Annotated in this window: 128 protein-coding genes, 1 other RNA gene and 1 riboswitch (2 of these 130 cut by a window edge); of the genes, 28 read left to right on the forward strand and 101 right to left on the reverse strand. The window is 45.9% G+C overall.

Annotated elements, in window-relative coordinates; all coding sequences use genetic code 11:
• The 3 genes from ptsG to QSV55_RS05625 form a co-directional block, all read left to right on the forward strand.
• Positions 1–121, forward strand: the final stretch of a protein-coding gene (gene ptsG, locus QSV55_RS05615) for a glucose-specific PTS transporter subunit IIBC (RefSeq protein ID WP_289651024.1). 1949 nt of this gene lie to the left of the window's left edge; 121 of the gene's 2070 nt are visible here — the last part of the coding sequence; the start codon falls outside the window, past its left edge; it ends in the stop codon at positions 119–121.
• Between the two features lie 116 nt (positions 122–237).
• Positions 238–1389 (forward strand): AI-2E family transporter, encoded by a 1152-nt coding sequence (locus QSV55_RS05620; protein ID WP_289651025.1) that lies wholly within the window; start codon positions 238–240, stop codon positions 1387–1389.
• A 100-nt stretch (positions 1390–1489) separates the two neighbouring features.
• Positions 1490–2428, forward strand: a complete 939-nt coding sequence (locus tag QSV55_RS05625) for an LCP family protein (protein WP_289651026.1) — start codon at positions 1490–1492, stop codon at positions 2426–2428.
• 33 nt (positions 2429–2461) lie between these two features.
• On the opposite strand, the gene QSV55_RS05630 is transcribed toward QSV55_RS05625, so the two are convergent.
• Both QSV55_RS05630 and QSV55_RS05635 read right to left on the reverse strand, forming a co-directional pair.
• Positions 2462–2647, reverse strand: a complete 186-nt coding sequence (locus QSV55_RS05630; RefSeq protein WP_289651027.1) for a 2-hydroxymuconate tautomerase — start codon at positions 2645–2647, stop codon at positions 2462–2464.
• A complete protein-coding gene (locus tag QSV55_RS05635; protein ID WP_289651028.1) occupies positions 2647–3660 on the reverse strand; it encodes a cation diffusion facilitator family transporter in 1014 nt (337 codons plus the stop codon). Before QSV55_RS05635 ends, QSV55_RS05630 begins: the two co-directional genes overlap by 1 nt.
• 96 nt (positions 3661–3756) lie before the next feature.
• Between QSV55_RS05635 and QSV55_RS05640 the strand changes: the two genes are divergently transcribed.
• The gene (locus QSV55_RS05640) at positions 3757–4131 is read left to right on the forward strand and encodes a sporulation protein (protein ID WP_289651029.1); all 375 of its coding nucleotides are present in this window, start codon (positions 3757–3759) and stop codon (positions 4129–4131) included.
• Positions 4132–4216: 85 nt separating this feature from the next.
• Positions 4217–5260, forward strand: a complete 1044-nt coding sequence (locus tag QSV55_RS05645; RefSeq protein ID WP_289651030.1) for a M42 family metallopeptidase — start codon at positions 4217–4219, stop codon at positions 5258–5260.
• A gap of 52 nt (positions 5261–5312) precedes the next feature.
• On the opposite strand, the gene QSV55_RS05650 is transcribed toward QSV55_RS05645, so the two are convergent.
• Together QSV55_RS05650 and QSV55_RS05655 are read right to left on the reverse strand one after the other, a co-directional pair.
• Positions 5313–5678: a hypothetical protein gene (locus tag QSV55_RS05650; RefSeq protein WP_133450592.1), complete on the reverse strand. Its 366-nt coding sequence runs from the start codon at positions 5676–5678 to the stop codon at positions 5313–5315.
• Positions 5675–6340, reverse strand: coding sequence for a sigma-70 RNA polymerase sigma factor region 4 domain-containing protein (locus tag QSV55_RS05655; protein WP_289649452.1), 666 nt, complete (start codon positions 6338–6340; stop codon positions 5675–5677). Before QSV55_RS05655 ends, QSV55_RS05650 begins: the two co-directional genes overlap by 4 nt.
• A gap of 106 nt (positions 6341–6446) precedes the next feature.
• Between QSV55_RS05655 and QSV55_RS05660 the strand changes: the two genes are divergently transcribed.
• Positions 6447–7670: an aminoacyltransferase gene (locus tag QSV55_RS05660; protein WP_133450594.1), complete on the forward strand. Its 1224-nt coding sequence runs from the start codon at positions 6447–6449 to the stop codon at positions 7668–7670.
• Between the two features lie 3 nt (positions 7671–7673).
• A complete protein-coding gene (locus QSV55_RS05665; RefSeq protein WP_289649453.1) occupies positions 7674–8945 on the forward strand; it encodes an aminoacyltransferase in 1272 nt (423 codons plus the stop codon).
• A gap of 352 nt (positions 8946–9297) precedes the next feature.
• On the opposite strand, the gene QSV55_RS05670 is transcribed toward QSV55_RS05665, so the two are convergent.
• The 6 genes from QSV55_RS05670 to QSV55_RS05695 all read right to left on the reverse strand — a co-directional run bounded on the left by QSV55_RS05670 (position 9298) and on the right by QSV55_RS05695 (position 14077).
• Positions 9298–9504 (reverse strand): hypothetical protein, encoded by a 207-nt coding sequence (locus QSV55_RS05670; protein ID WP_289649454.1) that lies wholly within the window; start codon positions 9502–9504, stop codon positions 9298–9300.
• Between the two features lie 67 nt (positions 9505–9571).
• On the reverse strand, positions 9572–10471 hold the full coding sequence (locus tag QSV55_RS05675; protein WP_289649455.1) for a hypothetical protein: 900 nt from the start codon (positions 10469–10471) through the stop codon (positions 9572–9574).
• Positions 10471–11031, reverse strand: a complete 561-nt coding sequence (locus QSV55_RS05680; protein WP_289649456.1) for an ABC transporter permease subunit — start codon at positions 11029–11031, stop codon at positions 10471–10473. The genes QSV55_RS05675 and QSV55_RS05680 overlap by 1 nt, the downstream gene beginning before the upstream one ends.
• Positions 11032–11423: 392 nt before the next feature.
• Positions 11424–11954, reverse strand: a complete 531-nt coding sequence (locus tag QSV55_RS05685) for a hypothetical protein (protein WP_289649457.1) — start codon at positions 11952–11954, stop codon at positions 11424–11426.
• Positions 11955–12005: 51 nt separating this feature from the next.
• Complete coding sequence (locus QSV55_RS05690; protein ID WP_289649458.1) at positions 12006–13607, reverse strand: choice-of-anchor I family protein; 1602 nt, start codon at positions 13605–13607, stop codon at positions 12006–12008.
• 104 nt (positions 13608–13711) lie between these two features.
• Positions 13712–14077, reverse strand: coding sequence for a hypothetical protein (locus QSV55_RS05695; RefSeq protein WP_289649459.1), 366 nt, complete (start codon positions 14075–14077; stop codon positions 13712–13714).
• A gap of 117 nt (positions 14078–14194) precedes the next feature.
• On the opposite strand from QSV55_RS05695, the gene pepF reads away from it, so the two are divergent.
• A complete protein-coding gene (gene pepF, locus QSV55_RS05700) occupies positions 14195–15994 on the forward strand; it encodes an oligoendopeptidase F (RefSeq protein ID WP_434784196.1) in 1800 nt (599 codons plus the stop codon).
• Between the two features lie 139 nt (positions 15995–16133).
• Here pepF and QSV55_RS05705 read toward each other — a convergent pair whose 3' ends face one another.
• Positions 16134–17003: a CvfB family protein gene (locus QSV55_RS05705; RefSeq protein WP_133450601.1), complete on the reverse strand. Its 870-nt coding sequence runs from the start codon at positions 17001–17003 to the stop codon at positions 16134–16136.
• Positions 17004–17116: 113 nt separating this feature from the next.
• On the opposite strand from QSV55_RS05705, the gene QSV55_RS05710 reads away from it, so the two are divergent.
• The gene (locus tag QSV55_RS05710; RefSeq protein WP_133450602.1) at positions 17117–18718 is read left to right on the forward strand and encodes an ABC-F family ATP-binding cassette domain-containing protein; all 1602 of its coding nucleotides are present in this window, start codon (positions 17117–17119) and stop codon (positions 18716–18718) included.
• A 715-nt stretch (positions 18719–19433) separates the two neighbouring features.
• On the opposite strand, the gene QSV55_RS05715 is transcribed toward QSV55_RS05710, so the two are convergent.
• The 5 genes from QSV55_RS05715 to QSV55_RS05735 all read right to left on the reverse strand — a co-directional run bounded on the left by QSV55_RS05715 (position 19434) and on the right by QSV55_RS05735 (position 22193).
• Positions 19434–19751 (reverse strand): DUF3969 family protein, encoded by a 318-nt coding sequence (locus tag QSV55_RS05715; protein WP_289649461.1) that lies wholly within the window; start codon positions 19749–19751, stop codon positions 19434–19436.
• 409 nt (positions 19752–20160) lie between these two features.
• The gene (locus QSV55_RS05720) at positions 20161–20880 is read right to left on the reverse strand and encodes a DUF2750 domain-containing protein (RefSeq protein WP_289649462.1); all 720 of its coding nucleotides are present in this window, start codon (positions 20878–20880) and stop codon (positions 20161–20163) included.
• A gap of 37 nt (positions 20881–20917) precedes the next feature.
• On the reverse strand, positions 20918–21364 hold the full coding sequence (locus tag QSV55_RS05725; protein ID WP_465249761.1) for a DUF7878 domain-containing protein: 447 nt from the start codon (positions 21362–21364) through the stop codon (positions 20918–20920).
• Positions 21365–21525: 161 nt separating this feature from the next.
• Entirely contained in the window at positions 21526–21726 is a 201-nt protein-coding gene (cspA, locus tag QSV55_RS05730) for a cold shock protein CspA (protein ID WP_016912585.1), read from the reverse strand.
• A 161-nt stretch (positions 21727–21887) separates the two neighbouring features.
• Positions 21888–22193: a DUF1033 family protein gene (locus QSV55_RS05735; RefSeq protein WP_133450608.1), complete on the reverse strand. Its 306-nt coding sequence runs from the start codon at positions 22191–22193 to the stop codon at positions 21888–21890.
• 167 nt (positions 22194–22360) lie between these two features.
• On the opposite strand from QSV55_RS05735, the gene QSV55_RS11395 reads away from it, so the two are divergent.
• Genes QSV55_RS11395 through QSV55_RS05745 form a run of 3 tightly spaced genes read left to right on the forward strand, consistent with a single transcriptional unit; the run spans position 22361 to position 24471 of the window.
• Positions 22361–22606 carry an acylphosphatase gene (locus QSV55_RS11395; protein WP_353507461.1) on the forward strand — a complete coding sequence of 82 codons (246 nt, stop codon included), beginning with the start codon at positions 22361–22363 and terminating at the stop codon, positions 22604–22606.
• A 25-nt stretch (positions 22607–22631) separates the two neighbouring features.
• Positions 22632–23357, forward strand: a complete 726-nt coding sequence (locus QSV55_RS05740; RefSeq protein WP_289649464.1) for a 5-bromo-4-chloroindolyl phosphate hydrolysis family protein — start codon at positions 22632–22634, stop codon at positions 23355–23357.
• Positions 23335–24471, forward strand: coding sequence for a toxic anion resistance protein (locus QSV55_RS05745; RefSeq protein WP_133450610.1), 1137 nt, complete (start codon positions 23335–23337; stop codon positions 24469–24471). The genes QSV55_RS05740 and QSV55_RS05745 overlap by 23 nt, the downstream gene beginning before the upstream one ends.
• 13 nt (positions 24472–24484) lie before the next feature.
• Here the strand turns inward: QSV55_RS05745 and brnQ are convergent, their stop codons facing one another.
• The 24 genes from brnQ to QSV55_RS11400 all read right to left on the reverse strand — a co-directional run bounded on the left by brnQ (position 24485) and on the right by QSV55_RS11400 (position 46251).
• Complete coding sequence (gene brnQ / locus QSV55_RS05750; RefSeq protein ID WP_289649465.1) at positions 24485–25822, reverse strand: branched-chain amino acid transport system II carrier protein; 1338 nt, start codon at positions 25820–25822, stop codon at positions 24485–24487.
• An 89-nt stretch (positions 25823–25911) separates the two neighbouring features.
• On the reverse strand, positions 25912–27747 hold the full coding sequence (locus QSV55_RS05755) for a nitric oxide reductase activation protein NorD (RefSeq protein ID WP_289649466.1): 1836 nt from the start codon (positions 27745–27747) through the stop codon (positions 25912–25914).
• Positions 27747–28529, reverse strand: coding sequence for an ATP-binding protein (locus tag QSV55_RS05760; RefSeq protein ID WP_424960672.1), 783 nt, complete (start codon positions 28527–28529; stop codon positions 27747–27749). The genes QSV55_RS05755 and QSV55_RS05760 overlap by 1 nt, the downstream gene beginning before the upstream one ends.
• Before the next feature lie 41 nt (positions 28530–28570).
• On the reverse strand, positions 28571–28774 hold the full coding sequence (locus QSV55_RS05765) for a DUF6501 family protein (RefSeq protein ID WP_133450614.1): 204 nt from the start codon (positions 28772–28774) through the stop codon (positions 28571–28573).
• The gene (locus QSV55_RS05770; protein WP_289649467.1) at positions 28774–29715 is read right to left on the reverse strand and encodes a VOC family protein; all 942 of its coding nucleotides are present in this window, start codon (positions 29713–29715) and stop codon (positions 28774–28776) included. The genes QSV55_RS05765 and QSV55_RS05770 overlap by 1 nt, the downstream gene beginning before the upstream one ends.
• A 44-nt stretch (positions 29716–29759) precedes the next feature.
• Entirely contained in the window at positions 29760–30989 is a 1230-nt protein-coding gene (gene odhB, locus QSV55_RS05775; protein WP_289649468.1) for a 2-oxoglutarate dehydrogenase complex dihydrolipoyllysine-residue succinyltransferase, read from the reverse strand.
• 13 nt (positions 30990–31002) lie between these two features.
• On the reverse strand, positions 31003–33756 hold the full coding sequence (locus QSV55_RS05780) for a 2-oxoglutarate dehydrogenase E1 component (protein ID WP_289649469.1): 2754 nt from the start codon (positions 33754–33756) through the stop codon (positions 31003–31005).
• A 99-nt stretch (positions 33757–33855) separates the two neighbouring features.
• Positions 33856–35223: a sensor histidine kinase gene (locus QSV55_RS05785; protein ID WP_133450618.1), complete on the reverse strand. Its 1368-nt coding sequence runs from the start codon at positions 35221–35223 to the stop codon at positions 33856–33858.
• On the reverse strand, positions 35220–35879 hold the full coding sequence (locus tag QSV55_RS05790) for a response regulator transcription factor (protein ID WP_289649470.1): 660 nt from the start codon (positions 35877–35879) through the stop codon (positions 35220–35222). Before QSV55_RS05790 ends, QSV55_RS05785 begins: the two co-directional genes overlap by 4 nt.
• A gap of 171 nt (positions 35880–36050) precedes the next feature.
• Complete coding sequence (locus QSV55_RS05795; RefSeq protein WP_289649471.1) at positions 36051–36671, reverse strand: phosphatase PAP2 family protein; 621 nt, start codon at positions 36669–36671, stop codon at positions 36051–36053.
• 12 nt (positions 36672–36683) lie between these two features.
• The gene (locus QSV55_RS05800) at positions 36684–37691 is read right to left on the reverse strand and encodes an undecaprenyldiphospho-muramoylpentapeptide beta-N-acetylglucosaminyltransferase (protein ID WP_434784215.1); all 1008 of its coding nucleotides are present in this window, start codon (positions 37689–37691) and stop codon (positions 36684–36686) included.
• Positions 37692–37753: 62 nt separating this feature from the next.
• On the reverse strand, positions 37754–39211 hold the full coding sequence (locus QSV55_RS05805; protein ID WP_289649473.1) for a S41 family peptidase: 1458 nt from the start codon (positions 39209–39211) through the stop codon (positions 37754–37756).
• Between the two features lie 98 nt (positions 39212–39309).
• Positions 39310–39531 (reverse strand): YozE family protein, encoded by a 222-nt coding sequence (locus QSV55_RS05810; RefSeq protein ID WP_133450623.1) that lies wholly within the window; start codon positions 39529–39531, stop codon positions 39310–39312.
• Entirely contained in the window at positions 39531–40028 is a 498-nt protein-coding gene (locus QSV55_RS05815; RefSeq protein WP_289649474.1) for a PTS sugar transporter subunit IIA, read from the reverse strand. The genes QSV55_RS05810 and QSV55_RS05815 overlap by 1 nt, the downstream gene beginning before the upstream one ends.
• Positions 40029–40040: 12 nt before the next feature.
• Positions 40041–40469, reverse strand: coding sequence for a peptide-methionine (R)-S-oxide reductase MsrB (gene msrB, locus QSV55_RS05820; protein WP_289649475.1), 429 nt, complete (start codon positions 40467–40469; stop codon positions 40041–40043).
• Complete coding sequence (gene msrA / locus QSV55_RS05825) at positions 40450–40989, reverse strand: peptide-methionine (S)-S-oxide reductase MsrA (RefSeq protein WP_289649476.1); 540 nt, start codon at positions 40987–40989, stop codon at positions 40450–40452. The genes msrB and msrA overlap by 20 nt, the downstream gene beginning before the upstream one ends.
• Positions 40990–40994: 5 nt before the next feature.
• Positions 40995–41525 carry a hypothetical protein gene (locus QSV55_RS05830; protein ID WP_289649477.1) on the reverse strand — a complete coding sequence of 177 codons (531 nt, stop codon included), beginning with the start codon at positions 41523–41525 and terminating at the stop codon, positions 40995–40997.
• Positions 41506–42228, reverse strand: a complete 723-nt coding sequence (locus tag QSV55_RS05835) for a lysophospholipid acyltransferase family protein (protein WP_289649478.1) — start codon at positions 42226–42228, stop codon at positions 41506–41508. The genes QSV55_RS05830 and QSV55_RS05835 overlap by 20 nt, the downstream gene beginning before the upstream one ends.
• Positions 42228–42707 carry a dihydrofolate reductase gene (locus QSV55_RS05840; protein ID WP_289649479.1) on the reverse strand — a complete coding sequence of 160 codons (480 nt, stop codon included), beginning with the start codon at positions 42705–42707 and terminating at the stop codon, positions 42228–42230. Before QSV55_RS05840 ends, QSV55_RS05835 begins: the two co-directional genes overlap by 1 nt.
• Positions 42708–42714: 7 nt before the next feature.
• A complete protein-coding gene (locus tag QSV55_RS05845) occupies positions 42715–43665 on the reverse strand; it encodes a thymidylate synthase (protein ID WP_133450630.1) in 951 nt (316 codons plus the stop codon).
• Between the two features lie 113 nt (positions 43666–43778).
• Positions 43779–44597 carry a class I SAM-dependent methyltransferase gene (locus QSV55_RS05850; protein WP_289649480.1) on the reverse strand — a complete coding sequence of 273 codons (819 nt, stop codon included), beginning with the start codon at positions 44595–44597 and terminating at the stop codon, positions 43779–43781.
• Complete coding sequence (brxA, locus tag QSV55_RS05855) at positions 44581–45018, reverse strand: bacilliredoxin BrxA (RefSeq protein ID WP_289649481.1); 438 nt, start codon at positions 45016–45018, stop codon at positions 44581–44583. Before brxA ends, QSV55_RS05850 begins: the two co-directional genes overlap by 17 nt.
• Positions 45018–46130 carry a virulence factor gene (locus tag QSV55_RS05860; protein ID WP_289649482.1) on the reverse strand — a complete coding sequence of 371 codons (1113 nt, stop codon included), beginning with the start codon at positions 46128–46130 and terminating at the stop codon, positions 45018–45020. Before QSV55_RS05860 ends, brxA begins: the two co-directional genes overlap by 1 nt.
• A gap of 10 nt (positions 46131–46140) precedes the next feature.
• The gene (locus QSV55_RS11400) at positions 46141–46251 is read right to left on the reverse strand and encodes a zinc-finger domain-containing protein (protein WP_434784216.1); all 111 of its coding nucleotides are present in this window, start codon (positions 46249–46251) and stop codon (positions 46141–46143) included.
• Here QSV55_RS11400 and QSV55_RS11405 point away from each other — a divergent pair.
• The 3 genes from QSV55_RS11405 (at position 46204) to QSV55_RS05875 (ending at position 47516) form a co-directional block, all read left to right on the forward strand.
• Positions 46204–46338, forward strand: a complete 135-nt coding sequence (locus QSV55_RS11405) for a hypothetical protein (protein WP_434784221.1) — start codon at positions 46204–46206, stop codon at positions 46336–46338. The genes QSV55_RS11400 and QSV55_RS11405 overlap by 48 nt on opposite strands.
• 109 nt (positions 46339–46447) lie before the next feature.
• Positions 46448–47128 (forward strand): queuosine precursor transporter, encoded by a 681-nt coding sequence (locus QSV55_RS05870; RefSeq protein ID WP_133450635.1) that lies wholly within the window; start codon positions 46448–46450, stop codon positions 47126–47128.
• 1 nt (position 47129) lies between these two features.
• Positions 47130–47516, forward strand: coding sequence for a ribonuclease HI family protein (locus tag QSV55_RS05875; RefSeq protein ID WP_289649483.1), 387 nt, complete (start codon positions 47130–47132; stop codon positions 47514–47516).
• Positions 47517–47563: 47 nt separating this feature from the next.
• Here the strand turns inward: QSV55_RS05875 and QSV55_RS05880 are convergent, their stop codons facing one another.
• The 3 genes from QSV55_RS05880 to QSV55_RS05890 are packed head-to-tail and all read right to left on the reverse strand — an operon-like array spanning position 47564 to position 52563.
• A complete protein-coding gene (locus QSV55_RS05880; RefSeq protein WP_289649484.1) occupies positions 47564–48436 on the reverse strand; it encodes a 5'-3' exonuclease in 873 nt (290 codons plus the stop codon).
• A 1-nt stretch (position 48437) separates the two neighbouring features.
• The gene (locus QSV55_RS05885) at positions 48438–49202 is read right to left on the reverse strand and encodes a sulfurtransferase (RefSeq protein WP_289649485.1); all 765 of its coding nucleotides are present in this window, start codon (positions 49200–49202) and stop codon (positions 48438–48440) included.
• On the reverse strand, positions 49183–52563 hold the full coding sequence (locus tag QSV55_RS05890) for a dynamin family protein (RefSeq protein WP_289649486.1): 3381 nt from the start codon (positions 52561–52563) through the stop codon (positions 49183–49185). Before QSV55_RS05890 ends, QSV55_RS05885 begins: the two co-directional genes overlap by 20 nt.
• Positions 52564–52683: 120 nt before the next feature.
• On the opposite strand from QSV55_RS05890, the gene QSV55_RS05895 reads away from it, so the two are divergent.
• The 3 genes from QSV55_RS05895 (at position 52684) to QSV55_RS05905 (ending at position 55076) form a co-directional block, all read left to right on the forward strand.
• Entirely contained in the window at positions 52684–52854 is a 171-nt protein-coding gene (locus QSV55_RS05895) for a cytochrome c oxidase subunit 2A (RefSeq protein WP_289649487.1), read from the forward strand.
• Between the two features lie 12 nt (positions 52855–52866).
• Complete coding sequence (locus tag QSV55_RS05900) at positions 52867–53346, forward strand: cupredoxin domain-containing protein (protein WP_208001489.1); 480 nt, start codon at positions 52867–52869, stop codon at positions 53344–53346.
• A 119-nt stretch (positions 53347–53465) separates the two neighbouring features.
• Positions 53466–55076, forward strand: a complete 1611-nt coding sequence (locus QSV55_RS05905; RefSeq protein WP_289651056.1) for a b(o/a)3-type cytochrome-c oxidase subunit 1 — start codon at positions 53466–53468, stop codon at positions 55074–55076.
• Positions 55077–55201: 125 nt separating this feature from the next.
• On the opposite strand, the gene QSV55_RS05910 is transcribed toward QSV55_RS05905, so the two are convergent.
• From QSV55_RS05910 to QSV55_RS05935, 6 genes are all read right to left on the reverse strand, one after another.
• Positions 55202–56179 carry an LLM class flavin-dependent oxidoreductase gene (locus QSV55_RS05910; RefSeq protein ID WP_289649488.1) on the reverse strand — a complete coding sequence of 326 codons (978 nt, stop codon included), beginning with the start codon at positions 56177–56179 and terminating at the stop codon, positions 55202–55204.
• Positions 56179–57297 carry a THUMP domain-containing class I SAM-dependent RNA methyltransferase gene (locus tag QSV55_RS05915; protein WP_289649489.1) on the reverse strand — a complete coding sequence of 373 codons (1119 nt, stop codon included), beginning with the start codon at positions 57295–57297 and terminating at the stop codon, positions 56179–56181. Before QSV55_RS05915 ends, QSV55_RS05910 begins: the two co-directional genes overlap by 1 nt.
• A gap of 131 nt (positions 57298–57428) precedes the next feature.
• An RNA gene (gene rnpB / locus QSV55_RS05920) (RNase P RNA component class B) lies at positions 57429–57798 on the reverse strand.
• A 42-nt stretch (positions 57799–57840) separates the two neighbouring features.
• Positions 57841–58146, reverse strand: a complete 306-nt coding sequence (locus QSV55_RS05925; RefSeq protein WP_289649490.1) for a DivIVA domain-containing protein — start codon at positions 58144–58146, stop codon at positions 57841–57843.
• Between the two features lie 4 nt (positions 58147–58150).
• Complete coding sequence (locus QSV55_RS05930) at positions 58151–58705, reverse strand: SLOG family protein (protein ID WP_289649491.1); 555 nt, start codon at positions 58703–58705, stop codon at positions 58151–58153.
• Positions 58702–59028, reverse strand: coding sequence for a DUF1798 family protein (locus QSV55_RS05935; protein WP_165983664.1), 327 nt, complete (start codon positions 59026–59028; stop codon positions 58702–58704). The genes QSV55_RS05930 and QSV55_RS05935 overlap by 4 nt, the downstream gene beginning before the upstream one ends.
• Before the next feature lie 76 nt (positions 59029–59104).
• Here QSV55_RS05935 and recU point away from each other — a divergent pair, with 76 nt between their 5' ends.
• Positions 59105–59716, forward strand: coding sequence for a Holliday junction resolvase RecU (gene recU, locus QSV55_RS05940; protein ID WP_289649493.1), 612 nt, complete (start codon positions 59105–59107; stop codon positions 59714–59716).
• On the forward strand, positions 59716–62064 hold the full coding sequence (locus QSV55_RS05945; RefSeq protein WP_289649494.1) for a transglycosylase domain-containing protein: 2349 nt from the start codon (positions 59716–59718) through the stop codon (positions 62062–62064). Before recU ends, QSV55_RS05945 begins: the two co-directional genes overlap by 1 nt.
• 11 nt (positions 62065–62075) lie before the next feature.
• On the opposite strand, the gene QSV55_RS05950 is transcribed toward QSV55_RS05945, so the two are convergent.
• From QSV55_RS05950 to QSV55_RS06000, 11 genes are read right to left on the reverse strand one after another with little or no spacing between them, the layout of a single operon-like run.
• Positions 62076–62417: a YpoC family protein gene (locus QSV55_RS05950; protein ID WP_289649495.1), complete on the reverse strand. Its 342-nt coding sequence runs from the start codon at positions 62415–62417 to the stop codon at positions 62076–62078.
• Positions 62410–63069, reverse strand: coding sequence for an endonuclease III (gene nth, locus QSV55_RS05955; RefSeq protein WP_289649496.1), 660 nt, complete (start codon positions 63067–63069; stop codon positions 62410–62412). Before nth ends, QSV55_RS05950 begins: the two co-directional genes overlap by 8 nt.
• Positions 63059–63712 (reverse strand): DnaD domain-containing protein, encoded by a 654-nt coding sequence (locus QSV55_RS05960; RefSeq protein ID WP_289649497.1) that lies wholly within the window; start codon positions 63710–63712, stop codon positions 63059–63061. The genes nth and QSV55_RS05960 overlap by 11 nt, the downstream gene beginning before the upstream one ends.
• A 46-nt stretch (positions 63713–63758) precedes the next feature.
• Positions 63759–65057 (reverse strand): asparagine--tRNA ligase, encoded by a 1299-nt coding sequence (asnS, locus tag QSV55_RS05965; protein WP_289649498.1) that lies wholly within the window; start codon positions 65055–65057, stop codon positions 63759–63761.
• A gap of 2 nt (positions 65058–65059) precedes the next feature.
• A complete protein-coding gene (locus tag QSV55_RS05970) occupies positions 65060–66244 on the reverse strand; it encodes a pyridoxal phosphate-dependent aminotransferase (protein WP_289649499.1) in 1185 nt (394 codons plus the stop codon).
• 59 nt (positions 66245–66303) lie between these two features.
• Entirely contained in the window at positions 66304–68892 is a 2589-nt protein-coding gene (locus tag QSV55_RS05975) for a helicase C-terminal domain-containing protein (protein ID WP_289649500.1), read from the reverse strand.
• A 10-nt stretch (positions 68893–68902) separates the two neighbouring features.
• Entirely contained in the window at positions 68903–69874 is a 972-nt protein-coding gene (locus QSV55_RS05980) for a biotin--[acetyl-CoA-carboxylase] ligase (protein WP_289649501.1), read from the reverse strand.
• Positions 69861–71006: a CCA tRNA nucleotidyltransferase gene (locus tag QSV55_RS05985; protein ID WP_289649502.1), complete on the reverse strand. Its 1146-nt coding sequence runs from the start codon at positions 71004–71006 to the stop codon at positions 69861–69863. Before QSV55_RS05985 ends, QSV55_RS05980 begins: the two co-directional genes overlap by 14 nt.
• Complete coding sequence (gene bshA / locus QSV55_RS05990) at positions 70993–72120, reverse strand: N-acetyl-alpha-D-glucosaminyl L-malate synthase BshA (RefSeq protein ID WP_289649503.1); 1128 nt, start codon at positions 72118–72120, stop codon at positions 70993–70995. The genes QSV55_RS05985 and bshA overlap by 14 nt, the downstream gene beginning before the upstream one ends.
• Positions 72117–72494 (reverse strand): methylglyoxal synthase, encoded by a 378-nt coding sequence (mgsA, locus tag QSV55_RS05995; protein WP_289649504.1) that lies wholly within the window; start codon positions 72492–72494, stop codon positions 72117–72119. The genes bshA and mgsA overlap by 4 nt, the downstream gene beginning before the upstream one ends.
• 4 nt (positions 72495–72498) lie before the next feature.
• A complete protein-coding gene (locus tag QSV55_RS06000) occupies positions 72499–72816 on the reverse strand; it encodes a nucleotide pyrophosphohydrolase (RefSeq protein ID WP_289649505.1) in 318 nt (105 codons plus the stop codon).
• A gap of 62 nt (positions 72817–72878) precedes the next feature.
• Between QSV55_RS06000 and QSV55_RS06005 the strand changes: the two genes are divergently transcribed.
• Complete coding sequence (locus tag QSV55_RS06005) at positions 72879–73757, forward strand: YitT family protein (RefSeq protein ID WP_208001491.1); 879 nt, start codon at positions 72879–72881, stop codon at positions 73755–73757.
• A 36-nt stretch (positions 73758–73793) separates the two neighbouring features.
• Here QSV55_RS06005 and QSV55_RS06010 read toward each other — a convergent pair whose 3' ends face one another.
• From QSV55_RS06010 to cmk, 22 genes are all read right to left on the reverse strand, one after another.
• Positions 73794–74489 carry a zinc metallopeptidase gene (locus QSV55_RS06010; protein ID WP_289649506.1) on the reverse strand — a complete coding sequence of 232 codons (696 nt, stop codon included), beginning with the start codon at positions 74487–74489 and terminating at the stop codon, positions 73794–73796.
• Positions 74490–74540: 51 nt separating this feature from the next.
• Positions 74541–75122, reverse strand: a complete 582-nt coding sequence (locus tag QSV55_RS06015) for a DUF1405 domain-containing protein (protein WP_208001492.1) — start codon at positions 75120–75122, stop codon at positions 74541–74543.
• 49 nt (positions 75123–75171) lie between these two features.
• A complete protein-coding gene (locus QSV55_RS06020; RefSeq protein WP_289649507.1) occupies positions 75172–75960 on the reverse strand; it encodes a menaquinol-cytochrome c reductase cytochrome b/c subunit in 789 nt (262 codons plus the stop codon).
• Between the two features lie 27 nt (positions 75961–75987).
• Entirely contained in the window at positions 75988–76662 is a 675-nt protein-coding gene (qcrB, locus tag QSV55_RS06025) for a menaquinol-cytochrome c reductase cytochrome b subunit (RefSeq protein ID WP_133429078.1), read from the reverse strand.
• Positions 76663–76674: 12 nt separating this feature from the next.
• A complete protein-coding gene (locus QSV55_RS06030; protein WP_289649508.1) occupies positions 76675–77178 on the reverse strand; it encodes a ubiquinol-cytochrome c reductase iron-sulfur subunit in 504 nt (167 codons plus the stop codon).
• Positions 77179–77294: 116 nt separating this feature from the next.
• Complete coding sequence (locus tag QSV55_RS06035) at positions 77295–77723, reverse strand: DUF2487 family protein (protein ID WP_289649509.1); 429 nt, start codon at positions 77721–77723, stop codon at positions 77295–77297.
• A 1-nt stretch (position 77724) separates the two neighbouring features.
• Complete coding sequence (locus QSV55_RS06040; protein WP_289651057.1) at positions 77725–78222, reverse strand: YpiB family protein; 498 nt, start codon at positions 78220–78222, stop codon at positions 77725–77727.
• A complete protein-coding gene (locus QSV55_RS06045; protein ID WP_289649510.1) occupies positions 78212–79423 on the reverse strand; it encodes a tetratricopeptide repeat protein in 1212 nt (403 codons plus the stop codon). Before QSV55_RS06045 ends, QSV55_RS06040 begins: the two co-directional genes overlap by 11 nt.
• Entirely contained in the window at positions 79420–80703 is a 1284-nt protein-coding gene (aroA, locus tag QSV55_RS06050) for a 3-phosphoshikimate 1-carboxyvinyltransferase (RefSeq protein WP_289649511.1), read from the reverse strand. Before aroA ends, QSV55_RS06045 begins: the two co-directional genes overlap by 4 nt.
• On the reverse strand, positions 80693–81712 hold the full coding sequence (locus QSV55_RS06055) for a 3-dehydroquinate synthase (RefSeq protein ID WP_289649512.1): 1020 nt from the start codon (positions 81710–81712) through the stop codon (positions 80693–80695). Before QSV55_RS06055 ends, aroA begins: the two co-directional genes overlap by 11 nt.
• The gene (gene aroC / locus QSV55_RS06060) at positions 81712–82875 is read right to left on the reverse strand and encodes a chorismate synthase (protein WP_289651058.1); all 1164 of its coding nucleotides are present in this window, start codon (positions 82873–82875) and stop codon (positions 81712–81714) included. The genes QSV55_RS06055 and aroC overlap by 1 nt, the downstream gene beginning before the upstream one ends.
• A gap of 73 nt (positions 82876–82948) precedes the next feature.
• Positions 82949–83395 (reverse strand): nucleoside-diphosphate kinase, encoded by a 447-nt coding sequence (ndk, locus tag QSV55_RS06065; RefSeq protein WP_133450674.1) that lies wholly within the window; start codon positions 83393–83395, stop codon positions 82949–82951.
• 72 nt (positions 83396–83467) lie between these two features.
• Complete coding sequence (gene hexs-b / locus QSV55_RS06070; protein WP_289649513.1) at positions 83468–84403, reverse strand: hexaprenyl-diphosphate synthase large subunit; 936 nt, start codon at positions 84401–84403, stop codon at positions 83468–83470.
• A gap of 12 nt (positions 84404–84415) precedes the next feature.
• Positions 84416–85126 (reverse strand): demethylmenaquinone methyltransferase, encoded by a 711-nt coding sequence (locus tag QSV55_RS06075; protein WP_289651059.1) that lies wholly within the window; start codon positions 85124–85126, stop codon positions 84416–84418.
• Positions 85127–85153: 27 nt separating this feature from the next.
• Positions 85154–85603: a hypothetical protein gene (locus QSV55_RS06080; protein ID WP_289649514.1), complete on the reverse strand. Its 450-nt coding sequence runs from the start codon at positions 85601–85603 to the stop codon at positions 85154–85156.
• Between the two features lie 108 nt (positions 85604–85711).
• The gene (locus QSV55_RS06085) at positions 85712–85984 is read right to left on the reverse strand and encodes an HU family DNA-binding protein (RefSeq protein WP_133450677.1); all 273 of its coding nucleotides are present in this window, start codon (positions 85982–85984) and stop codon (positions 85712–85714) included.
• A 104-nt stretch (positions 85985–86088) separates the two neighbouring features.
• The gene (locus tag QSV55_RS06090) at positions 86089–86811 is read right to left on the reverse strand and encodes a hypothetical protein (RefSeq protein ID WP_289649515.1); all 723 of its coding nucleotides are present in this window, start codon (positions 86809–86811) and stop codon (positions 86089–86091) included.
• On the reverse strand, positions 86804–87010 hold the full coding sequence (locus QSV55_RS06095) for a DUF2768 domain-containing protein (protein WP_133450679.1): 207 nt from the start codon (positions 87008–87010) through the stop codon (positions 86804–86806). The genes QSV55_RS06090 and QSV55_RS06095 overlap by 8 nt, the downstream gene beginning before the upstream one ends.
• A gap of 9 nt (positions 87011–87019) precedes the next feature.
• On the reverse strand, positions 87020–88018 hold the full coding sequence (locus QSV55_RS06100; protein ID WP_289649516.1) for an NAD(P)H-dependent glycerol-3-phosphate dehydrogenase: 999 nt from the start codon (positions 88016–88018) through the stop codon (positions 87020–87022).
• An 11-nt stretch (positions 88019–88029) separates the two neighbouring features.
• Positions 88030–89340, reverse strand: a complete 1311-nt coding sequence (gene der, locus QSV55_RS06105; RefSeq protein ID WP_289649517.1) for a ribosome biogenesis GTPase Der — start codon at positions 89338–89340, stop codon at positions 88030–88032.
• A gap of 103 nt (positions 89341–89443) precedes the next feature.
• The gene (gene rpsA / locus QSV55_RS06110) at positions 89444–90598 is read right to left on the reverse strand and encodes a 30S ribosomal protein S1 (RefSeq protein WP_133450682.1); all 1155 of its coding nucleotides are present in this window, start codon (positions 90596–90598) and stop codon (positions 89444–89446) included.
• Between the two features lie 77 nt (positions 90599–90675).
• Complete coding sequence (cmk, locus tag QSV55_RS06115; protein WP_133450683.1) at positions 90676–91329, reverse strand: (d)CMP kinase; 654 nt, start codon at positions 91327–91329, stop codon at positions 90676–90678.
• A 64-nt stretch (positions 91330–91393) separates the two neighbouring features.
• On the opposite strand from cmk, the gene QSV55_RS06120 reads away from it, so the two are divergent.
• Positions 91394–92359: an asparaginase gene (locus QSV55_RS06120; protein ID WP_133450684.1), complete on the forward strand. Its 966-nt coding sequence runs from the start codon at positions 91394–91396 to the stop codon at positions 92357–92359.
• An 8-nt stretch (positions 92360–92367) separates the two neighbouring features.
• Here QSV55_RS06120 and QSV55_RS06125 read toward each other — a convergent pair whose 3' ends face one another.
• The 5 genes from QSV55_RS06125 to QSV55_RS06145 form a co-directional block, all read right to left on the reverse strand.
• Positions 92368–93342: a YpdA family putative bacillithiol disulfide reductase gene (locus tag QSV55_RS06125; protein WP_289649518.1), complete on the reverse strand. Its 975-nt coding sequence runs from the start codon at positions 93340–93342 to the stop codon at positions 92368–92370.
• Between the two features lie 45 nt (positions 93343–93387).
• Positions 93388–94032, reverse strand: coding sequence for a CBS domain-containing protein (locus tag QSV55_RS06130; protein ID WP_289649519.1), 645 nt, complete (start codon positions 94030–94032; stop codon positions 93388–93390).
• A 24-nt stretch (positions 94033–94056) separates the two neighbouring features.
• Complete coding sequence (locus QSV55_RS06135) at positions 94057–94995, reverse strand: LysM peptidoglycan-binding domain-containing protein (RefSeq protein ID WP_289649520.1); 939 nt, start codon at positions 94993–94995, stop codon at positions 94057–94059.
• A 75-nt stretch (positions 94996–95070) separates the two neighbouring features.
• Entirely contained in the window at positions 95071–96420 is a 1350-nt protein-coding gene (locus QSV55_RS06140; protein ID WP_289649521.1) for a RecQ family ATP-dependent DNA helicase, read from the reverse strand.
• Positions 96417–97310 (reverse strand): helix-turn-helix domain-containing protein, encoded by an 894-nt coding sequence (locus QSV55_RS06145; protein WP_289649522.1) that lies wholly within the window; start codon positions 97308–97310, stop codon positions 96417–96419. Before QSV55_RS06145 ends, QSV55_RS06140 begins: the two co-directional genes overlap by 4 nt.
• A gap of 122 nt (positions 97311–97432) precedes the next feature.
• Here QSV55_RS06145 and QSV55_RS06150 point away from each other — a divergent pair, with 122 nt between their 5' ends.
• Positions 97433–97657, forward strand: coding sequence for a ferredoxin (locus QSV55_RS06150; protein ID WP_133451054.1), 225 nt, complete (start codon positions 97433–97435; stop codon positions 97655–97657).
• 31 nt (positions 97658–97688) lie between these two features.
• Here QSV55_RS06150 and QSV55_RS06155 read toward each other — a convergent pair whose 3' ends face one another.
• From QSV55_RS06155 to QSV55_RS06195, 9 genes are all read right to left on the reverse strand, one after another.
• Positions 97689–98234, reverse strand: a complete 546-nt coding sequence (locus QSV55_RS06155; RefSeq protein ID WP_289649523.1) for an ECF transporter S component — start codon at positions 98232–98234, stop codon at positions 97689–97691.
• A 70-nt stretch (positions 98235–98304) separates the two neighbouring features.
• A riboswitch (FMN riboswitch) is annotated at positions 98305–98424 on the reverse strand.
• 57 nt (positions 98425–98481) lie between these two features.
• Complete coding sequence (locus QSV55_RS06160; protein ID WP_289649524.1) at positions 98482–100209, reverse strand: ATP-binding protein; 1728 nt, start codon at positions 100207–100209, stop codon at positions 98482–98484.
• Positions 100209–100916, reverse strand: coding sequence for a response regulator transcription factor (locus QSV55_RS06165; RefSeq protein ID WP_133450691.1), 708 nt, complete (start codon positions 100914–100916; stop codon positions 100209–100211). Before QSV55_RS06165 ends, QSV55_RS06160 begins: the two co-directional genes overlap by 1 nt.
• 14 nt (positions 100917–100930) lie before the next feature.
• Positions 100931–102133 (reverse strand): c-type cytochrome biogenesis protein CcsB, encoded by a 1203-nt coding sequence (ccsB, locus tag QSV55_RS06170; protein WP_289649525.1) that lies wholly within the window; start codon positions 102131–102133, stop codon positions 100931–100933.
• The gene (gene resB / locus QSV55_RS06175) at positions 102130–103746 is read right to left on the reverse strand and encodes a cytochrome c biogenesis protein ResB (RefSeq protein ID WP_289649526.1); all 1617 of its coding nucleotides are present in this window, start codon (positions 103744–103746) and stop codon (positions 102130–102132) included. Before resB ends, ccsB begins: the two co-directional genes overlap by 4 nt.
• Before the next feature lie 13 nt (positions 103747–103759).
• Positions 103760–104293, reverse strand: a complete 534-nt coding sequence (gene resA / locus QSV55_RS06180) for a thiol-disulfide oxidoreductase ResA (RefSeq protein ID WP_289649527.1) — start codon at positions 104291–104293, stop codon at positions 103760–103762.
• Positions 104294–104370: 77 nt separating this feature from the next.
• Positions 104371–105105, reverse strand: a complete 735-nt coding sequence (locus tag QSV55_RS06185; protein WP_133450695.1) for a pseudouridine synthase — start codon at positions 105103–105105, stop codon at positions 104371–104373.
• Position 105106: 1 nt separating this feature from the next.
• Positions 105107–105643 (reverse strand): SMC-Scp complex subunit ScpB, encoded by a 537-nt coding sequence (gene scpB, locus QSV55_RS06190; protein ID WP_133450696.1) that lies wholly within the window; start codon positions 105641–105643, stop codon positions 105107–105109.
• Position 105644: 1 nt separating this feature from the next.
• Entirely contained in the window at positions 105645–106343 is a 699-nt protein-coding gene (locus QSV55_RS06195) for a segregation and condensation protein A (RefSeq protein WP_289649528.1), read from the reverse strand.
• 27 nt (positions 106344–106370) lie between these two features.
• Here QSV55_RS06195 and QSV55_RS06200 point away from each other — a divergent pair, with 27 nt between their 5' ends.
• Positions 106371–106874 (forward strand): DUF309 domain-containing protein, encoded by a 504-nt coding sequence (locus QSV55_RS06200; protein ID WP_289649529.1) that lies wholly within the window; start codon positions 106371–106373, stop codon positions 106872–106874.
• A 42-nt stretch (positions 106875–106916) separates the two neighbouring features.
• Here QSV55_RS06200 and xerD read toward each other — a convergent pair whose 3' ends face one another.
• From xerD to QSV55_RS06215, 3 genes are all read right to left on the reverse strand, one after another.
• Complete coding sequence (gene xerD / locus QSV55_RS06205; protein WP_289649530.1) at positions 106917–107804, reverse strand: site-specific tyrosine recombinase XerD; 888 nt, start codon at positions 107802–107804, stop codon at positions 106917–106919.
• A 68-nt stretch (positions 107805–107872) separates the two neighbouring features.
• The gene (fur, locus tag QSV55_RS06210; RefSeq protein ID WP_133450700.1) at positions 107873–108310 is read right to left on the reverse strand and encodes a ferric iron uptake transcriptional regulator; all 438 of its coding nucleotides are present in this window, start codon (positions 108308–108310) and stop codon (positions 107873–107875) included.
• A gap of 77 nt (positions 108311–108387) precedes the next feature.
• Positions 108388–108930 carry an NUDIX hydrolase gene (locus QSV55_RS06215; RefSeq protein ID WP_289649531.1) on the reverse strand — a complete coding sequence of 181 codons (543 nt, stop codon included), beginning with the start codon at positions 108928–108930 and terminating at the stop codon, positions 108388–108390.
• Positions 108931–108992: 62 nt separating this feature from the next.
• Between QSV55_RS06215 and QSV55_RS06220 the strand changes: the two genes are divergently transcribed.
• Positions 108993–109880 (forward strand): aldo/keto reductase, encoded by an 888-nt coding sequence (locus QSV55_RS06220; protein WP_243721418.1) that lies wholly within the window; start codon positions 108993–108995, stop codon positions 109878–109880.
• On the forward strand, positions 109877–110803 hold the full coding sequence (locus QSV55_RS06225) for an alpha/beta hydrolase (RefSeq protein ID WP_289649532.1): 927 nt from the start codon (positions 109877–109879) through the stop codon (positions 110801–110803). The genes QSV55_RS06220 and QSV55_RS06225 overlap by 4 nt, the downstream gene beginning before the upstream one ends.
• On the opposite strand, the gene QSV55_RS06230 is transcribed toward QSV55_RS06225, so the two are convergent.
• The gene (locus QSV55_RS06230; protein ID WP_289649533.1) at positions 110800–111561 is read right to left on the reverse strand and encodes an SDR family NAD(P)-dependent oxidoreductase; all 762 of its coding nucleotides are present in this window, start codon (positions 111559–111561) and stop codon (positions 110800–110802) included. The genes QSV55_RS06225 and QSV55_RS06230 overlap by 4 nt on opposite strands.
• Before the next feature lie 76 nt (positions 111562–111637).
• Between QSV55_RS06230 and proC the strand changes: the two genes are divergently transcribed.
• Positions 111638–112441: a pyrroline-5-carboxylate reductase gene (gene proC / locus QSV55_RS06235; protein ID WP_289649534.1), complete on the forward strand. Its 804-nt coding sequence runs from the start codon at positions 111638–111640 to the stop codon at positions 112439–112441.
• Between the two features lie 49 nt (positions 112442–112490).
• On the opposite strand, the gene rnz is transcribed toward proC, so the two are convergent.
• Positions 112491–113414: a ribonuclease Z gene (gene rnz, locus QSV55_RS06240; RefSeq protein WP_289649535.1), complete on the reverse strand. Its 924-nt coding sequence runs from the start codon at positions 113412–113414 to the stop codon at positions 112491–112493.
• A gap of 108 nt (positions 113415–113522) precedes the next feature.
• Here rnz and zwf point away from each other — a divergent pair, with 108 nt between their 5' ends.
• On the forward strand, positions 113523–113620 hold the beginning of the coding sequence (zwf, locus tag QSV55_RS06245) for a glucose-6-phosphate dehydrogenase (RefSeq protein WP_133450706.1). It continues 1381 nt past the right edge of the window; 98 of the gene's 1479 nt are visible here — the first part of the coding sequence; its start codon is at positions 113523–113525; its stop codon lies beyond the right edge, outside the window.

Below are 113620 nucleotides of genomic sequence, written 5' to 3' on the forward strand. Positions count from 1 at the left end.
CAGAGAACATGCTAAAAGCGATATCACACCGCTTGTCTTCACAAATCTCGGCAATAAGCAGATGATAGATGTTCACTACGGTCGCATTAATCATGGCGACAAATTAATGGAAATCAAGTAAAATGAAGGCTCTGGGAAACCAGGGCTTTTAATTTATCGTTTTTTAATAATATAACTTTATTATGTAAACTAATAAAATTATATTATTAGTTAATTTTATTAAGGAGAGTGATGCAAATGTTCAAAAATAATCGGTTTATTTCCTTCTTAGGTGGGACAACTCTTATTTATACGCTGATTATGGCTATTTTGATTGGTATTCTGATCTTTATTACCCGGCAGGTGTCCTTTGTTTTTACGCCTGTTATTACCATTATTAAAACTATTATCGGTCCGATTATTGTCGCTTTTATCTTTTTCTATCTGCTCAATCCGGTTGTCAATTTTCTGGAGCGCTACCGTATCAAAAGGTTGTGGGGCATTATCCTGCTTATACTGATTATTCTCGGTGTACTTGTAGGTATCGTTACTTTGCTTGTGCCTTTAATCCAGGAGCAGCTTGTTCTGTTTATTAATCATTTTCCAGCCTATGTCGACCATCTAGGGGATGTTTTTAATAAATTGACTAAGAACTCGTTTATCGAGCCTTATACGGCTGATATGCAGCACTGGCTCAATCAGCAGCTTGTTTCGCTGCAGGACAAAGCGAATGTCTATATGGATAAGCTGCCCTTTAAGGTCCGTTCTATTATCGATGCTTTGATGAGTGTCATCATCGTGATAGGGACTTTCCCATTTGTTCTTTTCTTCTTGTTGAAGGATGGCGATAAGTTCCTGAATTATGTGCTGAGACTGACGCCTCCCAAATACCGACAGGATGTCCATGATATCCTGCTTAAAATGGATCTACAGGTGGGGTCCTATATCCAGGGACAGCTCATTGTATCATTATGTATCGGTGTACTGCTTTATATCGGCTACAATATTATCGGTCTGGAATATGCGCTGGTGCTCGCTTCTATAGCTGCTGTCACAAGTGTCGTGCCGTATCTAGGTCCGACCATTGCCATCAGTCCCGCTATTGTCATCGCACTGGTTGACTCACCATTCACCTTATTAAAGCTCGCTATCGTCTGGGTCGCTGTGCAGTTCCTGGAGGGCCATTTTATTTCACCTAATATTATGGGTAAGACGATGCAGATTCATCCTCTGACCATTATCTTTGTCCTTCTCTGTGCAGGTAATTTAGCAGGTGTACTAGGCGTTATCTTAGCGATTCCGACCTACGCCATTATCCGCGTGTTGGTCTCTCATCTGTTTGAGAAGTTCAAGAAACGTTATAACCGCTATTTCTCCGAGGACTCTGGTTCATATGAAACACATCTATAAAGTTATCAGGCTTGAGATGTATCTTTTCTAAAATCCCTTGCATTTTAGATGTTTATTGGATAAGTTAATTATAGTTTCGGAAGATTGGAAGAGGGATGACATGAGTAACAAAAATGTTTACAAACGCAAGAAAAAAACCAGACTGCGCAAACTGCCGTTTATTATTCTGGCTCTTATAGCGCTAATTGCACTGCTTGGACTCTGGGTGAAATCAAGCTATAATAGCGGCATACAGTTTGCGAGAGATCACGGCAAGCAGGAGAAGAAATATGAGTTTAATGGACCTATTAATAAGGATGCCAAAGTCAACATTCTGATCCTAGGTCAGGACCGGGTTGTCGATGGTTCTGCACGTACGGACTCCATTATGGTTGCGCAATATGATTATTTAAGCAAAGAAATGAAACTGATGTCTGTGATGCGTGATATCTATGCAGAGATTCCAGGCTATCAGAACTATAAGATCAATACGGCATATACGCTCGGTGGACCTGAACTTCTGCGCCAGACGCTGAAGAAGAACCTGGATATTGACCTTGAATATTATGCGATCATTGACTTCAAAGGCTTTGAACAGATGGTGGATGAGTTGTCTCCTCAAGGAATTCCGATCAATGTCGAAAAAGATATGTCTGAAAAAATCGGCGTTTCTCTGAAAAAAGGGCAGCATAACCTGAATGGTAAAGAGCTTCTGGGTTATGCGCGTTTCAGAAATGATGAAGAATCTGACTTCGGACGTGTCAGAAGACAGCAGCAGGTCATTAAGGCACTCGAAAATGAGTTTGTCTCCCTGTCAACGTTACCTAAAGTTCCTAAGCTTGCAGGGATTGCCAGAGGATATGTCGACACCAATATGACAAACAGTGATATCTTCAAGACAGGCGCCTCTTTCGCGATCAGAGGTAATAAGGATATTCAGACGCTTGTCATTCCTGTTAAAGGCACGTTTAATTTCAAGGACGTCTACGGAGTAGGGAATGTGCTGGATATCGATAAAGAAGCGAACAAACAGGCAATCAAGCAATTTTTAGCAGAATAAAATAGACGTACTCTTCGCGAGTACGTCTATTTTTTATTCTTCTGATTTAAGTTTGCCGTTAACAGCGTAGCGATCTTTCTTCAATTCTTCTACGAATACATGGATGTTCTCTTTAGGCGCCTGAGTTGTTCTGCTGACCACTTCAGTGACCTCAGCAACCATCGCTTTGAGCTGTTCTTCCGTGCGACCTTCAATCAGTTCAATTGTGACGAATGGCATTATTTATCCTCCTTGGTATACATTCTGTATGTTGATGAACCGTGACCATCTTTCCAGTCACGTATATCATCCGCTTCCATAAACTCTAAGTTAACATCGACAACATGTGGCTGCTCCAGGAGACGCTGGGCAATCTGTTTCTTGATTTCTGACAGTTGTCTTAAATTCATATCCACGCGCGGTGTTTCGAGCAATGCTTCTAAGTGAAGGTCTTCTCCTTCTTTCAGCACTGTCAGACGTTTAATGTCCGTGATATGCTCGTTTTCGAGAATGATACGAGAAGCCTGTACTTCCATCTCCTGATCAGAGACACCGATTGCGCCTGCCGCATTCTCAAGGAATACACGTGCTACAACGAAGAACATCATCAGACCGATGATCACAGATACGATTCCTTCAATTTGACCAAAGCCAGTCAGCCGCGCAATGATGATGGCAATCAATGCTAAGATACCACCTAAAGTGGCCACTGTATCTTCCATGAATACCAGTTTAGTAGCCGGTTTAGCTTTGTTCAGATTCAGGTAGCTGGTTGTATAAGGATGAAGACCTGTTGTAGGTAAGTGGGCTTCCTCCAGTACTTCTTTACCGGCTTTTCCTAGAACAGAACCTTCAAGCACAATACCGATCAACAGGACGCCTGCATTGATCAGAAAATGATTAAAAGGCTGCGCTTCATGGGAAGGGTGCTGGATATGATGAATCCCTTCAAGAACCGTTTCATAAGCAAGAATGGCTACAATGATAACCGCGAATAAACAAACAATATTAACAAGACGGCCATATCCGAAAGGAAACTTCTCATTGGGGTCTTTTTTAGATACCGCAGAGCCGACCCAGACGAACAGCTGATTGGCTGCATCACCCAGAGAATGCATCATCTCGGCGAACATTGCTACGTTTCCTGTAATCAGGTAGGCACCGAATTTAAGTGCACCGAGAATAAAGTTAACAATGGCTGCCATCAAGGAAGATTTGCTTCCTTTTTTGAGTAATTTAAACAAACCTGTCATATTATAATCTCCTTTTTTTAATATGTTTGTTCTCTTCCCTATTATATGCGATGATAGTCCTAAATCAAAAGACAAAATTATTCTTAGGAGGGCCAGATGTTTAGAAATTTATTATCTTCTATCGGATTTGAGGATCTCACTGTTGATACCCGTATCAATCAAGCACATTATCAGCTAGGTGACACGATTGAAGGGATAGTGGAATTGAGCGGACAGGCCGCTCATATCGATTATATTGAAGTACAGCTGGTGGAACGGCAGGAGAATCCGGATGAAACCAGTGATATTCAGCACTTCGATTCCATCATCAGCCGCGTTCATCTGATCCCGCAATCTGACGAAACAATCCGCTTCCAGTTAGAGGCTTTGCACACTATTAAGTCTGTTCGTAATCAGTTCTTCATTATGACACATGTCTATATCGCTAATTCAGTCGATGCATACGACGAAGACGAGATCTTCTTCAGTTAGCGAGACCCTATGACCTCATATTGTCAACATTTCGGATATCGTATAAGATTGAATAGATGTAATATTCAAGAAAGAAGGGGACAGAATGACTTATCCAGATGTAAAAGCAACCATCAAGCAGGTCGAGACACTAGTGAATATTCCAGGTCCGTCCGGCTATGCCTACGCTGCCATCCAGTACTGCCAGGACTACCTGCAGGCACATGGTATTGACAGCACTCTTACCAATAAAGGGGGACTCAGTGTCACAGTAAAGGGGGCTGATGATACTCGTCACCGCTTCATCACAGCGCACGTCGATACGCTCGGCGCTATGGTCAAGGATATTCTGCCAAGCGGACGACTGAAGATGACGAAGATAGGGGGCTTCAGCTGGCATGCGACAGAAGGTGAATACTGTCAGATTCATAGTGCCGGTAAAGTCTTTACAGGTACTATCTGCCTTCATGAAACCAGCGTCCATGTCTACCGCGGCAATGACGACATCAAACGCGATGACGATCATATGGAGGTCCGTATCGATGAAGTCACGGCATCTGCAGAAGAAACATATGCCCTCGGAATCAACGTCGGCGATTTCATCTGCTTTGAACCCCGCTTCCAGCATACAGAGAGCGGCTTCGTGAAATCACGTCACCTTGATGATAAAGTCAGTGCCGCGATTATGCTGGAGTTACTTGTACATCTGAAGGACAATGAGATTCAGTTGCCGCATACCACCCATTTCTTCTTCTCCAACAATGAAGAGATCGGCTACGGTGGTAACTCCAATATCCCGTCAGAAGTCGTAGAATATCTTGCGGTAGATATGGGGGCACTGGGTGACGGTCAGCTGTCAGATGAATATACGGTCTCTATCTGTGCAAAAGACAGCTCAGGTCCGTATCATTATCATCTCCGCCAGCATCTCGTTGAACTGTGCCGGGAAAATGGTATAAACTATAAGATTGATATCTATCCTTACTACGGATCTGATGCCAGTGCGGCCATCTCTGCAGGTCATGATATCAAGCATGCGCTGTTCGGTGCCGGCATTGAGTCTTCCCATGCGATGGAACGTACACATGAGCGCTCCATACAGGCGACTGAATCACTTCTTCTCGCCTATGTTCAGAGTCCACTGGCATAAACAGTTCTAATACAGGATAAGTCCCGCAACTCATTCAGCGGGACTTTCTGTTTTATCTGAAGTCAATTGAAGCGAGCAGGCCGATCAAGATGCCGACTGTCATTGAAAGCATGGTACCAAGCAAGATATACTCCGACTGTTTATCAATCTTATCAGGCTGATGATCAACCGGGTCCTGCTTCACATCATTGAACCGCAGGATGGATTTACTTGCGATAACAAGACCAATTGCGGTATATTCCTTTAGTACGATAAAGATAATAATCAGAAACCTTTCCAGGTAGCCGATGACAAGCCCGACATTATCGGTCTGCGGGAGTTTAGTTGAACTCATGGACGCCAGAAATGACCGGATGAAAGGGCCGCTGAAGATATAAAGTACGATACACAGGAAGTAGAGGGTCAGATTCATCATCATCGGTAGAGGTCCTTCAGTGTCTGTCTGATATCGGCTCTCATCGCTTCATTGATACCTGAGCTGTAATGGATCAGTTCCTGCTCGATTAAGTCAAGCTGCTTACTGCGTGCTTTTTTGAGATGGGTGGAGACTGTAGAGAAGCTCTTATCCATCTCCAGTGCTAGTTCCCGCTGCACAGGTATCGAGAGGCTCATCAGCAGTATTTCCCGCTGGATATCTGTATGCTGGCGCAGGATATCTGTCATATAGTAGAAGAGCACATGATTGATCATCGATGCATTCTCTGCCGAGAGACTGAGGTCAACCTGGTCATTCGTCTTGATGCTTTCCAGCGCCTGACGTGCTTCCTTGATGATAGGGGCATTCCAGTGCTCAAAATCGGCTTCCGGCAGTTCACTTTCACCAATCGACAGCCCGAATTTAAGGGTCTGACTTTTTAATGGCCATGATAATTTGATATAATAAGCTAGCATCAGCATATCACCCGGTGAATCGCAGACAAAGAACAGTTCGTCTCCCATTCTGAAATTGACGTAGCGTCTATTCAGCGGCTGTGTCCAGCTGTTGATTGCGCCCTCCAGCTGGCGGAGTTTCTGACTGATTTCACCTGTATTCCCATGGGCTGTACTTCCTGATACGTCCATAATGAATAACCCGATCATTTTATCCCTCCGTTCGTTTATATAAACGAATTTTCAATAATTCTTTTATATAAGCGAATTATAGCATAAAATAATCACTAATCTACTGAAAAAGAAGGAGTTAACTATGAAGTTTATTACACTGACAAAAGAGCAATTCGGCACATTCTGTGATCAGACAGGCAGTCATTTCACACAGATGACAGTCAACTATGACGTCAAACAGGCAGAAGGTGCTGAAGTCCACCTGGTAGGGGTAGAGGAGAACGGAAACGTGATTGCAGCCTGTCTTCTGACGGCCATTCCCGTCATGAAAGTCTTTAAATATTTCTACACGAACCGTGGACCAGTGATGGACTATAACAACAAAGAACTGCTGCACTTCTTCTTTACAGAATTAAAGAAATATTTAAGACAGCATAAAGCGCTCTATGTACGTGTGGATCCGTATGTTGCTTATCAGAAGCGGGATCACGACGGCAACGTGCTCGAAAAATATCCGACCGCTTCAGTCATTGAAGAGATGGCAGCACTCGGTTATGTCCATCAGGGCTATACAACGGGTATGAAGACCAACTTCCAGATACGCTGGCACTCAGTTCTGGACCTTGAAGGCAAGGATGCCAAGTCCGTCTTGAAAGATATGGACAGCCTGCGTAAACGGAATATCAAGAAAGTCATCAAAAATGGTATCAAAGTCCGCTATCTGACTGAGGATGAGATGCCTATCTTCAGACAGTTCATGGCAGATACAAGCTCCAAGAAAGAGTTCCAGGACCGTGATGACAACTTCTATAAGCTGCGTCTTCGTCATTTCGGTGACAGAGCGCTCATGCCACTTGCCTATATAGACTTTACAGAATATATCCCTCAGCTAGAAGAGGAGAAGCAAGGTGTAAAACGGAGCCTGCAGACGGAGAACACTCAGAAGAACGACAAGAAAAAAGCAGATCTCGAGAAACAGCTGGCAGCGATTGAAGACCGTCTGACAGAAGCGAAAGAACTGCAGGCTGAACACGGAGATGAACTGCCTGTAGCAGCCGCGTTCTACCTGATCAATCCATATGAAGTCGTATACCTGGCAGGCGGGACAGCGAATGAGTTCAGACACTTCGCAGGTTCCTACGCTATACAGTGGAAGATGATCAACTATGCGCTTGATCATGGCATCAACCGCTATAACTTCTACGGCATCAGCGGTGACTTCAGTGAAGAGGCAGAAGATGCGGGGGTCATCAAGTTCAAGAAAGGTTTCAATGCAGACGTCATGGAATATATCGGTGACTTTGTGCTGCCGATCAATAAGCCGGTCTATCAGGCTTATCAGGCGATGAAGAAGATCAGGGGGTAAGTGATGGAGTTCACAGAACTGACTACAAAAGAATTCAAGACATTTATGGCTGAGACACCCTATATGAGCCACTATTTCCAGATGGCTGAAAATATCGCGAACAGGGAAGAAGAGAAGAGTCCGGTTGTCCTCCTCGGCGTCAAAGAGAACGGCAGAGTGATGGCGGCCAGTCTGTTCTCTAAAATACCGACATTCGGCAGCTATATGTACTATTCAAACCGCGGACCTGTACTCGATACATCAAATACAGAGCTGATTCGTTTTTACTTCCAGTCGCTGGATACATATCTGAAACAGCATCAGTGTCTGTACGTCAAGCTCGATCCGTACTGGCTATATCGCACCTATGACAAAGACGTCAATCCGAAGACAGCGGGCAACGATGAGCTGATCAAACTTCTTGAGTCATTAGGTTATACGCATGGCGGCTTCACCAGAGGATACAGTCACACACAAGTGCGCTGGATGAGTGTACTGTACCTGGAAGGGGAAACACCGGCATCCATCATGAAGCAGTTTGACAGCCAGCGTAAGCGCAATATCAAAAAGGCACAGAAATACGGTGTCAAAATCCGTCTGCTGGAAGAAAATGAGATTGATATCTTCCTGGATCTGTACAGAGAAACCGAGGAACGGACAGGCTTTATCGCCCGTGATGATGACTACTTCAAGCGATTCAAGAAACACTACGGCTCAAAGGCCATCATGCCGCTTGCATATATCGACTTAGATGAACATATAGCGGATTTAAACGCAGAACAGCTGGAACTGGAGACCAAACATGATCAGTTGCTGCTGGCAGACAACAAATCAGACAAGCTGCTGAAGAAACTGGCTGATTTAGATGACCAGCTGAAGAGACTGCAGCAGAACTTACTGGATATGAATGAACTGAAGAAAACAGATGGCCAGATCCTGAACCTGGCAGCAGGCATGTTCTTTGAGAATAATTATGAAATCAATTATTTCTCAGGAGGATCCAGCCATAAATACAGTCAGTTCATGGGCCCATATGCCATGCACTGGTATATGATCAATTATTGTTTTGAGCACCAGTTCAGCCGTTACAATTTCTACGGTGTATCCGGTGATTTCACGGAATCTGGCGAAGATTACGGTGTCTATCGATTTAAACGTGGCTTCAATGCACAGATTGAGGAACTTGTCGGAGATTTCAATAAGACAATCAACAAACCTAAAGCCATGTTACATCAGACAGTGATGAAAGCTGGCGGCGGCGCACGACGTATCAAGAATATCATTAAAAAGAACTGATAAAAACCGTCATGATGATCATGACGGTTTTTATCAAATATAAGTGGCAGTAAGACCCCTCTATTTTTTCGATATTCTAGTTTACATAATATATATTATAGGAAGTTATGTATAGAGAGAAATCGTTCAACTTACAAGCCCCTATCTGCCAAACTAATCTATTTCTCTTAGCTGATTATAATCAGCTTTCAGTCCTTTAAGTTCAGAGCATCTTCAGTCAAATCCAGCAAATCCTCAAATTCGTCAGTTTCATCAGTGGCATCGAACTCAGCATCAGCTAAAATTTCATTATAAAATGTCTTACCGTTTGCGACTATAAAACATTTTACGTACAGTTCAGCATCACTGGAATCTAAAATAATCCATCAGCATCATAGATTCTAATGTCCTGAAGCCGTTTAATTAATTCAGCCGATGTATTATGAAATCTGAAAATCTCGTCTTCTGATCGCTCTGATAGCTTGTCAGCAGCATAATCAATATCCAGTTCTTCCGGAAAACAATCGTTCATTATATCCCAGAATTGTTCCTCGTCTAAATACTCATATTTATTTAACATTGAAATCTGTTTCCTCGTATATTAGATATTCTCTCCAATTTTGCTGCATATTTGTAGAGACAGGCATCTATTTCTGTATTTTCTTCGATTTTTCTAGTACTCTGACCATCATCTGCATAAGCAGCATCATATAGATAATAGCCATTAAAGGCGCATAGAACGTCCACCATGCGATTGTTAAGTCATTAAAATGATAGCCCATCAGACTGCTGAGCTCCGGGAATACGGGCTTCTCAATAATCTCACAGGCAGGTCCATAACATACATCTGTCCCACCGAAGAAAATCTTGAAGAACGCGAGGTGTGAGATGATGATTAATGTCTGGAACAATAGACGGAGAAATGTAATAAAATACTGGGTCGTCATATTCGGCCATACATGCTTGAAGTAGATATGTGTTTTACTAGGGCTAAAGGTATAGGCACTCACAATAAACTCTTTCCCGAGGATTATTTCAGTGGATTCCTTAATCAGAACCACCGTTGTCGGTATCATCAGTAAAATAAGGATCATGATATTGACTAGTATTCTATAGTCAGCCGAGTTTTCAAATCCATTGAAGGGTTCATAGAGAACTGGTCGTAAAAAAATATAGGCTAATATCGACTGAGGAATATAGAAGAAGGGATTACTTACTGCCTGCAGGAAAGTACCGCTTCTCTTACTGAAAGCTAGATATGTACCTATTATGATCGCTAGAGTCAGTGAGACGAGCGCAATAATGATCAATATTAAAAGTGTAAGCCTGTAACCCGATAACACTTCATAAGTCATATGATTTGAACTTGAATCCACACCGAATACAGCATGCCGACTCGGAGGGAATGGCGAACTTGATATAATACTCCCCCTACTATCATATAAGAAATCTGTTCGTTTCACTTTGCCGTTGAAAATATCAAAATATATGATACCTACAATAGCTGGTAAGATGAGCAGAGTCAGATAAATATAGATCTTTTTCATCATACCATTCCCCTGCCGGTTACTTGATGTACAGCAAATTGACTCAACCTGAATAATAGCGCTATTGGAATATAAAGCAGTAAAAAGGTGATAAAAAGTATAACCGGTGAATTGTATTCAAATATAAAGACGGATACCCCCATTATATTCATCACTTTTTCCAGGAACAGCAGACTGGACAATGTAATCCAGACAATCTGTTTCATATTGATCAGGTAGCCGATCATGAGATTGCGCAAGATATGACGAGAAAATACTTCAGATTCATTCAAACCCTTTGATCTGGCTAACTCTACATAAGCACTTACTCTCTCCTCATCTAACAGCTTTTTCAGCAAGGTGATGCTGTTGACTAACGGAATAATCAATAATACCAATACCGGAAAAATAAAGGCCTTAGAACTCTGACTGGAAGCAACAGCGAATAGCAGTGTACCCGTCTGCTGATAAATAACTATCACAGCCGTGATTGAAATCGGTACATAAAAGACATCAGGTATAATACTGAGCATATGGTTCATGACAACGATCATTTTCTCGAAGTACTGATATTTATACATCAAAGAGACTAAGAAAAGCGAAAGAATAAAGGAAATGATAATAGCAGAAAACAAAATAGAAAGTGTATTCAACCATGGGCCGATAATAAACGGGAAAAGACTATGTTCAACACCAGATTTTTGATTGATGAATACAATCTGCTGAGGCCGTGACAGATTTCTTATAGTCTCCTGTATAGCAGTCAAGAAATCATTAAAATTGAAATGTTGAGAATGAAATAATGACGGAAGACATGCGACAAGAAATAGTACCAAGACATTAATCATTATTTTAATGACGTCTTTCAGACGCTCACCCTCTTCCTAAGAAACCATAATAGAACAATTACGCCTATTATACTAAATATTCAGAAAATAAGGAATAGTATTTGACCCATTTGTTATTCAGACATCTAAGTATTAATCCTTTCAAGGCTTAGCCATAATGTCGGCTTCTTCTCTTCCAGCCTGATGATGTCACTCTCGGATGGCATCACCTGATAATTCTTATGTTCTTCCAAGTCAAGGCGGGCCAGATCTTCTTTGCTCATAGACTGGACATGTCTATAAAGGTCAAATTCAAGATTATATTTATCTTCCAGCTGCTTGATATAATGCGGTTTTGTGCCGTCTGTCTTCTTGAGAAAATCAGGTATCATGAGTTCTTCTGTCACTGATAACTTGATATGACTGTTCATCAGTCTTCTCTCATCAATGATATATAATCGATGTGCGTCACTTATACTCTCCACAAGGCGGAAAGTCTCATCAAGCAGCTGATATTTGAGAGAGCCATCTAAGTGCTCGTCAGTCACAGCTGCAACCTGCGGGACATAGATATAATGTGTCCCTTCAGCTATCAGACTGAGTTGTTGGCTTATATGTCGTAAATGATGACTGATTTTCCGCTTCTTGCCCCTTATCTTCTTATGTCTCATATACATTAAAACCTCCCTGCTACTTATTGTAGCAAGGAGGCTTCTGATAAGATATGATTACTTGCCTGTAAATTCATAGACTGCGATGGTGCCGGACATCTCATGGCTTGCCAGAAGCAGTGGCTTCTTCGTCGGTGATTGTTCTTTTGGAATGAATGTCAGGCCTTCAGGTGAAATGTCCTTATTGTCCTGTGACTTGAAGTAAGTGTCAAAGACCGGTTTTGTCGGGTTATCCATGTTGTAGACCATGATGCCCCCTGTCCGTTCCAGGCCGATGAATGCATATTGATGTCTGCCGACCTTACCGACTGTCACTGACTCCGCTTCCGGTCCTTTATCATCACTCCGACTGTCGAATTCAATCTTGCCCGGTTCTTCCTGCTGGCTGTTGAACGCAGCAGGGAATGCTTTAGCGGTGATCTTCTCGAAGTCATCCCCGCTGTCATAGACCTGTTTCATCGAATCCGCTTCTACCACTGAGAATGAACGGCCGCCGAATGTCACGACTGCGTCATAAGTACCGTCTGCATTTGTGAATGGATTACTCGTCGATGTCTTCAGTCTCCCCAGTGCTTTCTTGTCCTTCAAGATGGCTGAATCGAACCCGCTGAAGTAGTCACTGGTCGTCTTATACTTATCAGCGATATCCGCGACACGTGTCTCTTCACTGAACCCTTTATAATCCTGTGTATCCCCTTCATTTGCTGTCAAGAGGTAGACATGGCCTCTGTAGTTCAGATGGCTGATACCGTCCGGCTGATACATGCCGAATAACGGATAGTTCTTCATATTGATCTTGTCGTCTTTATCGGAGACATCGATTGTGGTCTGATGATAGTCCTTGTAGCCGAGTCCTTTGACAGAGATGAACTTCTTCTTCTTGATATTGTAGGTCGCGACTGCGTTACGCTCCTGAATCGTGATGTAGGCAACGTTATTGTTGTTGTCAATCGTGATGTATTCCGGCTCAAGGTTACGGAAGCTTTCTTCTTGAGTGCGGCCTAAGTCACGGACGTCACTGCCGATCATTGAGCGGTCAAAGTAGGTGGTCGTCACATCAGACTGCTTAATGCGACCATTCGGTTTAGTACGGATAACAGAGACGGACCCTTCCGGATTGACGGTATAGTCATCATTAGGCTCCCCTTCATTGGCAACCACGAGATGTCTGCCATCAGGTGTAAAGGTCAGCATGTCTGGCAGTGCCCCTACTTCCACCTGGCCCTTGAACTGTCCGTTCATGGACAGGAAGACCACATGGCCGTTATCGGTCTTATCCGCTGCCGGAACGCTGACTGCGATGTATTTGTGCTGCGGATGAACAGCGACACTTGTGATATCCGAACCCTGAGCATTGAAGTCCTTCAGTGAGACACGTTTGATCAGTGGAAGCTTACCTTTTGTCAGCTTGGCAGCATCCAGGATATCGAGTGCGTTCAGTGCGCCGTTGATGGAGTAAGCACGCTTGTATTTCTTGTCGTAGGCAACGATCTCAGTGCCGCTTTCGCCGAATGATGTCTGAGAGTCATAACGTGCCAGCTGGTTTATTTTCAGTGTACTCTTCTCGCTGTAGCTAGACACAGAAGCGGCATCCGCATAAGGACTTAACATCAATGCTGCAAGTGTACCGGTGGAAAGAACTTTGAACAGTTTATTCATTTTTCATCCTCCAACTATATGTTTCCTCCAGTTTAGGGCAGTCATGTAAAGATTCCATGACTCATATGTAAATTCTCCATTAAAAAAAGACATGCAAGCATGTCTTAGAGGCCGTTCTCTTTCTCACGACGGTTGTATTTGTTTTCAAATTCCTCGCGTTCCTGGTCGCGCTCTCTTTTAAGCTTTCTCTGTCTGCGGCGGTCTCTGGTCAAATACCAGAAGAGCAGGCTCAGGAGAAGCGAGAGGACTGCCAGGAATGTGGCGTAGCCGAGCAGCGGCTGATACGTAATATCAAAGAAATTCGGCAGAATGAAAGCTGCGATACCGAGCAGTAAAAATGTCAGCACGGGCGCAAGAATAAAACGGTTCGTCAACAGGCCGAAGATCATGGAGAGTATCAGCATTCCGACTATTGAAATCAGAAGAAAATTCGGAATGGCTGTATAGCTGATGTCAGCAAGTGTAAGCATGTGAACACCTCCTTCTCAGGTTGATATCTATCTATACCCTTAATCCGCTGTCTAAACATTGTCGCCGAGTCGCTTGGAACGGTATAATGGGAATCAGACAGAGAGGAGATGGAAATATTGACAACATTAAGAAGTGAAGTAAATATCGAAGAAACCTGGGACCTCAGTCCCCTGTTTGAGAATGACACTGCTTTCTACAGCTATCTGAAGGAAACAGTATCAAAGGTCCACGCATTCAGCGAGCAGTACAAAGGGACTCTGAATAACTCAGAGACTGTTGAAGCGATGCTGGACGACTACGCAGCGATCACAGAGGCGATTGACCGCCTTGGGAATTACGCGAGTCTTAACTTAAGTGTCGACCAGACTGATGCAGAAGCACAGAAGCTGATCGGTCAGTTCGGCACAGCCTATGATGAGATGGCAAGTGCCCTGTCATTCATAGACTCAGAACTGCTTGCTTTAGAAGCGGATCAACTCGAGGACATCAAGAATCACTCACAGCACTACCAGCGCTATTTAGAGAAGCTTGTCAGAAGAAAGCCCCATCAGCTGCATCCGGAGGTAGAGAAAGCGCTGGCAGCCTTCTCATCAACCTTCAGTGCCCCGTACGGCCTCTATGATACGACAAAGATGCTCGACATCGATTTCGGTACATTTGAGGCACATGGCAAAGAGATTCCGATGAACTATGTGTCATTTGAAGGCGAGCTGGAGGTGGACGGTGATACAGAGATCAGACGAAATGCTTTCCGCAAGTTCTCGGATACGCTGAAAAAATATGAAAATACCACTGCCAAGACTTATAATATGACGGTCCAGCAGGAAAAAACAGAATCAAGGCTTCGCGGCTATGACTCTGTCATTGATTTCCTGCTTGAAAGACAGGAAGTTTCACGTGAACTCTACAACCGTCAGATTGATCTGATCACGACTGAGCTGGCGCCGCATATGCGCCGTTATGCCAAGCTCCTGCAGAAGACGAATCATCTGGATGACATGAAGTTCGAGGACCTGAAGATTTCACTGGATGAAACGTACGAGCCGGAAATCACTGTCGCAGAGTCACAGGACTATATTACTAAAGCCTTATCCATTATGGGTGACGACTACATGCAGCTGGTTGATGATGCCTACAGCAAGCGTTACATCGACTTTGTACAGAATAAAGGCAAATCAACTGGTGCCTTCTGCGCGAGCCCTTATTCAACGAATCCGTTCATCCTCATTTCATGGACGTCCAAGATGACAGAGGTCTTTGTTCTGGCTCATGAACTGGGACATGCAGGCCACTTCCATCTGGCGAACCACCATCAGAATATCTTTGATGCTGAAAGCTCGCTTTACTTCGTCGAGGCGCCGAGCACGATGAACGAGATGCTGATGGCGAACTACCTGCTCAAAGAATCAGATGATCCAAAATTCAGACGCTGGGTCATCGCAACGATCATCTCGCGCACGTACTACCACAACTTTGTCACTCATCTGCTGGAAGCGGCCTATCAGCGCGAGGTCTACAATCAGGTCGATGCAGGCGAACAGCTCTCCGCTCCGCTTCTTAACCGCATCAAGAAACAGGTGATTTCAGACTTCTGGGGAGATGCTGTAGAGATCACAGAAGGTGCAGAACTGACCTGGATGCGTCAGCCTCACTACTACATGGGTCTCTATCCATACACCTACTCAGCCGGGCTGACAATTGCTACTTTGATGGCTAAACGTATCAATGAAGAAGGTCAAAGTGCTGTCAATGACTGGATTGAAGTCTTGAAAGCGGGCGGTTCTAAGCCACCTGTTGAACTCGCAAAAATGGCTGGCATTGATCTGACGACTGATGCACCTTTGAAGGAGACCATCGCCTATATCGGTTCTTTAGTCGATGAACTTGAGAAGCTGACAGAAGAAATCGACGCATAATATAAAAGGCTTATCCGTTATGGGTAAGCCTTTTAGTCATCTTTTTATATAAATTTATATTATATAAGTACTTATAAAAATAGGATAATTATCAGAATGCATAAGAAATCCCTCGCTATCTGAATAGCGAGGGACTCTTTTATATTTTCTTGATTTTATCGGCTTCGATTGTAATTCTTTTCTCTTTATAAAGTTTGCCGATTGCACGTTTGAAGCTTCCTTTACTCATCTTGAAGACTTCCCGAATGGCTTCCGGATCAGATTTATCAGAGAACGGTAATTCGCCGTTATACTCCTCCAGCATCGACAGAATCATCTCACTGTCATCATCCATGCGCTCATGTGCCAGTGGCAGGAAGGAGCCGTTGAGTTCACCGTTTTCCTTGTGACCGATAATACGGACTTCTACCTTTTCTCCCAGTCTCGGCTCTGTGCGACGCTCACTTTCGTGCACAAAGATCTTATAGCCTTCTTTGGACAGCAGGAACGTACCGACCTTCAGCAGCCGGTATGGATAAGCCTCTATGGTCGTGTGCAGTAATTCTTCCTTGGCCGGTGTATAGAGAGAGGTCACTGTCGTCTCAGAAGCGAGACGTGCATAGATCTGATCATTACGGTCGACCCGCAGCGTACAGAAGAGCTCATCGCCGTTCTCCGGCCATACTTCCTTCAGCTTAGGCAGATCTTCCCACGGGATGATGATTTCACGCGGCAGGCCGATGTCGACTGTCACACCGTCTCTGTCCTTTTTGATCACTTTCACCCAGTCATACTTGTTCGTCGTGATGACCGGCATGTTCTGTGTGGCAAATAAGTCGCCTGTACGGCCGGGGTAGACGAAAAAGCTGTAATCCTCACCTATCTCAAGTTCATCGCCCTCTTCTATCTCAGAGGCATTCAGTTTTACTTCTTCATTATTCGGTCCCAGTAATCGATAGGTCGATCCTTCCAGTCCCGCTACTTTCAGAAAGTCGATACTTCCTGATAAACGCTGTTCATTGTTCTCCATAAAAACTCCTTCAGTGCTTTTTGTTTATTATAACATCCAGATAGAATAAAGTATAAGAAGCGGGTGAAAATATGTTATAATTTTGAACGGAAATAAATATGAAGGAGAATGTTATGTTACAAGTATCTAATGTCAGTCTTCGTTTCGGTGACCGTAAATTATTTGAAGACGTCAATATCAAGTTCACGCCGGGCAACTGCTACGGTCTTATCGGTGCGAATGGTGCCGGCAAATCGACTTTCCTGAAAATCTTATCAGGTGAACTCGACTCTCAGACAGGAAATGTCTCTTTAGGTAAAGATGAACGTCTCTCAGTCTTAAAGCAGGATCACTTTGCGTACGAAAACGAACGTGTACTTGACGTCGTTCTTCGCGGTAATGAGAAACTCTGGAATGTCATGACGGAGAAAAATGAAATCTACATGAAGCCTGACTTCAGTGATGAAGATGGGATGCGTGCGGCTGAACTTGAAGGTGAGTTCGGTGAGATGGGCGGCTGGACGGCTGAATCAGATGCACAGGTCCTCCTGTCAGGACTCGGCATCAAAGAAGAGTTCCATGACAAGCAGATGTCTGAACTTGAGAACAACCAGAAAATCAAGGTGCTTCTCGCACAGGCGCTTTTCGGTGAACCGGATGTTCTCTTACTCGATGAGCCGACAAACGGACTCGACATCCCTGCCATCAGCTGGTTAGAGGATTTCCTGATCAACTTTGAGAACACGGTCATTGTTGTCTCCCACGACCGTCACTTCCTGAACAACGTATGTACACATATCGCCGACCTGGACTACGGTAAGATCAAGATCTATGTCGGTAACTACGACTTCTGGTATCAGTCCAGCCAGCTTGCCCAGCAGATGCTGCAGGATTCAAACAAGAAGAAGGAAGAGAAAATCAAGGAGTTACAGGACTTCGTTGCGCGTTTCAGTGCCAATGCCTCAAAATCCAAGCAGGCCACCAGCCGTAAGAAAATGCTTGAGAAGATTGAGCTTGATGATATCCAGCCTTCTTCACGTAAATACCCGTTCGTCAACTTCAAGCCGGAACGTGAAATCGGCAACGACCTCCTCTCTGTACAAGGTCTGACTAAAACGATTGACGGTGTCAAAGTACTGGATAATGTGTCATTCACGATGAATCCGAATGATAAAGCGGTTTTAGTCGGTGATTCAGAGATTGCGAAGACTACTCTTCTGAAAATCCTTGCAGGTGAGCTGGAAGCGGATGAAGGTACATACAAATGGGGAATCACAACGACTCAGAGCTATCTGCCGAAAGACAACTCAGAGTTCTTTGAAGGAAAGAATATCGATCTTGTTGAATGGTTACGTCAGTATGCACCACCTGAAGAGCAGACAGAGACATTCCTGCGTGGTTTCCTCGGCCGTATGCTCTTCTCAGGAGAAGAAGTGCGTAAGAAAGCCACTGTCCTCTCAGGGGGCGAAAAAGTTCGCTGTATGCTCTCTAAGATGATGCTGTCATCAGCGAACGTTCTTTTACTTGATGAGCCGACTAACCACCTTGACTTGGAAAGTATCACAGCGGTCAACGATGGCTTAAAAGCCTTCAAAGGATCACTGATCTTTACTTCTTACGACTTCGAATTCATCAACACAATTGCTAACCGGGTCATCGATTTAAATGTCCCAGGCGCCCTCTCTAAAGAAATCACATATGAAGAATACTTGAAAGAACAAGGTGTTCTGAAATAACGACTGATCAACCCTGCGTTTATGCAGGGTTTTATTTTGCTTTAAATGACACTATTCAATCACCTATCCTCCTAAAGTAGGTGACAAAGCCCACTTAAAAAACCCATTTCTGTCCGACCAGAAATGGGTTTGGGTGAATCTATGCTTGAAACCTTCGTTAAAAATATTCTAACATGTAAAATCATTATTATCAACCTATGACGTATAGATGGACAAATCAAAGTAGGAGAATGATCCGCAGAACAAGCACTTGGCTTAACTTACTTAAAAAACTCTTTTCTGACTTACCAGATAAGAGGCTTGGTGTAACAATAGTTGGTGTCCTCGTTAGTGAAACTTTGAAATACTCTATATATAATTTTAAAATCAGCAAAATCCATTAGATTAATATCTATTTCCAAAAATATGGATTAAATGGCTATATCTATTTATTATGATATGATTATTATAATTTAAATAGATGGGGGACAATAATTATGAAGTATCTTATGTATGCCTTTGCAGCTGCTATTACTTGTATTATTACTGAATTTATAATTTTTCCTTTTTTCTTTGATAATTATACAAATGCCTTAACAAGAATATTAGTTAATACAATATTTGTCGTACTTGCAATTTTATTCGTCGAAACTATATATAAAAGGAGAAATTATTGATTCCGATAAAAGTTACTATGCCAACAGGTCTATTAACATAAAAACATTGAAGTCTATATTTAAAACTTAATTTCAATACCAGACATTTCAACGTCAATGTTCTCTTTAAGTATCAGGGATATTTCATCCCTTTTTTTTAGCGCTTGCTCTTCAAACTTTCCGAATAAAATAAAGGCATCAAACAACATTACATCCTCATAAAGGTCGAGAAACTCTTTTCTTATATTAAGCTTCTTGATCTCTTCAAAAATTCTTGGTTTTAACAGAAAATATTCGGCATCATCAAAAGTCATATCTCCATTTAAAATTTGACTCAAACATCCATTAATTTGTAACAACAGGAATTTCTCGTATTTGTTTATCTTTATGATACTCACTCCATTCTTAATTAACGCACCTATATTCCATTATAAACAGCTCTCTTTATCAAGCTAGGTAATCGCTTCTAACTGTAAGTTATTTACTCTTATATCATTTAATTTTATACTATTAATTGGAAATAAACACAAAATTACTTCGATAATTAAGGAGATATGATGAGAAAAGTCCGAAATAATGAAAGAAATAGAACCGGTGTTGTATTAGCTCTCATTTTTTGTTTTGTCAGTTATTTTCTTATAACAAGAACTTCACCTGGCGAAGCGGTACATTTTGAACCGAGTTGGTTGCCAGTTATCATTCCAATGGGATCTTTTATAATAGTTCTCGTGTTTGATAGAATCATTCGAGTTGATTTCTTTAGAAAATGATTTTTCCTGAAGATGTGATGGCCCCTTAAGATCCATATTAAAAGTCATTCAAAAAGTTTTCTGGACTAATATCTATTTCGTAATCCATCTTCCAATTAAATCCTATATAATCATCGTTATCTAGAAAGTCTGCAATGTGCATTTCAATAAATTCTTTTCGTTCAACATATCTTATCTCAAAACTATCCCAGTTACCTTTTCTATAATTCTTGGCTTTATCTTCAGAATCCCAGTATAAAAATGTGATCTGCGGAAAGTATTCAATTGAGTAATTCCCTGCAATATATTCAATATCTGGATTAAATAAATAGTACAATCCCTCACATTGCAATAACTTCTCAGTAAGATATGATTGCTGCTCATTACTACTGGAATAATCTGGTAGCATTTTATATACAGCAATCAGTTCACTTATATTCTCAAACATAAGTTGAGGTTCAACCTCCGGCCAGTCACACCAACAATATAATTTTCCGTCTTTTTTAAAAATACCTAGATAACTTTCTTCTTTATCATGGGCAATGATAAAGTAATCTTTATAGTCATTTCTTTTATTAATCTCTAACAAATCAAGTGCAGTCTCTTTCATAAATTCCTTGTCCTTGATAGGATAGAAACTCCATTTACCAAGTTTGGGTTTATTGCCGCCTTTATATACATCAAGAATTTGAGAAAGCTGAGGTACTTCATCCGTCATTGTCTCTATCAATTCTAGTAAAGAATGCTCCTTTAAAGGTAATGAATATCTGATCTCCATTTTGTCTGCCTCCCCTATCCTGCTAGTTTTATGTATTCTAAAATGGCACTTTATCTAAATAATCGTCAATATAGATGCCATAATGATTTTGAATATCATTATATAAATGGCTATGAACGTTCTTGAACGCCTCAATTACTTTATCTTGGGGTAACAAGTTTGCCGCCATTTCTTTTACTTCAATCACTTCAATCAAGAACTTATCTTGATACGGAATTAGTGAAAATAATGGTATATTGTCATCCATCTCTAAGGTGTAATATCTAAATGCCCGTATATTCTCTGACTCAATGTTTTTTAACCATCTATCTAATAGTATCCAAAATTCCAATAAGGCTACATCTTCCTCGAAGTATACTTTATCAACTATTTTGATAACTAAAATACCTTCAATTAAATATAAATTGGCAACATCCATTCTTTCACCGAAACTTAATCTATTAAAATTTGAAGTAAAGCGATAATTAACAGAGAAGCTATTCATATCCACTCCACTATCCCGTCTTATTTTCATAATGAGTTTTTAAATTTTATTCACTTAATTTAAGTTTACATAATATAATTATATTAATTTATAAATCTTTAAAAAATAGAGCACCCCAGATTATCCAGGGTGCTCTATTAACGTTCATCTATAATTATAAATTATAATTTTACAACGTTAGCTGCTTGTGGTCCGCGGTCGCCTTCAACGACTTCGAATTCCACTGCTTGGCCTTCTTCTAATGATTTGTAGCCTTCTTGATTGATTGCTGAGAAATGTACGAATACGTCGTTTTCTCCTTCGATCTCGATGAAGCCAAATCCTTTTTCTGCATTAAACCATTTAACTGTACCTTGTTTCATCTTGAAACCTCCAACACTGAAAATTCAATATGCATTATTTGCATATTACAAAATAAATAACGCTTACTTACTTTGTAATATGCAGATAACGCCTACTGGTTGTTATTATTATAAAATAACACAAATCGTTATGCAATACAGTTTTTTGTAAAATTTAGCGTTTACAATTTTACTTTATCGTAATAAATTTCTCCATTTTTTAATGCGATCAAACTATAGAAGATTTGGAGATCCTCTTCACAATCCTCACAGTAATGTAGTTCGCAGTTATTGTAGAATGCGTGTATATTGTACTTACCCACCACTTCATTTTTAAACTTGTCACGCATGACTTCTAGGTGCTGTTTGTAGACGTTTTCGAACATCTCTTTATTATCCATCTTCTCCTGATGAATGATATGGTCCCGCCAGTCTTCAAAGAGCCACCAGCCTTCATAATCTGCCCGCATGATGATGACTTCCCACATGTGAATCCCTTCTTTCATTAGTTCCTCACTATTATGTGAGTATTCAGCAAGTTTTTCAAGCAATTGACTTAGCAATGCGATTTATTAGGAATTTCAGCGTGAAATACATATAATTGAAATAACGAGAATGGAAGAGGTGAATCACTCTGATTACTGAACATTATAAAATTTTCGGACGTGTTCAAGGCGTTGGATTTAGAAATGCGACAGTCACCCATGCTAAAAAGTTTCCTGTCACAGGTACTGTCGCTAATGTGGAAGACTATGTAGAGATCTTCGTATCCGGTGATGAGAAGGGTGTGCATGCATTTATGGAACGTATATTAAAAGGACCCAACATGTTTGCCAAAATCTCTTCCCATACCCATGAACAAGTACCTTATCAGGATTTCAAGCAGTTCAAACAAGTTTAGCAATTTCATAAAAGGAATGAAGCATATGAAATATAATATTTCCTATTATCTAGGTGCCATTTTTGCGGTGCCTATTACTTTAATTGTCGGTTTTATCAGCACGACCTACTTTGCATTCGATCAGTGGCTGGACTGGCTGATCATGCTCGGCGGTTACATCGGGGCCTATATCCCTATCCAGCTGACGACGTCTAAGCAGTATTTGAATGAAGCGGGTCTGTCGCGTCGAGAGTTCAAATATATTCGCAAGCACCTCAATGAGGCGCGCCCTAAAATCAAGACTTTGATGTCCCAGTACACGAAAGTACGGAGTATAAAAGATCTGAAGTCTGTCAATGAAATCAACCGTATTGCTCGCATCATCTATAAGACAGTACAGAAACAGCCTAATAAGTTTTTCAAGGTCGACAGCTTCTTCTTTTCCCATCTTGATAATACAGTCAATCTGGTTGACCGTTACATGACCTTAGTGAGAATGCCGCATAAGAATCAGGAGGAAATAGCTCAACTGCAGACTGCCCACTTAACACTTGAAGAACTGAAACGCACCTTACAGGCTGATCTACGGGCGCTGAACTCTGAAGACTTCCAGGCGATGTCTGTTGAAGTCGACCTCGCTCAAATCAACCGGCCAAAGGACAATCAGGCTAGAGTGCCACAGCTAGAGAGCGAGGAACTCGTCAGAGTCCCTGTCATCAAAAAACGTCAAGAAGAAAGGATATTAGATAATGAACAACGACTTAATCAATGATTTAACAGCTAATCCATTTGCAGAGACCCTCAGTCCTCAAGCCGCTCCTCTTCAACAGGTTGATACTATTTCGCCTGAGAAACGGGAAAAAATCAATCAGATCAAACAGCAGATTAAACCGCTCGATAATGAAAACCTGCTGATGTATGGTGCAGGGGCCCAGGCCAAGCTTTCGCAGTTCTCCCAGCAGATTCTGGATGAAGTACAACGTAAAGACGTGGCACCGATCGGTGATAATTTAGATAAGTTGATGAAAAAACTGCGCGAAATCGATCCGGATGAACTGAGCCAGACAGAAAAATCGACTCTTAAGCGTCTGTTTAAGCGCGTAGGGGCGACTGTCAATGAACTGATGTCTAAATATCAGTCAGTCTCCGGCCAGATTGACCGCATCTCGGTGGAACTGAACCAGTCCAAAGATGTCCTGATGAAAGATGTGGCTCTGTTAGACCGATTATATGAGGAGAACCGGGCTTATTTCGAGGCACTTGACATGTTCATCCTGGCCGCAGAAGAAAAACGCGACGAACTGAATGCCACCCTTCCTGAGCTCCAGCAGAAGGCCAGCATCTCGAATGACCAGCTGGCCTTACAGGAGCTGAATGATATGCGCCAGTATATCAACCGTCTCGATAAACGCGTCTATGACCTCAAGCTCTCACGTCAGATCACCCTGCAGTCTGCCCCGCAGATCCGCATGATTCAGGATGTGAACTCTACACTGGCAGAAAAAATCCAGAGCTCCATCCTAACAAGCATCCCGTTATGGAAAAACCAGATGGCGATTGCCTTGTCACTGATGCATCAGCAGAAAGCATCGAAAGCGCAGCAGCAAGTCACGAATACGACGAATGAGCTGCTCTTGAAAAACTCGGAAATGCTGAAGACCAATACCATTATGACTGCTCAGGAGAACGAGCGCGGTATCGTTGAGATTGAGACACTGAAAGCCACTCAGAACAATATCGTTGAAACCATCCGTGAGACATTGAGCATCCAGGCAGAAGGTGCTTCCAAGCGTCGTGCAGCTGAGGCTGAATTAACCAAGATGGAACAGGAACTGAAAAACCAGCTGCTGCAGCTACAGCAAGAGAAAAACCAGACGAACTTCTAGTTCGTCTGGTTTTTTAGTTGTATTTGATTTTAGGCTGCTTAGCACCAAAGATGAGTCCCAGCACATAGCCTGCTAAAGCGAAGAGCAGCCATTCCATCGACTGTGCCTTTAATGGCAGATGGTCCATAACCGGCAGACTCAGCAGTCCGATGTCTTTACTGGATAACACTGATAGAATAGCGATAACAGTTACAAAGGCCATCGCAATCTGATAAGACAATCTAGGTGTCGGTATGAATCTTGAGAGAACAATGAGCAGGACAAGTGTCATACCGATCGGATAAAGAACCAGCAGAACAGGTACTGAAGTGGCAATGACCTGCTGCAGACCCTGATTCGCTAACAACAGACTGAATAACGTAAAGATCACCACGTAGACTTTATAAGAAATCTTCGGGAAGATCTCATAGAAGTATTCACTGACGGCAACAATTAAGCCGATAGATGTTGTCAGACAGGCCAGCGTTACAATAACACCAATCAACACTTTACCGAAACCACCAAAGGCGTCATTTGCCATGTGCGTCAGCAAATAGGTTCTGATGTCCAGACCGTTCTTATCAATAAACGCCAGCTGCTCTGCTGATAGCGGATAATGGTTGCCCATCCAGCCGAGCGTCAGATAGATAAAGCCGAGTGCTGCTGCCGCAATAAGAGCGGCAAGAATGGTCGGTTTCAGGATCCCTGTCTCTCTCGTAAATCCTTTATCTTTAATCGCATTCAATACGATGACCGAGAAAGCGATGGCTGCGATGGCATCCATCGTCAGATAGCCTTCTGTGAATCCAGTGAAGAAACTGCCCGCACCTGATTTAAATGTCTCAGTATCAGTCGGTGTCGTGTCGTGACCTGCGAACATAAAGATACCTCGAATAACGAGTAAGACAATTGAAACGAGCAGGACAGGTGTCAGAATAGCGCCGACCCGGTCAACCATTTTTGAAGGATTGATGGCAAGCCAGAGAGAAATGCCGAAATAAATTAAAGTAAATAAGAATAAAGACAGTTTTGAAGGTCCACCAATAAACGGCACGAGCGCCATTTCATAAGATGTAGCACCTGTACGTGGAATTGCGAATAACGGGCCGATCGTCAAATAGATGGCGATCAGGAAGATGACGCCGAAGACAGGATGGACATTGCGTAATGCCGCCTTATAACCGCCTTCGTCAAATGCACCGGCAATGATGGTGATCAGCGGTATCCCTACCCCTGTCACGATAAATCCGATGATAGCAGGCCAGAAATACGTCCCGCTGATAAAGCCTAACTTAGGTGGGAAGATCAAGTTACCTGCGCCGAAAAAGATAGCAAATAACATAAACCCGACCACAACTATTTTTTTGTTCATAAACTTCCTCCTAACAGAAATGATTAATTGAAATCATAACACTTTAAAGGAATGAAGTCTATATTTTTCTGAAAATTAAAATTATTTAATTAGTGTAAAGATTGCAGCAGCAGTTTTTTCAGCAGCGGTGAGATAATGTAGGGCAGATTTTCTACACCTTCGACAAAGACACAGTAGTCATTGTAGATGTTTTTGATGGTGTTTTCCACTGCTTCTGAGATGGGTGTCTGACTGAGGAAGACATTGATGATAAATATGCCTTCACGTCTCAGCTTCATCACCGCTTCATGCGTATCGATGATACCATTAGATTCATATTCAAATGCCGAGGGTTCACCGTCTGAGAATACGATCAGAAACTTCTGCTTCTCGCTCCGCCTCTTCAGCATCTCCCCTGCCACTCTGATGGCCAGGCCGTCACGGTTATCATCCTGTGCCGCAATGGTCTCGATGCCGGGACCGACCGTGGGACTTAAGGATTGCTGGTAGCTGATCAGATAATCAAAGATATTCAGCTGGGCATGCTGGTCAGAACTGAAGGTGTCCTCATTAAAGGCGACGACCTCGTGACGGATCAGCAGCTTCTTCAGCGTCTCATGAAAGAGGACAATTCCTTTCTTCGTCTCTTCCAGCTTATCTTCCATGCTGTACGAAGCATCGACAAGCAGCGTGAATGTCGCATCCAGTTCTTTTGACTGCTGGTCCTCCTTGTAAAATACACGCTTCTGGTCATCTATGAACCAGTTGACAAGTTTACGGTCCAGCCGTCCCATCGCCAGCTGTCTGCGTGCATGCTCATTCTGATGCGCGATCGTCTTCTGTATGATGTTCGTCAGCTTCTTCACTTCTGACATGACTGCCTGCTGGCTGAGGCTATAATCCATGCGTGCACGTTCCGTTATTTTAGGGGTCCGCCATTCGATGGACACCCTTTCATTCTCAGTGCCCAGTTCTTCAGCGATATCGACACCTTCTCCATCTTTCTGAGAGGTGCTCTGTCCTCTACCCGCTATGATCTCATCAGGTTCATCAGATGCATGCCCTTCCCGTGCATGATCACTTTCAGCACGGCTGTTCTGGCCTTCAGAGATTTCAGTCTGCATATAAGCCGACTGCGCCGATGACTGGCTGGTCTTCGCCCTGACGTCCTCTGTCTCATCGGAGCCTGACGCACTATCATGGCCGGAGAGTGCTGTTGCCTTCTCTTCCTTGAAGCGCTCGATATCTTCCAGCAGTTTGACCGGCAGATAGTAATAGTCATTCAGCATATCCTGCGTGAGGAGAGGCTCGATGAGGTACAGCAGACTGAGGGTCAGGTCGACTGTATCCGCCGTTGTCTTAAGTTCGAAGAGTGCGCTGAGACGCTGTCTGATCAGCGCATCAAATTCCTCACTGAAGTCTGTCTCAAAATCCAGTATGTTATCCGTCAGGACGGCACGCTCCAGCCTCAGAAACAGCAGGTCGGTCGGCATCTTCTTCGTCTCATAAACTTTGATCTGACTGCTGTTCTGCTGACGCTTCAGGCGCATCCGTGTCCTGAAATACTTGGCTGCTGCAGGTCTGCTGTCTAGGACAACTTTCTGCAGACGATATTCCTCAAGCAGCATGAAGAGCTGGTTACGGAACTTGGTGAACGTCAGTTCTTCCGCCAGCAGTTCATGAATAGCCTGCTGGTCCATTGCCCGGTAACCGAGGCCGTATAGCAGGCAGTCGCTTTTTAGTGCATAGAGTTCGTCCAGGTCCGAGCGGTGCTTCCATTTGAAGCTGACATTCAGGCTTTTCTCAAGCGGATCGTAATAGCCGAACTTCTGGAACTTGACCTTCACTTCGTTATCCTCCATGATGAGCTGTGCGAGGTCTGTCAGCATCATCAGCTGAGAGGCATCTATTTTCTCATCGTTGAACAGAATAAATTTATCACTCATCAGAAAGTCAGTTCCATCGCATTAATAATGGCCTGCTGTTCCCGCTCATCTTCCAGTTTATCGATAATGGCACGTTTCACTGCACGTTCAACCGGCATGATGGTTGTCAGGTCAGACAGGTCGAGCAGGGCCCGTATCGAACTCGCTTCTTCACTGATCTGCCCCTGTTCCGCCATCGTCACCAGGTCATGATTGAAGCGGACAAGCAGGTCGATCAGCGCATCATCCTGAAGCAGGGTCTGTGACTTGATGACTTCTTTCAGTGTATCACCGGAAATATAGTCCATGTCTATCACGACAAAACGGTTCTTGAGTGCTTCATTCATCGGTAAGGTGCCGACATAGCCGACATTGATGGCCGCAATCACAGCGAAGTCTTCTGCCGCGGTAATGACTTCACCTGTGAATGGATTGGTGATAGTGCGGCGGAAATCAAGCACGCCGTTTAATATCGGCAGTGTCTCCGGCTTTGCCATATTGATCTCATCGATATAGAGCAGGTGCCCTTCTTTCATCGCCTGGATGACAGGACCTTCCACGAATGTGATGACAGACTCGCCGTCCACTATTTCAATGGTCTTGAAGCCGAGCAGACTCTCAGCGTCCAGATCCACTGAACAGTTGATGCTGTGCATCGGACGGTCAAGCTCATGTCTCAGTGTTTCAGCGAGCTTTGTCTTGCCGGAGCCAGTCGGACCTTTCAGTAAGATATTCTTTCTCAGCTTCAGCATATTGAGGGCATCTGTCTTGATTGCTGTATCTTCATTCTGATATAAATTCATCGTAATCTCCTATCCACAATAAAAAAGGGCTTACGCCCTTTTTATACTTGCTCAAAATATTCTTTGTAATAGCCGCCTACTTTGCCGCTGTTATCTCTTATATGATAATACTCTTCTGTCTCGTTGACAACATCATAGACTTGGCCGACTGTCAGCATATCACTGACCTTATACTTCTTCGCATCCGTATGAATGACTTTCACTTTTGCAATCGGTGCTTGATCGTGCCATTCTTCATGTAACATTATAACGCATCCTTTCTGATAGGTTTCAGCTGGTCTGTGAGTGCCTGCCGTCTGTTTTCCAGATGGTCAGGCAGACTCAGGGACTGGCCCAGCGTATCGATCTCTTCATCGACTGTCAACCCAGGTTCATCTGTTGCTAATTCAAATAATACACCACTTAAGTCTCTGAAATAAAGTGATTTGAAATAATGACTGTCCACAATGCCTGAATGCTGTATCTCAGCTTTGTCGAGTAATTGCCGGGCCGATTCCAGGTCGCGCACTCTGAAAGCCGCGTGATGAATACCTGCCTGCACTGCCTGCTCTGTATGCTGCTGCAGCAGATGGATCTCCCCGCCATTGCCGCCTGTCGCCATTGAAAAGACCTGTACCGGTTCCTGAGAAGCGCGATGCATGTATTCACCGGTCCGTTCAAGCTGCAAGATCTGATGAAGGACAGAAGCTGTGATCAGGGAGTGCCTCACCGCTAACAGCACCGGCCCGATTCCGTAGATCTGATGGATGGACTCAACCGGGGACTCATCATCAGGCGTACCTGCCAGCACACCGGTATTGGTCTCATCCGAAATCAGATAGACAAGACGGTCATCACAGTCATAGAAAGGCAGTGCATGTCTGCCGTTCAGCTGGATGACTGCATCATGCTTGACATTGAAATCATCAAAGCGCAGTTTATACGCATAAAGGCTGCGGTCGGTCGGTACGCGGAGACAATAGGCATAGATCGCATCGTTGCCGTCATTGAACGTGCCCTCGACAAAAGACAGCACTGTACCGGGCTGCCCTGTTCTATCCCCGAAGTAGAGATGAGGGACAGCAGGGTTCTGATGGTCAACAGTCTGTTTGACCAGCCTCATCCCTAAAATATGATGATAAAAGTCATAGCACTGCTGGATATCTTTCGTAAATGCTGTGATATGATGAATCCCTAATAGTTCCATTTCTTTTCCTCCATGAGATAAAGCCGGCGATTGCCGGCTCTAGATTAGCTTTCCAGTAATAAATCTTCTGGATTTTCAATTAATTCCTTGACTGTTTTCAGGAAGCCTACCGCTTCTTTACCATCAATGATACGGTGGTCATAGCTCAGTGCGATATACATCATCGGACGATTTTCCATACGCTCCTTATCAATAGCGATCGGTCGTGTCACGATAGAATGCATGCCCAGGATAGCCGCCTGTGTACCGTTGATGATCGGTGTCGACATAAGAGAGCCGAAGACCCCGCCATTTGTGATGGTGAAAGAACCATTCATCATATCATCAAGTCCGAGCTTTTTATCACGTGCTTTCACTGCAAGGTCATAGATGCTGCCCTCAATTTCAGCAAAGTTCTTCTTGTCACAATCACGTACGACCGGTACAACCAGCCCTTCTTCCGTGGATACCGCGATACCGATATCATAGAACTGCTTCAGCACCAGGTCATCGCCATCTATTTCGGCGTTGACAGCCGGATATTTCTTCAAGGCAGCAACCACGGCTTTCGTGAAGAAGGACATGAAGCCGAGACGAGTGCCGTCATGGTCTTCCTGGAACTTGTCTTTCTTACGTTTACGGAGATCCATGACATTGGTCATATCCACTTCATTGAAGGTCGTGAGCATCGCAGTGTTCTGCGATACTTCCAGCAGTTTGTTCGCGATTGTCTTACGGCGACGTGACATTTTCTCACGAATAACCGGTTTAGCAGGATTGTCGTTTTTAGCTGCAGGTGCCGGAGCAGGTGGCGCTGCCGGAGCGGGTGTTTTTGCTGCATGGTCAACATCATGACTTCTGATTAGACCGCGCGGATCCTTCGCATTGATCTCACTTAAATCGATTCCCTGCTCACGGGCACGTTTACGAGCTGACGGCGTCGCAACAATACGTTCCGCTTTAGATGCTTCTACAGCCTCTTCAACTGTCTCCGTTGCCTGTGGCTGTTCCGTCTGCGGTTGTTCAGTCTGCGCTTCTTCAGCTTTAGGTGCAGCTGAACCGTTTGCATCGACAATCGCAATGACTGATCCTACTTCAACTGTATCGCCTTCTGCTGCCTTAAGCTCAGTGACCACACCTGCTTCTTCAGAAATGACCTCAACATTGATTTTATCGGTTTCCAGCTCAACGATGTTCTCGCCCTTTTCAACGCGGTCGCCTATTTGCTTGAACCATGTGGAAATCGTTCCTTCTGTTATTGATTCTGCTAATTCTGGTACTCTGATCTCTGCCACTCTATTTTCCCCCTTAAATTGTTAAAGCATCCTGTATGATAGCGTTCTGGACTAATTTATGCACTTCATTGTCGCCTTCTGACGTACTTGAGCGTTTCACGCGGCCATAGTATTTGATGGATCTGCCCTTTGCAAGACGTTCCAGTTCCGGATAAATGTAATGCCATGCACCCTGATTCTCCGGTTCCTCCTGCACAAATCCGATTTCAGCAGCATTCTTCAGCTCGGTGAAGATTGCCTGGAGCGCTTCCTCCGGTAACGGATAGAGCTGTTCCAGACGGACAAGCGCTATTTCCTCATTCGGATTTTTCTCCAGTTCTGTATAGAGGTCGATCGCCATCTTGCCGCTCGCAATCAGGATCTTCTTCACTTTTGTCTTCTTGTAGCCCGCTGTGATGACCGGTCTGAAATGACCTTCTGTAAATTCACTGATCGGTCGGGATACATATGGATTTCTAAGCAGGCTCTTCGGTGTCATCAGCACGAGTGGCCGCATCTGCTCTGTATTCAGATAATGCGCCTGTTTCCGAAGCAGGTGGAAATAGTTGGCGGTACTTGTCAGATTTGCCACTGTCCAGTTATTTTCAGCTGCGAGCTGCAGGTAACGTTCCAATCTTGCTGATGAATGCTCAGGTCCCTGTCCTTCATATGCATGCGGCAGAAGTAAGGTCATACCTGATGTCTCGCCCCACTTCGCATGGGCACTTGAGATAAAATTATCAAACATCATCTGTGCCATGTTAGAGAAGTCCCCGTATTGCGCCTCCCATACGGTCATCGCATTTTTGTTCTGTACATTATAACCATAGTCAAAGCCGACGACAGCCGCTTCTGATAGCGGTGAATTATGAATGTCAAATGATGCCTGTGCACCTTTAATATGTTTCAGCGGTGTATATTTCTCGCCTGTCTTCTCGTCACTAAGGACAGCATGACGCTGGGCAAAAGTGCCGCGCTCTGAGTCCTGACCGGTCAGACGCACCGGTTTACCGTCCTGAATGATCGTACCGAATGCGAGTAGCTCTGCATGACCCCAGTCGACCAGTCCGTCCTTCGTGAACGGGTCCTGACGACGCTCCAGAATCTTCGTCAACTTGCTGAAAGGCGTGAACCCTTCACGATAAGTCAGCATATCCTGATTCAGCTGTTCGAGGACAGCAATATCTACACCCGTCTCAACGTCCGGCTGCCCAGCCGCAACCGCCTCCGGCATCGCCATCTCTATGTCAGTCTCTTTTTCGTTTTTATCAATAGAATCGTGGGCCGTACGCAGCTCCTGTTCGACATTCTGGAAGATCTGGTTCATCTCATCTTCTGAAATGACCCCTTCAGCTACCAGCTTCTTGCCATATAGAATTTCGATCGACGGATGTGTTTTGATCTCCTTATACATCAACGGGTTCGTCACTGATGGCTCATCCATTTCATTATGGCCATAGCGGCGGTAACCTACCAGGTCAATCACAAAGTCGTGGTGGAACGTCTGACGGAACTTCATTGCCAGAATGATGACATCAATACATGCTTCAATATCATCTGCGTTGACATGAACAATCGGCATATCATAACCTTTTGCGATATCTGTTGCATAGTTAGTAGAACGTGAGTCCCAGCATTCAGTGGTGAAGCCGACACGGTTATTCGTGATGATATGAAGAGAACCGCCTGTTTTGTAGCCATCCAGGTTGCTCAGGTTCATGCTTTCGAAGTTGATGCCCTGACCCGGGAATGCGGCGTCACCGTGGACCAGTACAGCTAAAGATCGATTGATATCCTGCACTGGTGCATTGCCGTCAGTCGCATCCTGCACAGCGCGTGTCTTGCCGAGGACAACAGGCGCGACGATTTCGAGATGACTAGGATTTTTGGCAAGTTCAATCACCTGCTCACGACCGTAACGCGTCGTTGTCTTCGTGCCGCCGAGGTGATATTTCACATCACCCGTCCAGCCTCTTGAAATCTCCAGGCTGCCATCTTCCGGCAGAAACTTGAACGGATCGACGTGCATGAATTCAGCCAGCATCATTTCGTATGGTTTCTCAAGAATATGTGTCAGCACGTTTAAGCGGCCGCGGTGTGCCATTCCGATCTGAATGTTGCCGATGTCACTTTTACTCGCCTCAGAAAGAACTGCTTCAAGCATCGGTACCAGCGCATCTACGCCTTCAATAGAGAAACGTTTGGCGCCGACGAAGTTCTTATGGATATATTTTTCAAATCCCTCAACATGTGCCACGCTTTTAAGTAATTTGATCTTATCTTCCTTGGAGGCCGCCTGACGGCCCACCACTTCTATCTCGTTGATCAGCCAGTCCCGTTCATCTGCATTGTTGATATGAGACATCTCATAACCGATCGTCCCCATATAGACTTCACTTAAGTGGCAGATTGCCTCGTAAGCATTACTGAACTGCGCTGCAAGCTTCTCTGAGACGATTGCAGCCGGCAGTGCACTCAGATCCTCCTTCGTCAGGCCGAACTCTTCCAATGTCAGTTTCGGCAGATGCTCATATTCACGTTTATATAATGGATAAATATCGCCTTTTAAGTGGCCATACTTTCTGATATTATCAACTAATTGAATGACAGATTTCAGTTTGCCTGCATCCCCTACACTCGCATTGCCAGAAGCAAGTGCACCAAAAAGTGTCTGCAGTTCTTCTGTCACTGATGCGGGATCGTGATTATACTGATCCGCCATTTCCAGCAGATAACCTAGATTGGCACCGAAGCGGACAGGTGCTTCTTCAAGATTGCCTTTATTCATGCTGGTTCCCCCTTAATTTAAAGTAATAAAACGTTTACAACTCCTATTCTAGCACTGTGAATATTTATTTTGAAGAGCGAATAGACAAATTTTTAGAAATCAGAATGATGTCTCCGGAAACTGAATGATGACTTTCGTGTACTGTTCCCATTCACTCTCAATCTTGACCGTGCCGTTATAGCCTTCGATCATCTTCTTCGCAATCGACAGACCCAGCCCATTGCCGCCCATCTCACGCGATCTCGACTTATCCACGCGGTAGAAGCGGTCAAAAATATACGGTATGTCAGCAGGCGGTATACCGGTGCCGTGATCCACTATTTCAATCTGGACCACTTTATTCTTTTTGGTGGTCCGTATGATGATATGTTTATTCTTCTGATCATACTTGATGGCGTTATCCAGGAATATCAGCAGCAGCTGTTCGAACTGATAGCGGTTGATGTGCAGCTTGAGCCCTTTATGGGGTGAGTGATATTCAAACTGGTAATCCGGATGAAGGTTTGCCAGTGATTTCAGTCTGGCGGCGATCTCCTCGTTGATATCGACCGCTTCTGTCTCCTGCCGCAGATTGGCACCTGTCTCCTTCGTGAGCAGCAGAAGTTCTTCCACTAACGTCGTGATCCTGTTCATCTCGCTGAGTGAGATATCGAGCGACTCCTCCAGTACTTCCGGCTTATGTTTACCCCACCGCTTAATCAGATTGAGATGGCCCTGAATAATCTGCAGGGGCGTGCGCAGCTCATGAGATGCATCCTCCACAAACTGTTTCTGCTGGTTAAAGGATGTCTCAAGCTGGGTCATCATATTGTTGAAGGTCTCAATCATATCATCCGTCTCATAATACCCTTTCGGCATCACAAGCCGGTTCTGGAAACCATCCCGCTGAATCTGCAGCATCTGATCGGAGATCCGCCTGATCGGTTTCGTGATCTGATTGGAAAAGAAGTAACTGATGACGGCTGAGACAAAGAGCGCGATAATGCCGAATATCGATGCAAAAATCACGACGACCTGTATATGTCTGTGATAGCTATCCAAGGGATGAATGATCGTCACAAAACCATTGAACCGGCTGGAATTGATTTCTGTCGTATAAGTGATATAACTGTCCTCACCGACATTCACCTCGACCGGTCGATTATGAACGGGAATCAGGTCAGGCTGATAGGTAATTTCACTGTCATTGTTGAAGGCGGCAATCTTCTTGCCGTCAGGGCCATAGATCATCAGCCGCTCACCTTCTGACATGGAGTTGCCGAAATCATCGGGCTGCACATCCGTGCCGAGCTTCTTCAGAATATTAGCCGATTTGACACTGCTGTCACGTGCAATCTGGCCCTCCTGATCCTTGAAGATAAGACCGACAATAAAAATGATGATCAGACTGAAAAGCATAAAGATGACAAAAGTGACAGTCGTCGTCGTGATGATCCACTGTGTCTTGAGTGAGGTTGATTGAGTCATCGAATAACGTAGCCTACCCCTCTGACTGTCTCTATCATCGTCTGCAGCTTGAACGGCTTTAATTTATTTCTGAGATAGCGGATATAGACATCGACCACATTCGTCTCCACTTCACTGTCATACCCCCAGACATGCGTGAGGATCTGCTCCCGTGTCAGCACATGGTTCCGATTTTCGGCCAGCAGTTTCAGCAGTTCAAATTCTGTCTTGGTCAACTCCAGATTGGTTGCACCGACAAACACTTTGAAGGCATCGCCATCGATCGACAGTTCACCGATACGTAATGCGTCCGTCTCTTCACTGCGGCGCATGATGACACGGAGTCTCGCTAACAGCTCTTCTATGTCAAACGGTTTGACGATATAATCATCAGCACCGTGATCCAGACCGACCACTTTATCATGGGTGTCCCCTTTAGCCGTAATCATGATAATCGGCGTCTCCTTGACATTCCTCACTTTCCTGCAGACCTCCAGTCCGTTCATCTTAGGCAGCATCAAGTCGAGCAGAATACAGTCATAGTGGCCGGCAAGTGCGAGTTTCAGACCGTGTTCGCCGTCGTTGGCAATCTCCACTTCATATTCTGCATAAGTCAGCTCAAGCTCCAAGAAACGTGCTAAGTTCTGTTCATCTTCAATAATAAGTATTTTACGCATAACCTTCACCTCATTTATCTAATCAAATCATAGCAAAACCCCTGAAATAAAACAAAGAACCTGACAGGACTGTCAGGTTCTTTAATGGGCATAAAGGGGGTTACTGTGAAATTGATTCCGGTATAGAGGGGGAACTCTTAATTGAGAATCACTTTCAATTACTATTATAACTTATTGAGAACGATTGTCAATTAGTTTATTCAAAAAAACTCGCGCCAGTAGAATACAGATGACGCCGCCCAGCATGCCGGCGATGACATCGGTAGGATAATGGACACCCAGATAGACGCGTGAACTGGAGATCATCAGGACAGTGAAGACAGCGAGCCCTATGATGTAAGGCTTATACTGAGACTCACTGCGGCTGACCAGAAAGGCTATACTGCCAAAGAATGTGGCAGAACCCATGGCATGGCCACTCGGAAAACTGAAACCGGTTATATCGATGAGTCGCAGTAAGGTCGGACGCTCACGGTCGAAGATGTTCTTCAGAATCGGATTGAGTGCGCCAGATAGCATCATGGCAAGGGCAAAGAACAGGGCTTCTATCTTCATGCGCTTCAGCATTAAATAGCAGACGACCAGCAATGACAGAAGAATCATACTCCAGACTTCACCTATCGTCGTATAGCCCAGCATTATAGAAGTTGTAATAAAGCTTTCAGAAGAATAAATAAATTCATATACTTCGTTATCAATCCATTTGCCGAGACGTGATTCATGGAAAAAAGCAATCATGCCGAAGATAAATGAAAAGATGAGAATAAGAGAGATGCGCTGTTTCTGAGACATACGTGTACTCCTTTAACTGATATCTTGTAATATTTTGTCGAGCAGCGTTGCAGCTGTATAACTTACGCCTGCCCTGCTCATCGCCGTGATATAGTCACTCTGAGAAGCATCAAGCGCTTCAATCTTCTCAGGTAACGCTTCGATGTGACTCTCGTCAAGCACAGCAGCATAGCCTGCCTGCTGGAAGAGCTTGGCATTATCAATCTGGTCGCCACGACTCTGATCAAGTCCAAGAGGAATCAGCAGCATCGGCTTCTTCAGCGCAAGAAACTCAAAAATAGCATTGGCGCCCGCTCGTGACACAATCAGATCGGTTATCGCATAGAGGTGGGGCAGCTCTTCTTTAACAAATTCAAACTGCTGGTACCCCTCCTCATTGAGTGAAGGGTCTGTAAGACCTTTACCCGTTATGTGGATGATCTGATAGTCGCGGAGTAATCTTTTCAGATTTTTTCTGACGGCATCATTGATCAGCTTGGAACCCAGACTACCGCCCATCACAAGAATGACTTTACGCTCTCGGTTAAAGCCGGTCAGCTTATAGCCTTCCGCTTCTTCACCAGTCAACAGATCAGGTCTGATGATACTGCCGATATAGTCAGCTTTGGCAGCCGGCACATAACGAAGCGTCTCCTGAAACGTTGTATAGAGCTTCGTAGCAAATTTCAGGGCAATCTTATTGGCGAGGCCCGGTGTCACATCTGATTCATGGATGATGGTTCTGATGTTCAGGATTTTCGCCGCAATCACAACAGGTACCGAGACGAAGCCGCCTTTAGAAAAGACCACATCGGGTTTTTCACGGCGGAGAATGACCAGGGCGTCCAGCACACCCTTTTGCACCCTGATTAAATCCTTGGCATTTTCGGCAGATAAATAACGACGTAACTTGCCGCTTGATATTGCGTAATATTGCGTGTGCGGAAACTGAGAAGTCATCATCTCTCTCTCAATTCCTTGTTTTGAGCCGATATAAATGGTCTCAAAGTTTCTGGCTTCTGCTTCTGGGATGAGCGCCATGTTCACAGCAACGTGGCCGATCGTCCCCCCGCCTGTAAATGCGATTTTCACTGTCTGCACCTCTATTTCATCGTATTGACCAGGTTTTCAGCACCTTTAAGCTGTGGATCATTCTTTTCCAGTTTCAGTCGTAATAATTCAGTGAATTTTTCAGTCGTCTTGCCCTGCATCGTGCCTGTCACTTCCAGGTCATGATCGGTCTGGAAGGCCTGCATGGCAGCGGCCGTGTCATCGTCAAACTGCGTATCGACTTTACCGACATCGTATCCCAGTGCTGAAAGACCTGTCTCAAGTGACTTCACCTGGCTGTTCTTAGTGCCTGAAGCGAAGGTATCAGATGGATTCAGGACATGACTGTTGGCATAGGCAGGCAGCTCAATCTTTTTATCCGGCTGGATACCCTTCTTATGGATCCAGGTCTTGTCCGGCGTCAGCCATTTCATCTCGGTGAATTTAAGCAGTGAATCGTCCTTGAACGGGGTTGCTGTCTGGACAATCCCTTTACCGAATGACTTCGTCCCTGCTATGCGCGCCTTATCATGATCATGGAGAGCGGCCGCAAAGACCTCAGACGCACTAGCTGAACCTTCATTCAGCACAATCACCGTCGGCAGGTCACGCGTAATCGGATTTGCTGGATTGTCACTCTTATAAGGGGTCAGCTTGCCATCTTTCGGTTCCGTATAGAAGAGGACATCATCCTGCGGAATGAATTCCCCGGCCATTTTCTGCGCTTCTTCCAGATAGCCGCCTGGATTGTTTCTGAAGTCGAGAATCAGTTTCTTCATCCCTTTTTTATTCATATCAGACAGTGCCTGGTGGAACTCCCGGGCTGTGCCTTCCTGAAATTTAGAGACTGTGATGAGCGCCGTCTTGTTTTTCAGCATCTTGCTTTCGACACTTTCCAGATGGATTTTTCCACGTTTGATGGCCAGTTTGAAAGGTTCGCCGTTGCCGCGTCTAAGCGTCAGATGCACTGTCGTGCCTGACTCACCACGGATCTGCTCAATGACATCGACCGTCTTCATGCCGACAGCTGATTTGCCGTTGACCGCGATAATTTCATCGCCAGGCTTAACGCCCGCTTTATAGGCCGGTGAATCTTTCAGCGGGCTTGTGATGATGATTTTGTCGCCTTCCTCACTGACTTCTGCGCCTATTCCCTGAAAATCACCGCTCATCGTATCGGTGAATGCCTGCTGCTCTTCTTTTGTCATATATTCACTGTAGGGATCGTCAAGTCCGCTTACCATGCCTTTGATCGCACTGTCAATCAGCTTTGATTTATCCACATTTTTATAATAATGGTCGCCCAGTGTATCATAGACCTCATATAACTTCAGGAATTCCGACCGTTTAGGGGCCTCATTTTCAACGGTGGTCTGATTACCGCCGATAAGCGCAAAAGTGGTGATTGCTGCCGTCAGAATAATTGCGCCGATCACTGTCATAATATACTTGAACAGGCTGATGGTGACTTTCTTCTCCTGCTTTTCTTTTTCCTCAATTTCGTTTGTCAAGTTATTCACATCCATCTATATTTATAAGTCATTTTAACAGGTTAAAAGGTAAAATAAAAGATTTCCACATTAAAAGAGCATCTTCCGGAGGAAGATGCTTAAAAATGACGCCATTCTTCATAGGCATGAAAGAGGTCATCAAATACGGATAGATTCATAGCCATCGTACCATAGTTTTCAATATAGTCGGATAATTCGTGATAAGACTGCGCCTGTTTAGGGAACATCAGGTCAGCAAAAACAGCCTCAGCAAACAGCCCTTCCGCATCATTCGAGCCTCTAAGCGTCAGGACATACTGATAGAAGGAATGGTCTTTCATTACTGCGCAACCACTTTTGCGACCGTTGTCTCTCCTCTGACCAATGAACCTTGCGCCACAATATCAAACTGCTCGACTACATCGCCATTCGTGATGATAATCGGCGAAATCGTAGAAGACGCCTTTTCCTTGATCAGACTGATATCAAACTCAAGCAGTTCGTCTCCTGCCTGAACTTTATCGCCGACGCTGACTTTTGTGTTAAAACCTTCGCCGTTCATGGCAACGGTCTCCAGCCCGACGTGAATCAGAATTTCAACGTCGTTGGCGGCTTTGACACCGATTGCATGCTTCGTCGGGAAGACATTGATGATTTCGCCGTCTACAGGTGAGACAACAAGGCCTTCTGACGGCTCAATGCCGAAACCATCACCCATCATTTTCTGAGCAAATACCGGGTCAGGAATCGATTCAATCTGCACATATTGCCCTGAAATCGGCGCTTTGATCTCGATATCTTTAGCGGCTTTCTCTTTACCGAATAGTTTTTTGAACATTAAAACCTCTCCTTAATGTTTAAAATGATTAACCATATCCTTATACCCTAATTCCTCGAGTTTATCATACGGGATAAACTGAATGGCCGCTGAGTTGATACAGTAGCGCAGACCCCCTGTTTCTTTCGGTCCATCATTGAAGACATGGCCTAAGTGACTGTTGGCACTTTCACTGCGGACTTCTGTCCGGAGCATACCGTGAGATTTATCGACAAGTTCAATAATCTCCTCATCGTTCAGTGCTTTGGAGAAGCTTGGCCAGCCGCAGCTTGAATCAAACTTCTCCTCAGAAGTGAAAAGAGGCTTGCCACTGATTTTGTCCACATAGATCCCTTTCTCAAAATGATTCCAGTATTCATTCTGGAAAGGGGGTTCTGTGCCGTTCTGCTGCGTCACGATATATTCCATCTCATTTAAATCATCAATCTTCTTTTTCAGCATCTGAATTCCCCCAATGTTTTTCGATGAACGCTTTACGGCCGGAACGTTCCTGGAAGTTCTGATAATGTGCCGGATCTTTCAGGTAATAATCCTGGTGGTAGTCTTCTGCAGGATAGAAGTTTTTATAAGGCAGAACCGGCGTCACAATTTTACCGCTGAAGATCTGTTTGGCGTCCAGTTCAGCAATCAATGCCTCTGCCGTCTCTTTCTGTTCTTCATCATGGTAAAAGATAGCAGGTTCATAACTTTCACCGCGGTCATAGAACTGACCTTTAGCATCAGTCGGATCAAAGGTCTTGAAGAATACTTCCAGTACTTCGCGGTAGGAAATGACCGCCTCATCAAACGTAATCTGGACAGCTTCTCTGTGGCCGGTTGTATTCGAACAAACTTCCTTATAGGTAGGATTCTCAACGTGTCCACCGCTATAGCCTGAAATCACACTTTCTACACCATCATACTGATGAAAGGGTTTAACGAGGCACCAGAAACAGCCGCCTGCAAGTGTTGCTTTTGTCATGAACTTCACTCCTCTTCTATTTTAAAATGCCAGCCCGACTGATCGATGGCGGTCAGCATCAGTTTCACGCCTGACAGCTGGACCGGTTCCAGCTGATAGTAGAAACATCGATGGGTCACGTCAAGCTCGACGCCGTCCGGCAGATCTCCGAACTGTCTGACAAGATTCAGCTTCTGCTTATCAGAGAGCTTGAGACCGGCAATTTCAATCTCTTCTATATCGAGTCTGAGTCTATTATCGCCAATCGCTACAGGTGTCGTCAAAATATTTGTTTCAATATTCAGACTAAGAAAGGTGGACTGCTGGTCAATCAGCAGTTTATCGCCTTTAAGTGTCAGCTTCATGTCCTCTGTGCCTCTCTCTGCAATAGCGCCCGCCACCAGTTTCGGTGGCAGCACTACGGAGCCGGCCTCTGACGTATCCTGAACTTTGATCGCCGGCGGTTCAGCGTTAAGCACTGTCATCAGATAGAGCATGGCGCCGATCAGCAGAACAGAGACTGCAACAGCATAGCCTTTAAGAACGAAGTGCTTCATCTATTCTCGCTCTGACCAGCTGTCCTACTTCGTCCAGGGAATGGTCATTGAAAACAGTGGCAGGTACAGGATCAAGCAGCTGAACTTTGACATGACCGGGCACCATGCGTTTACTGTTATATTTCTCCATAATGGCTGCCGTCCCCGAAATAGCCACAGGTACGATATCCACACCGGCAGATTTCGCTATTTTCAGTCCGCCTGCCTTGAATTCCTGCAGACCTTGACCTTTACTGCGATGCCCTTCCGGAAAAATCAGCAGATTATGGCCTTCTTTAAGAGAAGCGACACCGTCTTTAATCATCTGCAGACTGGAACGACGATTTGAACGGTCCAGATAAATACAGTTCAGCTGCATCATCCACTCATCCAGAAACGGGATATCCTTCACTTCAATTTTAGAGACAAAGCCGAATGGTTTGTCAATCGCATGCACGAGCACGGGAATGTCAAAGTTCCCCTCATGGTTGCTGATGAAGAGTACCGGTTTATCGTCATTGACGTTATGTCCAGTGACTTCAACTGTCACATCCGCGGAATCGAGAATCCGCCCTGCCCATTTTTTGGCCATCATCGTGATATAGGTGTCCTGCGCGTGCACAGTCGGCAATCTTTCTTTCTGGTTTTTCATGTGCTGAAGCTTCGTCGTTGCCAGTGCGGCATAACCGATAATAATACCCACTGTCCGTATTAATCTGAACATTATTTTCTCCTTACTAAATACATGAATTTATGAGGGACTGTGTTTTTGTCATCCATTTTGCCCTCTACTATAGATTTCACTTCAAATTCGTCGAATGTATAGGCCGGGAAGAAGGCATCTCCCTGATGCTTCTGCTCGATGACCGTCACATACATATCATCCACACGGTCTATCATCTGTTCATAGAGATTCTGGCCGCCGAAAATAAAGACGTGACCTTCCAGAGCCTCTATCTCCTCAAGCGAATGAATGACGGTGACACCTGGCGCTTCAAAAGACTCATCCCGTGTGAGGACCACGTTGCTGCGGTTAGGCAGCGGCTTGCCCAGTGACTTGAACGTGTTCTTGCCCATCACAATCGTATTGCCTGTCGTCAGTTCCTTGACATGCTTCAGATCAGCCGGCAGATGCCAGGGCATCTGGTTATCGAGTCCGATGACTCTGTTCTGGTCATGACATACAATTATAGATAACATCATATACTCCTTAGACGGCAATCGGCGCTTTGATAGCGGGATGTGCCTGATAGTTTTTGATTTCAAGGTCTTCATAGTCGATGTCGAACAAGGATTTATCCGTATGAATCTCCAGTGTCGGCGGCTCGTATGAATCCCGCGATAGCTGTTCGGTGACTGCAGCGATATGGTTGCTGTAGATGTGCGCGTCGCCGAACGTATGGACAAATTCCCCGACTTCAAGGCCGCATTCCTTGGCAACCAGATGGGTCAGCAGACTGTAGCTGGCGATGTTGAAAGGGACACCGAGAAAAATATCTGCACTCCGCTGATACAGCTGGCAGCTGAGCTTGCCCTCATTCACATAGAACTGGAACATCGTATGACAAGGCGGCAGTGCCATCGTCTCAATCTCACCGGGATTCCACGCGGACACAATATGACGTCTTGATGACGGATTTTTCTTGATGTTGTCAACGACGTCCTTCAGCTGATCGACCACCTTGCCGCCTGACTCAAAGTGGCGCCACTGCTTGCCGTACACATTGCCGAGGTCACCGTATTTCCGCATGAAATCGTCATCGTGCAGCACCTTATCCTTGAAAACAGCCAGTTGCTCCTGATACTCTCGGTTGAACGCAGCATCCGTCAGACTGCGGTGACCAAAGTCAGTCATATCAGGGCCGTCATAATCGCTGCTCTCAATCCATTTCTTGAAGGCCCACTCGTTCCAGATATTATTGTTATACTGCAGCAGGTAGCGGATGTTCGTATCGCCCCGGATGAACCAGATGAGTTCAGTCGCAATGAGCTTAAATGACACCTTCTTTGTCGTCAGTAGCGGAAAGCCTGCTGACAGATCAAAACGCATCTGATGACCGAATTTAGATAATGTCCCAGTATTCGTCCGGTCGTCCTTAGAACGGCCGGTCTTCAGCACTTCCTCGCACAGTTCATGGTATACTTGGTCAAATGAATTCATAGACGTCACCTCTTTTAAATTTGATGGGGATGGCTTATAATAAAGTTATTATGACGTGAAACGGGGGTTCTCACATGCAAGAAATGATGATTGTTTCAGGTTTATTCCTACTTTTAGCTTATATGATCAGTATGATGATCACTGAATAAGTCGCTCCGGCGGCTTTTTTTGATGCCGAAATGACTCTTGGTGCTCTTTCTGACCTTGACGTCAAAATCAAAGCGCTCAAAAAGCGGGCTTCTGAAATGTGCCTTCAAGATGAGGCAGCGGCTGTACTTTACTAGGTAGCGGATGAAATCTTCATTGCGGCTCTCCGGCAGCACGCGGTGCAGAACTGCCATCCCTGACTGCTGGTCTATCGTCTCTTCAAACATCGGATCGGTATAGACAATATCAGCAGCTTGCAGACACTCTGCGTCAGCGGTCCCGTAATGAAAGACAATTCTTTCCTGCAGTGCGGGATGATGCTGACCGATGCCCTCCGATATGACGAAATAAATAAGCGGATGGCGTTCAAACGCATGGAAGTGACTTTGTGTCAGGACACTGGCCATCAGGACAAGGTCATTCCCCATCCCCATCGTTGAATCCACAATAGTCAGCCGGTCACTTGTCTCCACCTGCATGATGTCTATCAAGGGTGGCATCTCATGCCGTCTTTCAAATGCCTTTATTTTGAAGCGGGTTGTATTCTCATGATAAACAATTTTGGAGTCGCTGTCGAAATAAAGCTGCGGCAGCTGATGACTGATGACAATGAGAGGGGTGGCATCCACCCTGAAGAAATCCCGGATGGTCTTCTTGCAGCGCGTTACGATTTCGACTTCGACCCCTATGGCGCGCAGCTTGCCGGCAGCCTGCTCGATATGTGAAAAAATCACATCATCTGTTTTGACAGGTGATGTGATTCTGACTTTAGTTGCAGTGTTCATCAAATGCGTCTTTAAGATCCATCGCTATTTCTTCGACATGGCGGCCTTCAATATGAAGTCTCGGCATGAAATAGACGAGTTCTTTACCTTTGAAGAGCGCCATTGAAGGACTTGACGGTTCCTGTCCGATATATTCACGCATTTTTGCGGTCGCTTCACGTTCCTGTCCCGCAAAGACCGTGACTGAATGATCCGGCTTATGGTCATTCTGAGTGGCCACTGCGACTGCTGCTGGACGGGCAAGACCAGCGGCACAGCCACAGACAGAGTTGACGACTACAAAAGTCGTCGCGTCTTCCTGGACCCCGTTAAAATAATCTTCCACTGCTTCAGGTGTCTCCAGACTGACAAAGCCTTCAGTTGTCAATTGTTCGCGCATCGGTCTTGCCATCTGCTTCATGTAATCTTCGTATGCATTCATTATTTTTCCTCCTTATTGCGGTTGGCAATCTGTTTCCAGACTGAGCCTACAGCCGCTTCACCTTTTTCTATTCGTTCTTTCGCCATGCGTGCCTGCAGGCTGACTTCAAATGCCGGATCGTCCAGATGCTCAGCCAGATAAGGCAGACTTGTCTCGTCGCCTTCATCATAAATGAACATCGCTGCACGCCATCTCACTGTTGCCTTAGAGTCATTCAGTGCTTCGTGCATGACAGGCAGGCTCTCCTTGAATCCAAGATCGCTGAGTGTATCACCTGCTGTACGTCTGACAGTCAGATTCTTATCCTGCATGGCTTCATGCAGCAAGGGCAGAACCTTGTCTGTTCCAATCATGCCGAGAAACACAATACCCAGTCGTCTGAGCTGGGGTTTCTCATCCTGCATTACAGCGGTAAGCAGCGGCAGATCCTCCTCTGTCGGTTCCGGAAAATGATCGAGCAGACGGTAGCGTGTCTGCCAGTCAGCGGCCTTGTATTCATCAAGTGTAAAGCGCTGCAGTTTTTTCGGCTGCACTTTGTAATCAAGTGCCAGTCCTTCAGTCACCAGCTCCTGCAGTCTTTGCGGCGGAAACAGGGCTTCTACTTCCTCCTGCACAGAGCTGATAATGTCTTCCACCTCACCATATCTGACCCCAAACGGCAGCCATTTACGCAGGAAGACGACGTTGTCATCCTCTTTCTGTGCACTCAGCATCGCATCAATAAAGCGGACATCCAGCTGCTTCCGCTTCTCACCTGACTGACTCTTCACTTTGATCTGATAAGGAATCTGCTTGAAAGTCAGCAGCTCAACCTGGTGCTCACCCGTATCGATCTGAATGACCGGCTCAGCATTTTCCGCAGCATCAAAGACCTGATTGATCTGGTTGATGAGTGTTTCCCATTCTGCTTGCGGCGCTTTATCGACCGCAATGAAATCGATGACATGGAAAACGGATTTCACCCCTTCAATCTCCAGCAGCTCATTGATGAAGGCAGGATTCTTCCGATCTATCTGGCGGTACGTCTGACTCTTATTATCGTCCCGCTTGAAATCGAGAACAATTTTCATCGTATTCGGACTCGGTGTCGGTTCTATTTTTATGATTTTCATCGTCTTCTCCTTATTGAAGATTATTGCCCCATTGCTTGATCTGCAGACCAACTGAGCATTTGGATATACAGTAATGATGCGCCTTCGTCTTGCTTTCCTGGCGCAGCGTTTGTTTAATCAGACATTGGTGACAATAATGGTCTTCAAGCTGATTGATTTTGTGGACGGTGTCAATCATCCTCATATTCTCACCTCATTCTTATTATAGGCACAAACAACTGGACTTTCAAACAGTCCGTCTACAAATAAAAGGGTTGTCTAAAGACGCTCCATCCCCTATAATTGTAAAGTTGAAATTTAAGAGAGGAGGTACACAGATGACAAATGAAATTTGGGCGGTTGTCGCCTTTCTCGCCACCTTCATCCTGCTTGTACTCATGTACCGTCTATACGGAAAGAATGGACTCTTCGTCTGGGTCGCTATCGGCACGGTCATCGCCAATATACAGGTGACAAAAACCGTTGAAATCTTCGGCATCACTGCAACCCTCGGCAATGTCTTATTCGCATCGATTTATCTGGCCACTGACCTGCTGAATGATATATACGGCCGTGCGACTGCCAAGAAAGCAGTATGGCTCGGTTTTGCATCTGTCATCGTCATGGTCGTCCTGATGTCTATCTCACTGGCCTTCACGCCGGCTGAGTCAGATATCGCCCAGGACAGCATGCAGACGCTCTTCGGCCTGGTGCCGAGAATTGCCATCGGTTCTATCATCGCCTATATTATCGGTCAGTATATCGATGTCTATATCTTCAACTGGATCAAGAAGCGCTTTTCAAGCGATCGGACATTCTACATCAGAGCTTACGGCAGCACCACCATCAGTTCCCTCATCGATACTGCATTATTCTCGATCATCGCATTCTACGGCGTTATGCCGGGTGCAGTAGTATTTGAGATCTTTGTGACGACCTACTTATTCAAGCTGATGACTACACTCCTGAACGTTCCGTTCGGCTATATCGCGAAATCCTTCGCCAAGGACGTCGACTGATATGGCGCAGATCTTCATCGATGCGGCGACCAGACAGAATCCTTTTGAATCAAGTATCGGTTACGTCATTAAGACAGATGACTCAGTACTTGAATTCGGACAGTATTTAGGTGAGATGGAGAACCACGAAGCGGAATGGAACAGTCTGATTGAAGCGTTGAAGCAGGCACTGGCACTGAATATCACATCCGTCATCCTGAAATCAGATTCCAGGATTGTCGTTGATTCCATCAATAAGAACTTCGTCAAGAACCCTAAGTTCAAGCCCTACCTTAAAGCCTATCAGCAATTAGAAAAGAAATTTGATTTACTCATCATCGACTGGATACCCCGTGATCAGAACAAACATGCAGATCACGTGGCCAGATATTATCTTAAACAGCAATAGGACGCCGAGGCGTCCTATTTTTATTTATTAGCATTTGGCTGCGCTATCTACAGTTTCATCAAATAGTTCCTCGCGACTTTCAGCTCATGCTGATCACATACTTCACACATTTTTACTGTATCAGTCACGTATGGCATGCTGTTTTTGATCTCCTCATAATTCAGCGGCACTTCTGTATGGATGGCTGCGAGCTTTAGGCTCATCATCAAGTCATCGTGATACGTCTCAATTTTAGTCTGCTGTCCTTTTGGCAGTTCATGTGTATGGTCTACTGCATTAGCGACTGTGCCGTACTGCTGGATGAGCTTGATGGCTGTCTTCTCACCGATGCCTTTGACACCCGGATAGCCGTCTGCCGTGTCACCCATAAAGGCTTTGACATCGACCAGCTGCCCGGGTTCCAGGCCGTATTCTTCCCTGAACCGGGCTTTAGTATAGACATTATATTCTGTGAAGCCTTTCTTGATGAGCCAGACTTCGATGCGGTCGTCTAAGAGCTGCAGCAGGTCTTTATCACCGCTGACGATTTTAATGTGATAGTCACCTTCCAGCTGCTTGGCGATCGTACCGATGACGTCATCCGCTTCATAGTTGCGGACACCGATATTATGAAACCCGAGCTCCTGAGACACTTGCTGCACATGAGCGAACTGCGGGCTCATCTCATCTGGCGGTGCAACGCGATGTGCTTTATAGGTCTCTGATATGTCGTTACGGAAAGTGGTGGCACCCATATCCCAGGCGATGATAACGTGATGTGCCTTCGTGTCTCGTACTGCTGTGGCCACATGCCTGATGAAGCCCTGCACGCCGTTTGTCGGAATGCCCTTACTGTTACGCATGAACTGCTGGTGCATTGCTGTCGCATAGTAATGACGGAATAAGAGTGCCATCCCGTCGACTATTAGTAAATTCTCCATATTAACCTCTCTCTATGTCCTCTGGATGATGGAAGATCCACTCCGAATAACTGCCGGGGTATAACTTCACTTTTTGATCTGCTGCTCTCAGTGCTGCATAGACGGGTGTCGCTGACAGTCCCGAGCCGCAGTAGACGATGGCATTGTCAGTAGCCGGCAGCTGGTCATCAAACACTTTCTCATAAGGGAAATTGACGGCGCCCGGAATTCTGCCCGGCTGCACATCAATCGGCTCCTCCTCTCCCAGGAAGCGCTTGTTCGCACGTGCATCCAGGAGAGTGGCAGTGGTATGCCTCACTTCATCACGGCTGGCAATCAAGTCCTGATTGATGCGGGGCTGTTCACTATTTCTTAGTGCTTCCAGCTGCCGGATATCTTCCATTCGCAGATCGCCTGACGTCTTCGCAATGGTCGATTCATCGTATGACTGCTTCAATACCAGACAGTTGATATCCAGTAGGTCACACAGGAAAAAGAAACGCGTCGCCATAAAGCCTTTTGCCACGTCATAGGCGACAGGTATCCGGCCGGCGCTGTACTGGTCGATGAACGACTTGACGAGTGCCATATCAGGCAGCGGGTGTCGTCCTTCCTCCGGCTTATTCTTGTCATAGAGCACCGGATAGCTCGGCACAAAGATGGCATGTTCAATATGCTGTTCATTATAGGCTGCCAGACTCTTCTCCAGATCATCCATCACATTCCGGCAGTCAAACAACTGATGCTTGCTGTAATCCAGTTCCTCTTCATCTATCCATACTTGCATATGATCCCTCCATCACCTGTCTGATTTCATTGACGACTGTCTCGTCTATAATATGCTGTTCCCGCTCTGCAATATCTGTCATCAGCTCCTCGTTATACGTGTCCCATTCTGCGGCCACTTCAGGTTCACGCTCACTAAGTGCGGTCTTGATAATCTGACTGAAGTGCTGCAGTTTTTCCTCCAGTCGCGTCATCGACTCAGCATGAATGGCCTCATACAAAGCTTCAAGAGATTCTTTTCTGCTCAGATTTCTGTTCGTCACCTTGATCTTAAGAGGCTCAAGTCTTGCGTCCATATATTGCTGGCCGACCGGCAGGAGCCTGATATCATCCAGGGCGACTATCAGCTGCTGCTCAGCCAGTGTCTGTCTGATGACTGCTGTCTGGTTGATGAGTGACTGATTGAAGATATAGTTCAGCCGCGGCACAATCATGGAGCCCTCATCTTCAAGCTTATTGGCCAGTTCACCGATGTAGCCGGATTCGTCCACCTGACGCTTATTGAAATAAATCTTAATGAGGTCATACAGCTGGATGCGGAAGCGGTCCTTCATAAAGGTCAGCTGCTCGTTCAGCTCCTGCTGCACTTTATCAAGTCCCTGCTGCACATGACCAGGTATGAACGGCGGTTCTTTTTTCAGTTCTGCATAATATGTGCGACGGGCCGCTTCCTCCCGTCTCGCTTCTTCTGCGTGACTGACAATATACTGCGCCTGTGCCTCAAGCTGCTTAACGCCATTCTCAAACTGCGTCATTTTCTGCTGGCGGCTGTCCACATCCGCAAAATGCTGGATGGCAGCCACGAACTCATTGAACTGCTCATCTCTTCTGACGAGTGCCTGCTTACTTGAGACACCGAACAGCGCAGAATCTACATTCAGCTGACTGAGCTCAGAATCGAAGTAATCTCTCACCTGCTCCAGTTCCGCTTCACTGCGTGCAAGGTCAGTCGCATTGATGACGTAGAAAGTCTCACTGTCTGCACTTAAAATCTGCAGGTCCGCCAGATATTTGATGAACTGCTTGTCGTTCTCCGTGAAGACATGATTGAAATAGGAGACGTAGATCAAGAGATCACTGTCCGCGATGATCTCCGTCGTCTCATTCGTATGACGCATATTCGTTGAGCCGATGCCCGGCGAGTCGATGATCACTTTATCCTTCAGGAAGTCAATCTCATACTGCAGATACAGCCGGTCAACGAAGGCAGAATGTGAATCGACCGCCGAATACATCTCAATTTCATCATCCTGTATCTCTTTCATGCTGCCTTCCCTCAGAACGGGCAGGTAATGGGCATAGTTCGTGTTCAGTGCCTCGATGAACTTCTTGAACTGATGATCCAGCTCAGGCTGCTGTTTATTGTAGAGTCTAAGCCAGGTGTCTACATCATCTGCTTCAATACCGATTGTCCGGCCGATTTTATTCAGTTCATTGAGCAGCATCTCGACCGACTTGAACTTCACTTGATGGGTATGGCCGTAGCTGAGTTCAGTGATGGCCGCTGTCGTCGGATTCGGTGAAGAGATTAAATAGTGGTCGCCAAGGAGTGCATTGATCAGTGAACTTTTCCCCGCGCTGAAAGCACCGAAGACCACAATACGTGTCACGTCATGCTGGATGCGCGCCAATTGTTTATGCAGACGGGCAGTCATATCACTGAAATAACTGATCTGACTGAATGTCTCAAGCTGTTTGACGGCCTCTTCCAGATGACTCTCCTTCCGCTCCAACTGTCTTCTTTCCTGTTTTCTTATTTGCTGCTGATCCATCAGTTCAAGCGTCACTTTTGTCCGGTCAATCAGGCGGTCAATCGATTCATCGACATGAATATAATAGTGACGATAGTTTTCAGTCGTCAGTGAGTCAATCAGCTCATTCAGCATATCGTAACGTGCCAGCAGATCTGCCGACTCATTTGCCGCTGGATTTAATTTGGACACATTTAGATTTTTTATGAACATTTCGATATAAGGTCTGTTCTCCCGTACGACTGCCTGCTCCACATATTTCTTTAACTGGTCGGTATAATTCAGGACATAATCCTGTGTCACCATCGCCTGATTATTCATCAGTGACACCAGGTCCTCCGCCTGCAGCGCAAACGTATAATGTCTGATCTCATGCAGCCACTCTCCTGACGTATACTTCGCATGCTGGTCATAGAGTGCACGGATATGGAAATTGACCTGCTTATCTATCGAGTCATTCAAGTCGCTAAGGACAGCCGTCATCTGCTGATTCCGTATTTCCTGTCTTTTCTTGTCCTTGCCGAAGAAGCCGCCCACTTTATAGTCCGGTGAATAGACTTCCAGCAGTGTCTTGATTTCTTCGCGGATCTCAAAAGGAATGAGATAAGCGTTCTTCAGAATGCTGCGGATACTCGCAAGAAAATAGTTTTCAGTGGATTCAGCTGTCTCGAAAAGAGCCTGTTCCTCTGTCAGGGACTGCGTCTCCAGAATGGCTGCACGCTGTGATTCTATAGAGGACGCGTCCAGTTCCAGCTCGTCCAGTATGCCCTGCTGTTCAGCCTGCAGGAAAGCGAGCTGCTCAGTGGTGATATAGTGTGTGATCCGGTCAAAGAAGGTCTCATGACTCTCCGCTACGAGGTCACTACTGAACAACAAAGCTTTCAGCTCATTGACTTGATTAAGTTCATGCGGATAAATAGAGGTGAACAGCATGTTCTCCACTTCAATTCCCCAAGTGTCCAGATTCTGCCGGATGGATGCTTCAAAATCAGTGAGACTGATTTCATTCTCATCGTGCTTATCGATCTGATTGATGACGAAGATAAGCGGCATTCCCAGACTATTCAGGCGCTTCATCTCCTTAAAGTTCTTCTCCGACTCCACATGATTATATTCAACTGTATAGACGATGACATCACTCGTGAGGAGATACTTCATCGTATTCGCTTCATGGTTACTGAAAGTGGCATCAATACCGGGCGTGTCCTGCAGTGTCAGTCCAAGCGGCAGGTCTTGACTGGTTTTCCTGACTTCGACTGATTCAATCCGCTGATTCTCGGTATTGATTTTCTTGACTGCGTCATAATCAGTTACGACAGCATATTCCTGCTTCTCAAGATTGACGATGATTTCTTCCTGCTCAGCGATCGTAATCTGCGCTGAGTTACTGGTCGTCGGTACCGGAGAGCTCGGCAGAATATCTTCCCCTAACAGATGATTGATCAGAGAAGACTTGCCTGACGAGAAATGTCCGATGAAACTGATGATCCGTTTGTCCTTATAGACTTTCTTGATGACTTCATTGATCTGTCCGACAAGCAGTGTATGATCCGATTTCTCTACTTCTTTCTTTAGTTTATATAGCTGATCGATCTGGTCTTTTTTATTCATAGTAATCCCCTTTTGTGAACAATATAACAAATTTTGCGAAGTGTGATATTTATCACATTATTAATCGGCCTTCTTTATTATTATAAAGAAAGAAAAGTTAATTAGAAAGGACGGAAGGACATGGCTAAAGATAAAGATCAGATTCAAGCGGAGCAGCAGGAACTGGCACCTGAATACGATTCACACGATGATCTGGATCTGCGCGGGACAATGATCTCAGTTTTAACATTAGGTGCTATCTTTGTAGTGTTATGGTTTTCAATCTTTATTCTATTCATCGAACGTATTTAAGGAGGGGTTATTGTGCATAAGTTAGAGAAAATCTGGTTAGGGCTCGGGATGGGGTCACTTGTTTTATTCCTCGTTATTATATTAGTCCAGGCCATCCATTTAGGTCACGAGCCAGCTGCAAGTGGCGGCGAATATGTCGATCCGGAGCTTGTAGACAAACATGAAACATTCAAAAATCCAGGATTACATAAGGTGGAAGGTAAAGACTGGGATTATGAACTGGTCTTTGTCGTTTCAGCATTCAACTATAATCCGGGTAACGTAGAAATTCCTAAAGGGGCTAAAGTGAAAATCATCGCAACTTCCAAAGACGTTAACCACGGTTTTGAAATTGCACACACAAACGTGAACTTCATGGTGGTGCCCGGCCATATCAGTACATTCACAAAGACATTTGATAAAAAAGGTGAATATCTCCTTCTTTGTAATGAATATTGCGGAATGGGCCACGCTGATATGAAATCCAACATTAAGGTGGTTGATAAAAAATGAGCGAAGTAATCTATAGAAGTGATGCGAGCGAGCATCATCACTACCGCAAGCATCAGGTATTTGAGATCAATGAAAAAGAAGATAACAAACGTCTGGATCCAAAAGATGCCAAGCTGGTTATGGCGCATATGTATGTCGCTATCGTCTGCTTGATTATCGGCGGTCTTGCCGGTCTTGTTCAGACGCTTGTCCGTTCCGGTACATTGGAATTACCGGCAGGCATCGGTTACTATCAGATCCTGACCGTTCATGGTATTATCCTGGCACTTGTTCTGACCACGTTCTTCATCATGGGCTTTCAGATCTCAGCTGTCTCAAGAACAACCGGTACCTTCTCGCCTCTAGCACGCCGTTTAGGCTGGACCGGCTTCTGGGTGATGCTGATCGGAACAGCGATGGCAGCGACGATGGTCCTGCTTAACAAAGCGACTGTTCTCTATACATTCTATGCTCCGCTGCAGGCGCACGTGATCTTCTATGTCGGTATGGCACTAGTGATTGTCGGCTCCTGGATTTCGGCAGCCGGTCAGATGATGGGTTACTTCCGTTACAGAAAAGAGCATAAAGGTCAGAAAACACCTTTAATCAGTTATATGGCGACCATCAACAACGTCATGTGGATTGTCTGCTCTATCGGTGTCGCACTCACTGTTCTTCTGCAGATGATTCCTTGGTCACTCGGTCTCGTAGAACGTATCGACGTCACACTGAGCCGCACGCTCTTCTGGTATTTCGGTCACGCACTTGTCTATTTCTGGTTGTTACCTGCTTACATGTCCTGGTATGCAGTCGTGCCGAAAATTATCGGCACGAAAGCATTCTCTGATAACCTGGCTCGTTTTGCTTTCATGCTCTTCCTGTTCTTCTCGATTCCGGTCGGTATCCATCACCAGTTAGTGGAACCGGGTATCGAAGCGACATGGAAATATGTTCAAGTGGTTTTAACATTCATGGTTGTCATTCCGTCACTTATGACTGCCTTCAGTCTCTTCGCAACCTTTGAGACATACGGCCGTAGAACCGGTGCAAAAGGACTGCTCGGCTGGCTGAAAACATTACCATGGAACGATGCACGTTTCGTCCTGCCCTTCATCGGAATGGCTGCCTTTATTCCAGGCGGTGCCGGTGGTTTAGTCAACGCTTCTGCACAGATGGACCAGGTCGTTCATAATACCATCTGGATTACCGGTCACTTCCATTTAACAGTGGCGACTGCCGTCATCCTGACATTCTTCGGCACGATGTACTGGCTGATTCCGCACTGCACGGGTCGTGTCTTAACAAAACAGCTGAATAAGCTTGCATTGATTCAAGGCTATATGTGGGCACTCGGTATGTCCATCATGTCTGGTGCGATGCACTTCATCGGATTATTTGGTGCACCACGTCGCTCAACTTATTCAGAGTACGGCGGTTCAAAAGTCGCTGCTGAGTGGATTCCTTACCAGATCATTCAGGCAATCGGCGGTACCATTCTTTTCGTCTCCATTATCTTAGTCGTCATCATCTTTATCAGACTGGCATTCTTCGCGCCAAAAGGACATGAACCTTACCCTATCTCAACAGCGATGGATGAACATTTACCAACGACTAAACTGGTTGAGAACTGGAAGTTCCTGCTGGTCGTTACAATCGCATTAATCTTAATTGCATATACTATTCCAGTCAGTCAGATGTTTATTGATCCACCGCCAGGCGCTAAAGGCTTCGGTGAAGGTAAACTCTGGTAACCCAAACTCCCTGCGGGGAGTTTTTCTTTTGCCTTAAATGAAAAGTATCCATAAAATATAACTTAAAGTTTACATAACATAGTTATATTAATTAAAAAGACAAAAAAATGAGATACGGATGTATCTCACAATTCCTTGATCAGCTTATAAATTTTTTTCTTGGCCTCAAAATCATGAATATTACAGATGACCATGATTTCATCAGCTCTCGGCAATTGACGGAGTGCTCCCTTCACATCAACCGTATTGCCGATTATACAACGTCTGCGGTTCGCGTGAATAATCGCCCGCTCTTTCTCGCTGTAGATCTTCTCGGCTACTTCTGCTGAGGTCGGCACGGTGGTATCCCGTCCAAGAGTGACATTTAACAGCCAGTGGTCCAGTATTTTTGCATGCTGCTCTGCCTCTGCCCTCGTCTCACAGCAGATGATGAAAAGGCAGATAATTGCATGCGGCTTCTGCAGGACAGCTGATGGTTGAAACTCATCATAATAGGTGGTCAGGGCCTCGTCCACATGCTTCGGATTGATAAAGGCACCGAAGACAAAGCCGATACCTAATTTCGCTGCCCGCCTCGCCCCGTTCACCGTGAGTCCCAGTGTATAGACCGGTGGCTGATGACTGATCCGTGGACCGGCCTTCACACTGCGGAAACGATGGTCTTTAGGTAAGCTGTTATGCATGAAACCGATCAAATCCGTCAGCATTCTTGTATAGTCACTGTGTTTACTGTCAGCCCCATCAGTCAGGGCGAGACGCGTCAGCTCCGTGCCACCCGGCGAGTTGCCGACACCTAAGTTGACACGGCCCGGAAACATCGCCTCTATCAATTGTATTCTTTCAGCGATATTATACGGGCTATACTGCGGCAGGAGGATGCCGCCTGAACCCACTACAATTGACCCAGTGACGCTCAGAAGTCTCGTCATCATAATATCCGGGCTGTTGCTGATCAGACCTCTCGTATGGTGATGCTCCGCCACAAAGTAGCGCTTATAGCCCAGCTGCTCTGTCCATTTGACGAGCTCTATGGATTTCTCAAGTGCTTCCTCCGGACTGTCACCACGTGATAGAGGCACCTGATCCAGGACGCTGAATTCCATTATCTCTCGCCCCAGTACTGATAATACGTACACTCCAGATAGCCATTGAAAAGTTTACGTCGCTTAGTCGCTTTCTTACCGACCAGGACCTCGAATTCTTTGTAGCTGGTCATAATATAGAGCGACCATTTAGGATTCGCTTTTATCAGATCACCTAAATAGGTGTACATCGCTTCCACTTCACCGCGTTCACCGATCCGTTCACCGTAAGGCGGGTTACCGACGATAGCACCTTTCTCGGCATGCAGGGTCAGGTCATGGACATTCATCTGCTTGAACTTGATCAGCTCCCCGAAGCCGACTTCAGTCGCATTGTTCTTTGCGATCTGAATCATCTCAGGGTCGATATCGCTCGCTGTGATATCAATCTCTTTGTCGTAGAGCGCCTCGTTGTCTGCTTTGATGCGTTCTTCCTCATACATCTCTTCAGGAATGATGTCCCATTCCTCACTGGCAAACTCACGGTTGAAGCCCGGCGCAATATTCTGTGCGATCATCGCCGCTTCAATCGCTATGGTACCAGAACCGCAGAAAGGGTCAATAAAAGGCGTATCCCCTGTCCAGTTTGATAATCTGACCAGTGCTGCAGCCAGCGTCTCCTTCATCGGGGCAGCCCCTTGAGCGAGACGATATCCTCGTTTATGCAGACCCGCACCCGATGTGTCGATCGTCAGCAGGACTTCATCTTTCAGGATAGCAACCTCCACTTTATAGAGCGCCCCGCTCTCATCAATCCATCCTTTGATATCATATGCTTTCTTCAGACGTTCGACGATTGCTTTCTTGACGATGGCCTGACAGTCCGGCACACTGAACAGCTTGGATTTCAGACTTTTGCCTGACACCGGGAATGATCCCTGCGGCCCGATAATATCCTCCCATGGCAGTGCTTTCGTCTGTTCGAAGAGCTGATCGAACGTCGTTGCGTAAAATCTGCCGACCACAATCTTGACACGGTCTGCTGTTCTGAGCCAGAGGTTAGAACGTACAATTGCCCGGGCATCCCCTTCATAAAGAACACGTCCGTTTTCAGTTGTTGTTTCATAGCCAAGCTCATTGACCTCTTTCGCGACGACTGCTTCCAGCCCCATCGGTGAAGTAGCTAATAGTTGATACATAACAATCTCCTTTATTTTAAGTTTACATAATCATATTATTTTAAATTTATAAATTAAAATATCTCCATTTAATTCTACCATAAGCCATAAAAAAAGCCCTCCTTCACAGGAGGACTGCACTAGAAAGATATCTCTGTAAGCCATGTTCTGTTCCTTAGTACTGCAATCGAGTCTAGTTACTCTCGTACGCCGGTGATAATCATCTGTCTGTAGATTACTCTACCTCTTCTATACGTTCATTTCCGCTAGAAAAGTGCTCCTACCAAATTTGGATTGCTCACTCGAGGGGTTTACCGCGTTCCACCTTCTCCGTTTCCGGACAAGCTACGTCACTGTGGCACTTTCAAATTACTCGGGCCATATCCAGAGGACTTAGGCCGTTTCACTGCCGTCAAATAAATGCCCTGGCTTATTGTTTCACCAGGCACGATCACTACAGCCATCTCAGGCATGTGTGAGCATGGACTTTCCTCTATATTGCTATAGCGATTATCCGAGATATCTTTTAACTTAATGCATTATATCACAATTAGGCCGGCAAGACTACTTACCAAAGACCGCTTTTTCAAGATTTGAGATTCTTTTCAGCAGATCGTAGTTCTGGGAGCCGGAATCGCCTCTGCCTGTCGCGACCCGTATCCTTAAATCTTCTATCTCTTTTTTCAGCTTCTTATTTTCATCTGTCAGCTTCAGCAGCTGATGATTCATGTCCTCCATCTTCTGATAGTCGGATATGATATCATCCAGAAAACCGTCGACATCTTCAGGCTTGAACCCCCGCACCATCGTCCGTTCAAATTCTTTCTCGTAAATATCTTTTGCCGAGTACTTCAGCGTCATATCTTCCATCCTGTCATCCTTCCCATTTTTCGCTTTGATATTCATTGATAAAGACAGAGAGATCGTCCATAGAAATGATATCCATATTATAGTCACTCTCATTACTAAAATCAATCAGCTGCCGTTTGAAGTATTTCGGGCTGCCCTCATGCTCCTCATCATAGAAGAGCAGTGTTCCTTCAGTATTCTCCAGTATGAACTGTGTCGCTTCCCTGAACATATAGCCGCCCGCATAGGCCTGCTGATAAACAGACGTCACAAAATCGGCCTGACTGATGATCCGGTCATAGTAGAGCTGGTTCTCTTCATTCCATTTTGCTGTGTGCTCGAGAAAAGGTGTGATGACCGCCAGTTTCAGCTGATAGTTCTTCTTCAGCCTGATCGCCACTTCCCCTGCCCAGAGCTCTGTGCCGAGCATGCCGCTGATAATGACCCATTCCAGCCCCTCTTCGGCATATTGTCTGATGCGTTCCTGGAGATAGAGCTTAATAAATCTCACTTCAGGCTGATTGTTCTTGAATATCTGAAGTTCAAAAGGCTTATAGCCTGTCACATAAAGGGATTTCATAGTTTGCGCTCTAAATAGTGAAGATCATGCTGCACGGCCTTAAACTTATCCAGGAAGACTTTTTTACTTGTCTTATCAAAAAAGCAGTCAACCGACAGCTCCCTCAGATGCAGAACGAGCAGCTGCAGTTTCAGCTCATTCATTAACGGCAGCTTCAGAATAGCCTCCTTAATGTCATCAAGCTGAGCTAGATGCCGGTCCACACGCTCTGTGAACGGCTGGATATCCAGAACGAAATTATATTCCTTGCCATTTTTAGCGGCATTGAAAAATGTTTCTATCTTTACTAAATCCTCATTCAGTGGTTTAATATAATCTTGCAATTCAGGGCACGTCCCTTCAGAAATATGGTAAAATTAGCTGTAATCCCATCATACTAAAAAATCAGGAAGTTACAAAATGGTAAATTATCCGAACGGAAAAAAACATCCGTCTAAAGACTTAGTTACAACAGGACGTGAAAAGCGTAAGATAAACTATGGCAGGCGCGGCATGGTTTTCGAGGAGGCCATCGATGCCTCCAATCAATACTATCTGACTGAACATCTGGCAGTGATTCATAAGCGTCCGACGCCTGTGCAGATTGTTAAAGTGGATTATCCGAAACGTAGTAAAGCCGTGATCACTGAAGCCTACTTCAAGACACCTTCTACTACCGATTATAATGGTATCTATAAAGGAAAGTATCTGGACTTTGAAGCAAAGGAAACACAGAATAAGACCAGCTTCCCGCTCGTCAACATTCACGCCCATCAAGTCGAGCATATGCGGGCGGTAATCGAACAGGGGGGAATCTGCTTTCTGCTGATTCATTTCGCCGTCTTAAATGAAGTCTACCTGCTGCCTTTCGTCCCCTTCTATCACTACTGGCAACGGATGATAGCGGGCGGACGCAAATCAATGACATTAACAGAAATCCGAAACGATGGTATATTAGTACCAAACGGTTTCAGGCCGAGACTTGACTATCTCGCCGCTTTACCTTTATCAGATGAGAGTGAGGAAAAATAATGGCAACAACTAAATCCAAGAAACGCAACGTAAAGAAAACAATCCTTCAGATTCTCGGAGGACTTGTCATTGCTTTCGCCGCTGTAATGGTACTCGCTATCGGCCTGTTCCTTTATTACGCGTGGAAAGCACCTTCATTTAATGAGGCAAACTTACGTGATCAGTTACCCACCAAAATCTATGACAAGAACAACCAGCTCGCCACTGTGCTCTATATGGGGCAGCGCAGAGAAGAGGTTAAATTTGCCGACATACCGGACCAGATGAGAAATGCTGTCCTTGCGACAGAGGATAACCGTTTCTATGAACACGGTGCAATTGACTTCAAACGTCTGACAGGTGCCGTCCTCAAAAATATCACAGGCGGCTTCGGCTCACAGGGTGCCTCCACTTTAACCCAGCAGGTCGTGAAACGTTCATTCCTGACCGATAAGAAATCAATTGAACGGAAAGCGCAGGAAGCCTATCTGTCCTACAGATTAGAGCAGGAATACGACAAGAACCAGATCTTCGAGATGTACATGAATAAAATCTATTATTCAGACGGTATTTATGGTGTTAAAACAGCAGCCAAATATTACTTCAACAAAGACCTGAAAGACCTGACGCTTGCTGAGTCTGCTTATCTGGCAGGACTGCCGCAGATCCCTAATATGTATAATATTTACGATCACCCCGAGGCAGCTGAAAAACGGAAAGACACCGTCCTCTATCTGATGAACCGTCATAACCGCATCACACAGGAACAGATGAAAGAGGCGCAGGCACAGGATCTGCATGCCAATCTGGTTCCCCGTACCGCGGCTGAGCGTCAGAACATCGATCAGAATGATCCGGTCTACGCATCCTATGTCAACATCATCAAGCAGGAAATTAAAAGCAACAAGGAATTTAAAGGTCAATCACTCAGTGATATCCTGACCAGCGGCTTAAGCATCTACACCAATATGGATGCCAATGTCCAGAAAACCCTGCAGAACAATGTAGACAACCTGGCCGTCTACAAAAATAAAGACCAGCAGGCTGCCGCTACTATCCTGGATACCAAAACGGGTGGACTGGTTGCCATTTCTGGCGGCCGCGGCTATCAGGACGTTGTCGACCGTAACCTGGCAACTGATCCCCATGCAGTAGGTTCAATCATTAAGCCTATCCTTGATTACGGCCCAGTGATCGAAGGTCTGAAATATCCGACGAGCACTCAGATACAGGATGAAAGCGTGCTGGATATCAACGGCAGCGAATTCCGTAACTATGATACGCTCAGTCACGGTAATGTGACCATGCGTGAAGCACTGAGAAAAAGTTACAACATTCCAGCGCTGAAAATGTTCCAGACTTCGCAGTCTCAGCTCGGCTACGATGCTCCTGCCAACTTTGCAAAAAAAGTGAACTTAAACTATGACAATCCGGAGCTCGGCCCTGCTGAAGCACTCGGTGGCGGCGCTTCAGAATTCTCAACGACACAAATGGCTGCAGCCTTCTCTGCCTTCGGTAACAATGGCGTCTACAACGAGGCACATGCGATTCGCAAAGTCGTGACACAAGATGACCAGACCATCACATTCAGTCATACGACCAGAAAAGCGATGGAAGATTATACCGCTTACATGATCACCGATATCCTGAAAGATGTCTTTACAGCAGACGGTACTGCTCCTGGTATGGCCCCTGCTGGCGTCAACTTCGCCGGCAAAACAGGGACAGCGACTTACGGCGATGAAGTTTATCAGAAATATAATCTGCCGAGCTCTGCGGCAAAAGATGTCTGGATATCCGGTTATTCACCGCAGTACACGATGACCGTCTGGATGGGCTTCACTAAGATTGCACAATACGGCGAGAACTCATTCGTAGGACATGTGGAACAGGCATTACCACAATCACTCTTTAAAGCTGTAATGACAGAAGTCAGTCCGATAGATGGTCAGGACTTCCAGAAACCTGATTCAGTGACCGAAATCGGCAATGAACTTCAAGTCAACGACGGCGAAACAACTAAACAGATCACTTCTTCAGAAGTCAAAACAGAAGCTGCAGGTACCCCGGTGCCTGCAGCCTCTGTTACAGATACGCCTAATATACCGGTCACAACAGACCTGCCGGCCACTGAACGAGTAACGACAGAAGTCATGACGACTGAGAAACCGACGACCGAACAGCCGACGACTGAACCACCGACCACTGAGAAACCGGCAACTGAAAAGGTGACGACAGAAAAGGTGACAACAGAAAAAGTGACGACCGAACCACCGACGACCGCTGCACCGGCAACTCCGGTACCGACGACAGAAGCGACGCGTTCAGCAGCACCTGTCACAGAAGCACCTAAAGAGAAAGCCTCATAAAAAAGAGCCTATCATTCGATAGGCTCTTTTTTAGCTTTTCTGTTATCTCTTATCTTCTTGATGGCGGCCAGCTTCTTGATCTCGGGCCGCATCGTCTTCATCTGCTGATAACGCATAAAATGAAAACTATTCGCTGAAATAAAGTCAATCCGTTCTGCAGCATTGAGCGGTTTATAGGCCAGCTGTTCGATTTGAGTGACATCGACAGGCTGCTCATTGACCTCAAATAAATACGTGATCAGCGCCTCTTTGTACTGCTCCAGTAAGACTAACCCTCTGTCACTCTGCATCGCTTTGTCATCCGCCAGTGCGTCAAGCTGTTCTTCAAGCGACTCAAAAAATGCCTCATTCATCACCGACTATCACCTTCTTTCTTTTCTTCCCTTCACGGCAGTCACTCAGCAGCGGACATACGTTACATTTCGGATTTTTGGCGGTACAGTGATAGCGGCCAAAGAAAATAAGCTGATGATGCGTTTTTGTCCAGCGTTCCCTCGGCACTTGACGACACAGGGTCGTTTCCACTTCTGTGACATTATCCTTCCAGCGGCAGATTCCAAGCCTTTTAGAAACGCGTTCAACGTGGGTATCAACTGCCAGAGCCGGTACGCCGAATGCCACAGAGACGACGACATTCGCCGTCTTCCGGCCGACGCCTGGCAGCTTGACAAGCTGAGCATGCTCTTTTGGCACCTGCCCGTCATATTCATCCAGCAGGATGCGGCAGAGCGCCTGAATGTTCTTGGCCTTGTTGCGATAAAGACCGATCGAACGGATATCTGTCATCAGTTCTTCCAGGGGCACATTCAGATAATCCGCCGGCGTATGATATTTTTCAAAAAGTGACGCTGTTACTCTGTTGACTGTCGCATCTGTACACTGCGCTGACAGCAGGACAGCGATGGTCAAGTCGAATGGATTGCGGTAATTCAGCTCGCACTCGGCATCCGGATACATGTCAGCGATGACATCAAGAAGCTCGAGTGTCTTCTTTTTACTTAGCATATGGATTCTCTCCGTTCACCCAGTCAAACACCGGAAAGTTTTCAATCGTTTTGGTCATTTTGCGGCCGGTCTTGAAATCGTTGCTGACCGTCTTGGAATCATCAATCGTCTTGACATTCCGCTTCTGCCAGTTCAGCAGGATACGGTCGATATACTTAAAGCTGAGCTTATCATGCGATACCGCTTCATCGAGCGCAGCCTGAATGATATCCAGCGAATGATGGTCACTATCCAGCCAGTGATTGAGTGTCTGCATCTCTATAGGCGTCAGCGGCCTGCTGAACGCGACTTCAAAGCGTTCGAAGAGGGTATTGAAACTCAGCTCATGGCTGACTGTCTGCACCTGATAACGGGCTTGCAGCTGACGGTCCAGCGGTTCAAGTGAAATGATTTCACTGTACTGCTGATGGCTGTGGTCGACATGTATCGCAATCAGGTCCTTCTGGATCAGCCCTTGAATCTGCGCAGCCACCTGCTCTGTCATTAAGGACATCTCATCTGCCAGTTCCTTGAATCCAGGCATCTCCTTGCCGTCAAACTGCATCAGCTTAAGCAGCACGACCAGCTCTGTTTCATTGATATTTAAGTGCCGGTAATCCTTCAACAGAATATGCGGCACTGCTAGATGTTGATTGATAAGCATACTCTCACCTACAAGAAAACGCTAACGATTGTTAGCGTTGTGATTTTTATGGATAAAGTCTGTTCAGAAGACGTGGGAACGGACTTGTTTCTCTGACATGTTCAACACCAGATATCCAGGCTACTGTTCTTTCCAGACCGAGACCGAAACCTGAATGCGGCACACTGCCGTATTTCCGGAGATCCGTATAGTATGAATAAGCCGCCGGATCAAGATGATGTTCTTTCAGACGGGCTTCCAGAAGTTCAAGATCGTTGATACGCTCTGAACCTCCGATGATTTCACCGTAGCCTTCCGGTGCGATCAAGTCTGCACATTTCACGGTACCTTCTTCTTCCGGATTCGGTTCCATGTAGAACGGCTTGATTTGAGTCGGATAGTTGACGATAAAGACTGGCAGGTCAAAATGATTGGCGATCGCTGTCTCATGCGGCGCACCGAAATCATCGCCCCATTCAATATCATCGAAGTTCATTTCCTTAAGCATCTTGATTGCATCGGTATAAGTGATACGCGGGAACGGCGCCTTCACTTTCTCCAGCTTTTCCGTATCACGGCCGAGAAGCTTAAGATCAAGCTGACAGTTCTTCAGGACGGACTGAACGATATAGCTGACGTAGTCTTCCTGTACTTTCAGGCTGTCTTCATGCTCATAGAAGGCCATTTCCGGCTCAATCATCCAGAACTCAATTAAGTGACGGCGCGTTTTTGACTTCTCAGCACGGAACGTCGGGCCGAATGAGAAGACTTTGCCGTGTGCCATCGCTGCCGCTTCCATATACAGCTGACCACTCTGTGAGAGGAAGGCATCTTCATCGAAGTACTTCGTATGGAAGAGTTCACTTGTCCCTTCAGGCGCACTGCCTGTCAGAATAGGCGGGTCAATCTTAGTGAAGCCTTCATTGTTGAAGAACTCATAAGTCGCACGGATGATTTCATTTCTGATCTTCATGACGGCATGCTGACGTTTTGAACGCAGCCACAGGTGACGGTGGTCCATCAGGAAGTCTGTACCATGGGCTTTCGGTGTAATCGGATAATCCACTGCCTCGTGGATGATTTCAAGATCCGTCACTTCCATCTCATAGCCGAAGTCAGAGCGGTCATCTTCCTTGATGACACCTGTAATATAGAGGGAAGTCTCCTGAGTCATGCCTTTTGCCACTTTAAAGAGTTCTTCACCGATATCTTCTTTCACCACAACTGCCTGCATAAATCCTGTGCCATCGCGCAACTGCAGGAATGCAATTTTACCGCTGGAACGTTTGTTTAAAATCCAGGCACCAATCGTGACTGTCTGACCGACAAAATCGGCCGACTGATTAATAGTAATTTTATCTGCCATGTCTATTTCTCCATTCTTTCTTCTACAAATTGTTTGATACGTTTGATCGCTTCTGTCATCGACTCGAGATCGGTTGCGTATGACAGACGGATGTTATCAGGTGAACCGAAACTAGAGCCCGGAACCACCGCTACCAGTGAGGTTTCCAGCAGTTCTTCAACAAACTGGTCCGCATTGTCGAGTCCGCAGAGACGAACCGTCTCTTTGACGTTCGGATACAGATAGAATGCGCCTTTAGGCTTGATACATTCAATCCCAGGAATCTCCATCAGCTGAGGATAGATGGCGTCAAGACGTGACTTGAACGTCTTGTTCATCTCCCGCAGGAACGTCTGGTCCCCCTCGTAGGCTTCAATCGCCGCCCACTGTGAAGGCGTCGTCGGATTACTTGTTGAATGACTCGCAAGATCCGTCATCGCTTTGATCAGCTGCCCGTCGCCTGCCGCATAGCCGATCCGCCAGCCTGTCATGGAATGACTTTTCGATACACCGTTGATGATGACCGTCAGCTTCTTGATGTCCTCTCCCAGTGCGGCGATGCTGATATGTTCGCCGTCATAGACAAGCGTCTCATAGATTTCATCTGAGACGACGATGATCTGATGCTGCACTGCCCAGTCAGCGACCGCCTGCAATTCTTCCCTGGAGTAGATGGCACCTGTCGGATTGCTTGGTGTGTTCAGAATAATGGCCTTCGTCTTATCCGATAACACGCTGTCAAGCTGATCAGCTGTCACCTTGAACTCTGTCGATTCATCTGTTGTGACATAAACGGGTTCACCGCCTGCCAGTTTGACCTGTTCAGGGTAGCTGACCCAGAAAGGGATTGGAATTATCACTTCATCGCCTTCATCAAGAATCGATTGGAATAAGTTATAAAGTGCATGCTTCGCGCCTGAGGCCACCATTATTTCGTTCAGCTCATAGCGCAGACCTTCATCGCGCTCCAGTTTCTGCTGGATGGCTTCTTTCAGCTTCGGCAGTCCTCCGGCCGGCGTATATTTTGTCTTGCCCTCTTCAACAGCCTTGAATGCAGCCTGAATGATGTTTTCAGGTGTATTAAAATCGGGTTCACCTGCTGCAAGTCCGATGACCGCCTGACCCGCCGCTTTCAGTTCATTTGCCTTAGCGGTAATCGCCAGTGTAGAAGATGGCGTCAGTTTCTGTACTCGTTGAGATAATTCCATTTCAACAGCTCCTTAATGATGATACTTTCAGTTTACCAAAGAAGCACACTCAGGTTAAATCATTTCTTGTCTGCCGCTTCTTTTTTAGTCACTAAAGATAGAAAATCTGTGACATCTCCTCTAGTGACGTCGTACTTCGCCAGCACGCTATCAAAGATGTGATGATAACTGGCTTCAACGATTCGCTTATCCATACAAAGAATGATACCCCGGTCTTCCTCACGCCGAATCAGACGTCCCGCTGCCTGTCTGATCTTCGTTGCTGCATAGGGCAGCTGATAGTCATTGAAACTATCCGCAAGTTCATCTTTCATCAGTAGAATCCGTCTGTCGCTCGGATGAATGAAAGGCAGCGTGACAATCATCACACACTTAAAGGCATCGGACTGATAATCCATCCCCTCATAAAAGGCCTGAGTCCCGAGGAGGACGGCACTGTCCAGCTGATTGAACTGAAGCAGCAGTTTGTGCGCATTGGACTGCGGGGTCTGGACGAGCAGTGTGGTCTCCAGCACGTCCTTCAGATAACTCTCCACTTCGCTGATCATCTGATAATTGTTGAATAAAACAAGCATCTTTTTATGTTCTGTCGCAAAATAGGACGAAATATACAGTGACAGCTGCTCGATATAAGCCTCGTGGTCCTGATAGTGAAATTCCGGCATATCATGCGGTATAAAGAACGTCACCTTGTCCTGACGCGCGACTGGCGCAAACAATGTGATATTGTCCTGATGCATATCAAGCAGCGGATTCAGATGTCTGAGCGACTGATTTAACATCAGGGAACCTGATAACAAGGTCAGGGAATCGAAATGGCTGAACAGCTGGGTACTGAAAATATCACCGAGCTTTTTATCCTTAATGAACAAAGTGGCGGCGGTATAATTGCGGCCGGGCTGAACGAAGACGAGCTTCCCTCCTGTCAGCGCAGTCGTAATCTGCTGATAAATCTGATGGACGAAATTGACTTCTCTGTTCACCATGCGATTGAGATCCAGCTGATCCGTCATTGCTTTGAAGGCCATTATCTTATGCAGCAGCTGCGGCAGCACTGCTGACGTCCTGAGTCTGACGAACGGGCTGCTGGAGTCAAGCGCAATCTCCTGAAAGAACTGGTCGTTCAGCTGCTCGACTTCCTGGATGACCGCCTTCAGCTCAAAATGCGAGACGGCCAGCTCATCCAGACTTCTTTTCGACTGGTTCAGCTGCTGATAGGCGCTGAAGACAAGACCCTCTTCTTTAGCCAGCTGAGACAGGTGGTATTTCACGGCCTGGTAGCTCCAGGACACATACGTATGTTCCAGCGCGACTTCCTGCAGCTGATGGCCTTCATCGATAATCAGATGACTGAACTGGCCCGGGAACCCTTCCTTACCTGAATGCAACAGATGGGCATGATTCGTCACACCCAGCACTGGGACGTTGATTTTACGGACATCCTGATAAAGATAAGTGTCTTGTCTGCCTTTATAGAGGGTGCGCATCAAATCCAGATAAATCTTGCGTCCACCGTTTATGTTCAACTGACTGATATCTCCGGACTGGCCGGCCAGCAGAAAAACAAGTAACTGCATCTTCAGCAAGAGAATATCGTGGTTTTCCTTCGTGTCATCAAGCAGGAACTTAACGAACTCAACTGAAATATAGTTGCGCTTACTTTTCAGCAGGATAAGTGGAACCGGCTGTCCCAGTGCCTTTTCAATCAGTACAGCATCTGACTGAATCAATTGCTGCTGAAGCGCTTTAGTGGCAGTCGTCAGCAATATATTCTCCCCGTGCTGCGCCAGATAATAAGTGGCGGCGGTCAGATAGGCGAGGGATTTACCGCTGCCGACTTCCGCCTCAATCAACTGCATATTATCGGTCAGCATCGTCTCATAGATCAGCTCCGTCAAATACAGCTGCTCCTGCCGGAAATGCAGCTCATTCACTTCTATGATACGTCTGTAAAATGCCTCGAGAGATTCATCTATCGTGACTTTCTGCGCATCTATCGTCGTCAAGTGATAGGCCAGCCCTTTTAAGACAGGAAAATGACTGACTGTCTGATGACGCTCAATCAGTGGAAAGAGCAGTTTGTCGATATCATTCCTCATCTTTTTGGCCAGATGATAAATCTGAATCAGCGTCTCTTTCGGAAATGCGGCCAGCTTGGCAAGCGCGAGCTGCATGATCTCAGCCGTTGCCTGTGCGTCTGCTATAGCACTATGCGCATCATCCAGCTGAATATCAAGTGTCTGCGCCAGCGCACTTAACTGATAACTTTCAGCATCAGGATAGACAATCTTGAAAAGGTCGACTGTATCGATACAGTGCCGCGGCTGAAAGTGGATGCCCGCCTTATCAAAGAGCCCCGTCAGAAAATTAAGATCGAAATGAATATTATGTGCGACAAATACTTTATCCTGCAAAAGCGCCAGTACATCCGGCATGATCTCCCTGAATGTAGGGGCCTGACTGACCATGTCATCCGTAATACCGGTCAGTGACTCAATAAACGGAGGAATCGGCTGGTCGGTATAGACATAGCTGTCATAACGGTCGATGATCGTCCTGTCGTCCATGATGACGATACCAATCTGGATGATATCATCAACCGCCATATTATTACCTGTCGTCTCTATATCGACTACTGCGTACTGCATATCTTCCCTCCTAAATTTCTATATCCGCACTCATAAAGTGATGCAGCGTGCCCTTTTCATCCTGTACAACTAAACGGCCATCATCCAGGATTTCGACAGCGACGCCCTCCACTACAGTCGTCCCTTCCGTATACCGCAGTTTTCGCTGCCAGATGTTTGAATACTGCCCATACTCATCTTTGATATCCTTGAAATCAAGTACCAGGAACTGCCTGAAGGCTGCTTCTATTTCAATAAGCAGCTCTTCCAGAAACTGATAGCGGTTGACTGGATGACCTGTTGCAGCTTTCAGACTGGTCGCTTTCACTGCAAGGTCCTGCTGAAAATCTGACACCTCATGATTCAGATTGATGCCGATTCCGCAGATGATATTCTGGATCAGTGCAGCCTCACCGCTGATTTCCGTGAGGAAGCCGCAGCACTTCCGGTCATCGATATAAATGTCATTCGGCCACTTGATTTTCGCCTCAGCGCCACTCATACGGCGGATCGTCTTGGCGATTGCGAGAGACAGAAAAAGATTGAACGACATCATTTTCTGGAGCGGCACATCTCTTCTGAAAACAGCTGTCATCCACAGCCCTTTTGTCCCTTGCGAATCCCAGCTGCGGTTAAAACGGCCCCTTCCTGCTGTCTGCACTTCACTGATGACAATGAATGGCTCATCTATCTCTAGCAGTTTCTCCTTCGCGACCAGCTGAGTGGACGTCACTTCCTTATAGACGAAACGTCTCTTAAAATAAGAAGACTGCTTGATGATCAGTGCCATCATATCCTGGTCCCACTCCTCCGGAAATCCGGTGAGCTGGTAGCCTTTATTCTGCACGGAATGCACTCGGAATCCCTGCTGCTTTAACAGCTCAATGGTTTTCCAGACAGCTGTGCGACTGATGGCCAGACGTTCAGCAATCGTCTGACCTGATAGATAGGTCGAGCGGTTATGATAGAGCAGCTCGAGAATGTCACCTTTATATTTCGCCATGTTCATCCACCCATTTCATTATCGCATCAGGCTGATTCTTCAGCTGACCCGTAATAATCGCATCCTCCATCTCAGCAAGCATCACCTTCAGCCAGCTGCCCCCTTCTCTTTTAAGATGTGTCATCACATCACGACCGTTCACTGCTATATCCTGTCTGCTATGTATTCTGCGTGCCTGACGGTACGCTTTTGCATCTGATTGATCCCCCACGAGCTTCTGGCAGGCCTCTATTGTGGCCAGAGGGTAATGATAGACCAATCGCTCCATCGTGAATTCCTCCTGCTGCTCAAGTTGCTGCAGTATGGCCACTGTCTGCTTGATGGTCCGGTAGCTGTCATTGGATAACTTCAGGCTCCGCATACCGTCCATGTCTGCCAACCCTTTAAAGATATGGAATGCGATATAGACTTCAAGTGACATGGGTGCTTCAAGCAGCAGCACTTCCTGCCACTCCCGGAAATACGGCAGGTAGTTGACAATGCCACTTACCGTCAGGGTGTTTATACCCCTTGATGGTTGCAGGCCATGCAATAATTTCTGCAGCTCTACTATGATACGTTCTACTGCCACATATTCAATCAGAGGCGCACATGTCTTCATCGCCTCAAGCGTCTGCGATTCAATCGTGAAGTCCAGGACGCTCTGAAAACGGGCTGCCCGTATCATCCGTAGGGCATCTTCACTAAAACGTCTCTCTGCATCGCCCACGGCACGAATCAGCCGCTGCTCTAAATCATTCTGCCCTCCGGTATAATCGATGACTGACATGCTGTGATCCAGCGCCATCGCATTCACTGTAAAGTCACGCCTTAGCAGATCCTCTTTCAGATCACTGACGAATATAACGGAATCCGGCCGCCTATGGTCCTCGTAGTCGCCGTCTATGCGAAAGGTCGTCACTTCAAATGTCCCGTTCAGTATGACCATCACCGTACCATGCTCTTTGCCGATCGGCACTGTCCGCTCAAATAATGCCTCCACTTCGTCCGGTAATGCGCTTGTCGTGATATCCACGTCACTGATCGGCAGCTCGAGCAGATGATTGCGCACAGCTCCCCCTACAATATAAGCCTCGTACCCTGCACGTTGCAGCTGATCCAGGACTGGGAGAGCGGACTTAAGCTTGTCCATCGATAAGCTCCTTGTAGAGCATTTCGTACTGTGAAGTGATAGCTGCCGAAGAAAAACGGACAGCGATATCTTCAAGCATATTCTGCTGCAGCTGCGCATAATAGGCGTCATCTGTCAGCAGTCTGACAGCATAGGCTGCAGCCTGCACTGAATCCCCCACATCTACTAAAAGGCCTGTCTCCTCATGTCTGATGACTTCACCGATCCCCCCTGCTCTTGTACCGATACAGACGACGCCGCAGTTCATGGCTTCCAGTAATACCAGACCGAAGCTTTCTTTTTCAGACATCAGCAGGAAGAGGTCTGACATCTGATAAAAGCTTGCGACTTGCTCCTGTTTGCCGACAAACATGACATCTTCATCGATGCCGAGCTTATGCGCCAGACTTCGCATTTTGGATAGCTCGGGCCCGTCACCAATGAGCAGCAGCTTGACTTTCAGTGATTCTCGTACTTGCTTGAAAGTGGCGAGAATATCCTGAATTCTCTTCACTTTTCTGAAGTTGGAGACGTGCGAGATCACTTTATAGTCCTTCGGTATGCCATACATCTCCTTAAGTGCCGAAGAATCGACCCTTGTAAAATCTTTTTCATTGATGAAGTTATAGACCGTTCTGATTTCTTTATTCGGTGCGATAAGCGACATGGTGTCCGCTGTCAGGGCATCGCTGACACTCGTGACGATATCACTTTCTTCTATACCGAAACGAATGGCACTTCTCAGCGTAGAATCATAGCCGAGAACGGTGATATCGGTCCCGTGCAGAGTGGTGACGATTTTGACATCTTTCCGCGCAATCTGGCGTCCTAGAATCCCGCAGATGGCATGAGGGACTGCGTAATGCATGTGCAGGACATCCAGGTCGTATGCATTGATGACTTCTGCTATTTTAGTCGCCAGCGTGATATCATACGGCGGATACTGAAAGACCGCATATTGATTCACATCAACTTGGTGAATCGTAATATTCGGCCGTTGGAACTGTATTCTGAACGGTGTATTTGATGTGATGAAATGCACATCATGTCCCCGCTCAGCCATCTGTATGCCGAGCTCTGTCGCTATAATACCTGAGCCGCCCATCGTCGGGTAGCAAGTAATCCCTATTTTCATGAAAGTCCTCCGTTCTCATAATAAGAAATAACAGCCAGTGCTGTCCCTTCGTTCGTTGCAAGCGGCACATCATAGACGTCTGATAAACGTAAAAGTGCGGAGACATCCGGTTCGTGCGGCTGAGCAGTGAGCGGGTCTCTGAAGAAGAAGATGGCATCCACCTCTTTATTGGCGACAAGCGCCCCTATCTCCTGGTCACCGCCAAGCGGCCCTGACTTAAAGCGATGGACGGTAAGGCCCGTCGCTGTTGACACCCGTAGTCCGGTAGTGCCTGTTGCGTAGAGTGTATGTTTACTGAACTCGTCCAGATGCTCCTGAATGAATCTGACGAGTGCCTCTTTTTTCTGGTCATGTGCGATAATAGCAAATTTCATAAGGTCACTTCCTTTCGAAACGATTGAAATCCCGTGCTTCATATTTCTCCATCGTCGTAGCAAAGCTTGCTGTCAGATCAATGCCCATGGAATTAGCCAGACAGATCAGCACAAATAAATTGTCAGCCAGTTCAAGCCCGATTTCTTTCTGCTGCTCACTTAACTTTTTCTGCTTCGGCCCGTAGACATGATTGATTTCACGCGCCAGTTCACCGACTTCTTCAGTGAGACGGACCATATTTTCCATCGGCGTGAAATAGCCGGCTTTAAAGCCGCTGATGTAATCATCCACTTGCTGCTGCATCTCTTTTAATGTTTTCATGGTACCTCCTATTGCGTCCTGACTTTCTTTCATTATATGATGGATAAAAGGGGTGTAACAATTTGAATATAAAATTAAAAGTGATGAATATCATCTTGATATTGATCGGTAGCATTATCTTCAGTTTTGGAATTATCAACTTTAATATGGCCTATCATCTGACAGAAGGCGGCTTCACCGGCATTGCTCTCATATTATATCATTTATTCGGGATCAGCCCTGCTCTAATGAATCTGATTTTCAACATTCCGCTCTTTATCATCGGTTACAGGTTTCTCGGAAGAACTTCTTTTCTGTATACGCTGATCGGCTCGCTTAGCTCCAGTTTCTTTCTCTATCTCTTTGAGAGATTCCCGTTCAATTTTTCGCTGGCAGAACAGGATCTGTTTCTGGTCGCATTGCTCGGCGGTGTCCTCATCGGTCTCGGTCTCGGTATCATCCTGAGAGCGGGGGGAACGACAGGCGGTGTAGATATCATCGCCCGGGTGATGAAGAAGGAGTTCAACTGGCCGATGGGACAGGTGATATTTATCTTTGACTGCATGGTGCTCATCATCACCTATCTTGCACTAGGTGATATCAGAATCACGCTCTACACTTTAATCTGCGTCGGTGTCGGCGGCAAGATTATCGATATCGTCCAGGATGCCGGCTATACAGCACGGGGCGCCCTCATTATCTCCGAAGAATTCAATCAGATCGGAGACGCCATCAACACCGTGCTGGAACGCGGCGTGACGCGAATCTCTGCACATGGCCAGTATTCGAATATAGAGCGGCCGATGCTGTACTGCGTCGTGCCTAAAAATGAAATCTCCAGACTGCGGCAGCTGATTCATGCCATCGATCCTCATGCCTTTATCTCCATGCTGGAAGTGCATGAAGTGCATGGTGAAGGATTTACGCTCGATGAAAACAAGCAGCTGATCCAGAACCACTAAAAAAAGTTCTATCCATACAGGATAGAACTTTTTTATTTAGTCACTGCTTCTTGCGAGCATGAACATTCTCAGGAATTCTGCGACTGCGATTGCTGTAGCAGCGACGTAAGTCATCGCAGCAGCTGACAGCACAGACTTCGCATGACGATATTCCTGTGTGTCCACCATCTGCAGTTTCTCTATCTGATTCATTGCACGGCGAGAAGCATCAAATTCGACCGGCAGTGTGACGATAGAAAAGAGGACAGCGAAGAACATGAAGAAGACCCCAGCCCAGATGGCTAAAGTACCGAGACTGCTGCCAGATGATGAAATGCCTGTCAGGACAGCACCTATCATGATCAGCAGATAGCTGAATGATGTCCCTAAGTTCGCAAGCGGCAGCAGACTGGAACGCACTTTCAGGAAGTTATATCCTGTCGCGTGCTGAATAGCATGTCCGACTTCGTGAGCCGCAATAGCTGTTGCTGCCACACTCGGCTGACGGAAGTTAGAAGGACTTAATACCACCCGTTTTGTCCGTGGATCGTAATGGTCTGACAGAAAGCCTTGTCCTTCCAGCACTTCCACATCATGAATACCATTCGCCGCGAGAATTTCTTCTGCGACCTGTTTACCTGATTTCCCTGAAGTCGATCTGACTTTAGAATATTTGTTGTATGTCGATTTGACCTTATGCTGAAAATACATAGGAATCAACATGATAATCACGAAATAAATAATATAGCTCATTGATTTCCTCCTCGATAATGTGCTTACCTCTATTTTATTGAGAAGGTCAGACTAAGTCAAATAATTCATGCCCACAAATTTGCGCCACAACATGACAACCGGTATGACCGTCAGCCAGAATGCGAAATAGCCGATATGTCTGATATACGCGTCCAGCATGCTGTAGACTGGATACTGCATATAGACATAATCGATGACATCGTTATGAAAGACCCAGATAAGCGTCGCTAAAATATGCCATTTCTTTATTCTGAAGAAAGGTAAAAACAATAAAGCTTCAACTGCCATGATGCCATGCGAAATACATAACATGATGCCCGTAGCCGTCACTTCGCCCAGTTCGATGAAGGCGAAAATATTCATGGCCACTGCCCAGACCCCGTACTTGATCAGTGTGACGAATGCCAGTGCCTCAAAAAGTCCGGCATGTTTCTTCAGGACGATGAAAAGCAGGGCGATACACAGAAAAAGACTCGCGGTCGGACTGTCCGGAACGAAAGGCATGAAGTACCAGCGTGTGTGCGCCAACTGCCCTAAATACCAGTAATAGCCATATGCCGTGCCTAACAGGTTACAGACGATGAGAAAGAGAAGAAAATAGCGGTTTGTCAACCAGAAGTAAAGCTGCTGCATTGAAATCCTCCTATAAAAAAAGAGTCATCTCAAAGATGACTCTTAACTGTTATTTCTTTAATGGTTTGCCATTTTCATCAGTCAGTTCAAGGTTAGCTACATATTCAGCTACCTGCTTGATCTGATCTTTTGATAATGTATCCTTGAATGACGGCATTTTACCGGCACCATTTGTAACAAATGCTTCAACCGCTGCAGGCTGCAGATTAGCTTCTACTAAGTTTGGACCTGCGCCCCCTGTCAGCTCACCACCGTGACAACTTGTACAGTTAGACTTGATGATGTCAGTATACGCAGGGTCTTTTTTATCTAAGTTAGAGAAGGTGATTTTACCTTGTGCTTCTTGTTTCTCCCAGTCATGGTAATGACTAGATTCCCAAGTCGTATAGAATAAAATAGCGACCGTCAGTAACATCATACCTGAAGCTACCGGACGTTTATACCATAAGCGGTGACGGCTCGTATCTAACCACGGCGCAAGCAGCAGTGCTGCAAATGCGATACCTGGTAAGACAATGGCACCGAACGTATTGAATGGACCAGAAGCATATGTGTATTTTAAGATCTGATATAAGAACAGGAAGTACCAGTCAGGCAGTGGTGTATATCCTGTATCAGAAGGATCCGCCACACGTTCAAGCGGTGCTGGATGCGCAACCGTCAAGCATAAGAATGCGATAAGGAAAACCGCGCCTGTCATCCATTCTTTAAGTAGGAAATCGGGCCAGAAACTCTCTGTTTTACCCGGAAATTCTGAATAATCTCTGTTTAATTTGGCTTTCTCGTACTTTTTAATACGGGAATCACCGACAAATGTCATCCCTTTACCGCGATGCATCTCTCATTACCTCCTTTTATATTCGGTTTATAATGGACCAGAAATACCTTGTTTACGAATCATGATGAAGTGAGCCGCTAATAACGCGAATAAACATGCAGGTAAGAAGAACACGTGAATCGCGAAGAAACGTGTCAACGTCTGTGCACCGACAATCTGTGCGTCACCGGCAAGCAGCGTCTTCACCCATCCTCCGATGAATGGGACAGATTCTGCAATCTGAAGACCTACTTTAGTACCGAATAAAGCTTTCATATCCCATGGTAATAAGTATCCAGTGAAACTTAATCCAACCATAATAATAAAGATTAATACGCCGACAACCCAGTTTAATTCACGAGGCTGTTTGTATGAACCGGTAAAGAATACACGCAGCGTATGCAGGAACATCATGACGACTACGATACTTGCGCCCCAGTGGTGCATACCACGGACGATCACACCAGCTGCCACATCATGCTGCAGGTAATAGACAGATTTCCATGCATTGACGATATCCGGTACATAATACATCGTTAAGAACATACCTGATAATACTTGAATTACAGTGATGAAAAATGTTAATCCACCGAAGCAGTAGACGAATGCAGAAAAGTGGTAAGCAGGGTTGACATGCTCAGGCACCTCATGATCCGCAATATCTCGCCAGATGGGTGTTACATCAAGTCGATCATCGACCCAGTCATAGATTTTCTCGATCATTTAATTACCCTCCTATTTCGCTAACTCATTCGGATGCTTTTTACCGATAGTCAGCATTCCGCCTTTTTCGCCTGTTTCGTACTGATCAAGTGGTGCAAGTGGTGGTGTACCCGGAATATTCTTCCCGTTCTTCTCGTAACGACCATTATGGCAAGGACAGTAGAATTGATTCGGGTTTGCATCATCACCATTCCAGTTGACCGTACAACCTAAGTGTTTACATGTCGGTGAAAGTGCTACAATGTTTTCGCCGTCTTTATAAACCCAAGCGAATTCAGTGACTTCACTTGTATACCAGGCATCCTTCTGCTCGAACTTGAAGTCAACTTTTGTTGGCACCTGTGTGATTTCAGAAGTTTTCACACTTGTTGTAATCATATTTCCAGCCGCTCCACTCTTGAAGACTGGATCCAGCGCAAACCGACCTAATGGTAAAGCGATACCAGCAGCCATAAATGATCCAACTCCCATCAGGGAATAGTTTAAAAATTGGCGTCTTGTGACACGTTGGCTCATTTAGTTTTCCCCCCTCTAATGCTTTGTTAATTCAAAAATATACTAGGACATATCAATTTTAGCCTAATACATTAGGATGGTCAATAAAATGTCGGAAATATGTCATGAAAAATTAATTACTTATTCCACATCGAAATAATCGTTCTCATCAGGCTTTTGACTTGTGGTTCCAGCATTTCTTCGCGCATATCCGCATCCATGGAAGCAAGCGGAAAGACGTTCACTTTGAAGAGCGTTTCAGTGGTTTCAAAATGGGAACTGGCCGGCGTCACAAACAAAATATTTTTCATGCCATAGCGCTTTAATTGCTCACCTATCACCGTCGCAAGCGTATAATCCTCCTGCACCTGCACAGGCGGCACAAGAAGGACTCTGCCCTTAAACTGATTTTCAACCGCTAAGGTCATCATCTGAATGACTTCGTAGCGATCAACAATATTCAGCAGCTGACTTCTATAGTCGACATCGATGACAGGAATCATCGCTGTATCGATATATTCGAGCTGATGCTTGATCTCTTTCAGGTCGTGATGATTGAATAACATATTAACTCTCCTTCAGTTTCTTGAGTAGTTTGCTGTAGTATTGGAAGCCTGCTCTTTCATTCATGATCAGCGCCAAATCAATGCGTGTTTCAACTATCGCCATCATCTGCGTTTTCATCTTCGCAGAGAGAGCCAGCTGGTCAGGCAGCTGCTGTTTGTCCATCTGTTCAAGCAGCCACTCATATTCATACATCTGATTGATTTTGTCATCCCTGAAGGTGATATAGAGATAAAACGGTTCCTCAATAGCATTGAGCAGATTGAATATGACATCTGCTTCCGTCAGGATCATATTCTGATGACTGAAGAGCAGCTGAAAACTTGCTGTCAGCGTGATACCGTCCAGACCATCCACGGGCGCACTGAACCGGCAATACTTCATGACCGGATGGTCCTTCAGATAGTTGAGTACCCAGACGGTCTCTTTGTTATTAATATGGTACTTAAACAGGATATATTTGAGCAGTCCACGACGTTCTTCTATTAAATCAGTGACCATAAGGCTCAAAATTCGGATCCAGTTTGATCAGCTGCTGCTCCACCCTGTCAGCCGGCTGACCGATTTCAAGGAGATAGCTGTAATACTCATTCAAATAATCGATATTGTCCTGCAGATCCGGATAGACATCTTCGAAGAAATGCTTGGCTTCCTTATCTCTTTCCAGCTGCTGATAACTGTAAGCGAGGGTCCATTTGACGACTGGATCCATCTCTTCTTCATCGATCATTGAGAAGAGCTGAATCATCTCTTCGAATTTGCCTTCTTCCTTATAATAATCTGCCAGCAGTAAGGATGCTTCTGTATAGGAAGGGTCAATGGTCAGAGCCTGAATCAAGAGCTGCTCCCCTTCTGTATCCTTCAGCCTCAGCATAATACGTGCAGTATCCACCATCAGCTCTTTAAAGAACTCATTGATCAGGAGACCTTTTTTGCCGACTAAAACGGCTTCATCATAACGGCGCTCTGCTTCAAGTAAGTTGACAAGCACTAAGTAAGCCTGCATATAATCTGGATCTTTGTCGATTAAGGTCGTCAGTTCCTGGATGGCATCCTGCAGGTGATCGTTCTTCTCAAGTGCTAATGCTTTCTTGAAGAAATCATCGCTTGTCATCTCTTCTTCATCCAGTGACTGATAGTAGGCTTCCGCTTCTTCATAATTACCTGCCTGAAGCATACAGTCCGCCAGCCGGCTCGTCAGATTGATCCGGTTAATATGCTGCTCGCCAGCTGATAGCAGCTGTTCATAACGTCGTGCTGCCTGCAAATATTCACCATCAAAGTAAAGCAGTTCCCCGAGCGCAAATGACACGATTAAATCATCCGGCGCCAGTTCTTCTGCCTGTCGCAGCTTCTGTAAGGCCACTTCAAGCATATCCTGCTGCTGATAGAGGTCCGCTTCAAGCAGCAGACGTTCTGTCGTCAGGGGTGAACGGTGCAGAACAGTGAGCGCTTTATCCAGCTCATTTTCATCCACCAATCCTTCGATATAGTAGACGAGCAGTTCCTGTTCATCCGGATACAGCAGATAAAGCTGTTCAAACACTTTAAGGCCCTGTGGCACCAGCCCATACTGGTAAAGTGTTTCTCCGAGTATAAAGAGTGCATCGTGGTCATCAGAACCAAGGGCACGGTTGACATTGTCATCCAGATTGTCGATATGCTGCAGATGAATCTGATCGATCAGTTCATATATATTCATTCTTTCACTCCTAATTGCTTGAATTGTTCCATAAACCCGGGGAACGAGACATTGATACTATCTAAGCCCGCTATTTCAGTTTCGCCGGTTATCAGGGTGGCAACTGCCAGCATCATGCCGATGCGATGATCGCCGTGACTATCCACACCCGTCTTCATCTGTCTTCTGCCCGGTCTGATTTCCATACCGTCCGCTGTTGCCGTCAGGTTGAAGCCCAATTTATTGAGTTCGTTGACCACTGTGTCAATCCGGTTCGTCTCTTTGACCTTTAATTCTTCTGCGTCGCGAATGATGCTGATGCCATCCGCCTGGGTCATCAGGAGCGCAATGACCGGAATCTCATCTATCAAGCGTGCAATCAGTGCACCGTCCAGGGTCACAGGTTTCAGGTCCGGTGTATAGCGCACTTCAATCGTCGCCACCGGTTCGCTCTCTGCTGTCTGATTGATGACCTTGATGTCACCGCCCATCATTCTGATGACTTCGATGATGCCGTCCCGTGTCTTGTTGATGCCCACTCCCTGTATTGTGACTGCACTATGCGGCGTGATGAGGGCGGCCACCATGAGAAAGGCAGCTGATGAAATATCACCGGGTACCTTGAAATCACATGGTCTGATGCGCTCGATGCCTCGCGCCGGCAGTGTGATTGTTTCTCCGGTTTCAAGTGCCACGCCGTACAGGGGCAGCATGGTCTCAGTATGATTTCTTGAGGCGGTCTTCTCAGTGATAGTGACCTTTGTCTCAGCATGCAGCCCTGCCAAGAGAATAGCTGACTTGACTTGAGCACTGGCGACCGGCATCACGTAGTGAATGCCTTCAAGTGCAGCGGGTTCAATGATCAGCGGCGTTCTTGTATTGTCATGACTGCCTGAAATATGCGCGTTCATCTCTTTAAGAGGGTCAATGACTCGTTTCATCGGCCGGCGCCCGATGGAGGCATCGCCCGACAGCACGGTGCGGAAGGGCAGACCAGAGAGCAGGCCTGCCAGTAGTCGCGTCGTCGTGCCTGAATTGCCGGTATAAAGGACCTGTGAAGGTTCAGTAAATTGAGCGAAGCCAGGTGAGTCGACCGTCAAAGTGGTGCCTGTTCTGTCAAACGTTACCCCCAGCTGTCTGAATATATCTACCGTGCGCATGCAATCTTCTCCGAGCAGTGCCCCTTCAATCGTCGAGCGTCCCGCTGCCAGGGAACTGAATATTACCGCGCGGTGTGTCATCGATTTATCACCCGGCACTTGTGTTTGACCTGTAAGAGGTCCTGTCAAATTAATCCGCATCGAATTCTCCTAACTTATTGAAGGCATGCAGCAGCCGCTCTTTCGAGACAGCTTGTATGCGCTGATCCATCAGCACAAACTGAATGCTGCCATCCTGATTTTTTTTATCCTTCAGCATCAACTGATAATAGGTATCAAACGGCTGATAGTCAATCGGTGCCAGACCCAGTTCTCTGAACCACGCTGCTAGCGGTCTCATATCCCTGCCTGACAGGATGCCTGTCAGCAATAGACCGTGCATCACTGCCTGGCCATGCGGAATATGATGCGTGAATTCTACTGCATGACCGAATGTATGACCCAGGTTCAATACTTTTCTCAGGCCCGCTTCATGTTCATCTGCCTCAACTATCTTCAGTTTCTGGGCCATGCCTTTTATCAGCCAGTGATCAAGAGCATCCAAGCGGGCCAACTCATTCTTATCACTATAATCCTGCTGCAGAGCTTCGAGTGCCATATATGAATCGAGCATGGCATGCTTCACTATTTCACCGAAGCCGCTCAGTTTCTCCGTATAAGATAGTGTCGTCAGAAAATCAAGGTCGTAGATAACAGCTTTCGGCCGCTTGAATGCACCGATCAAGTTCTTACCGCTCTCGGCATTGATACCCACTTTACCGCCTATAGCCGAGTCGTGAGCCAGAATAGTCGTCGGCACCTGGATAAAATCAATACCTCTTAAAAGGGTTGCCGCAATAAAGCCTGCAAAATCTCCGACACTGCCGCCGCCGATCGCCACTATAACAGACTTTCTGGTCACACCTCTGTCGATGATCTGATTGATCAGTGTACTGTAAGCCGCGAGTGTCTTCAGCGATTCGCCTGCTGCTACTTGAAAGACGGTGGCTGTGGCGGTGATAGCTGTCAGACGTTCCTCATGCAAGGCATGAACCTTCTCATCGATAATGACGATGACCTGGTCATAGGAAGAGGTATCCAGTTTCCTGAGCGCCCCGTGCTCGACATAAACTGTATAATTGTCATCTTTATAGTGTGTGGAGAGTTCCATCAGAATTGTCTCACTCTTTCTCTATGGGCATTGATCTGTTCCCTTAATTGTTCCATATAATTAGACTGGAATTCTTCCAGGACGGCCTTTGCTATCTCAAATGCGACAGCATGTTCACAGACAATAGAAGCAGCAGGTACAGCACAGCTGTCCGAGCGTTCTATGCTGGCGAGATAGCTTTCCTTCGTCTCAATATCAACTGACTGAAGCGGTTTATAAAGAGTCGGAATCGGCTTCATCACAGCATTGACGACGATAGGCATTCCATTGGTCATGCCGCCTTCCAAGCCGCCCAGATGATTGGACAATCTTGAATACCCCTCTTCATCATGTGCAATAGGGTCCTGGACCTCACTGCCCGGCATATCCGCCATCTTAAATCCGTCTCCAAATGACACACCTTTAAACGCGTTGATACTGATGACACTCTGCGCAATGCGGCCGTCCAGTTTGCGGTCATAATGAACATAGCTGCCAAGACCCGGCGGCACATTCATAACCGTCACTTCCACTTCACCGCCGAGAGAATCACCCGCTTTCTTAGCGGCATCTATCCGGTCACGCATAGCCTGGGCAAGAGACTCATCCACCACCCTGACATCGTTGGCATGATTCTTCGCCTTGATCTCTGCCGGTGAATACACCCCCTCATCTCTGACACCGCCGATTGCTTTCACACGGCTGAAAATCTCTACATCCAGCTGCTGCAGCAAAATTTTACAGACCGCACCGACTGCTACACGTGCAGCGGTTTCTCTCGCACTTGAGCGCTCCAGCACATTCCGCAGATCCCGGTGGTTATATTTCATGCCACCGACGAGGTCCGCATGTCCAGGTCTCGGCTTCGTGATGACACGTCTCATTTCATCATGGGCACTTTGGTCAATCGGTTCAACACCCATAATACTAAGCCAGTGCTTATGATCGTCATTCCTGACAATCAATGTGACCGGACTGCCCAGTGTATAGCCATGTCTGACACCGGAAGTGATTTCAACCGTATCCTTCTCGATCTGCATCCGTCGGCCACGACCGTAACCACCCTGGCGCTTATAGAGCTCAAGAGAGATGGCGTCACCCGTCAGCTCAAGGCCTGCCGGCAGTCCTTCTATAATCACTGTGAGCTGTGGTCCATGAGACTCACCTGCTGTCAAAAATCGCAACATAATCTTCCTCCTGTAAATAACTCTATTTTAGCATAAAAAAAGCCGTGTCATCACTGACACGACTCTAAAATTAGTAAACCCAGGCTGCATTCACTAATGAATAATCGATGATTTCATCTTCTTTGAACCACAGCGCAATCTCTTTCTCTGCAGAAGCGACTGAATCTGAACCATGGATGATATTTTTGCCGACTGTCATGCCGTAGTCACCACGGATTGTGCCAGGCGCTGATTCTGCCGGATTTGTCTTACCGACCAGCGTACGGCCGATTTCAACCACATTTTCCCCTTCAAGCACCATCGCAAAGACAGGCCCGGAAGTGATGAAGTCAACAAGTTCGCCGAAGAATGGACGCTCGCTATGTTCACCATAATGCGTCTTCGCTAAGTCTTCTGACACCGTCATCAACTTGGCACCGACGATTTTAAGGCCTTTGTTTTCAATACGGCTGACAATCGGACCGATTAAGTTACGACCGACGCCGTCTGGTTTGATCATTAAAAAAGTTCTTTCCATTAAAAATACCCACCCTCTGATGTTTTATAAAACCATAGATAGTGTAACATTGAAAACGATTTCTTTCAATTATCAAAATATTCTTTTTGTCATTTTAACCAGTAGTTTCTCCATCTGTCTGCGGTCATCAGTATCCGGCAGCTTGAGCAGATGATAGGCTGCTTTTTCAGCATATTTACGGCTGATGGCAGCAGCAGGCTCTATGCCCCTGATGTTGACGCGCTCAATCAGTTGATTGAAATAATCATCCGGCTGGTCAGGCGACAGCAGACTCAGCATCTTTCTGACGTCAGCGTCTGAAGCGGCATACATCAAAGGCAAGGTCACATGGCCGTTGCGGATATCACTGCCGACGGGTTTGCCGAGCACCGCTTCAGAGCTGGTATAGTCAAGAATATCATCAATAATCTGATAGCTCATACCCATGAAGTGGCCGAATCTGGCTAAATGGAAGACCGTCTTGGCATCGCTGCCCGTACTCATCGCTCCTAATTTGCAGCTCGCTTCAATGAGCACAGCTGTCTTACGGTTGATGCGTCTCAAGTAATCCGTCAGGCTGACTGCGGCGTCATAGCGGTCAGACAGCTGATCAAATTCCCCGTAACATACCTCAAGAATGATATCAGAGAAATAGTGGTGAAAGTCAGGATTGTCTATATCGGAGATGAGCTGAAGCGCAGAAGCCAGCAGATAATGACCGGTCCGGACAGCAGTCTGACCATCCCAGACTTCATGAATCGCATCCTTCCCCCGTCTCTTTGAACTGTTATCAATATAGTCATCGTGAACCAGACTCGCCATGTGGACGATTTCAAGCGCTGCAGCTGTCTTGATCAGTTCAGCCTCGCGCTCCTGGCCGAAACTGCCTGACAGCAGGACAAAATAAGGACGTATCCTCTTGCCGCCTGATGACAGGATATGCGCACTTGCCGCATTGATGGTTGATTCATCCCGGCTGATGATGTCATTGATGATTGCTTCAACCTCTTTAATTTGCCCCTTTAACATATAAGCTCATCCTTATTGTGGTTTATAGGCGAGATGCATGGCACTCACGCCTCCTGTGAAACCTTTAAATTCCACTTTCTCAAATCCTGCCGCTGCAAACAGCTTGGCCAGTGCATAACGATCCGGGAAATTGAAGGCTGACTGCTGGAGCCAGCTGTATTCCTTCATGGACTTCGCAAAGACTTTGCCGAACTGCGGCATCACATATTTGAAATACGCCTCGTAACCTTGTTTGAAACCTGGCAGTGTCGGCTGACTGGTTTCCAGACAGACCACCATGCCGCCCGGTTTTAAGACGCGGTACATCTCCTCGATCGCCTTAGAGTAGTCAGGCACATTGCGCAGACCGAAACCGATCGTCACGTAATCAAACGTATTGTCCTCAAACGGGAGATCCATTGCATTGCCGAGGACAAGGTCAACATTGCGGTAACCTGCCGTCTTCTGCTTGCCGACTTCAAGCATATTCGCACTGAAGTCAAGGCCTGTCACATGACCCGATTGACCGACTGCCTGAGCGAGCTGGATCGTCCAGTCAGCTGTGCCGCAGCAGACATCGAGCGCTCGAGCTCCCCGGCGGACCTGCATACGCTGCATCACCTTTTTTCTCCAGCGTCTGTGCTGATTAAAGCTGATGATATCATTGAGACGGTCATAACGTGTTGATATATTTTCAAAGACACCATGGACAAGTTCTGTTTTCTCCTCCGGTGTACGCGGCATTTCATTGTTAGTCATAGAGCACCTACTTTATTTAGTATAGAGTTCAGAGTGTCTGATCATCTGCTGGACAGCTGGATCATCCATAGAAATAAAAGGCAGCACAAACGCCGCTTCTATCTCCGGTATCAGTGATTCATCCTGCGATGTATGAAAAGCCGACATCAGCAGGTTGTAGCGTTTCACACATTCCGTCAGATTGCTGAAGACAGCCTGATCGAAATCCTCTGCATTATAATGGTAAAACTGTGCACTCAGCAGATCGGTTGCAAGCAGAGTATGCGCCTTGTTGTCATCGTCTACATTTCTGCCGAGCCGCATGGCAGAATCAATAGCCAGTATACTCTTCTTGATATTGTCTGCGATGGAAAGTCGGGTCAGAATACCGACAAGATCAGCATTCACTGCCGGACAGCGATAGAGAGGAAAGCGACTTTCCAGTTTTAAGTTGTCCTCTTTGTACTGTGTATAAAAATCCATCCTGCAGCCTCCCAAACGTTATACTCCATTATAACTTAAAATAGACGCTAATAAAGAAAAAAACTCAATAAAAAAAAGCCCTGCAGCAGGGCTTTCTTAAAAATCTCATTATTTCACTGCGTCTTTCAATGCTTTACCTGCTTTAAATGCAGGCACTTTGCTTGCAGGAATATCGATTTCTTTACCAGTTTGTGGGTTGCGACCTTTACGAGCAGCACGTTCACGAACTTCAAAGTTACCGAAACCAATCAGTTGAACCTTATCTCCGTTTGATAAAGATTTTTGAATTGATTCAAAAACAGCATCAACAGCAAGACCTGCTTCTTTTTTAGTCAAGTTAGCATTTTCAGAAACCGCATTGATTAAATCTGTTTTATTCATGTCAATTCACCTCCCCTAAGGTTATGTAATGATAAATGAATATCATTCTGTTATGACTTTAACACACAAAACGTTGATACTGCAACGTTTTATGTCCTGTTTCTTTATTTTTTATCAGGATCGGCATTCGATTTAAAGATGGGCTCATTTTTCTCATTTACCGTATAAGGCACGCTGTATGCCGGCAGTATCGGCGAATCCTGGTATAAAATGTAACGGATGTCTTCCCCCTGCTTCAACTTCAGCTTCTTCTCTCTGATCACCCGGCCTAAATCCTGCGTGTAATCAATGATAAAGTCGTTGCCGCCGTTGATATAGACAGGAAGGGCCTCACCGCTATAAGGGCTGTTGACCGTCGGATACTCATCCAGTCCATATTTCTTGTAGGCGATTTTATAGACATTCGGTCCCACTTTCTGGTCGAGCGCAAGTGTTCGATCCTGAATATTCAATCTGATTCTTAAGTCTTTTAACACTTCAGCGTTGCGGAGATCCACGAGTTTTACAGTGGGATCCGTCTCAACATCCATCATGACATATTGATAATAACCGCCTTTTTCAAAGGACGAACCCGGCAGCTCAGATAAATAGCGAGGTTGCAGTTTACTGAAGTCAACCGGATGCTTGACATATTGGTCATATGACTGGTCACGGTCCTTCAAAGGCAGCAGTCCCGCGTTATCCTGACGGTACTGATCGACTGCAGTCTGAACCATATTCAGCTGATCAAGAGGCGCCACCTGATTCTCCACTTTCTCGGCATTCGGATAGAAACATCCCGATAAAAAGAGCACCGGAATCATCAGCATCAACATCCGTTTAAGCATGACTGGAGCCACCTAGGACAATGATCATCAGAAGACCGCTGAGAAGCAGTGAGCCATATGCCAGAATAGAAAGCGCGATGGATAAGGCTCTATTCTTCGCTTTAAAACGTGCCAAATATATCAGCACCATGGCAAGCATCATGAGTCCGAGTGAATAAAAGGAGACCCACATTAAATCCATTCTAGTTATATTAAACATCTCTTCCACCTATTCATTTGTTTTTTGACGGTTCATCAGCGCTCTGACGTTCTCCTCCACTGGTCCCTCATTAAACAGTACATCATAAAGCGCAGCTGTTATCGGCATATCTACCTCATAAGCAGCAGCCATCTCGTAGGCCGCCTGGGTTGTTCTTACGCCCTCAACAACCATGCCCATCTGGTCGAGCGCCGCGTCAAGTGACATGCCTTTGCCAAGCATTTCACCGCAGCGCCAGTTACGGGAATGTACAGACGTGCAAGTCACAATCAGGTCACCGAGTCCTGCCATACCGAGATAAGTCATGGGATCCGCACCCATCTTCACGCCGAGCCGCGTAATCTCCGCCAGACCTCTCGTCATCAGAGCAGCTTTGGCATTGTCACCATAACCTATGCCGTCGCTCAGACCTGCTGCGAGCGCAATGATGTTTTTCAGCGCACCGCCTATTTCCACACCGACTAAATCTTCATTCGTATAGACCCGGAAGTAATCGCACATGAATAAATCCTGCCCCAGCTGCCGGATACGCTCATCTTTAGATGCGATGGCCACCGTTGTAGGCTGACGTGTCGCCACTTCCTCTGCATGACTCGGTCCGCTCAGCACACCGACGCCCTGCAGCTTATCCGCATCTATTTCCTCTTCAATGATTTCAGATATACGCTTGAAGGTCTTCGGTTCCAGCCCCTTAGAGACATGAATGATTGTTTTCCTGTCATGCACTAATGCATTGACCTGCTGGCAGATATCGCGCATCGCCTTTGTCGGTACAGCGAGTACGATCACAGCTGCATGTGCAAGCGCGTCAGTCAAGTTCGTCGTGGCCTTCATCCCCTCATTTAAAGGGATGTGCGGCAGGTATCTGGGATTCATCTTCTCTTCAGTCAATGCTGCAGTCGTCTTCTCATCTCTGCCCCACATAAGGACATCATGATGATTATCCAGCAGCACATTGGCAAGCGCTGTTCCCCAGCTACCTGTCCCAAGCACAGTAATTGCTGTCATGAAATAACCTCCTAGTTACGTTTTCGGGCGATGAGATGAATAGGCGTGCCTTCAAATCCAAAGGCATCACGAATTCTGTTTTCCAGGAAACGCTGATATGAGAAGTGCATCATCTCGACATCATTGACAAAGACCACAAAGGTCGGTGGCTCAATCGCTACTTGCGTCGTATAGAAAATATTCAGACGGCTGCCATTATCAGTCGGTGTCGGATTCATCGCCACCGCATCTGTTATCACTTCGTTCAGTGTACTGCTCTGAACGCGTTTCTTGTGGTTTTCACTCGCCATATTGATCAGCGGGAACAACGTTTTCAGACGCTGCCCTTTCAGTGCTGAAACGAATGCAATCGGCGCATAGTCAAGGAACTGGAAGTGGGCACGAATATTGTCCTCGAACTTCTTCATCGTCTTGGAGTCTTTTTCGACTGTATCCCATTTATTGACGACGATGATGACCGCCTTACCCGCTTCATGGGCATAACCGGCAATCTTCTTGTCCTGCTCTATGATGCCTTCTTCAGCATCTATGACGACGAGAACCACATTAGACCGCTCGATTGCACGCAGCGCACGCAGAACTGAGTAGCGTTCAGTTGATTCATAGACTTTCCCTTTTTTACGCATACCTGCTGTATCGATCATGACATAATCCTGGCCATCATACGTGTAGAGGGTATCAATGGCGTCACGCGTTGTACCGGCGATATTGGAGACGATTACCCGTTCTTCCCCCAGAATACTGTTGATTAGACTTGATTTGCCGACATTCGGACGACCGATCAGACTGAACTTGATGACATCATCATCATATTCGTCTTCCTCTTCTTCAGGGAAATGTTTGCTTGCCTCGTCCAGAAGATCACCGATACCTAGACCATGAGAGCCTGAAATCGGGAAGGGATCACCGAAACCGAGTGAATAGAACTCATAAATATCAGCACGCATCTCCGGATTATCGATTTTGTTGACTGCCAGAACGACAGGTTTACTGGATTTAAACAGCAGCTTTGCCACGAACTCATCTTCATTCGTGATGCCGTCGCGGCCGTTCACCATAAAAATGATGACATCCGCTTCGTCGATGGCGATCTCAGCCTGGGCACGGATCTGTTCCTGGAAGGGTTCGTCCCCCAGTTCAATTCCTCCTGTATCAATAATATTGAATTCATGCGTCAGCCATTCGCCGCTTGAGTAGATGCGGTCACGTGTAACGCCGGGTGTATCCTCAACGATGGACACCCGTTCTCCTATAATTCTATTAAATATCGTCGACTTGCCGACATTCGCACGGCCGACGATGGCTATGGTTGGTTTAGTCACTTTTTTCTTCCTCTCAATATATGATCTTCCCTATTTTAACACACCTTGATTTGTTATCATAATCAAAAAAAGTAACGCCGAAGCGTTACTTTTCGAGTCTCTCTTATAATTTTAAGTCTTTGAACTTATCAGCGAAGACATCACCGAGCGTCGGTGCATCGTCATTTGAGCTTGTATCTAAGTATGAAGCATCAAAATCCTGTCCTTGCTCTTCAGTTGCTTTGATTGATAATGCAATACGTTCTTCTTGTTTATTGATGTCCAGAATCTTCACTTTCACAGTTTGGCCCGGCTCAAGCACTTCACTTGGATTACCGATGTGGTCATGACTGATTTGAGAGATGTGGACAAGACCTTGAAGACCCTTAGCGATTTCCACGAAGGCACCGAAGTTCGCAAGACGCATCACTTTACCTTCGACGATGTCACCGACTTTGAAGTTCTCTTCAATCGTTTCAAACGGTCCAGGTAACGCATCTTTGATTGATAATGAGATACGTTCAGCATCTGCATCCACACTTAGGATTTTCACTTTAACTTCCTGACCGATCTCAAGTGCATCTTCTACTTTTTCAAGACGGTCATGCGTGATTTGTGAGATGTGAACCAAGCCGTCTACACCACCGATATTAACGAAGGCACCAAAGCTTGTGATACGTGCAACTTTACCTTCAACGATTGAACCGACTTCAAGGTTCTGCAGGATTTCAGCACGTTTCACTTTATTTTCTTCTTCTTCGATAGCGCGGTGGTTTAAGATGACACGGTTTTTCTCCTGGTCAAGCTCTTCAATTTTCAGGGTTAACTGACGACCTTGGTAATCTGAGAAATCTTCGATATATTCAGTTGAGATAAGTGACGCAGGGATGAAACCACGAAGACCTACATCTACTACTAAACCGCCTTTAACGACTTCTTTCACTTCCGCTTCGATTGTTTCATTGTTCTCGAATTTTTCTTTCAGGCTTTCGAAAGATTGTGATTCATCTAACTGACGTTTAGACAGGATGTAATGGCCATCCTCTTCTTTATCTTCAATCTTCGTCACGAATGCTTCAATTTCATCTCCCACAGAAACAGCTTCTTCTGCTTTATCGATATGAAGACTTGTCAACTGGCTGATCGGGATAATCCCGTCAAATTTAGCCCCTTCAATGAAGACGATCACGTGCTTATCTTCAATCTTCTGGACTGTCCCTTTCACTTTATCGCCTTCTTGAATTTCTGTAATCATGTTTTCGTTGAATTCTTCTGTCATAATCTTATCCTCCTAAAATGTAAAAGCTCTTTATCTAACGTTCTTATATTACCCTAAAAAAGTCAAGAAAATCGTCTTTATTCCAATTTATCTGACGCAAGTTTCAAGATTATCGCAGTGACCTCTTCAATAGAACGTCCCGTCGTATCGATTTCAATGGCATCTGCTGCCTGAGTGAGCGGTGATATCTCACGTGTCATATCCAGATGATCACGATGCGCGATATCTGCCTTCAGCTGCTCGACTGTGCTGTCAATACCGCGCGATTCATTGTCAAGCTGTCTTCTCTGGGCCCGTTCCTCCACGGATGCAATCATATAGATCTTCAGCTCGGCATCCGGGATCACAGTCGTCCCGATATCCCGGCCGTCCATGACCACCCCTTTGTCACGTGTCAGCTGCTGCTGCAGCTCCACTAAATAGCTGCGCACCGCAGCTTGACTGGCTACAAAAGAGACGTTTTCCGTTATATCATTCTCACGGATACGTTCTGTGATATCCTCCCCTGACAGCAGCACTCGCTGTCCATGATCCGCTACAAGACGGATATCTATCTGCTCCAGCAATGTGCTGAAATCTTTGTCATCCGATTTTAAGTAGGCTAATGTAATGGCGCGGTACATGGCACCTGTATCCACATAAACCATATTAAGTGCAGCTGCCACTTTTTTAGCGATGGTACTTTTGCCTGCTGCTGCCGGCCCATCTATCGCAATATTAATTTTTTTCATCCTTCTTACCTACCTTGTTGTTTGATCATTAATATTTTATCATAGAAGCATAAAGGAGGCACATATGAAAAAACTTCTTGTTATACACACCGGCGGTACCATCAGCATGTCTGAGAATCCTGACGGACATGTCATCACCAATGATATCAATCCTGTGTCAGGTCTCGAGTCCATCCGGTCGCTTGCCGATATCACCGAACTGAATCCCTTTCAGGTTCCTTCTCCACATATGACACTCCAGCATATGAACAGGCTCAGAAAACTGATCATCGAGCAGATCAACACAGACAATTATGAAGGTGTCGTCATCACGCACGGCACGGATACACTGGAGGAAACCGCCTTTTTCCTCGACCTGACGCTGAATGTCAGCATCCCGGTCATTCTGACAGGTGCCATGCGCTCCTCCAATGAGATCGGGGCAGACGGGCTGTACAACTATATCGCCGCCATCCGGACGGCCTGTGATGACCAGTCAAAAGGTAAGGGGGTCCTCGTTGTCTTCAACGATGAAATTCACAGCGCCATGAATGTGACAAAAACGCACACATCTAACACGAGTACTTTCCAGAGCCCGAACTATGGACCGCTCGGCATCATCACTAAAAACGCCATCTATTATCATCACCTGCCTGTCGTCAACCGGCCGCTAGTCAAAGTGGATGAAGCCGTCAAAGTCGGCTTAATCAAGGCGCATAGCGACCTGGATGCTGAACTTCTCGAGTTCTTTCTGACACATGGTTATGATGGTGTGGTCATCGAGGCGCTCGGTCAAGGGAATCTGCCTCCGTCCTCACTGGCGGGGCTGGACAGTCTTCTTGCTGCAGACATGCCTGTGGTCCTTGTCTCGCGCTGCTTCAACGGCATTGCCAGCAACAACTACAGTTATGAGGGCGGCGGCTATGAACTGGAGAGGAAAGGGGTCATCTTCTCCAATGGTTTAAACGGTCAGAAAGCAAGACTGAAACTGATTGTCGGTTTAAGCAACCAGCTCACTAAGGCGCAATTGAATACCTATTTCCGCAAATAAAAAGAGGCCTAGGCCTCTTTTTTATTTTTGATAGCTGCTGCGATCAAGCCGCCATGGAACTTGCCGTTTTCAATGAAGATGGAGTTCGCGTCATTCCCTGCGGCGATGACCCCGGCGATATACAGATTGTTAACGTTCGTTTCCATCGTTCCAGGGTTGAATTTCGGCGCTGTCCCATATTCAGTGGTCACGAGGTCCATTCCCATTGCCTGCAGGAAATCATAGTCGGGATGATAACCGATCATTGCGAAGACGTCATCGTTCTGGATCGTCTGTTCTTCGCCTGCCACACTGAATGTCACTGTATCTGCCGTGATTTCATTTAACTGAGCATTGAAATACATCCTGATTTTCTCGCTTCTGACAAGGCCGTCGAAAATTGGCAGTATCCACGGTTTGACGCTCTTTGAGTAACCGCTGCCCCGGTAGATGACGGTCACTTCAGCCCCCGCTTTCTCCAGTTCAATGGCAGCATCCACCGCTGAATTCTTGCCGCCGATGATCAGTACCTTCTTGTTGAAGAACGGATGAGCCTCCTTAAAATAATGATGTACTTTCGCGCGCTCTGCACCGGGGACATCCAGCGTATTATGTTGGCCGTAGTAGCCGGTTGCCACTGTTAAGTACGTGCATGCATAGCTCGCTTTAGAAGTCCTGACAATGAACCGGTCATCTTCTTTCGTCACTGACAGCACTTCTTCACGCGTGTTGATATTTAACTGGTGATGCTTGACCACTTCACGGTAATAGACCAGTGCCTGGTTTCTGCGCGGTTTATGTTCTTCAACGATAAACGGCACGTCTCCGATAGCCAGCTTGTCACTTGATGAGAAGAACGTCTGATGGGTCGGGTAATTATAGATAGCTTCCACTACGTTCCCTTTTTCTATGATCAAGGTCTCGATTCCTTGCCGGTTCTGTTCAATGGCGGCTGACAGACCGCAGGGACCCGCTCCGATAATAATGCTCTCAATATATTTCACAGTAATCACCTTTCTCAAAAAAAGGAGCTCAAATGAGCCCCTTCGTTAATTATGTTGAACATCCAGCACTTTAAAGCCATTCTTAGCCAGATATTTTGTAAATTTTTCGATCTCTTTTTGATTTCTATTGTCCACTTTCACAATCATCCGTCTATGCATCTTGTCCGTTTCGTCAAATGTCACGAAAGAGATGGCATTCAGCTTATATTTCTGCAGCGCCTGTGCCAGGCGTTTAATACGGCCTTCTGCATCGATGGAAGTGATTGCAATGCGCGTGCCGGGCTGATTCATGCCGAAAGCACTCTTGAACTGCTCCATTACATCAAAACGTGTGACCACACCTAAAAACTCATTGTTCTTATTAATGATGCTTAAGATCGGGAAATCCTGCAGACTTAAGAATGATTCTTCAAACAGTGACTCATCTGTCACGCTATATTCATCGATCGCCAGAATATCTTTGATCCGTGTATTCTCGATAAACTCTTCACGCGGCTGAGCATCTTTCTTGAAGAAATAATGTCTGAAGATACTGTAACGTGTCACTGTGCCATGATAAAGACCTTCACTGACCACGGGCATCCCATCTATGCCATGATGCTCAAGTTTATCAATGACCGACTTGACGGAGTCATTCGGATTGGCAATATAACATTTCTCTTTTGGAATCATAATTGTTTTTAAGTACATAAACCCATCCCCTTTGATATTGTCTTATTTAGGAATTACAAGTTCCTGACCGATTGTCAGATTGTTACCTGAGATTCCGTTTGCTTTACGGATTTTGTCGACATTTGCCGGTGTACCGCTGCCGTAGTAACGGATTGCGATTCTATAGAGATTTTCATTGGCGCCTACTGTATGCGTCGTGCCGCCGCCCGTCGCTGTAGGTGCTTCTGTAGCTGGCGCTTCTGTAGCTGGCGCTTCTGTTGTGACGGCTTCTGTTGTAACTGCCTCTGTTGTGACGGCCTCAGAAGATGGCAATTCTGTTGTGGTTTCAGTAGTTGCTTCCTCTACAGTTGCAGGTGCTTCAGTTGTCGCTTTCTCCACTGTTTTTTCTTCAGTCGTTTTTTCTTCTTTTGATTTTTCAGTCGTCGCTTTTTCTGTCGTCGCCTCTTCCGTCTTCACCGCTTTTTCGTTTTGATCATCTTTGTTATCGCGGTTGCCCAGGAACATGAATAACAGGAAAAGTATCGGAATTAAAATCAGCAAGCCAGCCAGAATAGGTAACCAGCTGTTTTTCTTTTCCTTTTCTTCTGGCTCATGCTCTCTCTCGTCTTCGTGCTGCACGACCGGTTGTCCTGATCCCGCAACAAATGTTTCTGATTTCACTTCACCTGTTTTTGCAGGCTCTTCTATATGATTGTCTGCTCCAGCTCCGGCTGCAACGGCGCCTGTGCCTGCAGCGGCTGAACGACGACGTTTCTTCTTAGAATCTTTGACACTGGCATTTTCTTCTGCTGATTCCTCACGACGACGACGGTCTGCTGACCGATTACGTCTTGATACACCGCGTTTAGGAAATTCAGCTGAAGATGTGTCATTTGAGAAATCCTCACCCTCAAATACTAAATCATCTTGACCGACTTCCTCCTGTCTCTCTACAGGCTGCTTACTTTTTTCGAACTCATCTTTGAAATTATCTCTAGCCATGCTTACACCCACTTCATTTAAATTTATTTAAATATACCATTAATTATAGACAACTATAAAGTGAATAGTAAAGAGCTAGCCCTGTTTAAATAATGATTTTATATAAGCTACCATATCATCATTCTCATGCACTTCCTTAAATGTCTCAAAAGTGAATAGTCTCCGGCCCTGACAGTACTCACAATGCGTACAGGGCTGCTCCCCATTGTATAATTGATGACTCAGACACGCAGTCAGCTGACCATACTCGGCCATTTTTCTGAGAGCAGCCAGTTTAGTGTGATACTCTTTCCTGAGCACGTTCAGGACTTCCCGGTCAGAGAAATTTGCACGAAGGATGCTGAGCCGTTCCATCTTCTCTGCCGTGAGCTGAGCACCATTCAGATAAAGATTAAAATCAGACTCTGATAAATGTTCTTCCTGCAGCAGCCGGTAACTTAAGTGAAGGTCCTCTTCATCATACAGCAGGATAGCCTGCGCCTCTTCACCGTCCCGCCCGGCGCGGCCAACTTCCTGGATATATTGCAGCACAGACTTAGGCGTATGGTAATGAACCACTGTCCGCACATTGCTTTTATTGACACCCATGCCAAAGGCACTCGTCGCACAGACATAGTGAATTCTGTCACCTAAAAATGCCAGCTGTACAGACATCCGGTCCTCGTATGTCATGTCAGCATGATACGTCATGCCTTTGTAGCGCTTACTGAGCAGCTGGTGAACTTCATTGCAGCGTTTTTTGGATGAAAAATAGATGATGGTCGGCCCGCTGGTGTCAAGGAGCGATTCAATCTCTTTCAGCTTATCCGGGCTCTTACAGACTGACAGAAAAATATTGCGACGCTCCTCACGTTTATCGATCAGGAGCAGCTCCCTTCTCAAGAGCTGATTGATGTCTCTGATGATTTTATCATCAGCGGTTGCCGTCAGGGCGATCACCTGCATGCTCGGTTTAATGATCTCGTGGAGGAGAAGATAATGCGGCCTGAAGTCATATCCCCACTCTGAGATGCAGTGTGCTTCGTCGATCACCATATGCGTCAGATTCAGCTGTGCGACCGTGGCACGAGCTTTGTCAGTCGCCAGCCATTCCGGCGAGCAGAAAATAAACTGATAGTCCTGCAGCTGATGGTAGATGAGACGTTTCTCACGTATATCCAGGTAACTGTGAATACATACTGCCTTTAATCTCAGTCGTTTCAGCTCAGCTACCTGATCTTCCATCAATGAGATAAGAGGGGTGACCACCAGGGCACGTCCCGCTGCCTTCAGGACGGGCAGCTGATAGCAGAGTGACTTCCCGCCGCCAGTCGGCAGAAGCGCCAGTACGTCACGTCCCGTTTCGATGGCTTCAATGACTGCTTTCTGACTGGGCCGCAGTTCAGAAAATCCATATATATTCTGGAGAATTTCTTCTGTTGTCATAATGTCACTTCTTTCATAATCTGACAGAGTGCGATCTTCACCTTAAAGTAACTGTCCATCTGAGATTCCTCGAAATAAGGTTTCAGCCGCTGATAATGATGCTCGTGATAGAGCGCTCGTATCTCCGCGATTTCATCCTCAGTGACATAGCGGCTGACGTCCACGCTGTAATCTTTAATGATCATTTCAATGATATGATCTTCTATCGTATGAAGTTTGACTCCTCTTTTTAAAGCAATATCCTCAAGCGCCGCTCCGTTGGCAATCCATTCCCGTGTCTGTTCAGTCGCACTATGAAGGGGCATGCGGATATACAAGCTGTTGAAATAAGGATGATGATGGATCAGATGCGTCAGCATGTTCAGCTCTCTCAGCAGCATAAGAGGGTATTCTCCTTGTGCAAAGCGAGCGGCGCTGCAGATCTCATCTACAGAGAAATGATTGCCCTTCGCATCCGGCAGCAGCTTAAAGCTGAAGACCGGCAGTGCCTGTGCCAGAGTGTCATAGAGCGTAAGCAGTTCCGCTTCATATGCGTCCGGCCGACTCTCAGATGAATGAAGCCAGTGTTTCACCTGCTGCTGAATATACAAATGGTTCGTGACCGGATAGAAATCATGAATATGACAGGAGCGGGCCGCCATGGTCTGTGTCAATAATCTGAGAGCCTGGAACGTCATATGCGTGGCGTCAAAAAAATAAGGATAAAATCTCATTTCTTCAGCCGTGTCACCTGTACGTTCCGGCCGACTGTTATAAAAGGGGAGCTGGCCTTGCATCATGGCGTCGAAATAGGTTTGATGTGACTTGAAGCCCATCAGAATATTATTGAAGCTTTTATCTGTCTTCTCTGCGAATTTACGCTGTTTCGCCTGCTGATAAATAGAATCCATCAATGCCTCCAGATAATTTTTGTTGAAAAATAGTGTCTGAATCTCTAGAATATATATGTACTAGTGTAGCATTTTTATGTAAGGAGGCGAATCATTTGGCTGGGAAATATACAATCGTAGATATGGATACTTGCATCGCCTGCGGTGCTTGTGGTGCAGCGGCACCTGATATATATGATTATGATGATGAAGGCATCGCTTTTGTTATTCTTGATGATAACCAGGGAACTCAGGAAGTACCTGAAGAACTTGAGGAAGATATGATGGATGCATTTGAAGGCTGTCCAACAGACTCTATCAAAGTAGCAGACGAATCATTTGACGGAGATGCGCTTAAATACGAATAAAAAGAAGGAATTCCGGCGGAATTCCTTCTTTTTATTTGAATCTTTTCTCTATAACAGGTAACAGTGGTCTGAAAATCAGCATGAAAATTATTGAAACAATCAGTCCTTTAATGATGTTAAAAGGAATGATGCTTGCTGAGACAATCGCTTTCAGATTGTTCGTAATATCGGTTAAGTTGGTGATCATGCCGTATAGCGGCAGTAAGACAAAATAGTTCATGAGACTCATAACAAGCGTCATGACAAGTGTCGCTGCGACTAATCCCACCCATTTATTTCTGCTGCCGGCATAATAGGCGGTTAACACAAAACTAGCTCCGGCTATAAAGTTAGCAGCCGGACCGACCGGTTCGACCGGATTCGTTGCAAAATTCAGCAGGTTTTTGATGAGTTCAATCAATACGGCACCGGCTGGCCCCACTGTAAATAATCCGATTAGTGCCGGCACATCGCTGAAATCAATCGTCAGATAAGGCGGCATAAAAGGCAGTGGGAACTTGAGAAACATCAGGACAAAACTGATGGCACTCAGCATGCTGATCAGAATCAGCTTCTTGGTTCTGTTGATACTTGACATATTCTTCTCCTTACATTCATCAACTGAAGGAAGGGGGCATCACAAATAAGCAAAGCTTTTTTGCTCTGCACTCCATCTTCTCCCATCCAGACTATACTGTCGGCTTCAGAATCACACTGAATCAGCCACCCGAAGGCAGGTCGCGGGCTATACCGCCGGTTCGGAATTACACCGTACCCCGAAGATGAATTATTTTATTTTTTCGGATTTTCATCCTGTTAATATATTAGCACATCTTTTTATTAAATCAATGTTTTGGAATCACAATCTTGAAGGTGGTGCCTGTGCCCTGTTCACTTGTCACTGAGATACGGCCCCCGTGTGACTCGATAATGGATTTAACGATGAACAGACCGAGACCCGTGCCATGTTTACCTCTCGTTCTGGCAGCGTCCACTTTATAGAAACGGTCAAACAGATGAGGCAGGTGTTCAGGTGAAATACCGACGCCTGAGTCTCTGACTTCAATCAGCAGTTCACTGTCAGCTCTTACCGTCAGCTGAATGGTATCACCTTCATGAGTATAGCGAACTGCATTGTCAACCAGGTTGGTCAGAACCTGAAACATCTTATCATAGTCAAGCGACCATATCAGTCCCGGCGGCGCATCGATCACGAGATTGAGCTTATTATCCGTAAGAGACTGGCTGAATGTCGCCTTCACTTTACCCAGCAGTGCATCAACCGGTGTCTCCTCGAGATCCAGTTGCACATCGCCAGCATCGTAGCGGGCGACATTCAGCAGCTCGTTTACGAGACGGTTTAAGCGTTTGCTCTCATCCAGAATAATATTCAGGAATTCCTTACGGTCTTCCGGTGTCTCGACGATATCATCCAGCAGTGCTTCAGTATAGCCTTGCAGCATCTGGATCGGCGTTCTGAGCTCATGAGAGACATCCGCAACGAACCGCTTCTTCATCTCATCATTCCGGTGCTCCTCAGTCATATCGCGTATCAAGGCAACAGCGCCCAGCTGATGATTGGCAGCTGCTCGTCTGACAGGTGAGATGATGACCACAAAATAATGTTGAAGGGTGGCAACTTCTATGACGGCTGAATCATTTGTTTCCACCACTTCTTCAAATGCCTCTTCAAGCCGTCTTTTTTCGTCCTCATCTATCACCGCCAGAAACTGGGCAGCTTTCGGATTCATCAGCTGCTCATCTAGGTCCATATGATAGCTCAACACACCGTCAGCCATGGCATTAATCAGTTTATCCCGCAGATTCCTCTCCGTCTCAATTGAAGCGATGTTGTTTCTGATATCATCTTCCATCTTATTGAATGCGACGGTGAGTTCACCTATCTCATCACGGGAAGTCGTCTTGATTTTCTGTGCCCTTTCACCTTTAGCCACCTGAAACGCTGATGCCTTGAGCCGGAGCAGCGGTTTCGTGATCTTGTTGGATAAGAAGAACGCAAAAATCGTTGACAGTACGATGAGTATCAGTGCGGTTATCAGTATAATCAGGCTGACATACTGCAAGGTGGAACTGATGGAATTAATATCCTGGTAAAGAATGATCGCACCCTTCTCCTGAAAGGCCTGTGATGGAAAGCCGAGAAGAATATAGCGGTGTTTCTCCTTCTGATAATTGACATCAATAATCTTGGTGACATGCTTGTTCTCATCAAAGACGGCCTTGAAGTCTGGATTTGTGCGAAACTCATCGATCATGATCTGCTTGAGGTCATCATGCGCTTCAGTCAGCTGTGCTTTATCTTCAATGATGATCAGACCCGCCGGATTCTCGACGAGTTCCATGACGTAATTCATCGCGTCCTGCTGGTTATGACGGCTCATCAGAATGTTTTCAATTTTATTCGCCTGCTGGTACAAGGTCTTCCCCGTCTCCGAGATGAAATATGAATTAAAGAAGCCCACAAGCGCAACCGATAATATAAGTAAAACTGTCGTTACTATCAAAATGATAGTGAACCACAGTTTTATGACAATACTATTTAAAAAATGCATCAGTCTCTCGCCTCGAACTTATAGCCGATGCCCCAGACAGTATGGATCATCTCTGCCGCTTCAGGTGAGACTTTATTCAGCTTCTCACGTAGACGCTTGACATGTGTATCCACAGTTCTAAGGTCGCCGTAAAATTCATAGTGCCAGACTTCTTTCAGCAGCTGCTCTCTGTCAAAGACTTTGTCCGGCGATTTAGCCAGGAATAGCAGCAGCTCATATTCCTTGGGCGTCAAGCTGACTTCCTGGTTATTGGCTGTGACGCGATGTGCATCATTATCAATCACAAGAGAATCGAAGACAATCAGATCTTTGGCATGGGCGTCATTCTGAAAGAACATCGAAGACTGCGAACGTCTTAAGATCGCTTTAACCCGGAGCACGACTTCACGCGGCGAGAACGGTTTGACGATATAATCATCAGCCCCGATCTCAAAACCTTCCACCCGGTTGTTCTCCTCGCCTTTAGCCGTCAGCATGATGACAGGCGTCGACTTCTCCTCCCGAATTCTTTTGCACACTGCAAGACCATCCATGCCAGGCAGCATGATGTCCAGCAGCACACAATGGAAGTTCTGACTGAGCGCCAGTTCCACTGCCGTTTCTCCGTCTGCTGCTTCTACTGTCTCGAATCCTTCACGTTCAAGGTACATCTTAGCAAGTTTTCTGATTCTATCCTCATCATCAACGATTAAAATTCTTTCCTTCATCACTGCACGGCCTCCTAAGCGTATGAATGTAAACCAGCTATAATCAAGTTGACCGCTATCACATTGAATAAGATGATAGCAAGCCCGACAACAGCCAGCCATGCTGATTTCTTACCTTCCCAGCCACGGCCCAGTCTCAGGTGCAGGAAAACAGCATAGAATAAGAAAGTGACAAGGGCCCATACCTCTTTAGGGTCCCAGCCCCAGAATCTGCTCCAGGCAATCTGTGCCCAGATGCTGGCGAATAAGAGTCCTCCTAATGCGAAGAGCGGGAAACCGATGATCACTGAACGGTAACCAATCTCATCCATCAGCTGCAGTGACACCTTATTCGTCAGCGGCTTCACCATGGAGAAGATGGTTCTTCTCGCAATCAGACGGATCAATCCATATAACACAGTACCGATAATAATAGACCATAAGACAGTGGTCAGTTTCTGTGCATTTAAGACAGGCGGCACTTCAAGTCCTGTTGAGAAACGTTTCACTTCGCGGTAGTTGTTATTGCCCTCAGGCACAACTGGATAGGCGTCCTTGAATGTCACAAGTGCAGGCAGATGGTAATGACTGATGGCCGGGTTTTCATTCTTATCGATGTAGTAGTATTGATCGTCATAATGGACAATCCCTTTCATCACAATGGTTGTCAATATAAATGCGATGACAAGGACACCGAAGTACATCACCACTTCCAGCCAGAAAGCGTCCCGAGATTTCTCCTTGGCATCTACATAGCGCAGCAAATAGATGAGTCCGGCCATCGAGCTGACTGAGAGAATACCATAAGAAATAGTGACTGTGATGACGTGAATGGCAAGCCAGTTACTCTGCAGGGCAGGAATAAGCGGACTGACTTCACGTGAGAACATACTGGCGTAGACAATGACGAGCATCGCGATAGGCAGAGAGAATAGGGCCAGTATCGGCGTATGGTAGATCGCATTGATGATCAGGAAACCGCCGACCATCATGATACCGAACATCGTCAGGAATTCATACATATTGCTGACAGGTGCATGACCTGCAGCAATCCAGCGTGTAATGAAATAGATGAGCTGCATGATGAAACCGATAGTCGTCAAAGCAACGCCTATCCGTTCATAGCGCTTATTCTTTGCTTTAATGCTCGCCGAAAAAGGTAAAATGGCGATCAGATACAAGATAAAAGCTGCATACAGAGAGGTGCTGCTGATATTCAGCCATGTTTCATGGTTCATTTTGTTTCCTCCGATTCATACTTATCCTTAACAGCAGGCTGATTGTTCTGTGCAAGGATAGAGTTCAGTTCATTTTTTAATCCGTAATAGTTTTTACTTGTATGTGCTGCAATCTGATTACCATTGATCCAGATTCTACGATGATTGATGTATGAGCCGATTGCCAGACCCAGCAGGAAGATCGTAAAACCGATAAAGAGATATGGTAAGGTCAGGTCCTTCTTGACATTCAGATAAGTCATCGTATGATTCGTCGCGCTGACAAATTTCACCGCGTACTGATTATCCTGTGAAATATCCTGTGAGGCCCGAATCTTCAGCAGACTATATTCCGGCTGCCGGCCGGCCTTATCCACCTCAAATACAAATGCCGGATTGACCGTATTCGGTGTCTTCGTAGCGAGTGTACCATTCGGCTCAATTTTATCAAAATCAGGTGCATAGTTCCGCAGATGAACGGTCAGGTCATCTGCAACCTTATAGGTCGCTCTTGGTTCATCCAGGTTAACTGTAAATGTCTGCCCCACTTCTTTCTCCGTCTTCTTATCCATCACTTTAAAGGTCATTGTTTTCAGAAGGCTCTGATCATAGCTGTTCTGATAGAGCTCAAAATGATCAAATTTAAACGGATGATTGACTTTGATGCTTCCCGTCTTGACTTCTTTCAGTTCGGGCTCTGCACCAGGAATAGAATCTTTCGTGTTTTCAAACAATGTCAGACGCGTCTCATAATTCTTGGCAATTTTATTCATCGCGCTATCCGCTTTAGTCGATTCAGTGTTTGAATTCATCTCCTGGTCATAATGCTCGAGAATAAACTTGTCGTTACGCATATAATAGTGTTTATCTGTTCCTGGTATCGCTCTTGTGTCCCCTTCTTTGACCGCCACTGCACCGTCATAATACAGGGCAGGCACAAATCTCAGCATGCCACCGAGCAGCAGGATGATCAGGCCGGTATGGTTGATATAGGGGCCGTATCTGCTGAGACGCCCTTTTTCAGCGAGAAGCGCATCTCCTTCACGCTTTACTTTATAACGTTTTTCCGTCAGTGTCTGCTCCAGCTGGTCTAAGTCTGGATTGACCAGCTCTCCCGTCAGTCGCTGACGTTTCAAGAACGAAGGATGTTTTCTGGTTGCCTGATTACGCAATGATTTAAAGAGCGGCACGCCGCGGTCAATACTTGAAGCTATAATAGAGAATGCCACCAGGCTCAGCAGAATCAGGAACCACCATGAGGTATATAAGTTGTCAAGTCCCAGCTGATGGTAAAGGTAACCTAAGGAACCGTATTTGTCCTGATAAAACGTAGCGGGATCAACATTGGCAGGTATAAAGTATTCCTGCGGCATAATAGAGCCGATTGCTGCTGCAATGATGGTCAGCACCAGCAGGATCACACCTGTCTTGACAGAGGCAAAAAAGTTCCATATTTTATCTGTCACTGTCTTGTTTTTAGTTTTTGAGCGTACAGCTGAACCATCGTAACGCATGATGTCAGTTGTCTTCTTCTTATCGTAATCATCATTGATCAAGCGGCCGCAGTTCTGACAGAGCTGTGTGCCGGGTGGATTGACATGTCCACAAGTACAGACTATTTGCTTTTCATTCATATACGACCCTCACTTACGGTGTCACACTGTTCATATAATTTTTAATCGTCTGGTCGTTCATTTCACCTTTATGAATCGCTTTTACTTTACCGTTTTTATCGATGACCACTGTTGTAGGCAGCGGGTCGATACCGAAAGCGTCAGCCACTTCATTATCTTTATCGAAGGCAACAGGCAGATGAACTTCCTCTTTCAGTCCGCTGAAGAACTGTTCCACCTGCTGAGGCGTCTTTCTTAGATGAATCGCCAGTACTTCAACATTTTTACCTTTGTATGCTTCATAGTTCTTACTCAAAGCAGGCATTTCCCGTTTACAAGGTTCACACCACGTTCCCCAGAAGTTCAGGATGACACCCTTCCCTTTATAATCGCTCATTTTAACAGTGCTGCCGTCCATCTTCTGCAGCTCAAAGGCCGGTGCCTCGTCCCCTACTGTTACTGCTTTACTTTTGCTCTGCGTCACAGTCGAATAGACGATGAAGGCAATTGCCAGTGCAATCAGTGTCATCACGATATATTGAATCCATTTTTTATTTTTTTTGTTCATTTTACTCCCTCTTTCTCACATATTTAAATCTATTATAGCACTCGGCTAAAAGCCAATAGTGGCAACTATGTGAAATTTTAAGACTGATGCTGCGCGAGGTTACGCAAGGTTTTCACTTCATGCGGACTGAGCTCCCGTGCATCCCCGGCGTTTAATCCCTTCAGATTAAGCGGCCCGTACTCAACACGGGATAATTTGACCACCTCATGGCCGAAATGCGAGAACATTCTTCTGACTTGACGATTGCGTCCTTCTGAAATAGTAATTTCGACTAAAGTGGAATTCTTCTCACGGTCCTGAGATTTCACCTTGACGATGGCCGGCGCTGTTTTACCGTCCTCAAGCATAATGCCTTTCTCAAGCTGTCTGACTTGTTCACGCAGCAGATAACCTTTTAGTTTGGCCACATATTTTTTCTTCACTTTATAGCGCGGATGCGTCATCTGATTGGCAAATTCACCATCATTCGTCAAGAGCAGTAATCCTGATGTGTCATAATCCAGCCGGCCGACAGGGAAGACTCTTTCTTCCAGCTGCGGGAAGAAATCAGTGACAACAGTACGGCCTTTGTCATCTGATACACTGGTGATGACTTTCGTGGGTTTATGAAAAAGGATGTAGACCTTATCAGGATTCTCAAGCGGAATCCCTTCTACTTCAATGCGGTCAGAAGGTCTGACCTTCGTTCCCAGTGTCTTCACCACTGCGCCGTTGACCGTGACCTTACCTTCCTCTATCAGCGCTTCTGCCTTACGTCTCGATGTGACACCGCTTCTTGCGATGACTTTCTGTAATCGATCTAATTGTTCCATATTATTCTCCTTTAGTTGTCAATGACTTGAAGAAGAGATCCATCTCTTCTTTTGTATCTGTCTCGCTGTCCTCGGGCAGTTCTTCAATGGATGTCAGACCAAATACCTGCAGGAAGTAATCGGTGGTATATAACTGCTGACTTCTTGATTCTTCTGTCTTGACCGCAACAAGCCCCCGTTCAATCAATGTCCTGACCGGCCCGTCAGAATTGACCCCGCGCAAGGTCTCCACATCACTTCTTGTCACCGGCTGGTTATAGGCGATAATAGCCAGTGTCTCCATCGATGCCTGGGTCAGTTTACGTTCTGTCTGCTGGTCAACGAGTGAAACGAGATAAGGGGTATAGTCACTTCTTAGTTCTAAGAACCATTTTCCGCCGTAACGACGCAGCTGAAAGACGGAAGAGGTAAAGTCAGCCGCCAGCTGTTCTACTTCATCATGGGTGATAGCGAGTAAACTTTCAACTCTTTCACTCTCAAGCCCCTCATCTCCTACAGCGTATAAAAGCGCTTCGAATATGTCTATTTTTTCCGGCATACTAGGCTCCTCTCTTAATATAGATTTCGCCGAACAGGACCTGCTGCTCAACGTGAATTTCCTGGTTTTTCATCATCTCAAGCATCGCCATGAACAGGGTGATAAGCTGGTGTTTCGTCTCCGAAAAATGAAAGAGCTCGGTAAACTTAATCTGAGCGGAACGTCTCAGCTTGTCATGGATCACCGCAGTGGCCTGCTGGATCGTATAGTTTTCACGCTTGACCGTCATAACAGGCGCAACACGTTTCTTGCGGCTTTTCGCCTTCTCATATGCGGCAATTAAATCGGTTATATTCAGTGCCAGCTCTGCCGGCTTCGCTGTTTCATATACCGATAGATCCTGAGGTGCCTTGACGAAATGTCCGCTTGCCGCATCCCGTTTTTCGCCGAGCAGGGCTGCGTAGTATTTATAGTTCTGATATTCAATGAGCTGAGTAACCAGTTCTTCGCGGGGGTCTTCTTCAGCCTCGTCTGCAGCAGGCAGCAGCATGCGGCTCTTGATGCGCAGGAGTTCACTTGCCATGACCAGATACTCCCCTTGAATATTGATGTCCCATTCAGACATCGAGTTGATATAATGAAGATATTGTTCCGTCAGATGTTTCATTGAGATGTCATAGATATCTATTTCAAGCTTTTTGATGAGATGCAGCAACAGGTCAAGTGGACCCTCAAATGCATCGAGTTTTACTTCATACATAATGAATCCTTTCAGGAGGTACTTGTGATGGTCAAAACATTAATTGAATTCTATTATCATTTTCTGCATATGCGGCATTACTTTGAATGCCATGAAATTATGGAGGACGCCTGGAAAGAAAAGTCCGTCCGCACTAAACATGATGTTGAAGTGGGACTGATTCTTCTGGCGACCAGCCAGTATCATCTGCGGCGGGGCAACAAGAAGGGCGCGAGAACCTGTCTGAAAAAATCACATCATATTCTGCAGGCCTATACGCTGACAGAGATAGGGCTGCAAGATTCGACACTGCCGCTTCTTGAAGCGAACATGATGAGTGACGTCTATACACCCCTTGACCTGCCTTTAACAGATGACATGTATCAGGCGATCATCAGGGTCCATCCGGATTTCTCTGTCAACCATGAGACGGACGCGCAGTGGGTACATTATCACCGCACACGCGATAGAAGCGACGTCATTGCAGCGCGGCTCCGCTCAATGCGCGATAAACACCCAGTAGATAACGCCCCAGATAAGCGCCATGATTAACAGTGCAGATAACGTGCTATATTTATTCTTCATACAAACCTCCTACGCTCTAGGATGTGTCTTCTTATAGACATCCCTGATCTGTTTTTTCGAGATATGGGTGTAGAGCTGTGTGGTGCTGATATCAGCATGGCCCAGCATCTCCTGAACTGCTCTTAAATCAGCGCCATTCTCCAGCAGATGAGTGGCAAATGAATGACGCAAAGTATGCGGCGTCAGTTTCTTCTTGATACCTGCATCTTCTTTCAGCTGTCTGATAATCTTCCAGAATCCCTGGCGTGTCATTCTTCTGCCATGAAAATTCATGAACAGACTCTCTGTCGCCTCTTTTTTCAGCATGCGCGGACGCGTATATTCAAGATAGTTGCCAAGTACTTCCATTGAGGTTGTGCCAAGCGGGATAATACGTTCTTTATTCCCTTTACCAAACACTCGGACGTAGCCCATGATCAAATTGATGTCATTGACATTCAGATTGATCAGTTCACTCACACGCATCCCTGTCGCATAGAGCAGTTCAAGCATTGCCTGATCTCTTTTACCGGACAGCTTGGTCGTGTCAGGTGACTGCAGGAACTGGTCCACTTCCTGAACACTGAGCACATCCGGCAGATGCTGGGCCACTTTCGGCGGCTCTACCATGACACTCGGATCTTTCACAGCATATTTTTCACGGAGTGCAAACTGATGAAACCCTCTGATCGAAGCTGTCTGTCTCGCAATGGTCTTCTGGGATTTATTCTGTTCTTTTAATTCGCCGAGATAAAGACCGATTGTCACGCGGTCCACATTATCAAGGTGGCCGATCTTCTCTTTAGCCAGAAAGCGGATATACCCAGTCAGGTCCCGTCTATAGGCTGCAATCGTATTGTCACTCAGTCCTTTTTCTATCGCGATGAAATGCAGAAATTCTTCCACGATATCTTCCATTCAATCACCTCACTAAAAGTTTACCATAATCTTTTTATAATCATATAAAAAACCGCAAATCATTGCGGTTATTTGTGACATCGATGGCAGATCCCATGAAATGTCAGCCGATGGTCCATAATTTTAAATTGATAGTCACGTTCTACTTTCTTCTCTACTTCCCCGAGCAGGTCTTCCTCTATTTCATCCACCGCACCGCATTCTACACATACGAGATGATGATGGAAGTGTTCTGCCCCTTCTTTTCTGAGGTCAAATCTTGCGACACCGTCACCGAAGTTGATTTTATCAACCACTTTCAGTTCCGCAAGTAACTCGAGCGTCCTGTAAACAGTCGCAAGCCCGATTTCAGGAGAACTTTCCCTTACCTTCAGAAAGACATCTTCAGCACTTAAATGATCTGATTCATTTTCCAGTAGAACCCGAACAGTTGATTCACGTTGAGGTGTCAATTTATAGGAAGCAGCGTGAAGCTGATCTTTAATTCTATCTATTCGTTCCTGCATAGTTCACCTACTCCTGACGGGCTTTTTATATTAATAAAATAGCAGTAATCACCTGACAATGCAACTATCATTCTCTATTATTTAGAATTATTATAATTTAGAAGGAATGTCTGCAGGGCGAGAATCGTCTTCGCATCTCTAAGCTGTCCTGACTGCAGCAATGATTCAATGTCACTGACAGGGAGCCAGAAGAGTTCGATAAACTCATCATCGTCCGCTGTGTATTCACTGGATGCCGTCAGCTCCTCTGCTTGATAGAGTGAAATCAGCTCATCACAGAAGCCGGGTGAAACATAGAATTCATGGAGAAGCGTAAGCTTACCCGCCTCCAGTCCTGTCTCTTCAATCAGCTCTCTCGCTGCAGTATGGAGCCGTTCCTCACCCGCTTCCACTTTACCCGCCGGAATTTCTATCAGCACTTCATCCATGGCTTTTCGGAACTGTTTAATCAGCAGCACCTGATTCTCTCTGACTGCCAGCAAGGCGACCGCACCGGGGTGCTTAACGACTTCACGGGTCGTCTGTCTGCCGTTCGGCAGTTCCACCTGCTGCTTTTCCACTTTAATGATGCGCCCGTCGTAAATCTTTTCAACAGAAAGTGTTTTTTCAATCAATGACATTCTTTTGCCCTCTTTTCCGTTCATGTTAAACTAATAATAATATAACACTAGGAGGTATTCATGTGAATTATAGAACAACTAAAAGTGGTCTGAAATTTTCGGAGCTGGGTCTTGGGTGTATGAATCTCCCGCTTGATTATCCGGAGGCGAAAGCGATACTGAAGGAAGCTCTGGCATCGGACATGGGTTATTTTGACACAGCAGATCTCTATCATAAAGGCGCGAATGAAGAACTTCTCGGCAGATTTTTCAGAGAAAACGGCCATCGTCAGGATATTATGATCGGCTCTAAAGTCGGCAATGAGTTCTTTCAGCAGAATGATGAAGTAAAATGGAATCCATCACGTGAACATATTCTCAGCAGTGTCAAGGACTCTCTCCGCCGTCTCGGCACTGATTATCTGGACCTCTATATGCTGCACGGCGGCATGATAGAAGATAATAAGGAAGAAACCATTGACGCGTTCAATGTACTGAAGAAGGATGGCCTGATCAGAGCCTATGGCATCAGTTCTATCCGTCCGAATGTGATCCGTCATTATCTGGCGCACAGCGATATCGATGTCATTATGATGCAGTTCAATCTCATCGACAACCGCCCGGAAATGCTGGTCGACGAAATCAGTGAACGAGATGTCAAGATACTGGCACGGGGTCCAGTGATGAAAGGGCTGCTGACTGATAACGCTGCGTCTGTAGCGGACCGCAAGTTTGCTGACGGTGTCTTCGACTACAGTCAAGATGAACTGAAAGAAACACTCGGTAAAATTCCTGCACCTTTAGCTGTCAGCACGATGAACTATCTCTTAAGCCAGCCGGTAGCAAGCATCGTCGCCGGCGCGAGTTCGGTCGGTCAGCTGCAATCAACTGTCAGCGCTTATCAGCAAGTGGATTACCGCACGCATCACAGAGAACTGTTCCACGACTTGAACTACGAGGACCATCTATGAGACTGAGAAACATCGCTGCAGGTGTCTCAGCACTGACGACGCTCATCCTGGTCACGTCAGGCGCAGTGGGCAGTCATTACATCCTCAACTTTAAGATACGGGATGTGGATGTCATCAGACGGCGTGAAATCAAGGCGAAACGCCTGGACGAGAAAGCCTATCAGGCACTGAACCCGACAAAGGTTTCCATTGAATCGAAGAATGGTTATCATATCAATGCAGAGATCATCAAGAAATATCCTCATAATCACTGGATGATTTTCTGCCATGGAGTCACAGAGAACAGCATTACTTCTATTAAGTATATGAATCTTTTCCTGGAATTAGGTTACAATGGCGTCATTTTCGACCATCGCAGACACGGCTCGAGCGGCGGCAGGTTTTCGACCTACGGCTATTTTGAGAAATATGATCTGGAGTCGGTCATCAGCTATCTGAAAGCTACATACGGATCTGATCTGAAGTTTGGTGTGCACGGTGAATCAATGGGCGCAGCGACGATGCTCCTCTATGCGGGGGAACTGGCCAATGAAGCAGAATTCTATATCTCTGACTGTTCATTCTCTTCATTTGAACGTATCCTGACGCATCTCATCGGCCAGAGACTGCAGATTGGTTCAGGGTTTCTGCTCAAGTTCATCAATATCTTCCTCAGAATACGCTCAAGGTTTTCTCTTTATGCGGTCTCACCCATCAAAGTGGTCCAGAATATAGAACAGCCCGTCCTTTTTATACATTCAAAACCGGATCTCTTTATTCCTTACACCCATTCTGTCGACCTCTATAACAAAAAGAGAGGCCCGAAAAGAAAATGGTACCCTGAATACGGCGGTCATGCTGCCAGCTTTAATGTGAATCCTGTCACATACCGTAAAAAAGTCAGAAACTTTCTGACTGAATTCAACCTGCTGCCTGACCTTTAAGGTTTCTTGGACAGAAAAAATCTTCTGAATAACTTCTCAACGGAACGCGGCGCCAGATTATATAAGGTCAGACCGTGATGCATCCAGAGCGGCCGATTCACTTCCAGCTTTCTGTCGGTCATTCCTGCGACAATTTCCCTGGCGAGTGCATCTTTATCCAGTTGGATGCCTTTTGTAAGAATCTCATATCGGCCTGTCGCATCAGCGCGGCTGAAAAAATTCGTCGCAATCGGCCCCGGATTCACAGTCATGACATGGAATTCAGGATGCTCCAGCCTGAGCGCGTCTGAAAAGCTGAGTAACGCGGCTTTAGTGGCGGCATAGATAGAACCGTAAGGCGTCGTCACACGGGCAGCCTGCGAAGCAATATTCACGATAGATGCGCCGGGTCTTAAGACAGGCAGCAGACCTTTCTGCAGACGTATGGCATGCACGACGTTGACGTTGAACATATCTGTGACCTCCTCGTCGGTATGGTCCAAAAACGTCTTAAAGTAACCGTATCCCGCATTATTGATGATGCCGTCATAACTCTCGCCTTTTGAGCGAATATGAGTGATCAGAGCACTGATTTGCTCTTTGTCACTTAAATCCAGCTGATAAACAGCTATATGCTGATAGTGTTCGGTGTAAGACTTGAGCTGCTCTCCGTTCCTGCCGATCACCAATACTTGTGCACCGCGGTGGATGAGTTCCTTCAGAATGGACTCTCCCAGTCCGCCTGTGCCGCCAGTCAGAATAAATTTTTTACCTATCATCTTATCCCCCACTTTTACTCTTTTTCGTTCAATGTTACACTAGATGATAGGAGAATGAAACCAAGGGGGCCCCGGCATGAAAATTGTATTCTATGGTGCAGGCAATATAGCAAGTGCAATATTCGAAGGACTGATCAGCAGCAGCCTGCTGAATAGTCATGATATTTATCTGACGAACCGTTCCAGTGAGAATCGGCTGCAGGATTATCAGCAGAAACTGAACATCAGATACAGTTACGATGATATGGCGCTCCTGACTGATGCGGACTACGTCTTCCTAGCGGCTAAACCTTATGATTTTGATGCCTTAGCGGAACGCATCAAGGATAAAATTCAGCCCGGCAATCATTTCATCTCTATTATGGCAGGAATCTCAATCCATCAGATCAAGACTAAACTGAGAACGCAGAACCCCGTCGCGCGTATCATGCCGAATACAAACGCACAGGTCCAGCAGTCAGTGACCGGCATCACTTTCTCGGAGGGCTTCGATGCCAGTCATAAGGCAGAATTATTCAACATTCTCAACTCATTCGGGACAGCACTTGAAGTTGAAGAAGATAAGCTGCATCAGGTGACTGCCATCACGGGCAGCGGCCCGGCCTTTCTCTACTATATGTACGAACAGTACATCAAAGCAGCTACGAAGATGGGGCTTGATAAAGAGCATGTCGATGCCGCTGTCAGAAACCTCATCATCGGCACAGGCCATATGCTGGAGGCAAGTGAGCTGGAAATCGAGCAGCTGCGAGAGAACATCACTTCTAAAGGCGGAACGACAAAAGCGGGGCTTGATGCCCTGAAAAAGTATCCTATTGAAGACATCTTCAAGGATTGTCTTGAACAGGCCATCAAACGCAGTAAAGAGTTAGCTGAATAGACAAAAAGAGTGTCCCTTTCTCTATCGGAGAGAGTGACACTCTTTTTGTCTATTCTATCTTCACAGTCATAAAATCATGGGCAATCCTGAAGTTAAAATCAGGATGTTCTGCTCGGATGACCTCACTGAGCGCTGTGATATCCTGCTGGTGGTAACGGTTGCTTACATGATTGATTAGAGTCAGCTTAACTTGGCTGCGCTCTGCCAGGCTGACCACATCTGCTATATGACTATGATGGTATTGATGGCTGAGCAGATGGTCTCCTTCCAAATAAGTGCTCTCATGCACCATGACATCCGCCTGCTCAGCAAGCAGGTCTTCATTGCTGTTCGGCATCGTATCACCGAAGAAGGTCAGAATCTTGCCGGGCACCGCTTCAGCACGATAATCCTGTGCGCGATACACCTTGCCTTCATATTCAACGGTATCATGCATCTTGAAATCCCGGTAAATAGGGCCCGGCATGATGCCCTCTTTCTCCAGTTTGTCCTGCAGCAGCCGGCCCTGACTGGCTGGCAGCTCGAGTCTATAGCCATAAGACGGGATACCGTGAGCCAGCAGATGGACTTTGATGGTAATATCGTCTTCCTTAAAGACGGCGGCGTCTTCCACTTCCACTATTTCCAGCGGATAGTTCAGGCGAGACTCCGACAGCTTTAAAGTGGTCTCAATAAATGCCTTGATGCCAGCCGGCCCGTATAAGGTCAGCGGCTTATTCTCACCGCCCTGGAAACTCCGGGATGATAATAGTCCGGGCAGTCCAAAGAGATGGTCACCGTGCATGTGTGTAATAAAGACTCTCCGCAGCTTGCCCAGTTTAATTCTCGTCTGGAGAATCTGATGCTGAACCGCTTCCCCTGCATCAAACAGCCAGAATTCATTGAGCAGTGGCTCAAGACTCAGAACCGTTGCTTGTGTATTTCTTTCTTTTGTGGGCAAGCCTGCACTTGTTCCTAAAAATATGATTTCCACGTTTGTTCACCTACTTAATTTATCAAGATATTATAGCATGTTTTAATTGTATTTTAGGTCATTGTATGAAAAAATAATAAGGAATTTAAACGAATCGAGGTCCCATAGATGGATATTGAAAAGCAGAATATTCCTTGTCTCATCACTATTTTTGGCGCTACAGGCGACTTAAGTCATCGCAAACTATTCCCATCATTATTCCACCT

The organism is Macrococcus bovicus (genome assembly GCF_030376725.1).
Taxonomy (GTDB): Bacteria; Bacillota; Bacilli; order Staphylococcales; family Staphylococcaceae; genus Macrococcus; species Macrococcus bovicus.

What these genes read in the sequence shown, in the direction of transcription:
- QSV55_RS06045 (WP_289649510.1), bottom strand. Translation starts at nt 79,423, where the DNA reads ATGAATATATATGAACTGATCGATCAGATTCATCTGCAGCATATCGAC.
- QSV55_RS05720 (WP_289649462.1), bottom strand. Translation starts at nt 20,880, where the DNA reads ATGGAGATCAGATATTCATTACCTTTAAAGGAGCATTCTTTACTAGAA.
- QSV55_RS05660 (WP_133450594.1), top strand. Translation starts at nt 6,447, where the DNA reads ATGAAGTTTATTACACTGACAAAAGAGCAATTCGGCACATTCTGTGAT.
- brnQ (WP_289649465.1), bottom strand. Translation starts at nt 25,822, where the DNA reads ATGAACAAAAAAATAGTTGTGGTCGGGTTTATGTTATTTGCTATCTTT.
- QSV55_RS05970 (WP_289649499.1), bottom strand. Translation starts at nt 66,244, where the DNA reads ATGGAATTATCTCAACGAGTACAGAAACTGACGCCATCTTCTACACTG.
- QSV55_RS06200 (WP_289649529.1), top strand. Translation starts at nt 106,371, where the DNA reads ATGGTCAAAACATTAATTGAATTCTATTATCATTTTCTGCATATGCGG.
- QSV55_RS05705 (WP_133450601.1), bottom strand. Translation starts at nt 17,003, where the DNA reads ATGGAGAACAATGAACAGCGTTTATCAGGAAGTATCGACTTTCTGAAA.
- QSV55_RS05685 (WP_289649457.1), bottom strand. Translation starts at nt 11,954, where the DNA reads ATGTATATGAGACATAAGAAGATAAGGGGCAAGAAGCGGAAAATCAGT.
- cspA (WP_016912585.1), bottom strand. Translation starts at nt 21,726, where the DNA reads ATGAAACAAGGTACAGTTAAATGGTTTAATGCAGAAAAAGGATTTGGC.
- QSV55_RS06010 (WP_289649506.1), bottom strand. Translation starts at nt 74,489, where the DNA reads ATGAGCTATATTATTTATTTCGTGATTATCATGTTGATTCCTATGTAT.
- QSV55_RS06015 (WP_208001492.1), bottom strand. Translation starts at nt 75,122, where the DNA reads ATGCAGCAGCTTTACTTCTGGTTGACAAACCGCTATTTTCTTCTCTTT.
- mgsA (WP_289649504.1), bottom strand. Translation starts at nt 72,494, where the DNA reads ATGAAATTTGCTATTATCGCACATGACCAGAAAAAAGAGGCACTCGTC.
- QSV55_RS05780 (WP_289649469.1), bottom strand. Translation starts at nt 33,756, where the DNA reads ATGAATAAAGGCAATCTTGAAGAAGCACCTGTCCGCTTCGGTGCCAAT.
- brxA (WP_289649481.1), bottom strand. Translation starts at nt 45,018, where the DNA reads ATGAATGCATACGAAGATTACATGAAGCAGATGGCAAGACCGATGCGC.
- QSV55_RS06095 (WP_133450679.1), bottom strand. Translation starts at nt 87,010, where the DNA reads ATGTTTAATATAACTAGAATGGATTTAATGTGGGTCTCCTTTTATTCA.
- QSV55_RS06135 (WP_289649520.1), bottom strand. Translation starts at nt 94,995, where the DNA reads ATGGCTAGAGATAATTTCAAAGATGAGTTCGAAAAAAGTAAGCAGCCT.
- QSV55_RS06145 (WP_289649522.1), bottom strand. Translation starts at nt 97,310, where the DNA reads ATGGATTCTATTTATCAGCAGGCGAAACAGCGTAAATTCGCAGAGAAG.
- QSV55_RS05840 (WP_289649479.1), bottom strand. Translation starts at nt 42,707, where the DNA reads ATGATGTTATCTATAATTGTATGTCATGACCAGAACAGAGTCATCGGA.
- QSV55_RS05770 (WP_289649467.1), bottom strand. Translation starts at nt 29,715, where the DNA reads ATGGAACTATTAGGGATTCATCATATCACAGCATTTACGAAAGATATC.
- QSV55_RS05875 (WP_289649483.1), top strand. Translation starts at nt 47,130, where the DNA reads ATGGCGCAGATCTTCATCGATGCGGCGACCAGACAGAATCCTTTTGAA.
- QSV55_RS05950 (WP_289649495.1), bottom strand. Translation starts at nt 62,417, where the DNA reads ATGAATGAGGCATTTTTTGAGTCGCTTGAAGAACAGCTTGACGCACTG.
- QSV55_RS05765 (WP_133450614.1), bottom strand. Translation starts at nt 28,774, where the DNA reads ATGTTACATGAAGAATGGCACGATCAAGCACCGATTGCAAAAGTGAAA.
- QSV55_RS05630 (WP_289651027.1), bottom strand. Translation starts at nt 2,647, where the DNA reads ATGCCATTCGTCACAATTGAACTGATTGAAGGTCGCACGGAAGAACAG.
- QSV55_RS06000 (WP_289649505.1), bottom strand. Translation starts at nt 72,816, where the DNA reads ATGAAAACATTAAAAGAGATGCAGCAGCAAGTGGATGATTACATCAGC.
- QSV55_RS06055 (WP_289649512.1), bottom strand. Translation starts at nt 81,712, where the DNA reads ATGGAACTCTCCACACACTATAAAGATGACAATTATACAGTTTATGTC.
- QSV55_RS11405 (WP_434784221.1), top strand. Translation starts at nt 46,204, where the DNA reads ATGATGCGCCTTCGTCTTGCTTTCCTGGCGCAGCGTTTGTTTAATCAG.
- proC (WP_289649534.1), top strand. Translation starts at nt 111,638, where the DNA reads ATGAAAATTGTATTCTATGGTGCAGGCAATATAGCAAGTGCAATATTC.
- QSV55_RS05815 (WP_289649474.1), bottom strand. Translation starts at nt 40,028, where the DNA reads ATGTTCAAAAAACTATTCGGTAAAGAGAAAGCCGCTAAAGATATCGAG.
- fur (WP_133450700.1), bottom strand. Translation starts at nt 108,310, where the DNA reads ATGCAGGAACGAATAGATAGAATTAAAGATCAGCTTCACGCTGCTTCC.
- QSV55_RS05835 (WP_289649478.1), bottom strand. Translation starts at nt 42,228, where the DNA reads ATGTTCAGATTAATACGGACAGTGGGTATTATTATCGGTTATGCCGCA.
- QSV55_RS06185 (WP_133450695.1), bottom strand. Translation starts at nt 105,105, where the DNA reads ATGGAACAATTAGATCGATTACAGAAAGTCATCGCAAGAAGCGGTGTC.
- QSV55_RS05785 (WP_133450618.1), bottom strand. Translation starts at nt 35,223, where the DNA reads ATGACTCAATCAACCTCACTCAAGACACAGTGGATCATCACGACGACG.
- recU (WP_289649493.1), top strand. Translation starts at nt 59,105, where the DNA reads ATGGTAAATTATCCGAACGGAAAAAAACATCCGTCTAAAGACTTAGTT.
- QSV55_RS06140 (WP_289649521.1), bottom strand. Translation starts at nt 96,420, where the DNA reads ATGACAACAGAAGAAATTCTCCAGAATATATATGGATTTTCTGAACTG.
- QSV55_RS05800 (WP_434784215.1), bottom strand. Translation starts at nt 37,691, where the DNA reads ATGGCGCTCATCCCAGAAGCAGAAGCCAGAAACTTTGAGACCATTTAT.
- QSV55_RS05880 (WP_289649484.1), bottom strand. Translation starts at nt 48,436, where the DNA reads ATGGAGAATTTACTAATAGTCGACGGGATGGCACTCTTATTCCGTCAT.
- QSV55_RS06090 (WP_289649515.1), bottom strand. Translation starts at nt 86,811, where the DNA reads ATGCTTAAACGGATGTTGATGCTGATGATTCCGGTGCTCTTTTTATCG.
- QSV55_RS05845 (WP_133450630.1), bottom strand. Translation starts at nt 43,665, where the DNA reads ATGAATTCATTTGACCAAGTATACCATGAACTGTGCGAGGAAGTGCTG.
- QSV55_RS05745 (WP_133450610.1), top strand. Translation starts at nt 23,335, where the DNA reads ATGAACAACGACTTAATCAATGATTTAACAGCTAATCCATTTGCAGAG.
- QSV55_RS06035 (WP_289649509.1), bottom strand. Translation starts at nt 77,723, where the DNA reads ATGTTATTCAATCATCACGACCTGAAAGAGATCAAGCATCAGCTCGAA.
- QSV55_RS06080 (WP_289649514.1), bottom strand. Translation starts at nt 85,603, where the DNA reads ATGGATTTTTATACACAGTACAAAGAGGACAACTTAAAACTGGAAAGT.
- qcrB (WP_133429078.1), bottom strand. Translation starts at nt 76,662, where the DNA reads ATGATCGAGAAAATCTATGACTGGGTCGATGATCGACTTGATGTAACA.
- QSV55_RS06085 (WP_133450677.1), bottom strand. Translation starts at nt 85,984, where the DNA reads ATGAATAAAACAGATTTAATCAATGCGGTTTCTGAAAATGCTAACTTG.
- QSV55_RS05725 (WP_465249761.1), bottom strand. Translation starts at nt 21,364, where the DNA reads ATGAATAGCTTCTCTGTTAATTATCGCTTTACTTCAAATTTTAATAGA.
- QSV55_RS06195 (WP_289649528.1), bottom strand. Translation starts at nt 106,343, where the DNA reads ATGTATGAAGTAAAACTCGATGCATTTGAGGGTCCACTTGACCTGTTG.
- rpsA (WP_133450682.1), bottom strand. Translation starts at nt 90,598, where the DNA reads ATGACAGAAGAATTCAACGAAAACATGATTACAGAAATTCAAGAAGGC.
- QSV55_RS05810 (WP_133450623.1), bottom strand. Translation starts at nt 39,531, where the DNA reads ATGAAAGACCATTCCTTCTATCAGTATGTCCTGACGCTTAGAGGCTCG.
- QSV55_RS05755 (WP_289649466.1), bottom strand. Translation starts at nt 27,747, where the DNA reads ATGAGTGATAAATTTATTCTGTTCAACGATGAGAAAATAGATGCCTCT.
- QSV55_RS06030 (WP_289649508.1), bottom strand. Translation starts at nt 77,178, where the DNA reads ATGAGCCAACGTGTCACAAGACGCCAATTTTTAAACTATTCCCTGATG.
- bshA (WP_289649503.1), bottom strand. Translation starts at nt 72,120, where the DNA reads ATGAAAATAGGGATTACTTGCTACCCGACGATGGGCGGCTCAGGTATT.
- ndk (WP_133450674.1), bottom strand. Translation starts at nt 83,395, where the DNA reads ATGGAAAGAACTTTTTTAATGATCAAACCAGACGGCGTCGGTCGTAAC.
- QSV55_RS05620 (WP_289651025.1), top strand. Translation starts at nt 238, where the DNA reads ATGTTCAAAAATAATCGGTTTATTTCCTTCTTAGGTGGGACAACTCTT.
- QSV55_RS05870 (WP_133450635.1), top strand. Translation starts at nt 46,448, where the DNA reads ATGACAAATGAAATTTGGGCGGTTGTCGCCTTTCTCGCCACCTTCATC.
- ccsB (WP_289649525.1), bottom strand. Translation starts at nt 102,133, where the DNA reads ATGAACCATGAAACATGGCTGAATATCAGCAGCACCTCTCTGTATGCA.
- QSV55_RS06155 (WP_289649523.1), bottom strand. Translation starts at nt 98,234, where the DNA reads ATGTCAAGTATCAACAGAACCAAGAAGCTGATTCTGATCAGCATGCTG.
- QSV55_RS06075 (WP_289651059.1), bottom strand. Translation starts at nt 85,126, where the DNA reads ATGCCGCGTACACCGGAGGAGAAAACAGAACTTGTCCATGGTGTCTTT.
- QSV55_RS06100 (WP_289649516.1), bottom strand. Translation starts at nt 88,018, where the DNA reads ATGACAGCAATTACTGTGCTTGGGACAGGTAGCTGGGGAACAGCGCTT.
- nth (WP_289649496.1), bottom strand. Translation starts at nt 63,069, where the DNA reads ATGCTAAGTAAAAAGAAGACACTCGAGCTTCTTGATGTCATCGCTGAC.
- QSV55_RS06165 (WP_133450691.1), bottom strand. Translation starts at nt 100,916, where the DNA reads ATGAAGGAAAGAATTTTAATCGTTGATGATGAGGATAGAATCAGAAAA.
- QSV55_RS05650 (WP_133450592.1), bottom strand. Translation starts at nt 5,678, where the DNA reads ATGATGATGAATCTGACCCTCTACTTCCTGTGTATCGTACTTTATATC.
- QSV55_RS06215 (WP_289649531.1), bottom strand. Translation starts at nt 108,930, where the DNA reads ATGTCATTGATTGAAAAAACACTTTCTGTTGAAAAGATTTACGACGGG.
- QSV55_RS06230 (WP_289649533.1), bottom strand. Translation starts at nt 111,561, where the DNA reads ATGATAGGTAAAAAATTTATTCTGACTGGCGGCACAGGCGGACTGGGA.
- QSV55_RS06120 (WP_133450684.1), top strand. Translation starts at nt 91,394, where the DNA reads ATGAAAAAACTTCTTGTTATACACACCGGCGGTACCATCAGCATGTCT.
- QSV55_RS05665 (WP_289649453.1), top strand. Translation starts at nt 7,674, where the DNA reads ATGGAGTTCACAGAACTGACTACAAAAGAATTCAAGACATTTATGGCT.
- QSV55_RS06160 (WP_289649524.1), bottom strand. Translation starts at nt 100,209, where the DNA reads ATGCATTTTTTAAATAGTATTGTCATAAAACTGTGGTTCACTATCATT.
- QSV55_RS05710 (WP_133450602.1), top strand. Translation starts at nt 17,117, where the DNA reads ATGTTACAAGTATCTAATGTCAGTCTTCGTTTCGGTGACCGTAAATTA.
- QSV55_RS05910 (WP_289649488.1), bottom strand. Translation starts at nt 56,179, where the DNA reads ATGGAATTCAGCGTCCTGGATCAGGTGCCTCTATCACGTGGTGACAGT.
- QSV55_RS05735 (WP_133450608.1), bottom strand. Translation starts at nt 22,193, where the DNA reads ATGTGGGAAGTCATCATCATGCGGGCAGATTATGAAGGCTGGTGGCTC.
- msrB (WP_289649475.1), bottom strand. Translation starts at nt 40,469, where the DNA reads ATGCTGAAAAAGAAGATTGATGATTTAAATGAGATGGAATATATCGTG.
- QSV55_RS05695 (WP_289649459.1), bottom strand. Translation starts at nt 14,077, where the DNA reads ATGCTTACACTTGCTGACATCAGCTATACAGCCATTCCGAATTTTCTT.
- resB (WP_289649526.1), bottom strand. Translation starts at nt 103,746, where the DNA reads ATGAATGAAAAGCAAATAGTCTGTACTTGTGGACATGTCAATCCACCC.
- QSV55_RS05690 (WP_289649458.1), bottom strand. Translation starts at nt 13,607, where the DNA reads ATGAATAAACTGTTCAAAGTTCTTTCCACCGGTACACTTGCAGCATTG.
- QSV55_RS05925 (WP_289649490.1), bottom strand. Translation starts at nt 58,146, where the DNA reads ATGGAAGATATGACGCTGAAGTACTCGGCAAAAGATATTTACGAGAAA.
- QSV55_RS06130 (WP_289649519.1), bottom strand. Translation starts at nt 94,032, where the DNA reads ATGTACTTAAAAACAATTATGATTCCAAAAGAGAAATGTTATATTGCC.
- QSV55_RS05985 (WP_289649502.1), bottom strand. Translation starts at nt 71,006, where the DNA reads ATGGACAAGCTTAAGTCCGCTCTCCCAGTCCTGGATCAGCTGCAACGT.
- aroA (WP_289649511.1), bottom strand. Translation starts at nt 80,703, where the DNA reads ATGCGGATTAATTTGACAGGACCTCTTACAGGTCAAACACAAGTGCCG.
- QSV55_RS05655 (WP_289649452.1), bottom strand. Translation starts at nt 6,340, where the DNA reads ATGATCGGGTTATTCATTATGGACGTATCAGGAAGTACAGCCCATGGG.
- QSV55_RS05740 (WP_289649464.1), top strand. Translation starts at nt 22,632, where the DNA reads ATGAAATATAATATTTCCTATTATCTAGGTGCCATTTTTGCGGTGCCT.
- QSV55_RS05915 (WP_289649489.1), bottom strand. Translation starts at nt 57,297, where the DNA reads ATGTATCAACTATTAGCTACTTCACCGATGGGGCTGGAAGCAGTCGTC.
- QSV55_RS06150 (WP_133451054.1), top strand. Translation starts at nt 97,433, where the DNA reads ATGGATACTTGCATCGCCTGCGGTGCTTGTGGTGCAGCGGCACCTGAT.
- QSV55_RS05895 (WP_289649487.1), top strand. Translation starts at nt 52,684, where the DNA reads ATGGCTAAAGATAAAGATCAGATTCAAGCGGAGCAGCAGGAACTGGCA.
- hexs-b (WP_289649513.1), bottom strand. Translation starts at nt 84,403, where the DNA reads ATGTTAAAGGGGCAAATTAAAGAGGTTGAAGCAATCATCAATGACATC.
- QSV55_RS05960 (WP_289649497.1), bottom strand. Translation starts at nt 63,712, where the DNA reads ATGCTTATCAATCAACATCTAGCAGTGCCGCATATTCTGTTGAAGGAT.
- msrA (WP_289649476.1), bottom strand. Translation starts at nt 40,989, where the DNA reads ATGACAAAAGCAACACTTGCAGGCGGCTGTTTCTGGTGCCTCGTTAAA.
- QSV55_RS05635 (WP_289651028.1), bottom strand. Translation starts at nt 3,660, where the DNA reads ATGACAGGTTTGTTTAAATTACTCAAAAAAGGAAGCAAATCTTCCTTG.
- QSV55_RS05645 (WP_289651030.1), top strand. Translation starts at nt 4,217, where the DNA reads ATGACTTATCCAGATGTAAAAGCAACCATCAAGCAGGTCGAGACACTA.
- QSV55_RS05905 (WP_289651056.1), top strand. Translation starts at nt 53,466, where the DNA reads ATGGCGCATATGTATGTCGCTATCGTCTGCTTGATTATCGGCGGTCTT.
- asnS (WP_289649498.1), bottom strand. Translation starts at nt 65,057, where the DNA reads ATGGCAGATAAAATTACTATTAATCAGTCGGCCGATTTTGTCGGTCAG.
- QSV55_RS06225 (WP_289649532.1), top strand. Translation starts at nt 109,877, where the DNA reads ATGAGACTGAGAAACATCGCTGCAGGTGTCTCAGCACTGACGACGCTC.
- QSV55_RS05975 (WP_289649500.1), bottom strand. Translation starts at nt 68,892, where the DNA reads ATGCAGTACGCAGTAGTCGATATAGAGACGACAGGTAATAATATGGCG.
- QSV55_RS05980 (WP_289649501.1), bottom strand. Translation starts at nt 69,874, where the DNA reads ATGGCGAAATATAAAGGTGACATTCTCGAGCTGCTCTATCATAACCGC.
- QSV55_RS05795 (WP_289649471.1), bottom strand. Translation starts at nt 36,671, where the DNA reads ATGTCTCAGAAACAGCGCATCTCTCTTATTCTCATCTTTTCATTTATC.
- cmk (WP_133450683.1), bottom strand. Translation starts at nt 91,329, where the DNA reads ATGAAAAAAATTAATATTGCGATAGATGGGCCGGCAGCAGCAGGCAAA.
- QSV55_RS05930 (WP_289649491.1), bottom strand. Translation starts at nt 58,705, where the DNA reads ATGAAATCCCTTTATGTGACAGGCTATAAGCCTTTTGAACTTCAGATA.
- QSV55_RS05945 (WP_289649494.1), top strand. Translation starts at nt 59,716, where the DNA reads ATGGCAACAACTAAATCCAAGAAACGCAACGTAAAGAAAACAATCCTT.
- QSV55_RS05790 (WP_289649470.1), bottom strand. Translation starts at nt 35,879, where the DNA reads ATGCGTAAAATACTTATTATTGAAGATGAACAGAACTTAGCACGTTTC.
- QSV55_RS05670 (WP_289649454.1), bottom strand. Translation starts at nt 9,504, where the DNA reads ATGTTAAATAAATATGAGTATTTAGACGAGGAACAATTCTGGGATATA.
- QSV55_RS06020 (WP_289649507.1), bottom strand. Translation starts at nt 75,960, where the DNA reads ATGCATCGCGGTAAAGGGATGACATTTGTCGGTGATTCCCGTATTAAA.
- resA (WP_289649527.1), bottom strand. Translation starts at nt 104,293, where the DNA reads ATGAACAAAAAAAATAAAAAATGGATTCAATATATCGTGATGACACTG.
- QSV55_RS05625 (WP_289651026.1), top strand. Translation starts at nt 1,490, where the DNA reads ATGAGTAACAAAAATGTTTACAAACGCAAGAAAAAAACCAGACTGCGC.
- QSV55_RS05885 (WP_289649485.1), bottom strand. Translation starts at nt 49,202, where the DNA reads ATGCAAGTATGGATAGATGAAGAGGAACTGGATTACAGCAAGCATCAG.
- QSV55_RS05640 (WP_289651029.1), top strand. Translation starts at nt 3,757, where the DNA reads ATGTTTAGAAATTTATTATCTTCTATCGGATTTGAGGATCTCACTGTT.
- xerD (WP_289649530.1), bottom strand. Translation starts at nt 107,804, where the DNA reads ATGGAAGATATCGTGGAAGAATTTCTGCATTTCATCGCGATAGAAAAA.
- QSV55_RS05850 (WP_289649480.1), bottom strand. Translation starts at nt 44,597, where the DNA reads ATGAACACTGCAACTAAAGTCAGAATCACATCACCTGTCAAAACAGAT.
- QSV55_RS05760 (WP_424960672.1), bottom strand. Translation starts at nt 28,529, where the DNA reads ATGAATTTATATCAGAATGAAGATACAGCAATCAAGACAGATGCCCTC.
- QSV55_RS05680 (WP_289649456.1), bottom strand. Translation starts at nt 11,031, where the DNA reads ATGTATAAATATCAGTACTTCGAGAAAATGATCGTTGTCATGAACCAT.
- QSV55_RS05890 (WP_289649486.1), bottom strand. Translation starts at nt 52,563, where the DNA reads ATGAATAAAAAAGACCAGATCGATCAGCTATATAAACTAAAGAAAGAA.
- scpB (WP_133450696.1), bottom strand. Translation starts at nt 105,643, where the DNA reads ATGCCGGAAAAAATAGACATATTCGAAGCGCTTTTATACGCTGTAGGA.
- QSV55_RS05675 (WP_289649455.1), bottom strand. Translation starts at nt 10,471, where the DNA reads ATGAAAAAGATCTATATTTATCTGACTCTGCTCATCTTACCAGCTATT.
- QSV55_RS05860 (WP_289649482.1), bottom strand. Translation starts at nt 46,130, where the DNA reads ATGAAAATCATAAAAATAGAACCGACACCGAGTCCGAATACGATGAAA.
- QSV55_RS06040 (WP_289651057.1), bottom strand. Translation starts at nt 78,222, where the DNA reads ATGGTCACTGATTTAATAGAAGAACGTCGTGGACTGCTCAAATATATC.
- QSV55_RS05830 (WP_289649477.1), bottom strand. Translation starts at nt 41,525, where the DNA reads ATGAAGCACTTCGTTCTTAAAGGCTATGCTGTTGCAGTCTCTGTTCTG.